The sequence below is a fragment of the Acinetobacter sp. SwsAc6 genome, assembly GCF_013391565.1.
Classification (GTDB): Bacteria; Pseudomonadota; Gammaproteobacteria; order Pseudomonadales; family Moraxellaceae; genus Acinetobacter; species Acinetobacter cumulans.
Genome location: NZ_JACAXE010000004.1, coordinates 57,672 through 173,014, shown reverse-complemented (window position 1 = coordinate 173,014; position 115,343 = coordinate 57,672). Strand labels below are relative to the sequence as shown.

General features: G+C 40.8%; 102 protein-coding genes and 1 pseudogene (2 of these 103 cut by a window edge). 52 read left to right on the top strand and 51 right to left on the bottom strand.

The features are described from left to right. The 3 genes in view from HYG93_RS04490 to HYG93_RS04480 are tightly spaced (at most 10 nt apart) and all read left to right on the top strand, a layout consistent with a single transcriptional unit that may run on beyond the window. Positions 1 to 1,101: the 3' portion of a MacA family efflux pump subunit gene (locus HYG93_RS04490; RefSeq protein ID WP_106986077.1), read on the top strand. 228 nt of this gene lie to the left of the window's left edge; the window shows 1,101 of its 1,329 coding nt (coding positions 229-1,329); the start codon falls outside the window, past its left edge; its stop codon occupies positions 1,099 to 1,101. 2 nt (positions 1,102 to 1,103) lie between these two features. Then, complete coding sequence (locus HYG93_RS04485) at positions 1,104 to 3,083, top strand: MacB family efflux pump subunit (RefSeq protein ID WP_178961907.1); 1,980 nt, start codon at positions 1,104 to 1,106, stop codon at positions 3,081 to 3,083. Between the two features lie 10 nt (positions 3,084 to 3,093). Beyond that, entirely contained in the window at positions 3,094 to 4,509 is a 1,416-nt protein-coding gene (locus HYG93_RS04480) for an efflux transporter outer membrane subunit (RefSeq protein WP_106986075.1), read from the top strand. Positions 4,510 to 4,916: 407 nt separating this feature from the next. Here HYG93_RS04480 and HYG93_RS04475 read toward each other — a convergent pair whose 3' ends face one another. The 6 genes and pseudogenes from HYG93_RS04475 to HYG93_RS04450 all read right to left on the bottom strand — a co-directional run bounded on the left by HYG93_RS04475 (position 4,917) and on the right by HYG93_RS04450 (position 15,489). Continuing rightward, positions 4,917 to 5,663, bottom strand: a complete 747-nt coding sequence (locus HYG93_RS04475) for a tetratricopeptide repeat protein (RefSeq protein ID WP_178961905.1) — start codon at positions 5,661 to 5,663, stop codon at positions 4,917 to 4,919. 551 nt (positions 5,664 to 6,214) lie between these two features. Continuing rightward, positions 6,215 to 9,097: pseudogene (locus HYG93_RS04470) on the bottom strand (RHS repeat-associated core domain-containing protein); the annotation flags it as partial. Between the two features lie 25 nt (positions 9,098 to 9,122). Further along, the gene (locus HYG93_RS04465) at positions 9,123 to 9,800 is read right to left on the bottom strand and encodes a hypothetical protein (protein WP_106986073.1); all 678 of its coding nucleotides are present in this window, start codon (positions 9,798 to 9,800) and stop codon (positions 9,123 to 9,125) included. Positions 9,801 to 9,808: 8 nt separating this feature from the next. Then, positions 9,809 to 11,692 carry a hypothetical protein gene (locus tag HYG93_RS04460; protein WP_120364251.1) on the bottom strand — a complete coding sequence of 628 codons (1,884 nt, stop codon included), beginning with the start codon at positions 11,690 to 11,692 and terminating at the stop codon, positions 9,809 to 9,811. A 2-nt stretch (positions 11,693 to 11,694) separates the two neighbouring features. Next, positions 11,695 to 14,490: a type VI secretion system Vgr family protein gene (locus HYG93_RS04455; protein WP_178961903.1), complete on the bottom strand. Its 2,796-nt coding sequence runs from the start codon at positions 14,488 to 14,490 to the stop codon at positions 11,695 to 11,697. A 219-nt stretch (positions 14,491 to 14,709) separates the two neighbouring features. Beyond that, positions 14,710 to 15,489, bottom strand: a complete 780-nt coding sequence (locus HYG93_RS04450) for a ThiF family adenylyltransferase (protein ID WP_120365149.1) — start codon at positions 15,487 to 15,489, stop codon at positions 14,710 to 14,712. A gap of 178 nt (positions 15,490 to 15,667) precedes the next feature. Here HYG93_RS04450 and HYG93_RS04445 point away from each other — a divergent pair, with 178 nt between their 5' ends. Continuing rightward, entirely contained in the window at positions 15,668 to 15,919 is a 252-nt protein-coding gene (locus tag HYG93_RS04445) for a hypothetical protein (protein ID WP_120365150.1), read from the top strand. A 62-nt stretch (positions 15,920 to 15,981) separates the two neighbouring features. On the opposite strand, the gene orn is transcribed toward HYG93_RS04445, so the two are convergent. Next, positions 15,982 to 16,539 (bottom strand): oligoribonuclease, encoded by a 558-nt coding sequence (gene orn, locus HYG93_RS04440; protein ID WP_106985177.1) that lies wholly within the window; start codon positions 16,537 to 16,539, stop codon positions 15,982 to 15,984. 122 nt (positions 16,540 to 16,661) lie between these two features. Here orn and rsgA point away from each other — a divergent pair, with 122 nt between their 5' ends. The 4 genes from rsgA (at position 16,662) to secB (ending at position 18,991) form a co-directional block, all read left to right on the top strand. Beyond that, positions 16,662 to 17,720 (top strand): small ribosomal subunit biogenesis GTPase RsgA, encoded by a 1,059-nt coding sequence (rsgA, locus tag HYG93_RS04435; protein WP_106985176.1) that lies wholly within the window; start codon positions 16,662 to 16,664, stop codon positions 17,718 to 17,720. A gap of 94 nt (positions 17,721 to 17,814) precedes the next feature. Continuing rightward, complete coding sequence (locus tag HYG93_RS04430; protein WP_106985175.1) at positions 17,815 to 18,222, top strand: rhodanese-like domain-containing protein; 408 nt, start codon at positions 17,815 to 17,817, stop codon at positions 18,220 to 18,222. A gap of 18 nt (positions 18,223 to 18,240) precedes the next feature. Then, entirely contained in the window at positions 18,241 to 18,495 is a 255-nt protein-coding gene (gene grxC / locus HYG93_RS04425; protein WP_106985174.1) for a glutaredoxin 3, read from the top strand. A 40-nt stretch (positions 18,496 to 18,535) separates the two neighbouring features. Continuing rightward, entirely contained in the window at positions 18,536 to 18,991 is a 456-nt protein-coding gene (gene secB / locus HYG93_RS04420) for a protein-export chaperone SecB (RefSeq protein ID WP_106985173.1), read from the top strand. Between the two features lie 151 nt (positions 18,992 to 19,142). On the opposite strand, the gene HYG93_RS04415 is transcribed toward secB, so the two are convergent. The 10 genes from HYG93_RS04415 to HYG93_RS04370 form a co-directional block, all read right to left on the bottom strand. Beyond that, on the bottom strand, positions 19,143 to 19,949 hold the full coding sequence (locus HYG93_RS04415; protein WP_106985172.1) for an enoyl-ACP reductase: 807 nt from the start codon (positions 19,947 to 19,949) through the stop codon (positions 19,143 to 19,145). A 125-nt stretch (positions 19,950 to 20,074) separates the two neighbouring features. Beyond that, complete coding sequence (locus HYG93_RS04410) at positions 20,075 to 20,887, bottom strand: TatD family hydrolase (protein ID WP_178961901.1); 813 nt, start codon at positions 20,885 to 20,887, stop codon at positions 20,075 to 20,077. Between the two features lie 3 nt (positions 20,888 to 20,890). Then, the gene (locus HYG93_RS04405; protein WP_120365152.1) at positions 20,891 to 21,844 is read right to left on the bottom strand and encodes an RsiV family protein; all 954 of its coding nucleotides are present in this window, start codon (positions 21,842 to 21,844) and stop codon (positions 20,891 to 20,893) included. A 133-nt stretch (positions 21,845 to 21,977) separates the two neighbouring features. Next, on the bottom strand, positions 21,978 to 22,814 hold the full coding sequence (locus tag HYG93_RS04400) for a hypothetical protein (RefSeq protein WP_120365153.1): 837 nt from the start codon (positions 22,812 to 22,814) through the stop codon (positions 21,978 to 21,980). A 108-nt stretch (positions 22,815 to 22,922) separates the two neighbouring features. Then, positions 22,923 to 24,515, bottom strand: a complete 1,593-nt coding sequence (locus tag HYG93_RS04395; protein ID WP_106985168.1) for a peptide chain release factor 3 — start codon at positions 24,513 to 24,515, stop codon at positions 22,923 to 22,925. Between the two features lie 218 nt (positions 24,516 to 24,733). Beyond that, positions 24,734 to 25,417 carry a GntR family transcriptional regulator gene (locus HYG93_RS04390; RefSeq protein WP_120365154.1) on the bottom strand — a complete coding sequence of 228 codons (684 nt, stop codon included), beginning with the start codon at positions 25,415 to 25,417 and terminating at the stop codon, positions 24,734 to 24,736. Positions 25,418 to 25,419: 2 nt separating this feature from the next. Then, positions 25,420 to 29,019, bottom strand: coding sequence for an urea carboxylase (gene uca / locus HYG93_RS04385; RefSeq protein WP_120365155.1), 3,600 nt, complete (start codon positions 29,017 to 29,019; stop codon positions 25,420 to 25,422). Positions 29,020 to 29,038: 19 nt separating this feature from the next. Then, positions 29,039 to 30,853 (bottom strand): allophanate hydrolase, encoded by a 1,815-nt coding sequence (gene atzF, locus HYG93_RS04380; protein ID WP_120365156.1) that lies wholly within the window; start codon positions 30,851 to 30,853, stop codon positions 29,039 to 29,041. A 321-nt stretch (positions 30,854 to 31,174) separates the two neighbouring features. Further along, positions 31,175 to 33,238 (bottom strand): EAL domain-containing protein, encoded by a 2,064-nt coding sequence (locus HYG93_RS04375; protein WP_120365157.1) that lies wholly within the window; start codon positions 33,236 to 33,238, stop codon positions 31,175 to 31,177. A gap of 317 nt (positions 33,239 to 33,555) precedes the next feature. Next, positions 33,556 to 35,754 (bottom strand): carboxy terminal-processing peptidase, encoded by a 2,199-nt coding sequence (locus tag HYG93_RS04370; protein ID WP_178961899.1) that lies wholly within the window; start codon positions 35,752 to 35,754, stop codon positions 33,556 to 33,558. 200 nt (positions 35,755 to 35,954) lie between these two features. Between HYG93_RS04370 and nagZ the strand changes: the two genes are divergently transcribed. Together nagZ and HYG93_RS04360 are read left to right on the top strand one after the other, a co-directional pair. Further along, entirely contained in the window at positions 35,955 to 36,980 is a 1,026-nt protein-coding gene (gene nagZ / locus HYG93_RS04365) for a beta-N-acetylhexosaminidase (RefSeq protein WP_120365159.1), read from the top strand. Between the two features lie 138 nt (positions 36,981 to 37,118). Further along, positions 37,119 to 37,991, top strand: a complete 873-nt coding sequence (locus HYG93_RS04360; protein WP_120365160.1) for a class I SAM-dependent methyltransferase — start codon at positions 37,119 to 37,121, stop codon at positions 37,989 to 37,991. A gap of 37 nt (positions 37,992 to 38,028) precedes the next feature. Here HYG93_RS04360 and HYG93_RS04355 read toward each other — a convergent pair whose 3' ends face one another. After that, positions 38,029 to 39,360, bottom strand: a complete 1,332-nt coding sequence (locus HYG93_RS04355; protein ID WP_120365161.1) for an alpha/beta fold hydrolase — start codon at positions 39,358 to 39,360, stop codon at positions 38,029 to 38,031. A gap of 301 nt (positions 39,361 to 39,661) precedes the next feature. On the opposite strand from HYG93_RS04355, the gene HYG93_RS04350 reads away from it, so the two are divergent. The 3 genes from HYG93_RS04350 (at position 39,662) to pta (ending at position 44,955) form a co-directional block, all read left to right on the top strand. Next, on the top strand, positions 39,662 to 40,927 hold the full coding sequence (locus tag HYG93_RS04350) for a glutamate-5-semialdehyde dehydrogenase (protein ID WP_117006780.1): 1,266 nt from the start codon (positions 39,662 to 39,664) through the stop codon (positions 40,925 to 40,927). 598 nt (positions 40,928 to 41,525) lie between these two features. Continuing rightward, the gene (locus tag HYG93_RS04345) at positions 41,526 to 42,743 is read left to right on the top strand and encodes an acetate/propionate family kinase (protein WP_106985158.1); all 1,218 of its coding nucleotides are present in this window, start codon (positions 41,526 to 41,528) and stop codon (positions 42,741 to 42,743) included. 70 nt (positions 42,744 to 42,813) lie between these two features. Further along, entirely contained in the window at positions 42,814 to 44,955 is a 2,142-nt protein-coding gene (gene pta, locus HYG93_RS04340) for a phosphate acetyltransferase (RefSeq protein ID WP_120365162.1), read from the top strand. A 91-nt stretch (positions 44,956 to 45,046) separates the two neighbouring features. On the opposite strand, the gene HYG93_RS04335 is transcribed toward pta, so the two are convergent. Then, positions 45,047 to 45,388: a helix-turn-helix transcriptional regulator gene (locus tag HYG93_RS04335; protein WP_106985156.1), complete on the bottom strand. Its 342-nt coding sequence runs from the start codon at positions 45,386 to 45,388 to the stop codon at positions 45,047 to 45,049. Positions 45,389 to 45,568: 180 nt separating this feature from the next. Here HYG93_RS04335 and HYG93_RS04330 point away from each other — a divergent pair, with 180 nt between their 5' ends. Beyond that, a complete protein-coding gene (locus tag HYG93_RS04330; protein WP_106985155.1) occupies positions 45,569 to 47,098 on the top strand; it encodes a DNA methyltransferase in 1,530 nt (509 codons plus the stop codon). A gap of 51 nt (positions 47,099 to 47,149) precedes the next feature. On the opposite strand, the gene HYG93_RS04325 is transcribed toward HYG93_RS04330, so the two are convergent. Both HYG93_RS04325 and HYG93_RS04320 read right to left on the bottom strand, forming a co-directional pair. Further along, positions 47,150 to 48,307, bottom strand: a complete 1,158-nt coding sequence (locus HYG93_RS04325) for a hypothetical protein (RefSeq protein ID WP_106985154.1) — start codon at positions 48,305 to 48,307, stop codon at positions 47,150 to 47,152. Between the two features lie 281 nt (positions 48,308 to 48,588). Continuing rightward, a complete protein-coding gene (locus HYG93_RS04320) occupies positions 48,589 to 49,200 on the bottom strand; it encodes a class I SAM-dependent methyltransferase (RefSeq protein WP_106985153.1) in 612 nt (203 codons plus the stop codon). 515 nt (positions 49,201 to 49,715) lie between these two features. Here HYG93_RS04320 and HYG93_RS04315 point away from each other — a divergent pair. Together HYG93_RS04315 and HYG93_RS04310 are read left to right on the top strand one after the other, a co-directional pair. After that, positions 49,716 to 51,242, top strand: a complete 1,527-nt coding sequence (locus tag HYG93_RS04315) for a fumarate hydratase (protein WP_106985152.1) — start codon at positions 49,716 to 49,718, stop codon at positions 51,240 to 51,242. Positions 51,243 to 51,469: 227 nt separating this feature from the next. Next, positions 51,470 to 51,967, top strand: coding sequence for a DUF2059 domain-containing protein (locus tag HYG93_RS04310; RefSeq protein WP_227865810.1), 498 nt, complete (start codon positions 51,470 to 51,472; stop codon positions 51,965 to 51,967). A 34-nt stretch (positions 51,968 to 52,001) separates the two neighbouring features. On the opposite strand, the gene HYG93_RS04305 is transcribed toward HYG93_RS04310, so the two are convergent. From HYG93_RS04305 to tig, 4 genes are all read right to left on the bottom strand, one after another. After that, positions 52,002 to 52,718 carry a DUF2846 domain-containing protein gene (locus HYG93_RS04305; protein WP_178961897.1) on the bottom strand — a complete coding sequence of 239 codons (717 nt, stop codon included), beginning with the start codon at positions 52,716 to 52,718 and terminating at the stop codon, positions 52,002 to 52,004. Between the two features lie 214 nt (positions 52,719 to 52,932). Further along, a complete protein-coding gene (clpX, locus tag HYG93_RS04300; RefSeq protein ID WP_106985150.1) occupies positions 52,933 to 54,243 on the bottom strand; it encodes an ATP-dependent protease ATP-binding subunit ClpX in 1,311 nt (436 codons plus the stop codon). 29 nt (positions 54,244 to 54,272) lie between these two features. Next, a complete protein-coding gene (gene clpP, locus HYG93_RS04295; protein WP_067666729.1) occupies positions 54,273 to 54,878 on the bottom strand; it encodes an ATP-dependent Clp endopeptidase proteolytic subunit ClpP in 606 nt (201 codons plus the stop codon). A 193-nt stretch (positions 54,879 to 55,071) separates the two neighbouring features. Further along, complete coding sequence (tig, locus tag HYG93_RS04290; protein ID WP_106985149.1) at positions 55,072 to 56,403, bottom strand: trigger factor; 1,332 nt, start codon at positions 56,401 to 56,403, stop codon at positions 55,072 to 55,074. Between the two features lie 372 nt (positions 56,404 to 56,775). On the opposite strand from tig, the gene HYG93_RS04285 reads away from it, so the two are divergent. From HYG93_RS04285 to HYG93_RS04245, 9 genes are all read left to right on the top strand, one after another. Next, positions 56,776 to 58,884, top strand: a complete 2,109-nt coding sequence (locus tag HYG93_RS04285) for a TonB-dependent siderophore receptor (protein ID WP_256733384.1) — start codon at positions 56,776 to 56,778, stop codon at positions 58,882 to 58,884. Positions 58,885 to 59,232: 348 nt separating this feature from the next. After that, positions 59,233 to 61,530 (top strand): TonB-dependent siderophore receptor, encoded by a 2,298-nt coding sequence (locus HYG93_RS04280; RefSeq protein WP_178961892.1) that lies wholly within the window; start codon positions 59,233 to 59,235, stop codon positions 61,528 to 61,530. Between the two features lie 299 nt (positions 61,531 to 61,829). Beyond that, complete coding sequence (locus HYG93_RS04275; protein WP_178961890.1) at positions 61,830 to 64,091, top strand: TonB-dependent siderophore receptor; 2,262 nt, start codon at positions 61,830 to 61,832, stop codon at positions 64,089 to 64,091. A gap of 93 nt (positions 64,092 to 64,184) precedes the next feature. Next, positions 64,185 to 64,868, top strand: coding sequence for a Fe2+-dependent dioxygenase (locus HYG93_RS04270; protein WP_106985145.1), 684 nt, complete (start codon positions 64,185 to 64,187; stop codon positions 64,866 to 64,868). After that, positions 64,865 to 65,968, top strand: a complete 1,104-nt coding sequence (locus HYG93_RS04265; protein WP_106985144.1) for an alpha-hydroxy acid oxidase — start codon at positions 64,865 to 64,867, stop codon at positions 65,966 to 65,968. Before HYG93_RS04270 ends, HYG93_RS04265 begins: the two co-directional genes overlap by 4 nt. 268 nt (positions 65,969 to 66,236) lie before the next feature. Beyond that, positions 66,237 to 67,934, top strand: a complete 1,698-nt coding sequence (gene leuA, locus HYG93_RS04260) for a 2-isopropylmalate synthase (RefSeq protein ID WP_106985143.1) — start codon at positions 66,237 to 66,239, stop codon at positions 67,932 to 67,934. A 143-nt stretch (positions 67,935 to 68,077) separates the two neighbouring features. Continuing rightward, the gene (locus tag HYG93_RS04255; protein WP_106985142.1) at positions 68,078 to 69,238 is read left to right on the top strand and encodes a homoserine O-acetyltransferase; all 1,161 of its coding nucleotides are present in this window, start codon (positions 68,078 to 68,080) and stop codon (positions 69,236 to 69,238) included. After that, on the top strand, positions 69,238 to 69,831 hold the full coding sequence (gene metW, locus HYG93_RS04250) for a methionine biosynthesis protein MetW (protein ID WP_106985141.1): 594 nt from the start codon (positions 69,238 to 69,240) through the stop codon (positions 69,829 to 69,831). The genes HYG93_RS04255 and metW overlap by 1 nt, the downstream gene beginning before the upstream one ends. After that, positions 69,828 to 70,418: a tetratricopeptide repeat protein gene (locus HYG93_RS04245; RefSeq protein ID WP_106985140.1), complete on the top strand. Its 591-nt coding sequence runs from the start codon at positions 69,828 to 69,830 to the stop codon at positions 70,416 to 70,418. Before metW ends, HYG93_RS04245 begins: the two co-directional genes overlap by 4 nt. A gap of 75 nt (positions 70,419 to 70,493) precedes the next feature. Here HYG93_RS04245 and HYG93_RS04240 read toward each other — a convergent pair whose 3' ends face one another. After that, the gene (locus HYG93_RS04240; RefSeq protein ID WP_120364957.1) at positions 70,494 to 70,952 is read right to left on the bottom strand and encodes a GNAT family N-acetyltransferase; all 459 of its coding nucleotides are present in this window, start codon (positions 70,950 to 70,952) and stop codon (positions 70,494 to 70,496) included. A gap of 138 nt (positions 70,953 to 71,090) precedes the next feature. On the opposite strand from HYG93_RS04240, the gene rdgB reads away from it, so the two are divergent. After that, positions 71,091 to 71,714 (top strand): RdgB/HAM1 family non-canonical purine NTP pyrophosphatase, encoded by a 624-nt coding sequence (gene rdgB, locus HYG93_RS04235; RefSeq protein ID WP_178961888.1) that lies wholly within the window; start codon positions 71,091 to 71,093, stop codon positions 71,712 to 71,714. A gap of 266 nt (positions 71,715 to 71,980) precedes the next feature. After that, on the top strand, positions 71,981 to 72,106 hold the full coding sequence (locus HYG93_RS19305; RefSeq protein WP_256733383.1) for a hypothetical protein: 126 nt from the start codon (positions 71,981 to 71,983) through the stop codon (positions 72,104 to 72,106). A 48-nt stretch (positions 72,107 to 72,154) separates the two neighbouring features. On the opposite strand, the gene HYG93_RS04230 is transcribed toward HYG93_RS19305, so the two are convergent. Further along, positions 72,155 to 73,033: an AEC family transporter gene (locus HYG93_RS04230; protein WP_120364966.1), complete on the bottom strand. Its 879-nt coding sequence runs from the start codon at positions 73,031 to 73,033 to the stop codon at positions 72,155 to 72,157. Between the two features lie 181 nt (positions 73,034 to 73,214). On the opposite strand from HYG93_RS04230, the gene tatA reads away from it, so the two are divergent. The 4 genes from tatA (at position 73,215) to HYG93_RS04210 (ending at position 76,876) form a co-directional block, all read left to right on the top strand. Further along, positions 73,215 to 73,433: a Sec-independent protein translocase subunit TatA gene (tatA, locus tag HYG93_RS04225; protein WP_106985136.1), complete on the top strand. Its 219-nt coding sequence runs from the start codon at positions 73,215 to 73,217 to the stop codon at positions 73,431 to 73,433. A 12-nt stretch (positions 73,434 to 73,445) separates the two neighbouring features. Continuing rightward, positions 73,446 to 73,883, top strand: a complete 438-nt coding sequence (tatB, locus tag HYG93_RS04220; protein ID WP_120364955.1) for a Sec-independent protein translocase protein TatB — start codon at positions 73,446 to 73,448, stop codon at positions 73,881 to 73,883. Beyond that, positions 73,880 to 74,650, top strand: coding sequence for a twin-arginine translocase subunit TatC (gene tatC, locus HYG93_RS04215; RefSeq protein WP_120364954.1), 771 nt, complete (start codon positions 73,880 to 73,882; stop codon positions 74,648 to 74,650). The genes tatB and tatC overlap by 4 nt, the downstream gene beginning before the upstream one ends. A gap of 198 nt (positions 74,651 to 74,848) precedes the next feature. Then, positions 74,849 to 76,876 carry a PhoX family phosphatase gene (locus tag HYG93_RS04210; RefSeq protein WP_178961886.1) on the top strand — a complete coding sequence of 676 codons (2,028 nt, stop codon included), beginning with the start codon at positions 74,849 to 74,851 and terminating at the stop codon, positions 76,874 to 76,876. Between the two features lie 77 nt (positions 76,877 to 76,953). Here the strand turns inward: HYG93_RS04210 and HYG93_RS04205 are convergent, their stop codons facing one another. Further along, on the bottom strand, positions 76,954 to 77,739 hold the full coding sequence (locus tag HYG93_RS04205; RefSeq protein ID WP_178961884.1) for an NRDE family protein: 786 nt from the start codon (positions 77,737 to 77,739) through the stop codon (positions 76,954 to 76,956). A gap of 93 nt (positions 77,740 to 77,832) precedes the next feature. Here HYG93_RS04205 and lgt point away from each other — a divergent pair, with 93 nt between their 5' ends. The 3 genes from lgt (at position 77,833) to HYG93_RS04190 (ending at position 79,507) form a co-directional block, all read left to right on the top strand. Then, positions 77,833 to 78,645 carry a prolipoprotein diacylglyceryl transferase gene (lgt, locus tag HYG93_RS04200; protein WP_106985131.1) on the top strand — a complete coding sequence of 271 codons (813 nt, stop codon included), beginning with the start codon at positions 77,833 to 77,835 and terminating at the stop codon, positions 78,643 to 78,645. A 110-nt stretch (positions 78,646 to 78,755) separates the two neighbouring features. Further along, positions 78,756 to 79,142, top strand: coding sequence for a hypothetical protein (locus HYG93_RS04195; RefSeq protein ID WP_106985130.1), 387 nt, complete (start codon positions 78,756 to 78,758; stop codon positions 79,140 to 79,142). Continuing rightward, the gene (locus tag HYG93_RS04190; protein WP_106985129.1) at positions 79,142 to 79,507 is read left to right on the top strand and encodes a hypothetical protein; all 366 of its coding nucleotides are present in this window, start codon (positions 79,142 to 79,144) and stop codon (positions 79,505 to 79,507) included. Before HYG93_RS04195 ends, HYG93_RS04190 begins: the two co-directional genes overlap by 1 nt. A 50-nt stretch (positions 79,508 to 79,557) precedes the next feature. Here the strand turns inward: HYG93_RS04190 and HYG93_RS04185 are convergent, their stop codons facing one another. Next, complete coding sequence (locus HYG93_RS04185) at positions 79,558 to 80,085, bottom strand: peptidoglycan amidohydrolase family protein (protein WP_121531037.1); 528 nt, start codon at positions 80,083 to 80,085, stop codon at positions 79,558 to 79,560. 177 nt (positions 80,086 to 80,262) lie between these two features. Next, complete coding sequence (locus HYG93_RS04180; RefSeq protein ID WP_106985127.1) at positions 80,263 to 80,814, bottom strand: hypothetical protein; 552 nt, start codon at positions 80,812 to 80,814, stop codon at positions 80,263 to 80,265. Between the two features lie 242 nt (positions 80,815 to 81,056). Between HYG93_RS04180 and thyA the strand changes: the two genes are divergently transcribed. The 5 genes from thyA to msrA all read left to right on the top strand — a co-directional run bounded on the left by thyA (position 81,057) and on the right by msrA (position 84,818). Then, positions 81,057 to 81,899, top strand: a complete 843-nt coding sequence (gene thyA, locus HYG93_RS04175) for a thymidylate synthase (RefSeq protein WP_106985126.1) — start codon at positions 81,057 to 81,059, stop codon at positions 81,897 to 81,899. A 97-nt stretch (positions 81,900 to 81,996) separates the two neighbouring features. Beyond that, complete coding sequence (locus tag HYG93_RS04170; protein WP_120365170.1) at positions 81,997 to 82,509, top strand: dihydrofolate reductase; 513 nt, start codon at positions 81,997 to 81,999, stop codon at positions 82,507 to 82,509. 72 nt (positions 82,510 to 82,581) lie between these two features. Further along, positions 82,582 to 83,610: a DUF4105 domain-containing protein gene (locus HYG93_RS04165; RefSeq protein WP_171406298.1), complete on the top strand. Its 1,029-nt coding sequence runs from the start codon at positions 82,582 to 82,584 to the stop codon at positions 83,608 to 83,610. Between the two features lie 112 nt (positions 83,611 to 83,722). Continuing rightward, positions 83,723 to 84,181: an META domain-containing protein gene (locus HYG93_RS04160; protein WP_106985123.1), complete on the top strand. Its 459-nt coding sequence runs from the start codon at positions 83,723 to 83,725 to the stop codon at positions 84,179 to 84,181. A gap of 118 nt (positions 84,182 to 84,299) precedes the next feature. Further along, positions 84,300 to 84,818 carry a peptide-methionine (S)-S-oxide reductase MsrA gene (gene msrA, locus HYG93_RS04155; RefSeq protein WP_106985122.1) on the top strand — a complete coding sequence of 173 codons (519 nt, stop codon included), beginning with the start codon at positions 84,300 to 84,302 and terminating at the stop codon, positions 84,816 to 84,818. A 97-nt stretch (positions 84,819 to 84,915) separates the two neighbouring features. Here msrA and HYG93_RS04150 read toward each other — a convergent pair whose 3' ends face one another. The 5 genes from HYG93_RS04150 to HYG93_RS04130 form a co-directional block, all read right to left on the bottom strand. Beyond that, positions 84,916 to 85,320 (bottom strand): biopolymer transporter ExbD, encoded by a 405-nt coding sequence (locus HYG93_RS04150; protein WP_106985121.1) that lies wholly within the window; start codon positions 85,318 to 85,320, stop codon positions 84,916 to 84,918. Next, a complete protein-coding gene (locus HYG93_RS04145; protein ID WP_106985120.1) occupies positions 85,320 to 85,940 on the bottom strand; it encodes a MotA/TolQ/ExbB proton channel family protein in 621 nt (206 codons plus the stop codon). The genes HYG93_RS04150 and HYG93_RS04145 overlap by 1 nt, the downstream gene beginning before the upstream one ends. Positions 85,941 to 85,966: 26 nt before the next feature. Further along, entirely contained in the window at positions 85,967 to 86,734 is a 768-nt protein-coding gene (locus tag HYG93_RS04140; RefSeq protein WP_106985119.1) for a TonB family protein, read from the bottom strand. 221 nt (positions 86,735 to 86,955) lie between these two features. Further along, on the bottom strand, positions 86,956 to 87,822 hold the full coding sequence (gene purU, locus HYG93_RS04135) for a formyltetrahydrofolate deformylase (RefSeq protein ID WP_106985118.1): 867 nt from the start codon (positions 87,820 to 87,822) through the stop codon (positions 86,956 to 86,958). 224 nt (positions 87,823 to 88,046) lie between these two features. Then, the gene (locus HYG93_RS04130) at positions 88,047 to 88,754 is read right to left on the bottom strand and encodes a TetR/AcrR family transcriptional regulator (protein ID WP_106985117.1); all 708 of its coding nucleotides are present in this window, start codon (positions 88,752 to 88,754) and stop codon (positions 88,047 to 88,049) included. 115 nt (positions 88,755 to 88,869) lie between these two features. Here HYG93_RS04130 and HYG93_RS04125 point away from each other — a divergent pair, with 115 nt between their 5' ends. From HYG93_RS04125 to HYG93_RS04105, 5 genes are all read left to right on the top strand, one after another. Next, positions 88,870 to 90,318, top strand: a complete 1,449-nt coding sequence (locus tag HYG93_RS04125; protein ID WP_106985116.1) for a coniferyl aldehyde dehydrogenase — start codon at positions 88,870 to 88,872, stop codon at positions 90,316 to 90,318. 162 nt (positions 90,319 to 90,480) lie between these two features. Then, positions 90,481 to 90,717, top strand: coding sequence for a 50S ribosomal protein L28 (gene rpmB / locus HYG93_RS04120; protein ID WP_000048256.1), 237 nt, complete (start codon positions 90,481 to 90,483; stop codon positions 90,715 to 90,717). A gap of 12 nt (positions 90,718 to 90,729) precedes the next feature. Then, positions 90,730 to 90,885 carry a 50S ribosomal protein L33 gene (gene rpmG / locus HYG93_RS04115; protein ID WP_001205031.1) on the top strand — a complete coding sequence of 52 codons (156 nt, stop codon included), beginning with the start codon at positions 90,730 to 90,732 and terminating at the stop codon, positions 90,883 to 90,885. A gap of 136 nt (positions 90,886 to 91,021) precedes the next feature. Next, positions 91,022 to 92,740 (top strand): cation:proton antiporter, encoded by a 1,719-nt coding sequence (locus HYG93_RS04110; protein WP_106985115.1) that lies wholly within the window; start codon positions 91,022 to 91,024, stop codon positions 92,738 to 92,740. Between the two features lie 143 nt (positions 92,741 to 92,883). After that, on the top strand, positions 92,884 to 93,501 hold the full coding sequence (locus HYG93_RS04105) for a DUF1294 domain-containing protein (RefSeq protein WP_106985114.1): 618 nt from the start codon (positions 92,884 to 92,886) through the stop codon (positions 93,499 to 93,501). 64 nt (positions 93,502 to 93,565) lie between these two features. On the opposite strand, the gene HYG93_RS04100 is transcribed toward HYG93_RS04105, so the two are convergent. The 7 genes from HYG93_RS04100 to HYG93_RS04070 form a co-directional block, all read right to left on the bottom strand. Next, positions 93,566 to 93,844, bottom strand: coding sequence for a hypothetical protein (locus HYG93_RS04100; protein ID WP_106985113.1), 279 nt, complete (start codon positions 93,842 to 93,844; stop codon positions 93,566 to 93,568). A gap of 108 nt (positions 93,845 to 93,952) precedes the next feature. Continuing rightward, positions 93,953 to 94,456, bottom strand: a complete 504-nt coding sequence (locus HYG93_RS04095; RefSeq protein ID WP_106985112.1) for a DUF6586 family protein — start codon at positions 94,454 to 94,456, stop codon at positions 93,953 to 93,955. A 75-nt stretch (positions 94,457 to 94,531) separates the two neighbouring features. Beyond that, positions 94,532 to 94,891, bottom strand: a complete 360-nt coding sequence (locus HYG93_RS04090) for an ASCH domain-containing protein (protein WP_106985111.1) — start codon at positions 94,889 to 94,891, stop codon at positions 94,532 to 94,534. A 47-nt stretch (positions 94,892 to 94,938) separates the two neighbouring features. After that, positions 94,939 to 95,190: an RNA-binding protein gene (locus HYG93_RS04085; protein ID WP_106985110.1), complete on the bottom strand. Its 252-nt coding sequence runs from the start codon at positions 95,188 to 95,190 to the stop codon at positions 94,939 to 94,941. Positions 95,191 to 95,279: 89 nt separating this feature from the next. Continuing rightward, on the bottom strand, positions 95,280 to 97,268 hold the full coding sequence (locus HYG93_RS04080; RefSeq protein WP_117006808.1) for an ATP-dependent helicase: 1,989 nt from the start codon (positions 97,266 to 97,268) through the stop codon (positions 95,280 to 95,282). A 174-nt stretch (positions 97,269 to 97,442) separates the two neighbouring features. Then, positions 97,443 to 97,772, bottom strand: coding sequence for a hypothetical protein (locus HYG93_RS04075; RefSeq protein WP_117006809.1), 330 nt, complete (start codon positions 97,770 to 97,772; stop codon positions 97,443 to 97,445). A gap of 18 nt (positions 97,773 to 97,790) precedes the next feature. Beyond that, a complete protein-coding gene (locus HYG93_RS04070) occupies positions 97,791 to 98,921 on the bottom strand; it encodes a glycerate kinase (protein ID WP_117006810.1) in 1,131 nt (376 codons plus the stop codon). Positions 98,922 to 99,002: 81 nt separating this feature from the next. Between HYG93_RS04070 and HYG93_RS04065 the strand changes: the two genes are divergently transcribed. Beyond that, positions 99,003 to 99,452, top strand: coding sequence for a carboxymuconolactone decarboxylase family protein (locus tag HYG93_RS04065; protein ID WP_117006811.1), 450 nt, complete (start codon positions 99,003 to 99,005; stop codon positions 99,450 to 99,452). A gap of 56 nt (positions 99,453 to 99,508) precedes the next feature. Here HYG93_RS04065 and HYG93_RS04060 read toward each other — a convergent pair whose 3' ends face one another. The 7 genes from HYG93_RS04060 to HYG93_RS04030 form a co-directional block, all read right to left on the bottom strand. Then, positions 99,509 to 100,081 (bottom strand): HdeD family acid-resistance protein, encoded by a 573-nt coding sequence (locus HYG93_RS04060; protein WP_178961882.1) that lies wholly within the window; start codon positions 100,079 to 100,081, stop codon positions 99,509 to 99,511. A 129-nt stretch (positions 100,082 to 100,210) separates the two neighbouring features. Then, complete coding sequence (locus HYG93_RS04055; RefSeq protein ID WP_120367160.1) at positions 100,211 to 100,972, bottom strand: hypothetical protein; 762 nt, start codon at positions 100,970 to 100,972, stop codon at positions 100,211 to 100,213. Positions 100,973 to 100,978: 6 nt separating this feature from the next. Then, a complete protein-coding gene (locus HYG93_RS04050) occupies positions 100,979 to 101,962 on the bottom strand; it encodes an NYN domain-containing protein (RefSeq protein WP_178961880.1) in 984 nt (327 codons plus the stop codon). A 97-nt stretch (positions 101,963 to 102,059) separates the two neighbouring features. Then, complete coding sequence (topA, locus tag HYG93_RS04045; protein ID WP_120365176.1) at positions 102,060 to 104,702, bottom strand: type I DNA topoisomerase; 2,643 nt, start codon at positions 104,700 to 104,702, stop codon at positions 102,060 to 102,062. 32 nt (positions 104,703 to 104,734) lie between these two features. Continuing rightward, positions 104,735 to 105,184 (bottom strand): hypothetical protein, encoded by a 450-nt coding sequence (locus tag HYG93_RS04040; RefSeq protein ID WP_106985398.1) that lies wholly within the window; start codon positions 105,182 to 105,184, stop codon positions 104,735 to 104,737. Positions 105,185 to 105,516: 332 nt separating this feature from the next. Further along, on the bottom strand, positions 105,517 to 106,509 hold the full coding sequence (locus HYG93_RS04035) for a hypothetical protein (RefSeq protein WP_178961878.1): 993 nt from the start codon (positions 106,507 to 106,509) through the stop codon (positions 105,517 to 105,519). Between the two features lie 197 nt (positions 106,510 to 106,706). Further along, positions 106,707 to 106,952 carry a SlyX family protein gene (locus HYG93_RS04030; RefSeq protein ID WP_106985396.1) on the bottom strand — a complete coding sequence of 82 codons (246 nt, stop codon included), beginning with the start codon at positions 106,950 to 106,952 and terminating at the stop codon, positions 106,707 to 106,709. A 34-nt stretch (positions 106,953 to 106,986) separates the two neighbouring features. Here HYG93_RS04030 and HYG93_RS04025 point away from each other — a divergent pair, with 34 nt between their 5' ends. The 6 genes from HYG93_RS04025 to HYG93_RS04005 all read left to right on the top strand — a co-directional run bounded on the left by HYG93_RS04025 (position 106,987) and on the right by HYG93_RS04005 (position 112,631). Continuing rightward, positions 106,987 to 108,885 (top strand): ATP-binding cassette domain-containing protein, encoded by a 1,899-nt coding sequence (locus HYG93_RS04025; RefSeq protein ID WP_178961876.1) that lies wholly within the window; start codon positions 106,987 to 106,989, stop codon positions 108,883 to 108,885. 177 nt (positions 108,886 to 109,062) lie between these two features. Further along, positions 109,063 to 109,236, top strand: a complete 174-nt coding sequence (locus HYG93_RS19300; RefSeq protein WP_256733382.1) for a hypothetical protein — start codon at positions 109,063 to 109,065, stop codon at positions 109,234 to 109,236. A gap of 61 nt (positions 109,237 to 109,297) precedes the next feature. Further along, the gene (locus HYG93_RS19295; RefSeq protein WP_256733381.1) at positions 109,298 to 109,582 is read left to right on the top strand and encodes a hypothetical protein; all 285 of its coding nucleotides are present in this window, start codon (positions 109,298 to 109,300) and stop codon (positions 109,580 to 109,582) included. Between the two features lie 107 nt (positions 109,583 to 109,689). Continuing rightward, complete coding sequence (locus HYG93_RS04015) at positions 109,690 to 110,451, top strand: 3-oxoacyl-ACP reductase (protein WP_106985393.1); 762 nt, start codon at positions 109,690 to 109,692, stop codon at positions 110,449 to 110,451. Positions 110,452 to 110,555: 104 nt separating this feature from the next. Further along, positions 110,556 to 111,491: a lauroyl acyltransferase gene (locus HYG93_RS04010; protein ID WP_106985392.1), complete on the top strand. Its 936-nt coding sequence runs from the start codon at positions 110,556 to 110,558 to the stop codon at positions 111,489 to 111,491. A gap of 30 nt (positions 111,492 to 111,521) precedes the next feature. Beyond that, positions 111,522 to 112,631 carry a glycosyltransferase family 4 protein gene (locus HYG93_RS04005; RefSeq protein WP_106985391.1) on the top strand — a complete coding sequence of 370 codons (1,110 nt, stop codon included), beginning with the start codon at positions 111,522 to 111,524 and terminating at the stop codon, positions 112,629 to 112,631. 111 nt (positions 112,632 to 112,742) lie between these two features. On the opposite strand, the gene HYG93_RS04000 is transcribed toward HYG93_RS04005, so the two are convergent. Together HYG93_RS04000 and HYG93_RS03995 are read right to left on the bottom strand one after the other, a co-directional pair. After that, complete coding sequence (locus HYG93_RS04000) at positions 112,743 to 113,060, bottom strand: hypothetical protein (RefSeq protein ID WP_106985390.1); 318 nt, start codon at positions 113,058 to 113,060, stop codon at positions 112,743 to 112,745. A 483-nt stretch (positions 113,061 to 113,543) separates the two neighbouring features. Beyond that, the gene (locus tag HYG93_RS03995; protein WP_106985389.1) at positions 113,544 to 114,656 is read right to left on the bottom strand and encodes an endonuclease/exonuclease/phosphatase family protein; all 1,113 of its coding nucleotides are present in this window, start codon (positions 114,654 to 114,656) and stop codon (positions 113,544 to 113,546) included. Between the two features lie 185 nt (positions 114,657 to 114,841). Here HYG93_RS03995 and asd point away from each other — a divergent pair, with 185 nt between their 5' ends. Continuing rightward, on the top strand, positions 114,842 to 115,343 hold the beginning of the coding sequence (asd, locus tag HYG93_RS03990) for an aspartate-semialdehyde dehydrogenase (RefSeq protein ID WP_120364368.1). 617 nt of this gene lie beyond the right edge of the window; 502 of the gene's 1,119 nt are visible here — the first part of the coding sequence; the start codon lies at positions 114,842 to 114,844; the stop codon falls past the right edge of the window.

The following is a 115,343-nucleotide window of genomic DNA, read 5'->3' as shown; positions in this document are numbered from 1 at the left end:
GTGCAACTGGGTGATCAAGTCAAACAAGGCCAGTTGATTGCACAAATTGATTCTGTACGCCAACACAATGAATTAAAAACTGCGGAAGCCAACATTAAAAACCAACAAGCACAGCTTGCTGTAAAACAGGCAAATTTAGCTAAAGTTGAAGCTGAATATCAGCGTCAGCAAGCCATGTATGCGCAAGATGCAACATCACGTGCAGAACTTGAATCGGCACTGGCCAGCTACAAAACTGCTCAGGCAGATATTGTGGCAATTAATGCACAAATTGAACAATCTCGCTTAACCTTAGCAACGGCCAAAGAAGATTTAGGCTACACACAAATTGTTGCACCGATGGATGGCACAATTGTCGCAATCGTGACTGAAGAAGGCCAAACGGTGAACGCCAACCAAAGCGCGCCAACGATTGTGAAGTTGGCAAAACTGGATGACATGACCATCAAAGCTGAAATTTCTGAAGCAGATGTGATGAAAGTTGAAAAAGGCCAGCGCGTTTACTTCACAACACTTGGCGACAGCGAAACCAAACATTACGCCACTTTACGCCAAGTCGAACCTGCGCCCTCTTCAATTAATAATGAAACCAGTAACAGCTCTACCTCATCATCAAGTACAGCGGTTTACTACAATGCTTTGTTTGATGTACCCAATGCAGACGGCAAGCTACGTATTGATATGACCGCACAGGTTTATATTATTTTAGATGAAGCGCGCAATGTACTGACTGTGCCTGCGGCTGCCATTCAAACATCTAACCGTCCGCGTAAAGCACGTAGTGATGCCGACAGCAGTGCCTCAGAAGCAAGTAACAACCCAGATGCGACTCAACGACCTAAACGCTTAGAACTAAGTGCAGAAGAAAAAGCCTTAGTAAAACAAGGCAAAGCATCTATGGCAATGGTTCGTGTTGTACAAGCAGATGGCAGCGCGCAGCCTCAACCTGTATTAATTGGTTTAAATAACCGTGTCACTGCACAAGTCCTAAAAGGTCTAAAACAAGGCGAAAAAGTCATTATTGCGGATGGAACTGATACCAGCAATGATTCGGCTAAACGTAGCAACAGCCGTGGTGGCGCTGGCCCAATGAGAATGTAATCATGAGTCAAAATCAACAGCCTCTACTAGAGGTCAAAAATCTGACACGTGAGTTCCCTGCGGGTGAAACTACTGTTCAGATCTTAAAAGGGGTGAATCTTTCGATTTACCCTGGAGAATTGGTGGCGATTGTGGGCCAGTCCGGCTCTGGTAAATCAACGCTGATGAATATTTTAGGCTGCCTCGATCAGCCTACAGCGGGTAGTTATAAAGTTAAAGGGCGCGAAACTCGCGAACTTGAAGCCGATGAACTGGCACAGCTACGCCGTGAATATTTTGGTTTTATTTTCCAGCGCTATCATCTATTGGGTGATTTAAACGCTGCAGGCAACGTCGAAGTTCCAGCCATTTATGCAGGTGTAGATTCGTCTGAACGACAAACCCGTGCAAAGGATTTGCTGACTGAACTTGGCCTAGGTGAAAAAACCCAAAACCGTCCAAGCCAACTGTCTGGTGGTCAGCAACAACGTGTATCCATCGCTCGTGCGCTGATGAACGGTGGCGACGTGATTTTGGCCGATGAACCCACAGGTGCATTGGACAAAAACAGTGGCATTGAAGTCATGCGCATTTTGCGGGAACTGAATGCCAAGGGCCACACAATTATTTTGGTGACCCATGATCATAATGTGGCAAAGAATGCCACTCGTATTATTGAAATCAGTGACGGTAATATTATTTCCGATCAGCCCAATGTGCCTGAAATTGAAGGCGAAACATTGGTGCAACAACAATTGCAACCGGCCATCAAAAAAAGAACTTCAGCATGGCGTTCGGGGATTGATCGTTTAGCCGAAGCCTTCCGTATGGCGTTGTTGGCCATGAATGCGCACCGTATGCGTACCTTCTTAACCATGCTGGGCATTATCATTGGTATCGCCTCTGTGGTTTCAGTTGTGGCTCTGGGTAATGGTTCACAAAAGCAAATTCTGGAAAATATCAGCAGTTTGGGCACCAACACAATTACGGTGTATCAAGGTCGTGGTTTTGGTGATAACTCCCGCTCCTCACAAGTTAAAACCTTGATTCCAGCAGATGCTACGGCGTTGTCTGAACAGCCTTATGTTGAAGGCGTCAGTCCGACAGTCAGCAGCAGTGTTACAGCGCGTTTTAAAGACACGGAGGCTTCTGCTACCGTCAATGGGGTAAGTGAAGACTACTTCTATGTTAAAGGTATGGAGTTCGCCTCTGGGCAGCCATTTGATAAAGAAAGCGTGACTGAACAAACTCAGGACGTGGTCATTGATGACAATACCAAAAAGACTTTTTTCAGTGATGGTAGCAATCCCGTTGGCCAAGTCATTTTACTGGGCAGTGTACCCAGCCGAATTATTGGTGTAGTTGAAGCGCAAACAGGCATGATGGGTGGCAACGACAGTTTAAATGTGTATTTGCCCTATTCGACAGTGATGAGCCGTATGCTAGGCCAGTCCAATGTGCGTAGCATTATTGTTCGGGTGAAAGACGAATATCCAAGCGCTGCCGCGGAAAATGCGATTTTGAATCTGCTGGTGCAACGTCATGGCGCGCAAGATGTGTTTACCCAAAACTCAGACAGTATTCGTGAAACCATTCAGCAAACCACACAAACCATGACCCTTTTGGTTTCTGCTATTGCGGTCATTTCCCTTGTGGTTGGCGGGATTGGCGTAATGAACATTATGCTGGTGTCTGTGACTGAGCGTACCCAAGAAATTGGTGTGCGCATGGCGGTTGGCGCGCGTCAAAGCGATATATTGCAACAGTTCCTGATTGAAGCAGTTTTAGTCTGTATTTTAGGTGGCATTTTAGGTGTACTGCTCTCCTTGGGTATTGGGCAACTGATCAGCCATTTTGCTGGTGGCACCTTCCAAATGGCGTATTCAACGACATCTATCATCGCAGCATTTGTCTGCTCTAGCATGATCGGGATTGTCTTTGGTTTCATTCCTGCACGTAATGCAGCCCGACTCAACCCCGTAGATGCTCTGTCTAGAGAATAAGGAAAACATAATGCAAATGAATTTAACCAAACTTGCAGGCGCCCTGATTCTTGGTGGGAGCCTCACAGGTTGCGCAGCGATGGTGAAATCGCCATACGAACAGCCCGCGGTAAATATGCCTGCCAGCTTTCAAAATAGCAAAGCCATGAGTCAGCAAATACATGCAGATGCTTCTGCAGATCAGTGGTGGACATTATTTAATGATGCCCAGCTGAATCAGCTGGTGGATCAAGTCTTAAATGCCAATACCGATTTGGCAGTTGCAGGCATTAACCTGCACCAAGCGCGCATTCAGGCGAAACAAAACCAAAGCCAGCAAGGCATCCGCATTGGCACCGCTGGAGCTTCCGTTGGACACCGTTTTAGCTTAGATGGCGATGGTGACTCTTCAAATGGTATTTCATTGAACTACCCTGGGCTCAGTTATGAGCTGGATTTGTTCGGCAAGTTGGCAAACCAAACTGAAGCTTCGCGCTGGGAAGCTTTAGCCTCTGAACAAGACTTACAAGCAACTGCACAAAGTTTAATTGCCACGACAGCCAATCTATATTGGCAACTAGGCTATTTAAATGAACGCTTTGCCGTTGCGCAGCAAAATTTAGCCAGCACGCAAAAGACTTATGATTTGGTTAAAGTTCAATACAAAGCAGGCGCTGTATCAGGTTTGGACTTAACATCTGCCGAACAGGCCGTACAAAGCCAAAAAGCAACCTTAAGTCAAATTGAGCAGCAGAAGGTCGAGACGCGTACTGCATTGGCCGTTTTACTGCAGCGTCCTGTACAGCAGTTAAATATTGCAGAACCTGCACGTTTACCGCGTACAGCCCTACCAAATATTGCAGCGGGCCTGCCTGCGGATCTGCTGTCGCGCCGTCCAGATCTAAAAGCGTCAGAATTACGTTTACGTAAGGCTTTGGCAACGAAGGATGCGAATAAAGCCAGTTATTACCCTTCAATCAGCTTAACTGGCAGTTTAACAACTGGCGGCAGCAGTACATCATTGACTGAGGTTTTATCCAATCCTGCAGCCATTTTAGGTGCAGGTTTGTCTTTGCCATTTTTACAATGGAATGACATGAAACGTGATTTAAAAGTCAATGAACTGGAATATGAAAAGTCGATTATTCAGTACCGTCAGACTTTATATGCAGCCTTTGCAGATGTAGAAAATGCGCTGTCGGCGCGCAATGAACTGGACAAACAGGTACAGCTTCAAGAGCGTAATGTGCAGCTTGCAGAAAAGACTGAGCGTTTGACTGAAGTACGTTACCGTAATGGCGCCATTGCTCTGAAAAACTTGATTGATGCGCAGAAGACGGCTCGTGATGCACGTTTGTCTTTGGTGCAAACCAAGCAGAGTCAATACAATGCTTATGTGACTTTGATGCAGGCGTTGGGTGGCAGTCCGATTAGGCAATTGCCATGATTTTAAAAAGCCCGAAAGGGCTTTTTTTTAAAAGAAATTCCAAAACTTCAAGTAATTATCAAACCCGTGACCTCGCGTTTGCGCGATAAACTCAATAAAAGAAGTAAAGCACAACAACCCTATATAGGCACATAAAATACAAATTAAATAGTGAGTGAATCCAAATTTATTTGAATTCAAACTGACACCTTCAACCTTATGAGCACTACGATCATCTAATTTAAAAAAATAATTTCTATTAAATAAATGAATAAATAAGTTACCTAACAATGAAATAATATAATAAAAGAGAAAAAAAGATCGGGCATAGTCAATAATTTTATTCCTTTTTAAACTTCCAACTTTATCAACCACATATTGATATTTAGAATCAGAATTATTTTTTTATTTTATCGTACTCATTGATTCTATTCCTTTGATTTTGTAAATTCAATTACCTCTAAATTATTTTTTGCATCTAAATGACCTTTTTTAGCTGCTCTTTCATACCAATACAATGCTTTTTCTATATCTTTTTCAACATAAATCCCTTTTTCATAAAAAACCCCTAAATTATATTCTGCCTCAGGATTATTTAGATCAGCTGCTTTTTTTGAATATATAAATGCCTCTTTAAAAGCCCCTTTTTCTATATATATTTTCGACAATCCTTCATAAGACTTATAGGGATTATCTATTATTTTTGATCTATATATCTCCTCGGCTTTATTATAATCAGGTAGCTTACCAAACCCATTATTTCTATATAATTCAGCCAAATTAAATATAGCATCTTTATTTCCTAACGCATACGCTTGACTATAATGCTCCTCTGCCTTAATATAATTTTTCCCCCTCCCTAAACCTAAATAATAAATATTGCCTAGTGAATTTAAAGCTTCATCATTTTGTGATAATGCTGATTTTTCAAACCAAAAGTATGCTTTATTATAATCCTGTTTAACACCATCCCCACCATTCAAATACAACCATCCAATAAGGTTTTCTTTTTCATCAATTGATAAATCTTTTAAATTTAAAATTTCACATTTCTTACTTAGAATTTTTTCTTCATTGCACTCATTTTCTATAATAGATAAACTATTATCTTGTTTTTTGAAATTAGCACACGCAAATAATGACACTGTCACTAATAAAATTATAATAAATTTCATATTATCTACCTACAATAGTTAGCAGTATAACAAACACCTGCTGAGCCTCCAGCAGCCCCACCAATAACCAAATTCGTAGAGCCTGTTTGCGAACCATCTGTATTTTGGCAGCCTTGAACTGAAGCACCAATAATAGCAGCACCTTTTGCACTACCACATACTGCACCACCTGTAGAAAACCCTTTTGAAGTTCCCGTATTTGTATAACTTTGGCCAATACTACCATATGCACTAGCTTCTGCCCCGCCTGTACCACACACAGTGCTAGCTATACAATATGATTTTTCCCCACGTTCATCCTTAGTATGACCCACTCCAAATCCTCCAGAACCTCCAAATAAAGCGGCTGCTCCTAAATTTATATTTGTCATAGTCGTATAAGGGATATGTGTAGAAACGGATTCATCAGCTTTTACACATTCTCTATTAGCTCGTTCTTCTACACCCTTCCAGAATTTTTCATATTTTTGTTTAACCATTAGCTCTCTATCCTTTTGAACAAATAAGATAGCTTCAGCGTTCAACGGTCTCATACCAGAATTACGCCTATAATATTTTGTCCCAGTCACAGTTCTACCATCCACACTAAATTTTTCACCTTGTAAACCCAACGGATCCACCCATTGATTCGGGTCTTTTACATAAGCTGAACTATTTAATCCACCAAATAGTCCAATCGGATCCTTACTCACATACCTTGCACTATGCGACTCATAATAACGGTAACGGTTATAATGTAATCCAGTTTCATTATCGTAATATTGCCCTTGAAAACGAATACTTGTTTGCTCTAATAAATTGTCACTAGTCTTAATCTCTAAAGCTGTGCCCCATGTATCTTGCTTAATTTCCCAAACACACTCACCTAATTCATTAGTTAATGTTTGTGGTGTTCCGACTTGGTCACAGTGATAAAAAAGCACCCGCTCCAATTCAGCTTTATTTTTTCGTGTTTCAGTTTTCCATATCGGATCTTTATAAACTGAATATTCTTCATGCTGAAATTGAGCATAATCTGGAGTTTCTAAAAGCTTGATAAAACCTGTATACCCCGTTTGTAGCAGCGGTACAAAGCTCTGTGGTTCATAGATATAATGCTTGGTGTAGTTTTCTTCAAAGTCTTTAGATTGTTGTGACTCCCAAATCATCAGGTCACCGTCCCAGCCGAATAAGGTCAGGGTTTGCGCATTTTGATTTTTCTTATATAAACGCCGTCCAAATACATCATAACCATATTCAGTCACCTGACCAGTATGGTCACTTTGGATCAAACGGTTCAGGTTATCCCACGTCAGTTTTAATGTTTTGCCTGCATGGCTGCTTTCAATCACATTACCTTGTGCATCGTATTTATAGTTTTTACCCTTATATTGAGCGATCAAATTACTTTTCACTTGAGACGCCTGCGTGGCAATCGGGTCAATTAAATTCCCCGCAGGGTCAAAAGCAAAGCTTTCCGTTTTATGCACACTTTGACTCTGTATCAAACGGCCAACCGCATCATATTGATAATTCAGATTGCCTAAACGGCTGTCGTCCACCTGCGTGAGTAGATAATTTTGATCATAATGATACTGCCGTTCCGCCTGATGCTGTACTCGCCCTAGAGTCTCTTGCTCTGGCTGAATCAGCTGCGAACTGAGTAAACCTACATCATTATAATTTTTGCTTTGAACCAATCCATTGGCGAGCATCCGCGCTGTTTCACGGTGCAAGTCATCGCGCTGAAATGCCACCATGTCTTTTTTATTTAACGCAATGCCATAAATATGCCCTGAACCATAACTCAAATTGCTTTGAACCTGTCCGTCAGGGCGAATCGTTTGAGCTAAATTTCCCAGCACATCATATTCATAACGCAGCACAGCCGTCAGCGGAGTGAAATGCGGCACTTTATAATGCTGATGCTCACGGACCAATTGGCCAAGCGCGTTGCGATAAAAATCGATTTGACTGTCTTTATTCGTCGCCTTACTCAATTGATGATTCATGTTGTATTCAAATTCTTCTATTTGACTTACACGAGTTTGTACATGGGTATAAGTTTTTGAAGCGATTGCGCCATCAGCAAAATATGCAAATTGAGTAAAAACATTCGGCTGACGGATTTGGAACAGCTGACCGTTTTCATTGTAGCTATAATATTTTTCTTCGCCATCGAAAGCCTGTTCACGCGCCAATTGACCATAACGGTTATATTCAAATAAATATTCTGCATAGTTTTGATTGATCAGCTTTTGAATACGACCTTGCTGATCCCATTGGTAGCCAATTTGATGACGGTTCGCATCTATACGCTGTTCGAGCAAACCCGCAGCATTATAACGGTACTGCGTGCTTAAACCTTTGGTATCCGTATGCTTGAGCAAACGCCCTTCTTCATCATGCTCAAATTGTTCTTTTAAACCATCAGGGTAGACAATTGCTTTAAGCTGGCCTTTGTCTTTGCCATCTGAGCTGTAGATATATTTGACTTGCTACGCATCAGCAGACTGCTGGGCAGTCAGTGCGCCTTCTTCATCGTATTCCCATGCGCTTTCTTTACCTGAACAATCGCTATATGCGGTCATTTGCCCCAAATCATTGTATTGAATTTTTTTAGCGCCGCCTTTGGCATCAATGATTTCGACAATTTGATTATCGTTGTTGTATTTATATTGCGTGCTATGTCCTAAAGGATTAATTTCCTTCGTTACATTACCGTCTGCATCGTATTCTTTTTTCCAGATATGACCTTCTGGATCTTTGGTTTCCGTCAAATTTCCTGCTTGATCATAGGCAAAACGGATGATGCCTCCATTCGGCTGTACAATTTTAATTAGCTGATCTTGCTCGTTATAAACTTGTTCTGTTTCTAGGCCTGCAAAATCAATTTGACGGGTAATGCGTTTTTGACTGTCACGCGATAGCCATTTTTCACGGCCATCGGCTAAGCGTGTGCGATAGGTGAAACCATCTAAGTCAAAATAGTAATAGGTCGGCACATCATAAGCATCATAGACCGCAACTTGGCGCAATCGCGGATGCCACTCCAAACGGGTCTTAAAACTGCCGTCATCTGCCCATTCCGCTATGGCTTTGGCATTTGCTTCTTTTGATTCATATCGAATATTATGCCCGCGCCCTGTACGGTCGGCATAACGGGTCAGCTGATGCGCATCATTATATTCATAGCTGCGCACGTGACCATTTTGATCTACGGCCTTTATTAAATTGCCTTGCGCATCATATTCATAACGTGACACTGGCTCTACCTGTCCATCCACAAAAGCAGCAATGAGTTTTACTTGATCATTAAAGGCAAACTTGAGCTAGTGCTTGCCACGCTTCAATTGAAAATCAATGCCTTGAAGATAAGCTTGCTGTTCAAACAACAGATAACTTAAGGCAACTTTTTCATCTGTTTCTTCATTAAATTGCTGAAAAAAATTAAAGCCCGCCAAATACCGCATTAAAAAACTAAACTTCTTTGTCTATCTTAAGTAAAAAATTATAAGGTATCATCAAATAAAAGAATGTTTTATTTAAAATATAAAAAGCTATCAACAAAAAAACAGCAACAATAAAAATAGGGCCAAAATACTCATCATTTTTTAAAAAACCATTCAGAAAAATAATCAACCCCACTTGCATACCTAAAAATACCATTATTGGTGCAAATTTATTTTTTTTATTAACTAGACCATCAAAATACTCATAAAACTCATGCAAAGTCATTTCTTCAGGATTATTTATTTTATCTAAAAGAAATTTATCATAATTTTCATTGTTTTTTAAATTTTTAGAAAATAAAAAAACAGATAAAATAAAATAAAATAAAATTCCAAAATATAAAAAAATCGGATTCACCTCAATTAACAATGTAAAACCAATAATAAAAAACACAAAAGATACAAAAATATGCCCTAATATCCTATGCCTAGAATATGATATATAGTTTTTTCCACGCTTAAGTTTGAAATAAAAAAATAAAACCAAAATAAAGTAAAATAAATAAATAAATTTTAATAAATCCTTCTCAAATCCACCATTAATTGTTAAGGCAAATAAAAAACCAAAAACACCTATAGCAACATTTAAAATAAATTGATTTTTTATAAAGAAATCAGAATCAAACTTTGTTAATTTTATAGACATAATAATTCTCAAAATAACCAGGATGGCAATGTATAATTAAGCCCTAATAACTTATTTCCCTTTTCAGTTATTTCCACCATCGTGTTTTGAGTACAAGTCTGTAAATGATTGTAAAAATCCCTTACTCCCTCAGTAAAACCAAATTTTTCATCAAAGTAGTCGAGGGCCCATCCGATTGCAATACCAACTAATACTCCGACACCAATAACGACACCAATTGGACCTCCACCAACTACAAGACTTACAATTAGAACGCCTAACCAAGTTCCAACTATTGTTTTTACAGCCATTCCCGTAAGATTTGCTAAAAGATCTGTAATATCTTTTTGGCTAGTAGGTAATTTTGCCCATTTTTGAATTTCAATAGCTCCACCTACAATCAAACCTGCTAGCGATCCTTTGACCGTTCCCTTCGGGCTAAAATCAAAAGCAACCTCTCTTGGCAATACTTGAGTTAGCACATCTTTGGAGTTTGCTGCAAACTTTGCATAATGAAAATATGCACGCCCTCTGATTAAACCAATAAAGAATAGACCATTATGATTACCCAAATTTTTTATAATAAATACAGCTTGTGAAGCAGCAACTCCCATAACATTAAAGAAAGGTTTAAAAAATTTATCAATAATACTTACTCGTTTTGCCACATCTAGTGAAGCTGTAGCGACACCTACGCTTACATTCCACCAAGTAGCACTATTATCAAATGAAAATGTTTCTTTTATGCTTTTCCAAATACTCTTAAACTCTTTATCATTACATTTTTTAGGATCTTTCATATCCTCTAATGAAAACTTCTTATCTGGCCCATTATAATTTATATCAATACAATATTGAGCATATTCGTTACCATTATAATCTTGCTTATTAGATTTTCTTCCATCAACCAATGGTTGTTTTAAAATCGAAATTGTCTTTGGCTTTTCATTAGACTTATAAATCTTTCCATCTAATGCCCCGATATTTATCATTTCAATTTCTTTTCCATTTTTATCACTTATAATTATCCCCCCTTTAAATCTCGCAGGCACTTTAAAAATTACTTCCTGCCCATCTTGCCAATTTATAAAACTATTTTGCTTTAATGCATTATTAAATAACACACCACCATCATCCCTTTTAGCAATATAAGTTTTACCTTTAGATAATGATAATAATACTTTAATATCTCTAGAAAATTTCAACTCATTAATTAATGCTGTACTCTGATTTTCCCTAGGCTTAGTGAAAGTTTGTAAAGCATTTCTATCTATTTTCCATTCTCGATACAATTTATCAGAACCAACTGCTATTGCACGTTCCTCTCTGATAATTTCTAATTTAGTTTTTTTATGTCTCAGATAAATATCCAAGTATGGCCGAGTATAAAATCTACTCCGAAAATTATCAACTGAAGACCCTAATGAAATTAATCCCTTATCAGTAGATATAAGATCCGTAAATCCATTTGTATTGAAACTCGACCAATCTTTTATAATCAAAGATTTACCATTCTTATCATTTTCTTTTGCTAAAATCTTGTATTCAAAATGATTTTTATCTAACAACTTCCCAAATGGATCAAAAATTTTAAGTTTAAAATACCCCTTTTCAATCTGAACTGTTTTCACGTTTTCTTTTAAAGAGGTTTCAACTTCTGATAAACTCACTTCATACGTTGGAATCTCATAATATCCTTTACTTGGATTAAATAACTCTATTCTAATTTTTACAGGCGTTTTTGAGGATATTAAAACCGTATAACCATCTTTTGATGCAAAAATATTTTCTACAATTGGTTTATCTCCACCTTCCGAATAAACAATTCTATATTTTGCCCCCCAAAAACCAACTGATTGCGCGTATCTATCTTTAAGTACTACTCTAAATTTAGCTTTATAAGGCTTAGTCATTTTTATTTACCTATTTCTTCTTGAAATGATAAATCATTTTCAAATTTTCCATCAAAATGAATATAAAATTTCTGGCTTTGATCAGTTTCAATTAAATGTGTTTCACCATTGGAATTTGTTTTACCACTTTCCACATCTCCATTTTCATAGAAAATAAAATAATTAATATTCTTTCTTAAATTATTATCTGAATCTTTAATAATAAACTTTTTAGAATATGCTTTGCCTTGAGATATTTGAGGTAAAAAAGGAATTTTATAATCTTTTTTAGATCCTGTTACAAACTGATGCTGCCCTGCCTTTGCTTCAAATTTCCCACCAGTAGTCGAAAAAACACCAGATCCATTAATTTTGATCTGTGAACCGCCTGCAGTTAAATTAATCTCTTTCGGGCTGGTAATATAAATCGTATCTTCGGTTGAAATAATTTGAATGCCTTTACGTGCAATCAAATCTGCACCATCGCCCTGAGCCTGAATCTCAACCTTTCCTTTACCAGCAAAAGCACGTAGGCCTTCTTGCGCTGCAAATAAGCTAATCTTCTTACTTGCATGTGCAATTAAACTCTTTTGAGTACTTAAGTTAATGCTGTCACTCGCACTTTGGCTGATCTGCCCATCTGCAGAAATATGAATATCTTCATTTGTACTCAAAGCGATAGAATTGGGTGAAGCCAAGACCATTACAGCTGTTTTAAAGGCATCAGCCTGTTTCGGATCGGTTTTACTTAAGCTATCAATAAAACCCTTAATTTTATCCAATACTTCTAATGGATCAGTTTGCTGATTCTTAGCCACCTCACTGAGCGCTTTACTACTGTTTAAACTCCCTTCCAATTGCTGTTTTGCTTCTTGGGCATCCAAGTGCATGCCTGAGGCTTGCCCTTGTGAATGTGTACTGAGTAATAAACCTTGCCCTGCCCGAACTGCGCCCCACTGATCAGTCCGCAGTTCAAAGCCCTCGCCTCGGTCTGCACTGCTTTCTTTATCTTTCGGATGACTGAGCTTACCTAAATTCAGCTGCGCTGCGCCATGACTGCTTTGCAGTTGTGTTGATATTTGACCTGTAGTGTCATCAAAACGAAGCTGTCCAAAACCTTGCCCTGCGACCTCTTTGGAACGGATACCTGCAATTTTTTTGGTGTCTGGCAATTGTCCTTTATTATCAAATTTGGTTGGGTTACGTGCTCCTTCATGAATACGTCCCACCACAAAAGGCCGGTCAATATTGCCGTCAAAGAAATCGATCACCACAATTTCATCTATGCGTGGTAAGAACCGTGCGCCATAGCCATCCCCCGCCCATGGGGTTAAAACATCCACCCAAGCAGAGTCCGTATCGGTATCATTACTGCCTGCGCCACCATCATGGCTGTGGTCATCGCTACGAGTGAAAAGGAAGCGAACTTTAATCCGCCCCCACTCATCGACATGAATTTCCTCACCTGCTGGCCCAACCACTTTTGCACGCTGTGCATAAGCATTTGGGCGATGCTGTTCGATGTGATACTCAGGGACAAATGCAATATTACGTCGTTGTAAACTCAGCGTATTGGCTTGTCGTTCATCTTCATCTGCCAAATTTTTAATTGACCATTGGCTCTGTTGAATCAGCTGATTGACTTGTGTATTCAAATCTTTCGGTAAGTTGTTTTGATTATAAAAAGATTTTCCGACAATCAAAAACTCTGCATCTGCACCGCTGTGTTGGTCTATTTCTGGATGTTCTTGTAGCTCAAACCAATAACCGACATGGGTATCACGCACCGTACTCTGTGCACTAAATTGTTTTGCTTGAAGCGCATGATATTGGTTCAGTTGTTGATTGAGACGCTCAATTTGCGAACCGCCCGAAGCCGTCGCCCCATCTTCACCGTTCAGGTCTTGCATCCACGCTGGGCTGGCATGCCATGCCTGTTCTAAACCCAAGCTTGCATTATCTTGATTATCGCTATGTTGGTGGCTACTTTGTACAGAACCTGCGCCTTCTTCTTGACTCAGGCTATCTGCTTGCCAGCGTTGTACATGTACTGCGGTAGGTTGCAAGCTACGCTGTGCAATAAAGCTCGTAATACTGTCTTGTTGCTCTGTAGCGCTACTGCGATGAAAGCGTATAGAACGACGCGCAAGTGCGCTGTATTGGCTATTATCATCAATTAAACGTAACTTTTGTGGCTGAATGCTCTCTGAAGCATGCATCACCCTATTTTGCGTTTCATCAATCAGCCAATTGATACCCTCACTGCGCAGTAAACGCGTTAAGAAGTCATAATCCGTCTCATTCGACTGCATCATAAATGGACGAACATCATATTCGCGTTGTAAGCCTGAAGTATCTAAACTTAAAGCGGTGGCAAACAGTGGGCTTTTTTGTTGCCATTCTTTAAAAAGAAGTTGCACCACCTCAGGTACAGATTTATTCATAAACACACGACTATTACGACGCTTATGCCATAAAGATGTTGCATCTTGTACGCGGAGTTTATACAGCGTTAATGAGCCGTCACTTTGCCCTTGTACAGCTTCCGTAATAATGCCTGAGGTACGGATCAATTGTCCGCGATCAGAGACTTGATCGACTGCGACTTGAGCACCCAAAAAGTTTTTTAAAGGGATGAGTGCATCTGTCGAAAGGCAAATGAGTTCTGCACTCAAACCTTGGTTAATTAAATGTTCGCCATCAATGCGCTGTAGGAAAACTTGTGTGTTTAAGGCTGGATTAGAAAACTGAACATGAATAGCACGCTTTTGTGGGCTTAAGCCTAATTTTTCTAATGCAGCAAAGATATGACTTTGCATAATTATTATCTATTATAAAAATTTGATTTTTTAATTCGAGCGTATTTTAAGCAAATTTTAAGCTTCTTTCCAAGCCCTTAATTATTTCTTTTTATCAATACTTCGTAAATTGATGAGTTTATTTGATTATTATTTGTAATTGTTTTGGCCATGTCTGATCTTGGTTTAAGTCGTTTCCAAGATACACGTTGACATGGCACTCATAACTCAATACCTGATTTAGGCTGACTTAGCTTTGCTTGCAAGGTGATCTAATTTTTTTAGCACTTCAGCCACAGCTACCATGGCAAAGCTTGAGGTAACCACCACAGCAGAACCATAACCACCACAGCGTAAGCCTGCACTTGGGCAGACATCTGCACTTGAAAATGGGTTATCTATTGAATACACACAGGTAATTCCAAACTTATCTTTAGGCTTTTTACAAATGCCTTTACTCCGCAGTTGTGTACGTAGTTTTGCCAACATAGGGTCTTGTTCTGTCTTGGATAAATCTGCCACACGTATTTTAAGCGGATCGAGTTTACCCCCTGCTCCACCCGAAACAATCAGAGGTACTTTGTTAAAACGACAGTGCAACATCAGGGCAAATTTGGCTTTCACATCATCAATACAATCTAATATCAGATCTGGATTGCCCGCCAAAAGCTCTGTGACATTTTCTGGCGTTAAATAGTCATCGATTAAATTAATTTTAATGCGAGGGTTGATTGCACGACAGCGCTCAGCCATCACTTCAATTTTTTCATGACCTAAAGTCGTGCTCATAGCAGGTAACTGACGGTTAATATTGGATGCAGCCACTACATCCATATCAACCAGCGTTAATTCACCAATACCTGTACGTGCCAGTGCCTCAACTGCCCATGAACCTACACCACCAATACCAATGACCATCACATGGCTTTTTTCATAATGATTAAAGTTTTCTTCGCCATAAATTTTAGCGACGCCTGCAAAACGGCGGCCATATTCATCATCTTGAGGTAAGTCGGTCATAAAGGTTCAAAACAGCAAAAACAAGAGCGCTAGTCTAACAAATTTAGTCTGTGTTGACTGCGCTAATATTTTCACAGCACAGCTCGCTTGCGCTTGTTTGATAAATTCCGCACAATTATCTTGATTAAAATTTAAACTAAAATAATTTAAACAATGTGAAATTCAACGGTGCAAGCTGATGACGTTTTTTACTTTTTTATTGTGTCTCAATGCTTTGCTTATTTTGGCTTATGCGACACTCATTTTGATGTATCAAAAGAAAAATCTAAATTTAAGTATCATTATTCGAGTGTTGTTTTTAACTCTATTTACCTTGGTCGTGTTTGCGCACTATGAAAGTGAGCAGCAATTTATTGTAATGCTGTGTTTATGGGTCATCTTTGAAGCCTTTTATTTAAAAAAAATTCATCATGCCCAACCTGGTAAATAAGGTCTTGCACAACTCGTCACCATAAAAAAAGAGGCTTGCGCCCCTTTTTGCTCCACCGCAACTTAGTCTTTATTCATAATAAAGAAATATTCACGGTAGTATTTGAGTTCTGCAATCGAATCACGGATGTCATCCATTGCCAAATGTGAGGCATTCTTTTTCAAGCCACCCATAATTTCTGGGCGCCAGCGTTTTGCCAGCTCTTTAACACTGGATACATCTAGGTTACGGTAATGAAAGAACTGCTCAAGCTCAGGCATTAAACGGTGCATAAAGCGACGGTCTTGGCAAATTGAGTTACCACACATTGGTGAAGTTTTTGGGTTCACCCACTTTTTCAAAAATTCTAAAGTCTGCTGTTCTACATCTTGCGCCGACAATTTACTACGGCGTACACGTTCAATCAGACCTGATTGACCATGCTGACGTGTATTCCACTCATCCATCGCATTTAAAATGATATTTGATTGATGTACCGCAAGCACAGGCCCCTCTGCCAGAATATTCAAATTATCATCCGTCACAATCGTTGCAATTTCAATAATTTGATCGTTATCTGTATCGAGACCTGTCATTTCTAGGTCAATCCAAATGAGGCGAGTATCCGGTGTGCTGCTCATAAATGTGCAATCTTATTAGGCATAAAAAATCTATAGTAGCAAATTTATTGGGCCTGCGCTGTAATTAGCCCCCGCTTCATGCTATTTTTGCGGTCTAGTTTCCATGGTTTTTTAGGACACGAATGGCCTTAATTCGCAAGCGCCGCCTGACCGAACAACAGCAGCGCCGCATTCAAAAACAGCATAAATCTCGTCAAGAAGACATCGATACATCGAATGATCTTGAGGGACTGGTGGTACAACATTATGGGCGGCAACTTGAAGTTCAAGCGCTCACTGAACCTGCTGTTCATGCCGAAAAGCCAACTGTTGCTGCCGGTGAGCCTGAGCCATTTTGGAAAGCGATTGAATTGGGCAGTATCTGGCGCTGCCATACTCGGACCAATTTAGAAGCATTGGTAACCGGTGACCGCGTGAAATGGCAAGCCGACCCCAATACGGGCCTCGGGATTATTACCGCAATTCATCCACGCCAATCATTGCTTACACGTCCAGACCGCTATCACAAAGTGAAGCCTGTAGCCGCCAATGTCAGTCTGATTGTGATTGTATTTGCGGCCTTTCCAGAGGTTGCTCCTAGCTTGATCGATCGCTATTTAGTGGCCTGTGAAGATGCCAATATCCCCGCATTATTGGTGCTCAATAAAATGGATTTGGTCAAAGAAAACGACCCTATTCTAACGATTGTGCAAGAGTATAAAAACTTAGGTTATGAAGTTTTACTGACGCAGTCTGATGGTGATTTATCTGAATTGGCTGGTCGTTTAGCTGGCGAAACCGTTGTATTTGTGGGGCAATCTGGCGTAGGCAAAAGCTCGCTCATTAATACCATTGTTCCAGATGCGCTGCAAAAGACCAACATCATTTCTGAAAACTCAGCACTAGGGCAACATACCACGACCTCGACACGCTTAATTTCCTTTGGTGAAAATGCTGCCTTAATTGACTCCCCCGGAATTCGTGAATTTGGCCTCTGGCATTTAGATACAGAAAATGTGCAAAATGGTTTCCCTGAGATTCATAATTTACTCGGGCATTGCCAATTCCGTAACTGTACCCATAAACATGAGAAAAAATGTGCGTTGCGTATTGCTGCCGAAGAAGGTCAAATTTTGCAACGTCGCCTAGACAGCTTCTTACGTTTAATTGATGAAATTACGGAAGCTCAGCAAAAAAATTAGTTTTATTCTGTTGCAGCACTTGAAGCGGAGATTTTGATCACCATATTTATGAGCTATACTCTTGGCAATTTTTGAATTGTAATTTAGGTGACTTGTGGAACGTTGGTTCGAATTTATGGGGAATCACCCCTTCTTATTTGGAACGCTCGCTGTATTGGTAGTGCTGTTCTTTATCCTTGAAGGCCAACGCAATGGTCGTAAAATTTCACCGCAATCATTGGGTATTTTAGTTAAAGCTAAAAATGCAATGTTGATTGATTTACGTGATGCTAAAGATTTCCGTGAAGGTCATATCAGCGGTAGCCGTAACATTCCATACAGCCAAATTACAAAACATCTTGATGAACTTAAAACTTCTGATCGTCCATTAGTATTCGTCTGTAATTTGGGTCAAGTCGCAGGTTCAGCTTTACAACAAGTTGGACACGCAGATGCTTATCGCTTAGATGGCGGCATCAGCAACTGGAAAGCTCAAGGCTTACCTTTGGTTAAAGCAAAATAAAGATTGAGGAGATTTAACATGGCTGAAGTAACGATTTATTCTACTACTGTTTGTCCATACTGCATTCGTGCAAAACAGCTCCTTGAGCGCAAAGGCGTAGCTTATAAAGAAGTTAATCTATCCAATGAAGCGCCTGAAGTTCGTGTTGAGTTAATGCAACGCACTAACCACCGCACTGTGCCACAAATCTTTATTGGCGAACAATTTATTGGCGGTTTTGATCAACTTTATGCTTTAGAGCGTGAAGGCAAACTCGATGATTTATTGGCTTAATCGCCAATAAACATCACATCTTCATATTAAGGATTAAAGAATGAGTGAAGAACAACAAGCTCCACAATTAGCATTAGAGCGCATTTACACTAAAGATATTTCTTTTGAAGTACCTGGGGCACAAGTTTTTACTAAAGAATGGCAACCTGAGTTAAACATCAACCTTTCTTCTTCTGCAGAAAAAGTTGACCCAACTCATTTTGAAGTTTCTTTAAAAGTTGTTGTTCAAGCAAACAATGCGGGTGATACAGCATTTATCGTTGATGTAACACAATCAGGTATTTTCTTGATTGATGCGGTAGAAGAAGAACGTCTTCCGTACATTCTTGGTGCATACTGCCCGAACATTTTGTTCCCATTCTTGCGTGAAGCAGTAAATGATATGGTTACTAAAGGTAGCTTCCCTCAGTTGCTTCTTACACCAATCAACTTCGATGCTGAATTCGAAGCGAATATGCAACGTGCTCAAGCCGCTGCTGCTGAAGGCCAAGCTTAATCGTAAAGCCTCAGATATAAAAAAGACCGCATTTGCGGTCTTTTTTATTGCCTTTTTAAGGGCTCCTTCTCCCTTTGAGAGAAGGTTGGGATGAGGGTGAAATAACCCTCTCCCTAGCCCTCTCCCAAAAGGAGAGGGAACTGAAAGCGAATTATTCAGCATCCAGCATTAATTCAGCGCTCATACCGACAGTATTGAAGCCTGCATCTACATATAAAATTTCGCCTGTAATACCATTTGCCCAAGGTGAACATAGGAATAATGCTGCATTACCCACATCTTCAATGGTTACATTACGGCGTAATGGTGCAACTTTTTCATTCAAGTCGAGCATTTTACGGAATGATTTAATCCCCGAAGCGGCTAAGGTACGAATTGGACCTGCAGAGATTGCATTCACACGAATACCTTCTGCACCCAAACTTGATGCTAAGTAACGTACACCAGCTTCTAAAGACGCTTTTGCCATGCCCATGACATTGTAGTTTGGCATCACACGCTCAGAACCTTGGTAAGTCAGTGTTAATAAACAACCTTGACGCACTTGCAATAAAGGCTTCGCTGCACGCGCCATTGCTACAAAGCTATAGGCACTGATGTCATGCGCAATTTTAAAGCCATCGCGGTCCGTAATTTCAGTAAAGTCGCCATCTAGCGTATGCGCAGGTGCAAAACCAATTGAATGCACAACGCCATCCAAACCGTCCCAATGTTTTGCAAGTTCTGCAAAAGCTGTATCAATTTCTGCATCTACAGCAACATCACATGGGAACACTAAAGTTGAACCAAATTGTTCTGCAAAATCATCAACACGTTTTTTTAATTTTTCATTTGGGTAAGTAAAAGCAAGTTCAGCACCTTCACGATGTAATGCTTGTGCAATACCAAATGCGATTGATAATTTGCTGGCAATCCCTGCGATTAAAAAGCGCTTACCTGCCAATAGTCCTTGTGCCATGTGAATCTCACTCGAAAAAATTTTAAAGCATAATACCAAGTCTAAAGCATTTTAGACATTGCATAATGCACCTTTTTTTAAACTTTATCACTCCAGCTTCGCTTCAGCTCAACCAAGAGCAACATTTAAGACAATGCTAAAGCTTCCAAACTATTGCGCCATAACTGGTCTGCAAGTTTCTGTTCATCTTGCCCAAGACTTTGTGCCAAAGCCTGTAAAACATAGGGCAAATTGACAGGCGTATTTCGCGTTCGGCCACCATCACCCAACTGACAACACAGCGGTGTCATGTCTGGGCAATCTGTTTCTAATACCAAATGTTCAGGCCCTAAAGCCTGCACGACCTTATGTAGTTTCTTGGCATTTGGGTTCGTAATTTGCCCTGTCACGCCAATTTTAAAGCCTAAATGAACAAAAGCTTTGGCTTCTTCCACCCCACCACTAAAAGCATGTGCAATGCCACCATGCCGAAAATTTTGGCTTTTCAGCATTTTTAAGACTTCAGCATGAGACTTACGAATATGCAATAAAATTGGCTTTTGATAATGTTGTGCCAGCGTGATTTGACTGGCAAAAAAATACTGTTGCAGTGCAAAAATATTAGGCTGTTTATGCTGTGGCATAAAAGTATCTAAACCAATTTCACCAATGGCCACACACGTTTCTGTTTGTAAAATCTGCTCTAGATCAAACAAATGCTGTTCACGGTGCTGTTCAATATAAAATGGATGCAGGCCTGGCGCTAAATAGCTACGTGGTGCATTTGGCAGCTGTTGTACAAAATGATGACTCTGAATTAATTCTGCAAAGCGTGATTGTAAAAAACCAATATGCACCAAAGCCTCTACGCCTACCGTCTTTGCAGCCTGTGCGAGTTCAGCCCGATCAATATCAAAATCAGGCACATCAAAATGCGTGTGCGTATCAAATAAATACATGAATTATTTCGATGCAGTATTTGGTTGTGCTTCAGATGCAACGGTTTCTACTTTAGCTGGTAAATATTGTGCTTTAAGCACTGTTTCCAACTGAGCGTATGGAATCGTTAAACGAGGTAGCCCCACGACGTAAGGTCCAATGTCATATTCACCGTATTGTAAAATCAGACCCTCTTTAGACAAATAATAATTATCGCTCAGCTTAAATTTCCACGCCTGCTCATAATCTTGCACATTGTCTGCCAACTTGGCATCGATGACCCATGTTTTAAATGCCTCATGTGCTAATTGTTCTAAACGCGGCTTTTGCTTTGCTAAAAGTAGTGCATCTAAAGTTACTAATTTTTTACTTTTGAGATCAAAGTTATAATACTGCTGTGCCGACGCGCCATGCGCTCCGCCCAAATAGCTACTGCTATTCAAAACAACAGTCGCAATCGGCTCACCTGAATTTAAGATTTTAGGCTTAATCATCAGACTGATTTTTTGGGCTGAGCTTAAATTTTTCAGCTCTTTATCCAACGCCACAAAAGCCTGTAGATAGGGTTCAAGTTGCTGCTGCATTTTCACTTGTGGTGTTTGTACATCGGCCAGTGATTTTGCCTCGGATGCTACCTGAGCTTCACTGGCTGCTAGGTTTGCCTTTTTCTGTTCAGGCTCTACTGAAAGCATTGCTCCCAATTGCTGTAAAATTTGCTGATCAATAAATTCATCAATAAAGCTTTGATTACTGTTTAAGCGATCCAACGAAATTTCAGGGCAACTTTTGCCATCACACTCAGGCAATTGAATTTTTAATTTTTCTGAATCACCAATTAATTTGGCACTGAGGTCTGGCGCAGGCTTGGTCGCTTTTTCAGACTTTGCCTTAGGCTCAGCTTGCTGTGGTTGACATGCAACTAAGCCCATGGACAACACTAAAATGCTGAATAATCCTATATTTTTATGTTTTAACATTTTATTAACCTATAGCCTAAAGGTGCGCTTACATCATGTCAGTGATTGCGTGCTTTGTCATTTTCCATACACAAAATGCACCTATTTCCATCACTAAACCAATACGTATTTATATCAGATTTCAGCATTTTACTTAAAACATGGAAGGGTAAATATCCGCTTTTAATACTTGTTGGGTTTGTTCTTTGGTTAAATAAATATCCAACTGTTGCCCGTCTTTGACAATTTCGTTAGAACGATAATGCAGACCAATACCTTCTTGGTCAAAGAACCAGTCTGCCTGTCCCCAATATAATTTTTTAGGTGCATCCTTACGCACCAATGTATTTTGTTCTTTGAGCCATTCGGCATAGGCTTTTTGTACAAAAGCGTCCATTTTAGCCTGTTGTTTTGGCTCTATAATATCAAGCGCGGTTAAGTTTTTTTGCGTACGGCGGTCCGCGACAAAAAAGTAATACCGCTCTTTTACTTTAATATTTTCTTGGGCACTATCGACCCCCACTTGCATCAACACAAATTGATTCCGCTGATACGGAATTCGCGTATATACCGCCAACTCATAAGCATGATTGGCCTTAAATTCAGCTTGCCATGCATCCGATTTTTTAACATAAGCATTCACAGCTTGCTGCAAACTCATTTGTTGCTTTAAGCCAATTTGGTCTTGAATCACTTGCGCCTGCTTTTGTTCAATCCACGTATTTAACCAGCTATCTTTGGTTTTTAAGGTTTGAATTTCTAACTCAATACAATTTTTAGTTTCACAAAAAGGCAAAGCGATTTGTGCTGTTTGTTCTTGAATATTTAGGTACGGCAATACTTCTGCTAATTCTTTTTTGGGTGTAGCCTGTACTGGTTCTGAAGCAACCTTAGCATCGGATGCTTGCTGTTTTGCGCGATCATCACAGCCACTCAATCCAATACTGAGTGCGATGAATGACAAAAAGGCGGTGTGCTGAAGTAGCTTCATAACAAGCAAATAACCTATAAAAGTTAAGTTAAATTTATCACAAATTAAAACAGCTTCCTAAGAAGCTGTTTTCAATAAATCAGATACTGGTAAAACTAAAGCATATTTTTAGTGTTCACGGGTATTGCGGAACACAATATCAGGATAACGCTCTTGCATTAGCTGTAAGTTCACACGGCTCGGTGCAAGATAGGTTAAATGACCACCACCATCGACAGACAATTGGTCATGTGCTTTTTTCTTAAATTCATTGAATTTTTTCTCATCATCACACGATACCCAACGTACAGTGTTAATGCTGACAGGCTCGTATACACAATCCACTTTGTATTCTTCTTTCAAGCGGTATGCAACCACTTCAAACTGAAGCACACCGACAGCACCAACAATCAAGTCGTTACTGTTTTGAGGCATGAACACCTGTGTTGCACCTTCTTCCGAAAGTTCTTTTAAGCCTTTTTGCAACTGCTTAGATTTTAATGGATCTTTTAAGCGTACGCGGCGGAACATTTCTGGCGCAAAGTGTGGAATACCTGTGAATTGAAGCTTTTCACCTGATGTAAAGGTATCGCCAATTTGAATGGTCCCGTGGTTATGCAAACCAATAATATCCCCCGGCCACGCTTCTTCTAAATGCTGACGGTCGCCTGCTAAGAAGGTTAATGCATCTGAAATACGCACATCTTTATCTAGACGTACATGCTTCATTTTCAGGCCTTTTTCATATTTACCCGAACAGATACGCATAAAGGCAATACGGTCACGGTGTTTTGGATCCATGTTGGCTTGAATTTTAAATACAAAGCCTGTGAAACCTTCTTCAGTCGCGTCCACTTTACGGTCTTGTGTTGGATGTGCTTTTGGTTCTGGTGCATAGTTACTAAATGCATCTAGTACATGGTCTACACCAAAGTTGCCAAGCGCAGTACCAAACAATACAGGCGTTTGACGACCCGCTAAAAACTCTGCACGATCCAATGGTTCATTGGCCATTTGTACAAGTTCTAATGATTCTTCAAACGCTGCCCAAGCCAACTCACCTACTTTTTCACGTAAGTCTGGGTAGTCATAGCCATCACGGATTTCAATGTCTGTAATGGTTGAACCAAAGCCTGCTTTATATACATAGAACTTTTCTTCGATGAGGTTGAATACACCAGCGAAGTCACGACCTGTACCTAAAGGCCAAGTTAAAGGTACACATTTAATTTTGAGGACGTTTTCAATTTCATCTAGCAATTCTAATGGCTCACGAATTTCGCGGTCCATTTTGTTGACGAATGAAATGATTGGTGTGTCACGCATACGACACACTTCCATCAATTTAATCGTACGGTCTTCGACACCTTTTGCACCATCAATCACCATTAACGCTGAGTCAACCGCAGTTAATGTGCGATAAGTATCTTCAGAGAAATCTTCATGCCCTGGGGTGTCGAGAAGGTTAATCATCTTGTCTTTGAATGGGAACTGCATGACTGACGTGGTAATTGAGATCCCACGTTCTTTTTCCATTTCCATCCAGTCAGATGTTGCCGCACGGTCAGACTTACGGCTTTTTACCATCCCCGCAACCTGAATTGCTTGTCCCCATAACAGCAGTTTTTCTGTCATGGTGGTTTTACCCGCATCGGGGTGGGAAATAATCGCGAACGTACGACGCTGAGCGACCTGTGTCGCTAATTCATCTTTAAAACTCATGGAAAGACACCTACTGCAGACGCGCAGCGCAAAAGACCAAATCTGATCAAATCAAAAATTGGCGATATTGTAGCAGATTTCTTTCGGTATTCCTCCACCCTCACATACATACCAAAATACATGATTACACTTTAGCAGTCCGCATTTCATCCGCTTCTTCGTCATGCCTTCAATCAACTTGGAATTCTTTATTGTTCAATTAAAAAAGACTGACCAGCTTATAATAGAGCCAACATTTCCAAGGTAATTTTTTTCACAGCATCACGACTTTGAATAATATGTGCTTGAATACTCCCCAAGGCTAAATCTTTATTTTTGCTAAGGATCTGTTCCAATATCTTTTGATGTTCTGCATAGGTTGCGTCAATACGATAATCTTTAGAAAAATCTAAACGGCGAATAATACGGATTTTTTCACTCACATCCCGATGCACCTTTGCCATTTCACTATTGCCGATTGCTTCAACCAATTGGCAGTGAAAAGCTTCATCTTGCATCGATAAAGTTTTTAAATCATGCAAATACTGTTCAGGCTGAATACACCACAAATTCACCAATGTCTGTAAAGCCTGTTTAAGTTGTTCTGGTTCCATTTTACAGAGCTGCTCAATGGCATAGCATTCCAGCAAAATCCGTAAATCGTACAGTTCTTCGTAGGCTTTAAAATTGAGTGGCTTCACTTCCCAACCGCTGCGAAAATGCACCCGTACATAACCATCTTGCTGTAAACGGTATAAAGCCTGCCGTACGGGTGTACGGCTGACTTCATACAATTCTGCAATTTCAGATTCGGTAAAACGTGCACCCGGTTTGAGCTGAAAATCAAAAATATCGTTTTTTATTTTTTGGAAAACCAGCTCAGACAAATTGTCTGAGCTTTTCCCAACAATGGCTGAAGTCATGTTTATTCCATATAAACCAGCGGTTCACCGCTATGTACCGTTTGTCCCGCACGGCAGATAATCGCTTTCACTATACCGTCATCATCGGCATAGACTGGAAGCTCCATTTTCATCGCTTCAATAATGGCTACAGTATCGCCTTTCTTCACAGGCTGTCCAGCTTCGACAAAAATTTTCCAAATGTTGCCTGTCATCGATGCATTTAAAGCTGCATACTGGCTATAGTCGGTATCATCTTGCAGGATTTCCATTTCCGCAGGCGCATCGAACTCATCTTTCCAGCGTTCAACTTCAGTTGTAAATGCCTGCTGCTGCTGTGCTTTAAATTCGGCAATACTGTCCTTTTCTGTTTCCAAAAAGGCTTGATAAGCTGCAAAATCAAACTCTGTCTCTTCAATTTTAATTTCAGCAACGCCATTGGCAAAGTCAGCACGAAATTGATCAAGTTCAGCTTCGGTTACTTCATAATATTTAATTTGGTCAAAGAAGCGTAAGAACCATTGCTGATCACCAAACTGCTTGTTCTTTTTAAACTTATTCCAAATGGGCAAGGTACGGCCTATCAATTGATAACCGCCCGGTGAGTCCATGCCATAGATACACATGTACATACCGCCAATACCGACTGTACCTTCGGCAGTAAAGGTACGTGCAGGGTTATATTTCGAGCTGAGTAAACGATGACGCGGATCAATTGGAACGGCACAAGGTGCGGTTAAATACACATCGCCTAAACCTAAAATCAGGTAATTGGCATCAAAAATGATGTCTTTGACTTGCTCACGGCTGTCTAAGCCATTAATGCGCTGAATGAAATCGACGTTATTTGGCAACCACGGCGCTTTGGCACAGACACTTTCTTGATAACGTTCTACAGCACCTAAAGTTGCCGAATCCTCAAATGCCATCGGCAAGTGAATAATACGGGATGGAATTTTGATTTGGCTCAAATCGCCCATCTCATTTTCGAGACCCAATAAAAACTGGATCAAATTCGCTTGGCTGAAACGCAATCCATCATATTTAATTTGCAGTGAACGCACACCCGGTGAAAGCTCTAAGATGCCATCAATATTCGCTTCACGAATCAGCTGCATCAGTCGATAAACACGTAAGCGCAATGCAAGGTCGAGAACGTTTTCGCCATATTCAAGCAAGATGTAACTGTCACCTGCCTGACGATAGACCGCTTTTGGCGCATGTGCATCTGCTTCACGCACAGCCAATATCCCTTCAGGCTTACACTCAAAATTTGCCAACTCTGACTTTTCAGGCGCTTGAGCAAAGTTTTGAATATCGGCAATTTGCTGAACTTCCAAGGCATTGGCTTGTTCCACACTCATCGGATAGAAACTGATACTGTCATCTGCCTTAAGTTGACCAATCTTCCAAAGTTCTGCTTTGGCAATCGTCACTGGGCAAACAAAGCCACCGAGGCTTGGGCCATCTTTGGCCAAAATCACTGGGAAATCTCCGGTGAAGTTAATCGCCCCAATAGCATATTCACAGTCATGCACATTGGATGGATGCAAACCTGCTTCACCGCCATTTTCACGTGCCCAGCTTGGTGTCGGGCCAGTTAGGCGAATACCTAAACGGTTTGAGTTAAAGTGCACATTCCATGTTGAAGCAAAAAATTCTTCAATATATTCAGGTTTAAAGAAATCTGGTGCACCATGCGGACCATACAGCACGCCAATTTTCCATTCTTTGCCATAGCTTGGAATACGCTCTGCAGCTAAAGCTTGTGGTGCTACTATTGCAATTTCCAATCCATCTAAAGGCAGGCTTGGATTAACCATTTTAATCATGTCGCCTGCGCGCAGCACTCGCCCTGCATGACCGCCAAAATTACCCAATGCAAAAGTTGAACGGCTGCCTAGATATTCAGGTACATTTAACCCATTGCGGATCGCAAGATACGTACGGCAACCCGATTCAACTTGTCCGAGTGCCAAAGTTTGCCCGGCTTTGATGCTGATCGGCTGCCAAAAATCGACATTCACACCATCTAGAGTCGCGCTACATGGCGCACCTGCTAAGGCTACGATGCTATCGGCATGAAATTTAAGACTCGGCCCTTGTAAGGTAAATTCAAAGCCTGCTGCCGATTTTGGATTACCGACAACTTGATTGGCTAACTGAAATGCATAATCATCCATTGGGCCTGATGGCGGTACACCAATATCCCAATAGCCCACACGCCCCGGATAGTCTTGAATCGTACTTTGTGTACCCGGTTGCAGCACTTCAATTACATTTGGCACGTATTTAAAATCATCCAGCAGACGTGTCCAGATTTGCATATTATCAAAGCGTGCATCAGACACTACGGTATGCGCATAATCCAAGTTGGTGCTGATGCCATTCAGGCGGGTTTCAGCCAAGGCTGTTTTTAGCTTGGCAATCGCACTGTCTCTGTCTGCTGCATGCACAATGATTTTGGCAATCATCGGGTCAAAATATTGTGAAATTTCTGTGCCTGTAGATACCCACGTATCCACACGAATGTCTTCAGGGAAATATACATCCGTGAGTACACCCGGACTTGGCTGGAAGTTTTTCACTGGGTCTTCCGCATAAATTCGCACTTCAATGGCAGCGCCATTGGGCTGAATATTGCTGAGTTTTTCCCAGTCCAAAGCATCACCTGCTGCCACTTTGAGCATGCATTCAATCAGATCTAATCCTGTCACCATTTCAGTGACTGGATGTTCAACCTGCAAACGGGTATTCACTTCAAGGAAATACACTTCATCACGGGCAGCATCATAGATAAACTCAACTGTGCCTGCGCTGCGGTATTTCACCAATTGACCGAGCTCTACTGCAGCACGGTGCAATTTTTGACGGGTCGCTTCTGGTAAATGCGGTGCTGGTGTTTCCTCCACCACTTTTTGGTTACGGCGCTGCAATGAACAGTCACGCTCACCAAAGGCAACGACTTGACCTAAACCATCACCAAATATTTGCACTTCTACGTGACGAGCTTTATCGACAAAACGTTCGAGAAACACACCCGCATCTTTAAAGAACTGCTCGCCTAGACGCTTTACACTTTCATACGCATCTTTTAATGATTGTTCATCATCACAGCGGGTTAAACCAATCCCACCACCGCCTGCGGTACTTTTCAGCATTATGGGATAGCCAATCTCTGCAGCAGATGCGAGTGCTTCATCCAAACTTGCCAATAAACCTGTGCCCGGTGTCATGGGTACATTGGCTGCAGCTGCCAATTCACGTGCACGATGCTTCAAACCAAATTCTAAAATTTGTTCAGCCGTTGGCCCCATAAAGGCGATACCATTTTCCTCACATGCACGGGCAAAGTCGGCACTCTCTGACAAAAAGCCATAACCGGGAAATATTGCTTCAGCGCCGGTTTGTTTGGCTGCTTGAATCAATTTTTCAATACTTAAATAAGTCTCTGCAGGTTTAACACCTTCAAGTGAAACTGCTACATCTGCATCTAAGACATGTTGTGCATAACGGTCTGTCTCTGAATACACGGCAACTGACTGAACACCGAGTTTCTTTAATGTACGAATCGCACGAACAGCAATTTCACCACGGTTTGCAATTAAAACTGTTTTAAACATGATTATTTCCCCGAATTTTTTAATTTGATTTTGCTGTTGTTGCTTGCAGTGATTGGATATAGGCGCGCCAGCCACCAAATTCACTGATATTTTTTGCACCGTTTAGGCCATAGGGTTCACAAATAAAGCCTTTCACCCAACGTCCATCGGCAAGCTCGACATTGCCCATACCGAGCGGTGTTGGAATTTCAGCGACAAATTCACCAAAGCGTGCTTTTGGAATATCCCAAAGCTCGACAATAATTTTTTGACCCGCTTCCTGACGCGCTAAACCTGGTTTCGGCGGTACTGTGCCCGGCAGTGCATAGAGGGCGTAATCGGAAGAAGTGGTTGTGGTTTCGACATGCACGGCTTGGCGTGTTGTCAGTTGGAAATTCAGTGGCATACCTGTGAGATGTGCCCCTACGACTGCAACACGAAAATGCTGCGCGGATGGTGCAGAAATGACTGAAGCTGTTTCAGACAATGTTTTAGCTACTGCACCGAGTGGTAATTTCAGATGGTTTTGCCATTTTTCTGCAAAATCTGCTAAAGCCGTATCGTGCCAAGCCGGTGCAATGAATGTGATTCCAAAAGGCAGCCCGTCGGCACGAAAGCCTGCAGGTACAGCGATGGCACTCAGGTCTGCTAAATTGGTAAAGTTGGTATAGGTGCCAAAGTGGCTATTATTTTCAATTGGCGCCTCAGCCATTTCAGCCAGTGTGTGAATGGTTGGCGAGCTTGGCACCACTAAGGCATCAAATTGGGCCAAGGTTTGCTGAATGTCTCGAGCCAATTCTTGCTTTAAATATTCGGCGTTATAGGCATCCACCGCACTGTACTGCTGCCCTTTTTGAATGATTTCCAAAACTGTTGGATCAAAGTCTTGTACCGATGTTTCTAATAAATCTGCAACTGCAGCAGTACGCTCTGCGACCCATGACCCTTGGTAAAGTTGGCTCGCCAATTGACTAAAAGCACTGAAATCAATTTCAGTCAGTTCTGCGCCTAAGTTTTTTAATTCAGTCAGTGCTTGCTGGAATGCATCCGCTGATTGAGCATCGCCAAAAAATTCTAATTGTTTTGGAATGGCTAATTTTAATTGTGTGCTGAACTTTGCAGGCGCTGTAGCTGGATTCACACGTGAATAGCTGTCGCTTACATCAAAACCTTCCATAACATCTGCCACAGCAGTTGCATCAGCGACGGTTAAGGCAAAAATTGAAATACAATCTAGGCTCTTACAGGCAGGCAATAAGCCTGTATTTGAAAAGCGGCCTTTGGTTGGCTTTAAACCGACAATATTATTGAAAGCTGCAGGTATACGCCCTGAGCCTGCTGTATCTGTACCGAGCGCAATCGGGACTAAACCACGCGCCACCACACTGCCTGAACCAGAGCTTGAACCACCGCTTACATAGTCAGGATTAAAACTATTTGGCACGGCACCAAATGGTGAGCGTGTACCAACCAATCCTGTGGCAAATTGATCTAAATTGGTTTTGCCTACAATAATCGCACCCGCTTGTTTTAAGCGTTGTACCACATAGGCATCTTCAGTTTTAATTTCAGTAAATAATTTAAACGCAGCCGTTGACGCAAAGCCTGCCACATCAATATTGTCTTTCACTGCAATAGGCACACCAAACAAAGGTAAGGCAGTCGCATTTTCAATTTGTTTTAAAACTTCAATCTGCGCAGTTATTTGTTCTATCGATGCAATTGAAATCCATGCTGGGTCTACGCGATCAAATTGCTCGACCAAGGCATATAAGTCTTCAAGTTGAAGTGTGTTGTTTGCGTAGCCCGCTTTCCATTCCGCTAAAGTCCAGCCTAAAGTTTTTATTGGGTTCATTGATGTGCTCATTCTTGTATCCAAGTTTGAATACTGTATTGCACACATCATGCCAAAATAATATTTTTATTATTTTTCAATATCTTACTTATTAAATATAATTATTTTTATTTATTTCAGACCTATCATCATACACATCTGTTCTAAAATAGAACATTCGTTCACTTTATTTGCACCATGTCAGTTTGAACCGAAAATACAGATCAGCTGGCTCCTGCATCATAAAGCTTATCTTTAATTCAAAGCACAATTCAATCCTGCATTTTGGCTACAGCATAATGGAGAAATCAGCACTGAAGCCAATCCCTCATTCCTTGTACATTAAACATATTCACGCGACTCTAGGCGTACTACATCTACAGGCAATCCCAATAAATACCCTTGCATTTGTTGGCAGCCCAAACGCGTTAAGATTTCCGCTTGCAAAGGTGTTTCCACCCCTTCTGCTGTCACGGTCAGACCCAGTTTAATCGCCAGATGCACAATACTTTCTAAAATCATTTCTTCTTTGGAAGATGCCGTTAAATCATGAATAAAGCCTTTATCAATTTTTAACTCATCCACAGGTAAATTTTTTAAATATAAAAAGCTCGAATGGCCTGTACCAAAGTCATCAATAGCCAGCTTGATCCCCATACTACGTAAATGCTCAAAAGTACGAATACTAATATCGATATGGTGCATGGCTGTAGATTCAGTGATCTCAATCATTAAATGATTAGGATTAATACGATAGCGATCAAATAGCGTTTCAAGGGTTGAAAATAAATATTTATGCTCGAATTGAATCGCAGAGAGGTTGACTGCAATCGGAAGAAACTGCTCATTTTCGCTGTCTTCCCAGAGTTGAATCTGCTTACAGGCTTGCTCAAGTGCCCAATATCCCATTGGAATAATGAGGCCTGTTTTCTCTGCCCCTCCAATAAACATATTAGGTGTCAGCAAACCCAATGTTGGATGTTTCCAACGGATAAGGGCTTCTACGCCACACATGCTTAAATCGCTGGCATTAAACTTCGGCTGATAAAACAAAATAAACTGTTGTTCTTCAACCGCTTTATACAGGTCATTAATCAACTTGGTTTGGCTTTTGGTTTCGTGTTGATCGATGGTATAGCTAAAGATGGAATAGGTATTACGACCTTGATATTTCGAGGTCAGCATCGCTGCATCGGCATTGATTAATAAGTCTTGTAAATTACTGCCATGCTCAGGATACATCGCAATACCAATACTGCCGGACAAATTAATTTCTTTGCCTGCAATTAAAAAGCTCTCTTGTATAATTTCTAAAATACGTTGTGCAACTTGTGAAGCATGCTCTGTTTCGGTGTGTTCTAACACCATCAAAAACTCATCGCCACCAATTCTTAATAATTTGGAATCTTGATCCAATAAACGGTGCATACGATTGGCCAATTGAATCAACAATTGATCGCCAACATGATGGCCAAATACATCATTTACAGCTTTAAAGCGGTCTAAATCGATATATAAAAATGCAATTTTTTCTTGACTGCTTCGATGCTCCGTAAACAATAAATGTGCATATTCAGCTAAATACAAACGATTGGGTAATTTGGTTAAATTGTCTTGTACTGCTTGATTGGCCAGTTCTTTGTTGGCCTTCGAGAGTTGCTTATTACGGTCTTCTAACCGTTGTTCAAGTAGCGCGACACTAAAAGCAGCAATAAAAATTAAAGCTGTAATAAAGAGCACGGTAAATAGCAACATATCATGGCTAGATTGGGCCTGAAGCAAGCTTTGTGTTGCATCTATTTTTATAAACTTTGTCGCAGCCATGCCAATAAAATGCATGCTCACAATCGTCATGGTTAATATTGCAGATACAACCAATTTAATCAGTGGATTACGGTATTGATTTAATTTGTTTTTAAAGGCTAGCCAAAAAGTTAATCCAGAACCACAAATCGCAACCACTATGGAACACGTTACCACCAGTGGATCATAGTAAATATCATGTTGTTGTACGATCAGGCCAATCATGCCCGTATAGTGCATACCTGAAATACCCAACCCCATTAGCACTGCGCCTAAAATTAAGCGAGCAAATGGTAAAGTTTGGCGTGTGGTTAACCAAACCACAAAAGTAGATGCAATAAAAGCAATAATGTATGAAGTAAACGTTAAACCAAAATCAAAATGATAAGGTGCAGGCATCGTGCTAGCTTGCATACCTATAAAGTGCATGCACCAGATTGCCGCCCCTAAAATGATACCGCTTGCCACCAAGATCATTCTTTCGTATTTAGGCTTAGAACTGCGAAATACCAACTGTTCTAAAGAAACTGCTAAATAACAGACCACCAAGGTCACCAATACTGATCCAAGCACTAGACTGTAATCATAATGTATATGAGTCATATTTAGCTTTTCCGCATCAGCTCTGATTATTGCTCTTTGTACCCAAAATGCTACACACAAAAAAAGGTGGATGAATAGGCTTTTATTAAAAGACTACCTATAAAACAACCAATTGCCTTAAGAATCCATTACTCTGTGTATAAGGTCAAGTATTTATTCTGCGTTTTATTACCCCTTGTCGAAATCCTGAATTTTGATTTGAATTAGGTCACTCAACTGACAGAAGTTGCTAATTTATACCGACTTACGTCACTTTTCCATTAAAAAACCAGTGCATTCATAAATGCACTGGTTTCATTTTCATCTTATAAAATGATTTAAGAAGCTGGCTTATGTTTCGCCTGTAAACTTGCATAATCCAACAGTACATTGGCTGCTTCTTTGACGAAGGTTTCTTCCTCAGGCAATGCAGGGCGTTGATTTGCTTTCATCTTGGCACGCGACTCGACCAAAGCATCCAATGAAGCCTGATAGCTTTCCCAATTGCTATATGGTTTCAATCCTGTTGCTGTACGACGTGCATTTTCTGCATCTAAAGTCTTTTGCTCAAGATCAAGCAACTCTTTTTTGCGTTGCTGTAAATCAAGCACCAATTGCTTTTGCTCATCAGTTTTTTTAGCAAGGCTGGTGCGTTGCTCTAAATACTTAAACTGAGGATCAAGGCTGACACGTTGTTGCGATGATTTCACTAGGTCAGGCACATAGTTTTTGATTGAGCCTTCACGTTTGAAGGGTGCTGTTGGAATCGTGTCCCATTGCAATGCATTTTTTGCCTTACGCTCACCAAATTCTTCATTGTAAATATCGACCAATTTTACATCTGGAATCACGCCTTTGTTTTGGGTACTTCCACCGGTAATACGGTAAAACTTACGTTGCGTGAGCGTTGCTTGACCATAAGCCAAAGAGTCCAACTGCACTTGAGCTGTGCCCTTACCTGTAGTTGTACTACCAATCACAATACCGCGCTCATAGTCTTGAATCGCCGCTGAATAAATTTCACTTGCCGATGCAGAAGCAAGGTTAATCAGTACAGCCAATGGGCCTGCATAGGTTTGAGCACCACCATCATCATCTTCAAACACACTGACATTGCCATTGCCATCGCGAATTTGTACCACTGGACCTGATTTAATCACTTGCCCCAACATGCGCGATACTTCATCCAAAGAACCACCTGGGTTATTACGTAAATCGATAATAATCCCTGCCACATTTTGAGCATTTAATGCTTTTAGCGCTTTATTGGTGTCTTCAGACACAGAACGATAATCTGCACCCGCACGACGTGCACGATAGTTCAAATAGAATGATGGGATTTCAATCACACCAAACTTATAGTTTTTGCCATCACGCTGAATATCCACTGTACGTGAGCGTACGCCTGCATCTTCTTCTTGAATCACATCACGGAGAATCGTCACGTTACGTGCTTGACTCATAGAAGCACCTGCACCCAATAAACGTACCGTCACTTTAGTGCCACGCTTACCGCGAATTAAGCCCACAATTTCATTGCTCGGCCAACCCACAACGTCCACCATTTTGTCGCCATCTTGTGCCACACCAATGATGCGATCACCTGATTTAACTTGGCCTGATTTACTCGCTGGACCACCTTCTACAATTGTTTCAATCTTGGTGTAATCTTCATTGCCACGCTCTGGACGAATCGATACCCCAATCCCCTCAAGTTGCAACGTCGTTTGACGGTTTAGCTCCATCGCATCTACAGGCGGGAAATAGTTACTGTGTGGATCATAAGTCAGCATCATTGCATTGAGTGTTTTATCTAACACATCATCGCTTTTTAAACGACTAACACGCTCTAATTGACGGTTATAACGCTTAGTTAAGGTCTGAACTGGGGTTAAATCTTCTGGGCCTTTTAAATCTTGCCCATTGGCTAATTCAGGATTGTCCTTTAAAGCTTTTTGCTTGGCTTGTTCTTCTTCTTTACTGATCGTAAGGTTGATCAGTTGCGACACCAGCATTTTGTTCCAATGCGCACGCTGTTCTGCTTCCGTTTTAAAGAACGGTGCTTTTTCACGATCGGTTTCAATCACGACATTGGGTTGATTTAAATTTTGTGGTTTTTTAAGTTCAGCCAAAATATAGCTATAGAATTGCTTTAAGCGCTCGCGATACTGTGCATGAATCTCATTAGGGCCAGACAAATTACCAGCTTTTAAATTCGCACCAAAACTTGGGCCAAAGCGTTTTTTATAATCTTCAACTTCGGATGCCAAGAACAACGAATGTTCAGGGTCTAGACTGTCTAAATAAAAATCTAGAATACGATTAGATGTATTGGCATCTAAACGCTGATTTAGGTAATGCTGACGATCCACCAAAGTTGCAAGCTGGCGCGAAACCAAGGCTTGCTCTTGTGTCGGTTGAATCGATTGAGTTGTTGCTGGCGCACTTTCTGCCGCAATTGCTTCATTCACAACATGTGTAAAAAATAAACCACCTGTTGCCAAGGCAACGGCGCAAGCTAAAGTTTGAAGTTTCATATCTCTGTCGTACTTCCTTGGTTTACGAACCAAATTGCCTTGTCATTTTTGGACTAGAATTAAATATTTTCAAAATCTTAAATGACTTAATCTGTTTATGTCGTGTAGTTTTATCATAATCTGTGCTGACAAAGTGTAGCAAAACATTGCAGAATTCAGGTATTGTTTTTCCCTAAAAATACCAACACGGACCCCCGAATATGATTGGCGCATTAATGCTCGACATTGCTGGCACAGAACTTACTCAAGAAGATATTGAACTATTAAAGGCACCGCAAGTCGGAGGCATGATTTTATTTGGTCGAAATATTGTCTCACCACAACAAGTTCGTGCCTTAACCGACCACATGCGCCAAATTCGTCCTGACATTTTAATAGCAGTCGATCAAGAAGGTGGTCGCGTACAACGCCTAAAAAATGGTTTTACCCTGCTTCCTGCTATGGGCCAGTTTGGCGAACTTTACTTAACCGAACCTGAAAAAGCCCTCGACTTGGCCGAACAATGTGGTTGGCTCATGGCCACGGAAGTTTTGGCCGTAGGCATCGACTTCAGTTTTGCACCTGTGCTCGATCTAAATGACATTAGTGATGTGATCGGAGACCGTGCCTTTGCCAAAAATATGCAAGACATTGTGCCTTTGGCTAGTGCCTTCCTCAAAGGCATGAAACGTGCGGGCATGGCATCTACAGGTAAGCATTTTCCAGGCCATGGTTCTGTTCAAGCAGACTCACATGTGGCAGCTGCGGTGGATAGTCGTAGTTATGAAGAAATTTATCAAAAAGACATGCAAAGCTTTATCCAATTGCAACCACAGTTAGATGCCTTAATGCCTGCGCATGTAATTTATGAAAATGTTGACCCAAATCCTGCAGGGTTCTCGCCTTATTGGATTCAAAAGGTATTACGCCAAGAATTACAATTTGATGGCGTACTGTTCTCTGATGATTTAAGTATGCAAGCAGCCTGTGTAGCTGGCGGTGCCGATGCACGTATTCAAGCCGCTTTAAATGCAGGTTGTGATATGGGACTGGTTTGTAATAACCGTGAATCGGCTTGCACTGCATTGGCTGGTATTGAGCATTTACCGCTGCCAAATCAACAGCGCCTAGAACGTATGCGTGGCAACATTCCACACATTCAGATTGGTGAACAACTGGAGTTAGGTGCGGAATGGGCAAGCATTCGTGACCGTATTACTGCATTCAAGCAAGGTCTAAGCGTTTAAACGCTATTTTGACAAAATCAATCAGCACTTTTAAGTAAAAGGAACACGACAAATTGTTCCTTTTTCTTTATGATAAAAACAACAATACATTGCAATATAAAGCAAAAAAATTAAAAGAAAATCTAGGGCTTATTTCTTATGACTCAACAACTTTCTGTGCATCGTCATATTTCGTTTACAGCGCATTATACAGGCTATATTTGGTACAGCATGGGGATTTCAAATCCAGTTTTTGCGACCTCTAAAGGTAAGTTTTTAGCAAAGTTGGTACATCCACTCGAAAGCTGGGCCGAAAAGCATGTGGGTGGCAGTATGCGCACCACACTCAAACAACGCCACACCCTCATTGACTGTGAACTGACACAGTTAATTCAAAAACACCCACAACTACAAGTACTTGAGATTGCCTGTGGCCTATCGCCTCGCAGTTGGAACTTTCGTCAAAAATTTCCAACGATTGATTATCGCGAGCTCGATTTGCCAGACATGGCCAAAATTAAAACCCAAGCACTACAAAAGTTAGATCAAAATGCACCTAAAGTACTCACCGCAGATATTTTTAGCCAAGACTTTGAGCACATTTTTCAAGTTTTCGACCCAAAGCGCCCATTGGTGATTATCAGCGAAGGCCTGATTAACTACTTCGATAAAACCTTACTCAATCGCTTATTACAAGGCATTAGCGAATATGGGCAAGACTTTGAACAATTACATTATTTGACCGATATTTACCCTGAACCCGTCAAAAATAAACTGGCCAATTTTATTTGGACCAGCAGTAAACTATTAAAAGTAATGTCTCGCAGTTCTTTTACTTTTCATTTTATCAATCCGTTGCAAATTCATGAGTTTTTTCAAAATGCTGGCTTCCAGCAAGTTGAGGTACTCCAACCTATCAATAGCCTCACAAAACCCAATGCCAGCAATGTAATTCCCTTTCTCTCCCCTGACGAACACGGCGGGGACTTGGTATGGGTCATTCATGCAGTCATAAAAAAACAGCGCTCATAGCGCTGTTTTTTTATTTGGAATAAGCATACTAAGTGAATTAGCAGACCTCATCCAATAACGCCACTTGAACTTTTTGACGCTGAATAAAACGCAGTAAACGCTCAGCAATATCAAAACTACCATGCTTAAATAAGGCGCGAATTTCATGCTGCTCAGTTTCAAAAATCAAACATTCAATTTGAAATGGGCCTTCTTCATCTTCTAAATGCAGTGCCAAATCACGAGGATATTGTGCTGCTTGCACAACTGCCTGCTCAGTTTGCAAAGTGAGTAATACACCAAAGTAATTCAGATCAACAATTGTAGTTTCTAAACATAAATCCGAATGGCGATGCGTTAAGACTGTGTCCGCTTGATGTACGGTCACACGCGCTTCACCACGACGATCAATCTGCGTCATTTGCTCACGTGTCATTGGGATAATGCCATCTAAAGACTGAATAGACTCCCCACGCAAAAAGGTTGCAAATAAGCCCATGGTTTCTTTACGGCGCTGTAACTGAGGAACATGGTCTGCATTGGCAATCATCGCAAACTGCATATTTGGACATTGCAATGCGAAGTTGGCATTTTCATGAGACAAGGTAAAACTATCATATTGCCCACATGCAACTAAAACATCACATTCAGGAATTGGTACATTGGTTAAGCGCAGTAAGCGATTACAGTTAATGTCATAACGCTCTTGTTCTGTGGCCGTAAATTCTGCCATTTGACGGAAGAACAAGCGCTTCGCTGTCGGCGACATTCGGGTTAAATCCATTTTGGCATGGTTCACCAAATACAAAATCACCGCTTGGCCAAACTCATCCATGCGCTGTTCTTTCATAAGATGTAAGGATTCTTCCAATAGCATGCGCCAGCTTTTACGGGTTTTTTGCATCACCCCCATCAAAATCATGCGCTCTACAACATCTGGACGCTGATGTGCCAAACAGGATGCCACCACTGAACCCAAAGACATCCCCAATACAGCCACTTTAGGCATGTGTACTAGATCTAACCACGTACCAAGCATGCCAGCAAGGTCTTCCAATTCTAAAGTGCCTGCAGAGACGCCTGTATCGACATTGGTAATTTGTTGATTAGCGCCCATTGAAGGTAAATCAATCAGAATAATCGGGCCTGCATCAAACAATTGTTCAACGCAATATTTATAAGAATTAAAATTTTGAAAAGCCCCACCAATAATGACCATTGGTGTTCGATGTAAGGTATCTGCACGAGCGATGGCCATATATTCGACTTTCCAACCATCGATCCAAGTCGTACGTGGTGGTTGTTTAAAGCTGTTGCGGTCGTATAAATCAAAGAAACCGTAATGCGTACTTGCCTGTACTTCAGGTTCCATTTGGATAACGGAATTCATATTCCTTTCCTCCATCCTTGCTTATTTTTATTGTGCAAGAAATCAATTAGAGATCTCTGCTTGCTTCAAGCATCCTGCTCTGTCGCGAATTTATCAGACGTCAATGTCGTTTATGTTTCATTCTATACAGGAGATGTTTTTACAAGCAACTGCTTCTTGCACCACTCATCTGTTTTCAAGTGAAAAACATTTTCAAAATGTGAATAACACGACTGTTTCACACGTTTTTTCTTCTTGAGACTTCTTTGCGAACAGATAGACTGCTAATATCAAAGGTTAATTTTTATGTGATCACAGCGCTATGCAAGAGTCTATTGAACAATATATGCACACGGTAGGTCAGCAAGCACGTCAAGCATCCCGCGTGCTTTCCAGTGCGTCTACCCAAATTAAAAATCATGCGTTATCTGCTATTTACACTGCTTTAGAAAACAATGAAGTAGAGATTTTAGCAGCCAACAAAAATGATATGGCTAAAGCACACAACAACAATTTAGACAGTGCGCTTCTTGATCGCTTAGAACTTACCCCCACACGCTTTAAAGGCATGCTACATGGCCTAAAAGATGTGATTGCTCTGACAGACCCCATTGGTGAAATTACAGATTTGGCTTACCGCCCTTCGGGTATTCAACTGGGTAAAATGCGCGTACCGCTAGGTGTTGTCGGCATGATTTATGAATCACGCCCGAATGTAACCTTAGAAGCTGCCTCACTGGCCCTTAAGTCTGGTAATGCCATTATTTTACGTGGTGGTTCAGAAGCCTTGGAATCAAACCAAGCGATTGCAGCAGCCATTCAACATGGCTTAAAAGCATCGGGTTTACCTGAGTCTTGTGTACAGGTCATTAAAACCAAAGATCGTGAGGCGGTGGGTCAGCTCATTACCATGTCCGAATATGTTGATGTGATTGTGCCACGCGGTGGTAAAGGACTGATTGAACGTATTACCAATGATGCACGCATTCCTGTGATTAAACATTTAGATGGTAACTGCCATGTTTATGTAGAAGCGCAAGCAGACTTACAAAAAGCCTTGCCAATTGCACTCAATGCCAAAACACACCGTTACGGCGTATGCAATGCCATGGAAACCTTGTTGGTCGATGAAAAAGTGGCTGATGAATTTTTACCGCGTATTGCCGAATTGTATGCAGAAAAGCAAGTTGAACTCCGTGGTTGCCCAAATGTACGTCGCATCTTAGGGGATCAAGTTCAACCAGCCAGTGAAGAAGATTGGTATGAAGAATACCTTGGCCCAATTTTAGCCATCAAAATTGTGTCTGGGATGGATGAAGCAATTGACCATATTAACCAATATGGCTCACATCATACCGATGCGATTATCACTGAAAACTTCAGCCTTGCGCGTCAGTTCCTTGCGCGAGTAGATTCAAGCTCAGTGATGATTAATGCCTCCACTCGTTTTGCCGATGGTTTTGAATACGGTTTAGGTGCGGAAATTGGTATTTCTACAGATAAAATCCATGCCCGTGGCCCTGTTGGTTTAGAAGGCTTAACTTCTCAAAAATGGGTTGTGTTTGGCGATGGTCAAATCCGTCAATAAAACGAACTCATCAGTTTAATCTTTTCATCCCCTCAGTAGAGTCATCTGCTGCGGGGATTTATATATATAAAAGAATGAATAAGCATATTGAAGATATATTCACAAAGAACAACTGTGGTATTCAGCCTGCAAGTACAATTTGTGGCGTATGAAGAATCTATAAAAACACCCACAATTCAGAGTGAGCACAAGTACAAGACCTGCAATCTAAATCAATAAACTACTGTTTATAAAAAATATTTAATAGAATTAAAAAATTAGATGCAACAATTACATACAGTTTTAAAGCTAAATAAGCTTAAAATTCGTGCTAATCTAAATTAAAAAGAGAAAGATAAATTTTAGCCTGTATTTTATCGCGTTAAGTGTATTTTTCTTGAACAGAGTATTTTATTAATAAATGAAAACTATCAACTGATAAATTTTAATTATAATTGTACATGGGGTCGATAGTGCTTAAGTCTAATCTCCTAAAGTCTATCTAGGACTAAAAAAAAACACATGATAAAACATCATTATTACTGATCTACAACGCAGCTCAATGTGTTCAGATCACAAAATGGATAAGTAATTTAATTAGAATTCGGGTAAGAAAAACGTGTCTACATCAGTATTAGTAATTAACTGCGGGTCTTCTTCAATTAAATATGCGTTGGTTTCTGAACGTCGTGAAGACCGTATTTTCGGTTTGGCGGAAAACCTAGGCTCACCTGAAGCTCGAATCAAAGGAATTACCACTGGTGGTGAAGCACTTGAACTGTCTATTCCAAATGCTGATCATGAAAAGGCACTAGAAACCATTCTTGAGCGCTTAGCACATCACAACCCACAAGCGATTGGTCACCGTGTTGTACATGGTGGCACACTTACCAAAGCTGAATTACTGACACCTGAAATTATTGAACGTATTCGTGAAGCAACGCCACTTGCACCACTTCACAACCCAGCGCATTTGGTTGGTATTGATGCCACTATGCGTTTGTTCCCGCACTTGCCGCAAATTGCGGTATTTGACACAGCATTCCACCAAACTATGCCGTCGCATGCATACCGTTATGCATTGCCTAAATTCCTCTACACCATGCATAACGTACGTCGTTATGGCTTCCATGGGACCAGTCATGCTTATGTATCAGAACGTGGCTCTCAACTTGCAGGAAGTTTCAAACAAGGTGGTTGGTTAACAGCACACTTAGGTAATGGTAGTTCAACCTGTGCAATTTGGAATGGCCAATCTGTAGATACTTCTATGGGTCTCACTCCTCTTGAAGGTGTGGTGATGGGCACACGTAGTGGTGATGTCGACCCAAGTATCCATAGCTTCTTAGCATCAAACTTAGGCTGGGATATTTATAAAATTGATAAAATGCTAAACAGCCAATCTGGCTTACTTGGCTTATCTGACCTTTCCAACGACATGCGTACGCTAATTGAAGCGGCAGATGAAGGCAATGAAGATGCAGCACTTGCAATTGAAGTCTTCTGCTACCGTTTAGCCAAATCTTTAGCAGCACTGAGCTGTGGCTTACCACGTATTGATGGCTTGTTCTTCACAGGTGGGATTGGTGAAAACTCAGCACTCATTCGTGAAAAAACCTTGGCATACTTACCACACTTCGGTTTTAACTTGAGTAAAGAAAATAACAATGCATTAAAACGTGGCACTGAAGGACGTATTGATGCAGGTACAGGCCCACAAATTTGGGTCGTTCCAACCGATGAAGAAGGCCGTATTGCCAAAGAAACAGAGCATGTAGTGGCAGCATTGGAGCGCCCTACAACAAAAAAGTCTGAACCAGAAACTGAAGTTGCATAAGCAACTTCGGTGTTCATTTCAGCCCTTGCTTTAACATATTTTAAAACTTAGCTTTTTTGATTTTGACATTATGAAAACGATTTTACTTGTACCCACTGGGGAAAGCGTAGGTTTAACCTCCGCATGTTTGGGCTTAATTTATGCGTTGGAATGCCAAGGCATTAAAGCTGGTTTTTTAAAACCTTTTGCCCAGGAAGCACAAAGCACGACAGATCGCACAACTGCGCTTTACCGTCACCTTTTTAGCAATGAAACAGTTGAACCGATTGCTTATACAGAAGTTACACGTCGCTTAAGTCATGATGAAAATGATGAACTGCTAGAAGATGCTGTTCGCCTACACCGTGAAATTGCAAAAAAGCATGATCTGATTATTGTTGAAGGCTTAGTGCCGAATAACCGTGATGCTTTTGCTTCAGAGCTTAATGCAGATCTTGCCAAAGCACTCGATGCAAAGGTGGTGATTGTGAGTACGGCTGATATTCGCAATCCTACAGAAACACTTGAAAAAATTGAAACACAAGTACGTACTTTTGGCGGTGCAAACAATTCACGCGCTGCAGGTGTATTGTTCATGCGAACCAAAGGCCTGCCTGAAAGCGCAGCCCAAGTGCCGGTAACACTTGATCCAAGCTTACGTTTAATTAGCGATAGCACTCAATTTGCAAATCAGCTACAAGCATTAAATGTACATATTGGTTCTGAAAACTTTCCAATTATTGGCCTCGTCCCTTTTAGTAATACCCTGAGTGTGCCACGTATGTCTGATCTTGCATCGCATATTGCCGCACACTGGATTAACGAAGGCGAAGCCAAACAACGTCGCGTATTACATAGCAGTTTGATTGCATCGAATATTGAGCATGAGCTACATAAATTTGTGGCGGGTGAGCTGATTATTAGTGCATCTGACCGCATTGATGTGTTACTGGCAAGCAGCCTTGCAAGTAGTAACGGTATTCCATTGGCTGGTTTAGTGCTCACAGAACACCATGCGCCCAATGAAAATGTTTTAAATTTCTGTCAAACCGCAATCAAGCAAGGTTTGCCTATTTTGCATACCCCGCTCAGCACCTTTGACACCGCCGAAAAACTAGCGAAGCTGAGTAACGAAATTCCAGTCGATGATACGGAACGTGCCGAGCAAGTGACACGTTTTGTGTCGAGTCATATTGACCCTGAATGGATTACTCAGTTGATCAATGGCTCTTATAAGCCTCGCCTTTCGCCTTCGGCATTCCGCCATGAATTGGTACAAAAGTCGATTGCAGCCAAAAAACGAATTGTATTGCCTGAAGGTGATGAGCCACGTACGGTACAAGCCGCTGCCATTTGCCAAGCACGTGGTATTGCTCAATGTGTGCTATTAGCCAAACCAGAGGTTGTGGTTGAAGTAGCGAAGGCACGTGGTATTGAGTTACCACACGATCTTGAAATTATTGATCCCGACTTAATTCGCGACAACTATATCGAGAAAATGGTTGAGCTCCGCAAAGGTAAAATGAACGAACTGCAAGCGCGTGAACAGCTACAAGACACCGTTGTATTGGGTACGATGATGCTGGCACTCGATCAAGTCGATGGTTTGGTTTCAGGTGCCGTACACACAACAGCCAATACTGTACGTCCTGCATTTCAGCTGATAAAAACTGCACCAGACTATTCATTGGTATCTTCTGTATTCTTTATGCTGTTGCCAGATGAAGTCTATGTATATGGCGACTGTGCGATCAATCCAGATCCAAATGCAGAGCAATTGGCTGAAATTGCAATTCAATCTGCAGACTCTGCCAAAGCCTTCGGTATTGACCCGCGCATTGCAATGATTTCTTACTCAACAGGTACATCGGGTGCTGGTGCAGATGTTGAAAAAGTTGCTGAAGCAACGCGTATTGCGCAACAACGTCGCCCTGACCTGCTTATTGATGGCCCATTGCAATACGATGCTGCATCTGTAGAAAGTGTTGGTCGCTCTAAAGCACCAGACTCTAAAGTGGCTGGCCGTGCCAATGTGTTTATTTTCCCAGACTTAAATACAGGTAATACGACTTATAAAGCGGTTCAACGCTCTGCCGATGTTGTCAGCGTAGGTCCAATGTTGCAAGGCTTAAACAAGCCAGTGAATGACTTGTCACGTGGTGCATTGGTGGATGATATCGTCTTCACGATTGCCCTCACTGCTATTCAGTCTGAGCAACAAGTTGCTCAATAATCTTTAATACCCAGTTTTCCAAACCATCTAATTAAACAATTGGATGGTTTTTTTATGTGGATTTCGTATAAGTAATTTATGTTAAATTATTTTATTTAATAAAATGACCAAGTTGATTTCGTGTTAATTCAGGTAGATTTAAACTTATATTACTATTTTTTAATACATAAACTTTATTCTTCTCTAGTATTTCGATTGTTTCTAGCAAATCATTAATTACAGCACTTAAGTCAACTTCATAGACTTCACAAAGAACAAACAAATGTTCAATGTTGAAATTCATGTGTCCAGATTCTAATTTTGACATACTAGATTTATTAATTTTAACAAGATTAGCAGCTTCATATTGGTCTAACTGCCTATTGGATCTATATGTGCTAAATAATTGACCTAAAACACAATTTAAATTAGTTTGATAAATGAAATTATCCATAAGAGAAAGTAAAAAAACCTATAAATTTACTATAAATATATAGAAAAAAATAAATTCTAAAAGATATTTTTTTTAAACTAAGAATTTTTCAAATAAAGCAAAGTTTCTAAAATAGAAATTTTGCTTTATTTGAAATCTGATTGTATTATACATTTTAATTACGATTTGTTTGGAAATTCCATGAAACAAAAATTACCTAGATATGAAATGCATAAATATTGGGGGAAAAAACCACCTCAAGATCTTGCTAGACTTCTAGAAAAATATACTAAGGTAAATGATTTAGTATTTGACCCCTTCTCTGGGTATGGAGTGTTTGCTTGTGAAGCTATTTTACTAGGTAGGAAAGCGATAAGTCATGATCTAAATCCTGTGGCAACTTTCATTCAAGAACAATTGTTAAACCAAGATATAGATTTAAAAAAATTTAAAATTGAAATAGAAGCCATTCTTTCCGAAGTAGAAAAAGACGTAGGTTCCGTATATCAAACAGTATGCCCTCTATGTAATTGTCCAGCACCTATCACAGCTAGTTTAAGAACTAAAGAAGACGTCCTTTTAGTGAACAAAATCTCTTGTGATTGTTCAAGAGCTGCCATTGAAAAAAATGTAGATGATAGTGATCTCCAACAAATTAAGGATATCGAAAGTCATATAGAAATTCCGAAACATCCGAATACATTACTTATTCGGAATGGTCGAATAAGTGCTAAAGAGGGTATGTATACAGATCATTTATTTACTAAACGAGCACTTTTAGTTCACACCAAGATTTGGAAAAAATTAAAAGAAATTGATGATTTAAGTATTAGAAATTTAGCTCTATTTGCTTTTACATCTAACTTAGCCAATTGCTCACGCTTAGTTCCACCTATAAAAAGTAGAGGGGCTATGTCTGCTGGAGCATGGATGACTGGTTTTTATACAGGTGAAACATACATAGAAAACAATGTCTTACACTACTTTAAAAATAGATTTAAAAAAGTTTTAAATGGGAAAAAAGACTTTTTAGGTAGCTTAAATGGAAGAATTAATAAAGTAGAGGATATTAACGATTTATATGTTAGCTCTAATGGTGGTTATGCCATTTTAAATGGAGATGCAAAAAAATTAACCATTCAAGATGAAACTGTTGATTATATTTTTACTGATTTTCCTTATGGAGATTCTGTACCATATTTTGAACAAAGTATCCTTTGGAATACTTGGTTAAATTTTGATGTGCAATATCAAGAAGAAATTGTAATTAGTGACAGTAAACAGCGTGAAAAAGATCAAGTTAATTTTGCCAAGGATATTCGGCAAGCAGTAGAAGAAATTTATCGGGTTTTAAAGTTCCAAAGTTACTTTACTTTTACATTCCATTCATTAGAAGGACGTGAATGGTATGCTCTTATAAAATCTTGTTTAGATTGTGGCTTTGTCATTGAAAATATTGAGGAAATGACTCAAAAAACTTTACCACCAAGACAGTTGAATAGAGCTGTAACTATTAAAGGTGACATGTTAGTGACCTTTAAAAAGGTAAATAAAAATCGTGAAATTACTTATCTATCAGAAGATCAGACATTGAGTTGCTTTGATGAGATTATTCAATCTGATAAAAGTTTTTCAGAAAATTATTCTTTACTAATACAACATTTCTTTAAAAATTCACTGATTTTTAGTGAAATCAACATGTCTGAAGAAATATTAAAACGGATGAAATAAATTAAAAAATATGGGGGGAACTCCCCCATATTAAGTAATTATTATTACTTTTTATTTTATAACGATAACTGACAAGGCATTTACTTTATAAGTCCCATTGAATGTTGGATCTTTTTGATATTTGTACTTAATAGTCATCAAATTTTGAGAAGTTAGATTATTAATTAAATTATCAACCTTTAGCTTAATATCCGTTAGATTTCCTTTCAGTGGTCTTGGATCTTCATATGAATCCTTATAGGCTAAAAAAATATAAAATCTATTATTATTTTTGAATAATCTTTCACCTTGATATTTATAATTCCACCAACACGCCTTTTTTAAATTCTGTTCTGTTTCTTTAACTAGTTGAGAGCGACTGAGTGTAATGTTTGTAAGAAAGGTACTGATAGATGGATCTACAGATGCATATTTCTTAAGTTCATTGATCAAGTCAAGCTTTGTGAACTGACCATAATTTGGTAAAGAGTATTTCTTTTTTACTGACTTATAAAACTCTTTAATTTCTTGAATTTCTGTAACATTTGCTCCAACCACATAGTCATCATCTCCATTTGCTGGGACTAAACCTGATTTAAGTAAATTATAATACTCTTCTGATAGGTGAGTTACCTTTAAGTCAAAGGGAACAATTTTGCCATTCAGCTCTATTAAAAAATCAACATATTTAATTTTTCTTAGAGTTGGTATTACATTCGGATGATCATTAAATATGTGTTCTAGTAGATCAGAAGATGCTTGGTTATAGTATTGCCAATAAATATAGTCTTGAACACTATTGTTAATAAGGTCATGTATTCTTGTATCTAACTCTTGTTTAGATTGAATAGTTTTATCCCGAACTAATCCACTCACAAGATCATTCAAATTATCATTTCGTACACCACATTTGACACTGGTGAATCCTTGTAAAATGGTAGGTAAGTACTGTTCTTGATCTTGGCGTATAGATTTAACAGCAGGGTATTCCGATCTTATAAAATTAATCAAATCCTGAATGGAAATTGTGGAATCATAAATCACTTGATAAAGATCATCAGGTTTTGGTTTTTTAGGTAGGGAAAGTTTTCTCTGGGCTATTAATTTAAGCAAATGTTGTTTATCTAAAGATCTGACTAAAATATATTTACTAAATCCTGGCTTTTGCTGTAATAAGAATAAATCAGTATTTCTTTTCTCAAAGTCTGTATGTAATTGATTAAAACTCATTTGTTTCCTCCTAGCAATTAGAGGAACTTATAGTTGAAGTATCAATAAATCAAGAAATAGTTTTCTTCAATCATGATGTAAATATTTATATATTCTTAATTTTCTCTAAAATTAACATAATACGCGCTATACAAAATGCTCTCTCTTCATTCTATAAAAATCATTCTTTTAACCACTATCCAAAAGCCCAACTCCTGCTAATTGGACTTTTTGATACAAGCCGTCATATTCAACGCTCAAGATCCACTCATTGTTTCGCACGACTATTTAGTATGAATTCGTCATAACTTTTGCACCAGCCACACCGTATGCCCCGCACAATCAGCATCTTCAGCAGTCATCTTTAACACTTTAAAGCCATGCTTTGCCAGTAATGCCCGATACTCTGCTTGCGACAAACTGGCATGATACAAAGCATCACCAAACATCTCTCCAATCGCCTCACCTTCTGCTGGGCCACTTGTAAACATGAGTACTGTGCCTTGAGCTGACAGTTTGGCAAATTGCCCAAACATCTGACGCTGCTCCTCTGGTGTTAAATGAAAGAAACTATCCCATGCCAAAATGCCTTGAAATTGTTGATTCAGCTCGACTGTACGCATATCTGCCACATGCCAATTTTGACTAGAGAAATTACGCTGTGCCATGTCTATCATCACAATTGAAGCATCTATGCCAGTTATCGTATGGCCTTGCTGAATCAAATAATGCGCAATCGGCCGCCCCGAACCACAACCCAAATCTAAAATTTCAGCTTGCTGTAGCAATAAGGCTAAAAAAGCATCCAACCACTGTTTTTCATATAAATATTCACCACGCAATGCAGTCCAAGCACGACCATGTTTGTTATAAATATCAATAATATTTCGGGCAAGATGCATCTGATTAGTCATCACGAATGCCAAGAGGATTTTTAAATCAGTATAAAGAAATCGAGAACAGAAAAATTTATTTTTAGAATAAAATACAAAATTGCAGACATAAAAAAAGAAGATGAAGTTTTAAACTTGATCTTCTTTCTGTCCGTACATCCACGTTGCGGCGATATAAATTGAGAAGCCTACAACCATCAAAACACTTGTAACTGTCATCATTATGACCTGTGATTTATGTTGAGTTTATTATGCGAAAGTTTTATGACAGTTATATGACAAAGCTGTCATAATTTTAATAATATTTTTTAATAATAAAAACAACAACTTAAATATTTAATTTTAAATTTAAGTCAAAAATTCTCTGTAATATGACAGCTAAATATTTCAAACTGATGCTGAAAATAACCTACAAAAAACCAAAGCCTGTACAGATATTAAACTTTCGCCCAAAGCACAGACAAAACACCCACAGCTTGAGTTTTTTGCCTTATAATTTAGCCCGCTAGCTATCAGCCCGCTCAAGAGATTTTTGTATGACAACTATTATCAAGCAAGATGACTTGATCACATCGGTTAAAGATGCGCTTCAGTTCATTTCTTACTATCACCCACAAGACTTCATCCAAGCGATGAGCCGTGCGTATGACCGTGAAGAAAACAAAGCAGCAAAAGATGCGATCGCTCAAATCTTAATTAACTCTCGTATGTGTGCAGAAGGTCATCGCCCGATCTGCCAAGATACAGGTATTGTTAACGTATTCGTTGAAGTGGGCATGGACGTTAAATTTGATTTAACGATGAGCTTAGATGATGCGATTAACGAAGGTGTACGCCAAGGTTACCTAGAAAATTCTAACGTACTTCGTGCTTCTGTACTTGCAGACCCTGCATTTGGTCGTAAGAATACCAAAGACAACACCCCTGCTGTGATCTATCACAAACTTGTTCCTGGTAACAAAGTAGATATTACTGTGGCAGCTAAGGGTGGCGGTTCAGAAAACAAATCTAAACTTGCAATGCTTAACCCATCTGATTCAATCGTGGATTGGGTTCTTAAAACTGTTCCGACTATGGGTGCAGGCTGGTGTCCTCCTGGTATGTTGGGTATTGGTATTGGTGGTACTGCAGAAAAAGCCATGATGCTTGCAAAAGAAGCATTAATGGAAGAACTCGACATGGACGAATTACTTCGTCGCGGTCCACAAAGCAAACTTGAAGAACTTCGTATCGAAATCTTCGAAAAAGTAAATGCGCTTGGTATTGGTGCTCAAGGTCTTGGCGGTTTAACAACTGTACTCGACATCAAAATTAAAGATTATCCATGTCACGCTGCAGGCAAACCAGTCGGTATGATTCCGAACTGTGCTGCAACTCGTCATGCACACTTCACGCTTGATGGTTCTGGTATTGCACATATCATGGCGCCTAAACTTGAAGATTACCCAGAAGTGACTTGGGATTCTTCAACGTCTAAACGTGTAGATCTAGACAACATCACGCAAGAAGAAATGAACGCTTGGCAGCCAGGCGACACGCTTCTGCTTAACGGTACCATCTATACAGGTCGTGACGCTGCGCACAAACGTATGGTTGACATGCTAAACAACGGTGAAGAACTTCCTGTTGATCTTAAAGGCAAGTTTATCTACTACGTAGGCCCAGTTGATCCAGTTGGTGACGAAGTTGTAGGCCCTGCAGGTCCAACAACTGCAACGCGTATGGACAAGTTCACACGTCAAGTGCTTGAAGCAACTGGCATGTTCGGTATGATTGGTAAAGCTGATCGTGGTCCTGCTGCTGTTGAAGCAATTAAAGACAATAAAGCAACTTACTTAATGGCTGTGGGCGGCGCTGCATACTTAGTATCGAAAGCCATTCGTGAAGCTGAAGTTGTTGCTTTCGCAGACCTTGGTATGGAAGCAATCTACAAATTTGTCGTTAAAGATATGCCTGTATCTGTAGCAGTTGACGTAAACGGTACTTCTGTACACGCAACTGCACCAAAAATCTGGCAAGCTAAAATTGGTAAAATTCCAGTAGTTGACGCTGCTGCAAAATAATTTTGTCCAGTAAAAAAGCACCCTACAGGGTGCTTTTTTTTGGTCTGCTGTTTTTATTGCCTTATATCGCCAAATCCTTTGTGCTGTATTTAAGACCTGTTATGCTTTTTAGCTTAATAAAAGATAATGCAGATAAAAATATAAGCCGGAAGATGAATAAGATGCGATGGAAATTTAAGATAAAACCCTCGATCTATCGTGCTCTGCTTCTCAGCACGAGTGTATTGATGAGTTCTGCCTTAATGGCTCAACCCGTTCAAGAAAAAACCTTAGATCATTTAATCGAACTTTCTAATTTTACTGGAATGATTGCTCAGTCCAATCAGAATATGCGCCCAATGTTTGATGCACAAGCCGAAGATATTTTGAAAAATAATTTAGGTGTGCTTGAGCTTTCGAGTGAGCAAAAACATGTCGCTCAAAAAATCAGTTTATTGCTACAAAAGACCAATGAAGCAATTATTAGCAATCCTAAATTTTTACACATGATTCGCAAGAACTTCCAACAAACCTATACAGAAGAAGAAGCACAAGCTTATATTCAGTTTCTTAGCACACCAATGGGACAATCGATTAACCGCAAAAGCAGTGTCATGACCAATAATATTCTGCAAGAAACCTTAGCGATTAGTAACGAAATTCTGAACCAACCCTTACAAATGCAGAAATTTAATGAGCAATTGGCTAGCCTCATTCAACCCCTGCTTTTAAAAAGCAAAAGCTAACTGTTCAGCACAGTCCAAAGCAATCCACTGCACCTTACCAGGTCAGTGGATTCCATAATTTGAATGGCTTCACCAACTGAACATCTGTTTTAGGATCATACTTTTTTGCTTTTAATTTTTGAGCACTGTGTCGAACTTTGCCTCGTTGTTCATCTTGTGCCACAAAGTTATAACTTGACGATTTTCTTTCAGTAAATGCAATTTCACTGCGCCCTGTTTGATCCGACATTAACATTAAAGCACCACTAACCGAACGACGTGTCGCCATGTTTTCTTCATCATATTTAATAAAATATGATTGCCCTGCTTCTACAGTAAAGTCGAGGTACTTGGGTTTTTGAAAGTGATTTACCCCCAATGGTCGACTGGTTGATAATCGATAGTTTCCTGCTGGCAATTCCACCCAATAATAGTGATTGTTCAATAGACTCGGAATACGCTCACTATTGAGAAATAAACTACTCGCAACAATTTCTTGCCGATTCCATTTACTGTCTGGCCGGTATAAATACACAATTGCTGCTTGAGAATGCTGTGGCTCTACAGTCTGAAAATGACGGCCTTGTTTTTGATTCACCCAGCCACCAATGGTAAACATACCAAGACGGTATTGTTCCATAATGCCAGGTGCTTGCTCTGGATTGACGGATTTTAAGGTTGAGCTTAACGCTGGTTGTTGTTCAACACTTGATTTTCCATGACAGCCCAGCAACGCCAAACTACTTAATATGGTGATATATACAACACGCATGATCATCCCTCACTGCGTTTTTTCTTATTGTCGGCTAACTTTCTTTTAAAACTTCGACTTTTAAAATTATGATGTTTAGGCATCCGCGCCAATCATCTGAGAGTAACATTCAGTTTTTATTTTTTAAATAAAAAACGTGTGAAAAACAGCGTTTTCCACACGTTTCTGACGAATAGCAGGCTTTAAATTTCAAGCCTGTTCGGCCAACTGTTGATTAAGCAGATTTTGAATCAATGACTTTCAAATCTGCTTTTGGTGCGACTTCTTCTTGAGTTTTTGGCTGACGCTCAGCTTTAAACTCAGGTTTCTCTTCACCATTAATTACAGCTTCATTGACCACAACCGTGCCAACGTCTGTGCGACTTGGTAAGTCATACATGGTTTCAAGCAGTGAGTTTTCTAAAATAGAACGCAAACCACGCGCACCCGTATTACGGTCTAATGCTTTTTTAGCCACAGCGCGTAATGCAGAATCTTCAAATACTAAATCAACATTTTCCATATCAAATAAATATTGATACTGACGTGTTAACGCATTTTTAGGTTCTGTCAAAATTTGCATCAATGCTTCTTCGTCCAACTCATCTAAAGTTGCAATCACTGGCAAACGACCGATAAATTCAGGAATTAAACCAAATTTAACCAAGTCAGTTGCTTCAACTTGACGGAACAAGTCAGAAAGCTTTTTAGATTCGTCTTTCTTACGCACTTCAGCGGTAAAACCAATACCGCCTTTTTCTTGGCGCTGTTGCACAATTTTCTCTAAACCAGAGAATGCACCACCACAAATGAAGAGAATATTCGAAGTATCAATTTGAATAAATTCTTGCTGTGGATGCTTGCGACCACCTTGAGGTGGAATTGACGCAACCGTACCTTCAATCATTTTCAGCAAGGCTTGCTGTACACCTTCACCAGACACGTCACGTGTAATCGAAGGGTTTTCTGATTTACGAGTAATTTTGTCAATTTCATCAATATAGATAATGCCTTTTTGGGCTTTTTCTACATCGTAGTCCGCTTTTTGCAAAAGCTTTTGAACAATATTCTCTACATCTTCACCCACATAGCCTGCTTCAGTTAGTGTTGTTGCATCTGCCATTGCAAATGGAACATCTAACAAACGTGCAAGCGTTTGAGCAAGTAAAGTCTTACCAGAACCTGTTGGACCAACGAGCATGATGTTACTTTTTGAAAGCTCAACACCATCTTCAGGCTTTTTACCGCTGGTCGAAACTTTCAAACGTTTGTAATGGTTATATACCGCTACAGACAACGTCTTTTTCGCAACATCTTGACCAATCACATATTGGTCTAAGGCAGCACGGATCTCATGCGGTTTTGGTAATGGCTTAGAAGCCCAATCACTCGAATCAACTTGTTGACTGGTTTGTACTAAGTCTAAGCATACGTCCACACATTCATTACAGATATATGCGTCCTCGCCTGCAATCAGTTTCCCAACTTCAGACTGCGTTTTACCGCAAAATGAACAATGCTTTTGTCCTTGAGGATGTTCGGACATATTCACTCCAATATAAAAATCTTTAAATTTTATGGACGTTTAGATAAAACTTCGTCCACAAGACCATATTCTTTTGCCTGCTGTGCAGTCATAAAGTTATCACGGTCAGTATCTTTTGCTAAACGCTCGTAGTCTTGGCCACTGTGTTCAGCCATTAAACGATTCAAACGTTCTTTAATAAACAGAATTTCACGCGCATGAATCTCAATATCAGATGCTTGACCACGGAAACCACCAAGTGGTTGGTGAATCATCACACGTGCATTTTCAAGGCAATAGCGCTTACCTTTGGCACCAGCATTCAGTAAGAACGCACCCATCGATGCCGCTTGACCCATACAGTAAGTCACCACGTCTGGTTTAATAAACTGCATTGTGTCGTAAATCGCCATACCAGCAGTCACTGAACCGCCCGGTGAGTTGATATACAAATGGATATCTTTATCTGGGTTTTCAGCTTCTAAAAACAACATTTGCGCAACGATTAAGTTCGCCATGTTATCTTCCACTTCACCTGTTAAAAAGATGACGCGTTCGCGCAAAAGGCGCGAGTAAATATCGAAAGAACGTTCGCCGCGTGATGACTGTTCAACCACCATTGGCACAAGTGCGTTTTCAATTGTTGGAACATACATACGTTTATTTATTCCTGAATTTTTCTGAGTTGACCCATATTCACAATATGAGGGATATTTTTCGAAAATGCAAAAGTTTCCCAATTAAATAACAGATATTTTTTGCATAAGCATTGTGAATTTAGGACATATTCCATTGCGATTTGGCGATAAAAAAAGGCGCTCTAAGCGCCTTTTTTTATTTAGCTAAGAATTAGCCTTGTTGACGAGCTTGTTGCTCTTTCAATAAGTCTTCATAGCTTACTTTTGTATCTGTTACTTTAGCAGACGCTAAGATGTGATCTACAACTTGATCTTCAAGAATAACAGCTTCGATTTGAGCGCGCTGTTGCTTGTCGTTGTTGAAGTATTCAATCACTTCTTTAGGATCTTCGTAAGAAGAAGCCATGTCTTCGATGTATGCATCTACACGTGCAGCATCAACTTCGATTTTAGCTTCAGCTAAAACTTTGCTTACCAATACGCCAAGTTTAACTGCTTTTTCAGCTTGTTCTTTGAACAATTCATCTGGAAGCATGCTTGAGTCAAATGCTTTCGCACCTTGAGCACCAAACTGTTGAGTGAATTGTTGGATCATTTGTTGACGTTGACGATCAATTTCTTGAGTCAACATTGCTTCTGGAAGCTCAACTTCGTTCGCAGCTACAAGGGCATCAAAAGTTGCGCCTTTCACTTGGTTGCGAAGACCGTTTTTCACTTCACGTTCCATGTTTTTACGAACGTCAGCTTTAAGTTTTTCAACGCCTTCTTCTTCAGTTAGACCGAAGATTTTAAGGAATTCAGCATCAATTTCTGGAAGCTTTTGTTTTTCAACAAGTTTAACAGTGATTTTGAATTGAGCAGCTTTACCAGCAAGGTTTTCGGCTTGGTAGTCAGCAGGGAAAGTTACATCGATAACTTTTTCTTCGCCTTTCTTCATACCAACGATGCCGTCTTCGAAGCCAGGAATCATGCGACCAGAACCTAAAACAAGTTTAAAGTCTTCTGCAGAACCACCTTCAAATTTTTCGCCATCAACTGAACCTTCGAAATCAAAAGTTACTTGCATGTCTTTTTTAGCCATGCCTTTTGTTTCAGCCCAAGCTGCACGTTGTTTTTGAAGATTTTCAATCATCTTCTCAACGTCTTTGTCATTTACTTCAGTTGCTTTACGTTCAACAGCTAAACCGTCAAATTTAACTTCAACTTCTGGGTAAACTTCTACAGTTGCTTCATAAACTAAAGCATCATCTTTAAGTTCAGACTTTTCGATGTTCGGCATGCCAACAGCGTTGATTTTTTCTTGTTGAATTGCTTCAAACACAGTGTCACGAATAATGTCGTTCACTACTTCTTGGTAAATGCCCGCGCCATATTCACGACGAACAACGTTTACAGGCACTTTACCTTGACGGAAGCCGTTGATCTTCACAGTTTTGGCAGTGCGTTTCAAGCGAGCTTCAAATTGCTCGTTAATACGGCTCGTCGGTACAGATACATTTAAACGACGGGCAACGCCCGAAACCGCTTCAGAAGTTACTTGCATGGCTTCCTCGATATTTTGTTAGTAAAAACAGTTTTTAAAAAAGTGCCACATTATATGACAACATTTCAAGATATACAAAAGCGGATTATAACACCATACATATCAGCATGAAGGATGAACTTTCAGTTTACATAGAATCTAGAAATTACATTTTAAATTGGTTATTTTTTAATTTATTATTGCAAATGATAAACTTTCTCATTATTATTAGCGTGCAACTCCTTAACTGATTGTTTTTTTTATTTTATTTAGCGGATTTTTACCATGGGACATATTAAAAACCATAAAAGGCACGCTCACTTAGCAGCCGCTTCACTTATTAGCATTTCATCCCCCCTAGCTTTTGCTAGTGATGATAAAAATGTGCAACAGATGGATAAGATCACTGTTGTTACTGAGCAACAAGATAGCTATTACATTAAAGAATCCAGTAATACCAAAATAACGACGCCTTTATTAGACACTGCACGTACGATCAATATTATTTCTAAAAAAGAGATTGATGAACGTGGCGCAACGTCTTTACAAGATATTCTACGCACAACCCCTGGTGTCACTTTAGGTGCTGGCGAAGGTGGTACGCCTATGGGCGACCGTCCATTTATTCGTGGCTATGAGGCGAGTACTGACATTTTAATTGATGGTATGCGTGATTTTGCCCGTGGTTCACACGAGGCTTTTAATCTCGAAGCTGTCGAGGTGACTAAAGGGCCAGGTTCTGTGTATTCAGGTCGTGGTTCGACAGGCGGCACCATTAACCTCATTACTAAAAAACCTAAAGATCGTACTGAATCTGAAGTGACGTCGGAATATCAAAATTCAGGTAAAGGCCAAACCAAATATCGCTTTACCACTGACAATAATGTGGTGTTAAGTGATCATATTGCAGTTCGTTTGAATGCCATGCTCGATCAAGGCGAAGTCGCACGCCGTAATGGCGTCGATGTTGACCGTTGGGGCATTGCACCCACCATTACATTTGGCTTGAATACCCCTACACGCGTCACCGCTGGCTACAGTCGTTTAGAGTTTAACGATACCCCAGATATGGGTTTACCATTTAGCAATGCTAAAAATCCAGATCGTAAGACCCCAATTGAAACGATGCCATTTGAAACTAACTTTGGCCGACCAGACATCGACTTTAGAAACTATACATCTGAAAGTTTCGACTTAAGTCTCCAACATGATTTCAATGAAAAATTTAAACTCAATTTTGTTGCTCGTGATTTAGAAACGATCCAAGATTATTTCTTTACGCGTTTAAGTTTTGGCTGTGCAGCCAGCAGTGGTACAGCATGTGAAACTGAATCCAATGGTTTAACGTATGAGCGTAATGATCGTACGTCTTACCTTACCAGTCATGTCAATAGTGCACAAATCAATTTACAAGGCGAATTCAATACTGGGGCGATTAAACATAATTTGGTCACAGGAGTGGATTACAGCAAAGAGCGTATTGGCAATAAGACCATGACCGTCACTGGTGCAGGTCGTGAGGTGACTGATTTCTATAATCCAACCAATCCAGCACATCCTAATTTCAACATTGCTTATGGTGACCATGCAAAAGCTGGTGAAATTAAAAACTTAGGTGTTTACGTCACAGATACTATTGGTCTCAATGATAAATTGGACTTAAATCTTGGTATCCGTTTTGATGATTATGAATCGACTAACTTTAAAGATACTGTTTCAGACAATTTAGTGAGCTATCAAGTTGGTTCAATTTTCAAAATTACACCAAATGGTCGTTTATATGCGAACTATGCAACATCACTGAATCCAAGTGGTGATAACTTAGGTCAAGCTGGCGGTGCAGATGGTGTCTCAAGTGGTAACCGTTTAGCAGACAATATTGATCCTGAAAAAAGTCGCAGTATTGAAATTGGTACAAAATGGGAGCTGTTTAATCAACGTTTAGGCTTAAACGCTGCGCTATTTGAAACGCGTAAAACCAATGCACGATCAACAGACCCACAGGGCATCGTCACCATTGATGGTGAAAACCGTGTTCGTGGTATTGAATTGAGTGCAACAGGCAAACTTACACCGCGTTGGGATATTTCCGCAGGTTATAGCTATTTAGATAGTGAGCTATTAGATGGTGGTTATGTGAATGCAGGAACAAGTGCTGCACCTAACTATGTAACTAACCCATCTAATGGCAACCAGTTAAAATTCATTGCTAAACACAATGCAAATTTGTGGACCACTTACCAAGTGATGGACAAATTCACTGTCGGTGGCGGTGCAACCTACATGGGTAAACGCTTCGTTGATGATAGTAACGACTACTACCTACCCGATCACTTACGTTTAGATGCCTTTGCGAGTTATCAACTTATGCCTGAATTTGGTTTGCAATTGAATGTTAACAATATTACTAATGAACGTATTTATGATGCATCTCACGTTGGGGTTTTCTCAACAGTCGCACCAGGCCGTTCATTCTCTGTAAAAGGTACATATCGTTTTTAAAAATTTGTACTAAGCACACAAAAGGATGCTCATTTTAGGTTGAGCATCCTTTTTCCACACCACATCTCAAATCTTATATTGTTCAATACTTTCCGGACTTCTTCTTTTGTATGAAGATAGTACTGGAAATCATTCATAATTAATTTCAATAAATAGTTTGTTTTTTAATCTAAATAATCAATATCTATTAAAATCAGTGGATTGTTTACATATTGTTACACTATTTCATCTTATATATAGATTATATATTACTAATCTATTGTCAAAAACAATAGCAAAGACAAGTAAAAACAAATAAGAATTATTATTATTCGCAAACTAATTCACAACTATATTTTCAGGGTTGAAATGGCTTTCATTAAAACACGTAAGAAAATTGTTTCTTCTGCAATTGCTTCGTCTCTCTCTGTTATTGCAATGAATGCTGTTGCACAAGAACAAGTCACTACACTTGAAACCATTCATCAAGATGTTCAAGCTGAGCAAAAACAAAGCTTAAAAGTAGATAAATCAGCGAACACAAAATATGTTGCACCACTACTCGATACACCAAAATCAGTATCGGTAATTTCTAAGCAATTGATTGAAGATACTCAAGTTACAACGTTAAGTGATGCTTTACGTAATGTTCCTGGTATTACCCTAGGTGCAGGTGAAGGTGGCAACCCGAATGGTGACCGTCCATTTATCCGTGGCTTCAATTCTGAAAGCTCAATGTATGTCGATGGTGTTCGTAGTGCTACATCACAAAGCCGTGAAATGTTTGCTGTTGAGCAAGTTGAAGTAACCAAAGGTTCTGCATCTGCAATGGGTGGCGCAGGTACAACTGGCGGTAGCATCAACATGATTTCTAAAGTGGCTAAAAAAGGTGACTCTTTAGAAGGTTCTGTTGGCGCAGGTACAGATAATTACCAACGTATTACCTTAGATGGCAACAAAGACTTTGGTAATGGTATTGCAACACGCGTAGCTCTCATGGGCCATCATAATAATAAAGCAGGCCAAGGTGATGATGGTGCTGAATATGCACGTGTGGGTATTGCGCCAAGTATTACTTTTGGTTTGGATACCCCGACTCGTGCCACTGTAAGCTACTATTATTTAAAATCTGATGATACCCCTGATTCAGGTGTCCCATATCAATATAACACATCTAAATTAGTAACTGCAGGTAAACCTGTAGATGTTCCGCAAGGTATTTATTATGGTTGGAAAAATCGCGATTTCCAAAAACAAGAAAACCAAATTGGCACACTTAAACTTGAACACGATTTAACTGATAATTTAACCATCAGCAATGTCGCTCAGTACTCGAATTCAAAAAATAATTATGTATGGACACAGCCAGATGACTCACAGGGCAACGTTGCTCAAGGTGAAGTATGGCGTCGCTCAAACTCAAAAATTACTGATACCAACACATTTACAGATCAGCTGTCTTTAACTGGTAAGTTGAATACTGGCTCACTGGTTCATTCTTTTAATACAGGTGTTGAATACAGCAAACAAGATTCTGACCGTGGTGGATATACATTAAACGATACTACTGCTAACGGATCTAATCCTAATAGCGGTACATCTCAATGGAACGTTAAACCAGGTGGTACGCTTGGTGCATGTGCAAATTCTGGCATGGGTATTGGTGCAGACTCTAACTACTGGTGTACTTCTCTTAACAATCCAAACTCGAATGATCCATGGCTAGGTAGCATCACTGCAAATCCAAAAACTTCGAATGTTACGACCAAAAATACTTCTGTCTATGCATTAGATAGTATCAAAATTAATCCACAATGGATTTTGGATTTAGGCATCCGCTGGGATAAATTTGAAACAAATCTAAATAATTACGCAACCAATAAAAGTTATTCATCAGATAACGACTTTTTCAACTATCAAGCTGGCGTGACATTTAAGCCAGTAGAAAATGGTTCGATCTATGCAAGTTTTGCAACTTCATCTAATCCAATTGGTGTAGATGCAGGTGATGGTTCTGAAGGCTTAAGTACCCCAGGTGGCCGTGGTCCAACTGAAGAACAAGCAATTGCAAACAACAATCTCAAACCTGAAGATGTCCACACAATGGAAATCGGTACGAAATGGGATCTGTTCAATGAAAAATTGAATTTAACTGCTACTATTTTCCGTACTGAAAAAACAAATACCCGTGCAACAGATACGGATGGCTACACTCGTAATATTGGTGAAACACGTGTAGACGGTCTTGAGCTTGGCGTTAATGGTAATATCACTAACAAATGGGCAGTTTCTGCAGGCTATACATATTTAGAAAGTACAATTGTTGATGATGGTCCAAAAGACAGCAATGAAGGCAATCAAGTTCAAAACGTTGCAAAAAACTCCGCAACTCTTTGGACAACATATGCATTTACCCCATCATTTACCCTCGGCGCTGGTGCAGTAGCAATGGATAAAGTTTATGGCGATGCTGCAAATACGAAATTTGTTCCAGGTTATGTACGCTACGATGCAATGGCACGTTATAACGTCAATAAAAATGTTGATTTGCAGTTAAACGTAAACAACCTTTCTGACAAACGTTATTTCACTAAAGCATACGCATCTCACTATGCAACAGAAGCTGAAGGCCGTAGTGCTGTACTTTCTGTGAACTTCAAATACTAAGTTCAATATCAATCCATCTCAATGTATTCAACAACGCCCCTTTTCACAGGGGCGTTGTTGTCTTTGCGCCATAAGATTCGCGCCTAAAAACCAAACTTTATGGTTTTTTCTAATTAACTCGCTATTCTTAAGCAAGAATTCCCTCACATTACGCACAAATTAATATTGATAACTATTATCATTATCAATACAATTCACAGCAATTGTTACAGGCCATAACAATCCCTCCATTGTATCTTCATCATATATGTCATCACGAAGTATCAATGTCGCTTTCCTTATAAAATCAGGACTTAGAAATGGCACAGATTAAAAGCCGAAAACACAAAAATACAGTTTCAATGGTCGCGTTAGCCACAGCCTTGCCACTGGCGGCTCAAGTTGCAACAGCTGAATCAAATTCAGTACAGCTTCCAACCATTAATGTTAAAGCTGCAGCAGAAAATAATTATAAAAAAGAAAAAGTCAGCTCTGCCAAATTTACTCAACCCTTACTCAATACCACACAGACGGTTGCTGTCATCCCCCAAGCGGTACTTAAAGAACAAAATGCCAAAACCTTGACCGAAGCTTTACGTAATGTACCTGGCGTAGGAACATTTTCATTGGGTGAAAATGGCCGTATGAATACAGGCGATGCCGTAACCATGCGTGGCTTTGACACAGCAAACAGTATTTTTATTGATGGCGTACGTGATTTGGGCAACGTCACACGCGACATGTTCAACTACGAGCAAATTGAAGTCTTTAAAGGCCCTGCGGGGACGGATAATGGCCGTACAGCGGCATCAGGTTCCATTAACCTCTCGACTAAACATGCCAAACTCGAAGACTCAAATAGTGCAACATTAGGTTTCGGCTCCGATAAATACACGCGCGCAACAGCCGATTTAAATAAAAAAATCAATGAAACAACTGCACTTCGTGTCAATATGATGGGCGAAAATGCCGACGGAATTGGTCGTGACGGTGTAGAAAATAAAAAATGGGCACTGGCATCTTCATTAGGCTTTGGTTTAGGCACAGATTTACGCGTATTTTTAGACTATCTTCATACAGAGCAAGATAATAAATTAGATGGTGGTATTCCTACTGTTGGCCTAAACGGTTTTAATGCAAATAACAGCACTAATGCCAGCATCAAAAGCTTGGCTAAGTATTTAAATAACCACAAAGTTAATACGTCAAATTATTACGGTGCTCCTGAAGATTTTGACGATGTCAGTGCCGATATGGTCACTGCACGTATCGAATATGATCTATCCGATAAAACCAAGTTAACCAATACCACACGTTGGGGCCAAACCAAACATCAATATTTAACGTCATTCTCTGGCAACGCTTATACCACTACAAATCCATCAGATCCTACTGACGGTTCGTCTATTCAAGTTTCAGGCAGCACCAACAACAGTGATACTGAAAATAAAATCATGACGAACCAAACTAGCTTAGTCACAGAATTCAATACAGGAACACTTCAGCATACCTTAAGTACAGGTGTTGAATTTACCCGTGAAGATATGAAAACCTTTGGTTGGACAGGCGCAATTACGGGTACGAGCTCACTGTATAATCCCTCTGGAACGGTACATTCAACCTTAACGCGCAATAAAGCCGCGGATACCAAAGGCCGAATGGATACATCCTCTATTTTTGCTTTTGACACAGTACAACTGTCACCAAAATTTTCGGTCAACGCTGGTATCCGCCTAGACCATTACAAAATGCAAGGTTACTCTTCTTCTGCTAGTTTCAGTGATGATGGCAATCTATTTAACTGGAAAGCAGGTGCGCTGTTTAAGCCAACCGAAAATGGTAGTCTGTACGCCAACTATGCTGTGCAACAGCAACAACCAGGCACTATTACAGGCGGTGATGGTATTGGTAATGCCAACATTTTTGCACCATCAACCTCTGCAAGTAGCAATAATAATCTTGATTTTGATCCACAACAGATTGAAACCATTGAAGTGGGAAGCAAATGGGAGTTCTTTGACAACCGCTTATTACTCACAGGTGCGCTATTCCAAACTGAAGTCACCAAAGAAATTGAAAAAGATGATAATGGTGGCTATTACCAAACCGGTAAAAAATCAGTTAAAGGTATTGAGTTAGGTGCGATTGGTAACATCAATGATTATTGGAAGATTATTGCGGGCTATACACATCAAAAAACTGAAATTGATAATGTCGCACATGTCAGCTCTGGCAGCCTGACTTCTGCCGATGGTTCCAATAACATTCCATTTACCCCGTCAGATGCTTTCACGCTGTGGACCACCTATACAATGGATAAATGGAGCATTGGTAGTGGTGCACGTTACAATGGCGAAATGAAAAAAAGTAAAGATGGTAATACCGTTGGCCCTGCTGTAATTCCAGATTATTGGGTTCTGGATTCAATGGTCAGCTATCAAGCAACACCTAATATTGGTGTTCAGTTAAATATTAACAACTTACTTGATGAAGATTATATTGCAAGTATCAACCGTGGTGGCCTACGTTATACGGCAGGTGCTGAACGTAATTATCGTCTTACATTTAATTTTAAATTCTAATTTTCCATAAAATTAAAAGCCTTAATCTTGAATTGGGGCTTTTTTTATTTATGCTTATCCTTAACCGAAAAATTTAACTGCTAGGTGCTTGCCATGTTGCTTCATGTTCCCAATGTGCTTTCTAAAGTGCAAGTCCAATCTATTCGCCAAGCTATGGCAGAAGACAACCAATGGGTATCTGGCAAAAAAACAGCAGGCGGACAAGCACAGCTCATCAAAGACAACTTACAAATCAATACCAGTAGCGAGCTATATCAAGAACTGAGTACCTTTGTTCAACAGCACATTCAAAGTAGCCTACTGGTGCAATCATTTGCACTACCCAAAGACATTTTGCCTCCAATGTTCAATCGCTATGAAAATTCGGGGCATTATGGCAACCATGTCGACAATGCTGTGCATTTTTATGCCGAAAAAAATAAATCTGTGCGTACCGATGTTTCTATGACCGTCTTTCTCTCTGAACCCGATGAATATGAGGGCGGTGAATTGATCATTGAAGACACATACGGCGCACATGAAGTCAAACTCGATGCTGGCGATGCTATTGTGTATCCAGCAACCAGCCTACACCGTGTCGAGCCAGTCACTCAAGGTGCGCGTATTGCTGCTTTTACATGGCTGCAAAGTATGGTGAAGGATGACTGGCAACGGGCCATGTTGTTTAATTTAGACATGACCATTATTCAATTGCGTCAAAAGCTGGGCGACTGCGAAGAAACCGTACAATTAACCAGCCATTATCATAACCTGATTCGTCAATGGGCCGAACTATGAGCCAAGCATCAATTTTGCCACCACTGACCCAAATTCCTCCCTACTTACAGACTGTTGCAGACTATGAGCGCCAAGCACAACTGCATTTATTCGACATGGTTTGGCAATATCTCCAAGGCGGTGCCATGGATGAAGTCAGTGTGCGCTCGAATCTTTCAGCGTTTGACCACATTCAACTGATGCCTCGCCTGCTACAAGACCTCACCCACGGCCATACCGAATGTGAAATCTTCGGGCAACGTTATCCGCATCCCATCTTTGTCGCACCGATTGGGCACCAACAGCAATTTCATCCCGAAGCGGAAGCTGCCACTGCACTGGCTGCAGAAGTTTTGGGAAGCAATATGGTATTGAGCACCTTTACTAATACCGACATGCGTGAACTGAATGCAGACAATCCGCGCAAATGGTTTCAACTGTACTGGCAAGGTGAACGCAGCAAATCCTTAGATTTAGTCAAAATGGCTGAAGCGCACAATTACAGTGCCATTGTAGTGACAGTGGACTCCCCCCATACAGGCATCCGTGACCGCGAGCGTCGGGTATTTTTCCATTTACCTGAAGGTATGCAACACCCGCATACCCCTGCGCACATTCCACTGCCAGAATTACAAGAAGGTGATCACCCTGTATTTCAAGGGCTCATGAAAATTGCGCCGACTTGGCAAGACATTGCTTGGTTGGTTCAACAGACCCACCTCCCCGTTGTGTTAAAGGGTGTACTCAATCCAATGGATGCCCAACTTGCAATACAACATGGTGTACAAGGATTAATTGTGTCGAATCATGGTGGCCGTGTTTTAGATACCAGTATTACACCACTCACCGCGCTCAAACTCATTAAACAGGTGGTGCCAGCTGATTTTCCATTGCTTTATGATGGTGGAATTCGCCGTGGTTCTGACGTCTTTAAAGCGATTGCCCTTGGCGCCTCAGCGGTGTTGGTCGGTCGTCCTGTGATTTATGGCTTAGCCACTGCAGGCGCATTAGGTGTGGCACATGTGCTGAAAATTCTGAAAGAAGAATTTGAAATTACCATGGCTTTAATGGGAACAGCCCGCATAGATGAGATTAACCAAGATTATATTTTTCAAAAATAGCCATTTTATAGAGAATTTTTCTCTATAAATCCCTGCTCATTGCAAAAATAGGAAAATATTTTCGGAATAAGTGGATTAATATTTATTTATAAATTTGCATGATCTGCGGTAAATCTAAGTCAACGTAACTTCACATGAAATTTTGATACTTTTGGCTAAATCTTCCGACTTCATACTTGTAAATTGATACCATAGACACAATCTATATTAGTAGTACCTAATGTTATCTACGCCCTAACATATAGTGGCTACGACAAGGAGTTACCTCATGATGTTGGCTGATCCAAGTAAAAAATATCGTCGCATGTATCAACGTGTAGACTTACCAGACCGTCAATGGCCGAATAACGAAATTACGAAAGCGCCAATTTGGATGAGCACCGACCTGCGTGACGGTAACCAAGCGATTTTTGAACCAATGAACATGGAACAAAAATTTAAAATGTTCCAAATGTTGGTGAAAATTGGTTTCAAACATATTGAAATTGGCTTCCCATCTGCATCTCAAATCGATTTCGATTTCACGCGTAAATTGATTGAAGAAAACCATATTCCTGATGATGTTTATATCGAAGTTTTGGTTCAAGCACGTGATCATTTAATCCAACGTACTTTCGAATCTTTACAAGGTGCAAAACGTGCAATTGTGCATATCTACAACTCAAACTCTCCGACTTTCCGTAATAAAGTCTTAAATGTAGATGTTGAAGGTGCAAAACAATTAGCGATTAATGCAGCAACCAAAGTTAAAGAATACGCAGCAAAACAACCTGAAACTGAATTTGTATTCCAATACAGCCCAGAGTGTTTTACTGCAACTGAATTAGAAGTTGCGAAAGATGTCTGCGATGCTGTGACTGAAATTTGGGAAGCATCTCCAGACAATAAAGTCATTTTGAACTTACCTGCAACAGTCGAAGTGTCAGGTCCAAACGTCTATGCAGACCAAGTCGAATGGATGCACCGCAATATTCAGCGCCGTGATGGTGTGATCATTTCTGTACACTGCCATAACGACCGTGGCTGTGGTATTGCTGCCTCTGAACTTGCCATTATGGCGGGTGCAGACCGTGTAGAAGGCTGTGTATTTGGCAATGGCGAACGTACAGGTAACGTCGATGTGGCGGCAATTGCATTGAACATGTACACCCAAGGCGTTGCACCAAACTTAGATTTCTCAAATATCAATGAAGTGATTGCAACCGTTGAAGAATGCACAGGCTTGCCTGTACACCCACGCCATCCGTATGCAGGCGACTTGGTATTTACTGCATTCTCTGGCTCACACCAAGATGCAATCAAAAAAGGTTTCGAGTTCCAAAAGAACGAAGAAATTTGGGACATGCCATACTTACCTATCGATCCAAAAGACTTGGGTCGTGACTATGATGCAGTTATCCGTGTGAACTCACAGTCTGGTAAAGGCGGTATCGCTTACTTGTTAGAGTCTAACTACAACGTGGTGTTGCCACGTCGTTTACAAATTGAATTCTCGCAAGTAGTACAACAAAAAACTGATGAAGATGGTACTGAGATTTCAGCACAAGCAATTTGGTCATTGTTTAAAGATACCTATGTCGCAACAGCAGATGCCCATTATGTGGCGCAAAACTACCGCTTACATGACAACAACGGTAAGCAAGTGATTGAGCTAGATATTGAAGTAAATGGTGAAACACAACAATTGCGCGGTGAAGGCAACGGCCCTATTTCTGCAATCTTGAATGCATTGCAGTTACCAATTGATGTCTTAAACTATGAAGAACGCAGTATTAGCTCTGGCGCACATGCAAAAGCATTGGCATTAATTGAGCTTCAAGTGAAAGGTTCGGGTAAAGCTGCCTTTGGTGCAGGTGTACACGACAACATCGTAACTGCATCAATCGAAGCAATTATTGCCAGCACCAACCGCTTAATTGATCAAGGCGTATTGAGCTTAGATCAGGTGATTGCAGCGACTGCTTAAGTCCAATCACGGATAGGCTACATAAGGATTTCACATCAAAATGTAGCCTATAGCTCTTTATCACATAAAACAATTTTAAAAGGATACCCCCAAGTGGTATCCTTTTAATTATTGATCCTCAAGGTTTAAGGCGAACATTTCCAGTGTCCTTTCCAGCTGACTCAGTGGGTTTAGTTACCCCACAAAAGTTCTCATTTGAAGAGCCTCTAGAGCTCGAATGCGGTCGAATTCTTCCTCGTTTTGAAATCATGGTTGAAACCTATGGCGAGCTGAACGCAGATAAATCCAATGCGATTTTGATTTGTCATGCACTGTCAGGGCATCATCATGCAGCAGGTTATCATCATGCAGATGATAAAAAAGCCGGATGGTGGGATTCATGTATTGGCCCGGGCAAGGCAATTGATACGTCTAAATTTTTTGTCGTTTCTTTAAATAATATTGGTGGTTGTAATGGCTCAACAGGCCCAACTTCACCCAATCCTGAAAATGACAATCGTCCATACGGACCAGACTTTCCATTGGTCACAGTCCGTGACTGGGTCAAAACCCAAGCTATGCTCTCTGACCGTTTAGGCATCGATACTTGGGATGCTGTTGTGGGTGGATCTTTGGGTGGTATGCAAGCACTACAATGGTCTGTCGATTTCCCAGACCGTTTACGCAAATGTGTGATTATTGCCAGCGCACCAAAATTGTCTGCACAAAACATTGCCTTTAACGAAGTGGCACGTCAGTCTATTTTATCCGATCCAGATTTTCATAATGGTCGCTATTTAGAAAACGACAGCTATCCAAAACGTGGCCTGATTTTGGCGCGTATGGTGGGTCATATTACCTATCTTTCAGAAGAAGCCATGAAGCAAAAATTTGGCCGCGACTTAAAGTCTGGCAAATTTATGTATGGTTTTGATGTCGAATTCCAAGTGGAAAGCTATTTACGTTATCAAGGTGAGCAATTTAGCCGTAACTTTGATGCCAATACTTATTTAATTATGACCAAGGCTTTGGATTACTTTGATCCTTCACGTGAATACGAACAGTCTTTAGTGAAAGCCATGGCCAATCCGAAGTGTAAATTCTTGGTGGTTTCATTTACCACTGACTGGCGTTTCTCACCTTCACGTTCACAAGAAATTGTGGATGCTTTAATCACAAATAATAAGCATGTCAGTTACTTAGACATTGATGCAGAACAGGGTCACGACTCTTTCTTGTTCCCAATTCCATTGTACGTAAAATCTTTACGTGCCTTCTTAGGTGGTGAACAGCACCTCAAAGCAACCACTGTGGAGGCCGTGTAATGCGTATCGATCAACAATTGGCAGAAAAGTGGATTAATCCAGGTTCTCGTGTGCTTGATTTGGGTTGTGGCGATGGCGAACTGCTCGCTCACATGAGTAAAAAACACAATATTCGTGCATACGGCCTCGAAATTGATCAAGAAAAGATTGCAATTGCCATCAGTCGCGGGTTAAATATCATCCAGCAGGACTTAAATTTAGGTTTAAGTCGCTTTGCCGACCAATCATTTGACTATGTGGTTATGGCACAGGCTTTGCAGGCTGTAGATGCACCAGATGTTTTATTACGTGACATGGTGCGTGTGGGGAAACAAGCCATTATTACATTTCCTAACTTTGCGCATTGGAAGACACGTTCATTCCTTGCCTTAAAAGGAAAGATGCCTGTTTCAGAGGCTTTACCATATATGTGGTATAACACGCCTAATATTCATTTATGTACTTTCCGAGATTTTGAAGCACTGTGTGCAGAAAATAATATTCGGATTATTAACCGACTTGCCGTAAATGGGGATCAACAAGACAGTTTACTCAGTAAACACCTCCCTAATCTGTTTGGTGAAGTCGCAATATATCGAGTGAGCGCTCTATGAAAAAATTATTACTAAGCACGACGCTACTGGTTGGACTTTTTAGTTTTCAAGCCCATGCAGACTATGTTGCTCCAGCCCCTTCTGTTGCGATGCAAGCTGCGCAGTATTCTGTTATGGATATTCATAGCTTAAGTAAAGCGGCTAAAGCAGGCCAAGCCGGTGCACAATTTTACTTAGCAACGAAATACCAAAATGGCAAAGACGTTGCAAAAGATGAGCGCCAAGCCTTTGCTTGGTATAAGGCTGCAGCAGATCAAGGGATTTCAGCAGCACAGCTGAATGTAGGCCGTATGCTTGCTGATGGTATTGGCACCAAAAAAGATGAAGTTCTTGCACGCCAATACTTTGAAAAAGCAGCCAGCCGTGGTGATAACCGCGCCAGCTTTAATTTAGCCGTTATGGAAGAGCAAAAGAAAAACTACATTGGTGCCTACCAGTGGTATGAGCTTTCTACACGTGATGGCATGCTGGACAATAAAGTCATTTCATTGTCTGAAGGTAAAAAAACTGCTTTGGCAGCCAACCTTTCACCAGAACAAATTCGTCAAGCACGTGACCGTGCAGACAAATGGATTCAAGCGCAGTAATCACGCTCTTGAACTACAAAAAGCGCCTTCGGGCGCTTTTTTTATGTTGGAGATATCTAGAATCTATTCGATGTATTAAGAGAGATCTTTACGCATTTGAATAAACCGTAAGCCACTAGCTTCAATAACCGATGAGACTGCATAAAAGCCAAATGCTTCATACACGGCCTGTGCGCCACAGCTAGAATTGACACTGATATGTTGATTGCCGAGTGCCAACATAGAAGCTTCTGCGTACTGCCACAGTTGCCGACCTATGCCCTGCCGAAGAAAAGACTGAGCTGTAAAAAAGTGGATCAAATGGCCTGAGGTTTTAAACGCAATTACAGCGCAAATGTGCTGAGCTTGCTCATAAACATAATAATGTACAGCACCATCTTGAAGTAGTGCCTCAATCGCAGGCTTTTCAAGTTTTTGTGCGCCTTGTTCATCAAGTGCAAACTGCGGAATATAAGGTGCGATGAGCATTGCAATTTTTGTTGCATCCTCCTGCACAGCGGCACGAATATTTTTTAAATTTTTTTCTGTATTCATTGTTATTGCTCTTTTTATTCACCTGTTAACTGAGTGTCTGAATGCACACCTCTAACTCATCATGCAGATTCAATACCTGAAAACATCGTAAATACGCTAAAATAAGCGATTATTTTTTTTCAATATGAGCACAATACAATGTCTGCTACCGATTGGCTATCTCAAGGCACACTGGTTCTTGCAAGCAATAACAAAGGTAAAATTGCAGAATTTGAAAAAATGTTTGCAGAGCTTAATCTCCCAGTCGAAGTGGTTGCCCAAGGCAAACTGAATATTGAAGATGCAATTGAAGATGGTTTAAGTTTTGTGGAAAATGCCATTATTAAAGCCCGTCATGCATCGCGTATTTCAGGTAAGCCTGCGATTGCAGATGACTCGGGAATTTGCGTACCTGTACTTGGTGGTGCACCGGGTATTTACTCGGCACGTTATGCAGGTGAGCATGGTAATGATGCAGCCAACAATGCAAAACTTTTGGCTGATTTAAAACCATTGCGTAAAAATGATGAAACCATTGAAGGCATGTTTGTTTGTGTATTGGCTTTGGTACAACATGCAGAAGATCCATTGCCGCAAATTTTCCAAGGCATTTGGACAGGTGAGATTTTAGAACAAGCCCAAGGCGAAAATGGCTTTGGCTATGACCCGTTATTTTGGCTACCTGAATTAAATGTTGCGAGTGCTGAGCTGAGTAAAGAAGAAAAAAATAAAATCAGTCACCGCGGTCAAGCGATGAAACTGTTTAAAAACAGCTTGAAATAAATACACTAGGAGATAGTCTATCGTTAAAGGTTATCTCCTAACCTTTTAAATTTAACTACTTCAATAATAATCAATCATAAAAAGAGAACTATATGGCCCTGCATCCGATCCATGGTACTTGCCCGTATTGTCAGCATCCATTTAATGAAACACCCTCTAGATCATTTTTAGGTTTCCAAAAAATCAGTTGCCCCACATGCAATGAGAATCTGACTTATCCTTTAAGCTCTGGCTTTCGCACCACCTATCGGGTTTTGGTGATTGTCATGATCCTCATACTTCTGGTCAATCTATTGCAAGGCAGAATTGGCTTTCCAGGCATTATTGGTATCGCCATGTGTTATGCCCTATTCCGTGATTGGAAGCTCCGCAAAGAACTCAACTTTGATTGAATGCACTGAGTGACGATCGCAGCAGTCATTTTTACTTGTGCTAAGCCATTAAAATTGCATAAAGCAATGCAGTAAAAAGCCGTAGATTGAAATCACTACGGCGCTGACGATCGTGCCCGATGCAATATATTTTGCGGAATGCCCCGTCCCCTGATAATGCGTTTCTAAAGCCACAATATTGGCTGCGGGAGGCAAGCAGAAAAACATAAAAATAACAGCATAAATAAACAGCTGATGTGGAATCGGCAAAAGAACATAGGCCCCGATACAAATCAGTACAGCCAACACCATACGTGCCAGCATGACCATCAGGCTCTGCTGTAAATCATGCCAACCAATGCGAACTTTACTCAGCCACATACCCAGTACACACATGCCTGCAAAGGTCACTAATATTTTGTTGAGTTGATATGCCCACTGCACAATCGGGTGTTGCTCGTATGCGCTCAAATCCCACATTGACAATATTGCAGCACTACTTAACGCGATCACTGGAGGTGAAAGAAGCACATTTTTGCATATAAATCGAAAGTCTTGTTTGCCTGTACTCACCGCCATGACGGCGCAAATATTACCAAACAGTGAGCCACCGATATAAAGTGCAACGATGGTACTGCTGGCATTTGGTCCAAATACAGCTAAAGCAAAAGGAAAGCCTAACCATGCGCCATTTAAATAACTAAAACACAGCGCACGCAATTTATCTTGTTGAACGGCATAAAAAATAGCAAAGAACAATACTGAACTGACAAAGCTTAAGCCAATCAGCCACAAACTGCCCGGCTTATAAAACACCATGTTGTACACAATGAGCGCTGGAATGAGTAATTTGGCCAGCGATGCCGCCAACAATGCGCGAATACTTTGCAGTCGGCTTACGCCCCAATATCCCACTAAAAATGAGAGTAGTGGCAGTATAAGCACCATAGATTGAGTCATCTAAAAGATATCAAGAGTCGCTATGCTAGCACAAATCCTCTTGGTCCTCCCCTTACCAACCCCATGTTGCTCAATGGCAGTTAAGCTGTTTCTTTGAACTGAAACCCAACTGTCACATCCTTGTCATGCAGAACTGTTGCAATGTTTAAAAATAAACGAGGAAGACAAAATGGCTGGATTATCAATTTGGCATGTACTGATATTTGCAATCGTGGTGATTTTATTATTTGGTACATCTAAGCTTAAAAACCTAGGGAAAGACGTCGGTGGCGCAGTCAAAGACTTCAAAAAATCCGTACGCGATGATGAAGCTGAGCAAGCTAAACTACAAGAACCACGTACCATCGATGCCCAAGTCAAAACCCCTGAAAGTTCTGTAAAAAGCTAAGAGAAACACATCATGCTCAATATTGGATTTACTGAGCTGCTGTGCTTTGCCATTATTGCGCTTTTGGTTTTAGGCCCAGAAAAGCTCCCAGAAGGCGCGCGTTTTGCCGCCAAATGGTATGGCAAAATAAAGCGCTTTATTAGCAGTGTGCAAAATGAGATTGATCAAGAATTAAAACTGTCTGAGTTTCGCGCCGAAGTGCAAAAAGAAATCGAACGCATGACTGAACTCGAAAAACGCATGCAACAACAAATTGATGCATTGCGTCAGACTGGAACCGTAGCATCAGCTCAACAGATCAACTCACCCATACCATCTACGCCTTTTTATCCACTCAACACACAAATTCCGAGTCCTTATGCACGCCTGCATCTACAACAGCATTTTAAGGCTTTGGTGCACATGCTCGAGACTCAAACCTCTGCCATTGAATTGAAGATTGCTGTATGAATGAACTGCCCGCGCCCTCAGTGAAAACTGAACACGAACAGCTGGATCAAATGCCAGTCATGCAGCATTTAATTATTCTGCGTAAATATCTCTTTAAAATAGTGGCCGTTACTTTATTGCTATTTTTTTGTTTATTGCCCTTTCGTAATTTCACTTATCAACTGATGTCTGAGCCTTTGCGCCAACAACTTCCTGCATCATCCACCATGATTGCAACCGATGTGACCGCAACATTTATGGCACCATTTAAGTTAAATTTATTTGTGGCACTCATGCTGGCCATGCCCTTTATTATTTATCAACTATGGGCTTTTGTACGCCCAGCCTTATATGAAAAAGAACGACATTTGGCTATGCCCTTATTAATTGGCAGTATTGCTTTATTTTATGTGGGTATTGCGTTTGCCTACTTCATTACCCTACCCGCAATTTTGCATTTTTTTATTAGTGTTTCACCCGAATCCGTCGCGCCCATGACCGACATTAATAGCTATTTAAGCTTCTGTTTAAAGCTATTTTTAGTGTTTGGGCTCACCTTTGAAATTCCCATTATTACTTTGGTCTTGATTTTAATTGGCGTGGTCAGCACCCAAAGTTTAGTGGAAAAACGACGCTTTATTGTGGTGGGATGTTTCTTTGTGGCGATGTTTGCCACACCACCCGATGCACTCTCCATGGTGATGCTGGCCGTGCCGATGTGGATGCTTTTTGAGCTAGGACTCTTACTGGGTAAATTTCTCGAAAAACCGCAAAGCACAGACACATAGTCCATGTGCATACACACTTCAATATTCAATTGACCTTGGCTGAATGCGTCCTTTGTAGAAAGGGCGCATTTTTTTATCTTTTCGTTTTATCTTTAAACTGTCTTCATTCGGTCAAAAAACTGTCATTTCCCCTTCCTACAATCATAAGCGATTTATAGACCGACTTTTATTTAAAAAAACATCGCTTACGGACGTACTATGACAGCCAATACTCAACAGCCAAGCCGCCGTGATTTATTAAAATGGTTTGCAGGGATTCCTTTTTTGCCTTTAGGCGCAATGAGCACAGCAGCAGCCTTATCAGGTTGTAATAGCAGTGATGACAGCACAGCGGTTACGCCACCTGTTAAACCTGTGAATTTTAAAAATGCGACATTTACAGCAATGGCAGCACCTATCACTGTGGCTGAAATGGCCAAAACAGCGGTCAGCTCAAAACTTAAAATTACTTGGGATGATACAACCAGTACAGAATATCAACTGGGTTATAAGAGCTTCTTTGAAACGGGTTCAAAAGTACCTAAATGGGGCGGCGGTGAAATTGTGGCTGGTGGCTATTTTAATGCCCAAGGCCAACCGATTATGGATACTTCATCCCCTACACAAGCAGCACGTCAATTTTTCTCTGACTGCCCAGATGGTTCATCACTGTTAAAATTAGACAATGCCAAAGTCGATGGCGTGACCAATCCTGTATTTCATGTGGTGCAATTTGAATATGCCACCATGAACCAAGCTGGAACAAGTGAATACGGCAATTTACCTTCACCGATTGCGATTTTAACCCTAGACCAAGACCAAAAAACTGGGCATCTTGAGCTGAAGAAATACTTCAACGTAGACACAGCACCTGTTCATGGTTTATGGATTACCTGTGGTGCCAGCCTTTCACCTTGGAATACGCATTTATCAAGCGAAGAATATGAACCCGATGCCTTTAACCAAGGTATTGGTGGCCCAAGCCCGACTGGTTTAGGCAAAAACTTCTTTGGCGATGCAAATGCTGCCAAGCCTTATAACTATGGTCATCTACCAGAAGTCATTGTTAATCCAGACGGCAGTGGCAAAATTATTAAACACTATTGTATGGGCCGTATTTCACATGAGCTTGTCCATGTTATGCCTGACAATAAAACCGTGATTATGGGCGACGACTACACCAACGGCGGTTTGTTCATGTTTGTGGCAGATAAAGAAAAAGACCTAAATTCAGGAACTTTATATGTCGCAAAATTTACCAGCTTGCTCAGCAATACCACAACAGGTCAAATCAAATGGATTGAACTGGGTAAAGCAAGCAGTAAAGAAATTGAAGATATGGTGAATGTACAAAACATTCAACCAAGCGACATTATGGAAAGCTATCTTGATACCGACACCAACAAACCTGCGGATCTGAGTGGCTTTACCTCGATTATTTTAGCCAAGAAAAAACTTTGGGTAAAAGTAAAACCGGGCATGGAAAAAGCAGCAGCCTTTTTAGAAACACATCGTTATGCTGCACTCAAAGGTGCAAGTATGGCCTTTACCAAAATGGAAGGCACCACAGTTAACATTAAAGACAAAGTGGCATATTCTGCGTTGGCCAATATTGTGGATTCGATGGTTGAAGGTACAGCAAGCTATAGCGCTACCCACAATGTAAAATTCACAAAAATTCAAGCAGGCGGTATTTTGGCGCACGATCTGAGTGGCGGTCAGTCGACGACCACTGGCATGCCAATTAACAGTGAATGGGTGCCTTACCAATCTAAGTTGCTATTGGCAGGTGAAGACATCGCGCTAGATAGCATGGGCAACACTGCACATCCTGACAAAATTGCCAGCCCAGACAATCTTAAGTTCTCTGAGCAACTCCGTACCCTATTTATTGGTGAAGATAGTGGCAACCACATCAACAACTATCTTTGGGCGTACAATGTAGAATCACAAAAGCTTGATCGTATCCTATCAACGCCTGCAGGTGCAGAATCAACTGGCTTACATGCAGTAGATTCGATCAACGGTTGGACCTATATTATGAGCAACTTCCAACATCCGGGTGATGAATGGAACCGCTTCTACAAAGTTGATGCTTCGGGTGTACGTACAGGTTTAAGCTTAAGCATGCAAAATGAATTGAATGTAGCCATTGATAAAAGCTACAACCAGAAGTTCAGTGCATCGGTAGGCTATATCACTGCAGATGTATTACCTTCTACTACTAAACCTACAGCAACAAAATAAGATCATGCGATATTAAAAATGCCAGCACATTGCTGGCATTTTTATTGTTCTGATTTAGATCATATTTATAGGGTGGCTTAAGATGAACGAAGTGGCACTTGCAACTTATTGATTTGACCTTGCTGTTCACCTTGCTGAATTTTTTCCAACCATTGCCACTGTTGATGATGCAGACTTAAATAATTGGAGCAACGTGTCCCATACACAGGGCTTTGAATAAAAGTGGATGATAACAACGCTTCCATTTCTGGTTGAATACCTGTATTTGGGAGTTGCTCAAGCACCACTTTGCGCTCATCTTCTAAAATATCCCAAACGGCGTGTTCGATGTCCGTAGCGGGTATTTGGGGCTGTTGCAACATTGGTAAGAGCTCTTGAGTAAAGCGTTTACGTAAATGTCGAGTCTTGACCCAATCTTCCGACATAAGTCCATTCGACACCACATATACCCCTTTTGCTAAGATTTGTGGCGCCTCACCTCGATTGCTCATATAGACGGCTTGCTGGGTATCACCCAAAAATAAATTAAAGCCTGCATAGTCACATTGATGCTTTTCCAAGGTCTGTGCAAAGCGAATCGGCGTTTCATTTGAGGCTAAAAATGTTTGTATAAGATGACCGCGCGAAGTGGCATATTCAGTTTTGTCTGTGCCATCTCTAAAGTTGGTAATAATGGCCCAGCGCCCTGTAGCCGTCACGCCCATCCATGTTCCACCCGATTGTAAGTCTTGCCCTGCCACAATGTGACTTTGTGCCCATACATGCAAAGGCACTGTAGGACGATGGTAAAATTCGTCACGATTGGAAATTAAACACAGTGGCAAATCATCCAACACTTGCCAAGCAAAGGCCACAATACACATAGTCAAAGTTCATTATCTTTACACATTGAATATACAACATATTTCTATAGATTCCGTTAAAATCTGTGCAAAACAAAATGCTAAGGAGCAGCAATGCTGACCTACCCAAATATCGACCCAGTTGCCGTGTCGCTGGGTCCATTACAAGTCCATTGGTATGGACTGATGTATTTATTGGCCTTTTTATTTGCTTGGGGTCTCGCAACGCACCGCGCCAAACAACGTGATGGTTGGACTTCAGACATGGTATCCGATCTGATTTTTTACGGCGCCTTGGGTGTTGTGATCGGTGGCCGTGTAGGCTATGTCTTCTTTTATGGTTTTGATCAGTTTCTGGCAAATCCACTGTGGCTATTCCAAGTCTGGACTGGAGGCATGAGCTTCCACGGTGGCTTCCTTGGGGTGATGGTGGCCATGCTCCTTTGGTGCAAAAAGTACAAAATGACCTGGTTCCAAACTTTAGACTTTATTGCACCCTGCGTGCCGACTGGTCTGATGTTTGGTCGTATTGGTAATTTTATTGGCGGCGAACTGTATGGCCGTCCTGTACACGATCCAAATTTTGCTTTGGGCATGATCTTCCCAACCGATCCATTACAGTTAGTACGTCATCCATCTCAGCTTTATCAAGCACTGTGTGAAGGCTTAATTTTATTTATCGTGCTGTGGTGGTTCAGTTCTAAACCTCGTCCACGTTTTGCCGTTTCTGCACTGTTCCTCATCGGCTATGGTATTGCACGCTTCGTAGTCGAGTTCTTCCGTGAACCAGACAATGGACAACTCTTTATTGGGTGGATGAGTAAAGGTCAATTCCTTACAGTTCCAATGATCCTCATTGGCCTATGGATGCTATGGTATGCGTACCAGAAAAAAATCTATGATTGGGGCCCGCTCAAAAATAAATAACATCATGATTTAGCATTTTAGCGGAGCTTGAGCTCCGCTTTTTTGTACTGCATTTTTGACCGCATTCTGTGCTAAAGTCTTAGCCTTTCTATCAATCGATACAGTCCAATATGCTTGAGTTTTGGTTTAATCCACAAATTTCGGTGGTCAAAAAATTCCTGATCTTTGCCCTCATTGCCATAGCAACTGCTGTGCTGTATTGGATAGAACCCCTCAAACTTGATGCCATTTTAATGTTCTTAGGCACAGGTGTTATTTTTCTGATTTGCCGCTATTGTAAAATTCACTTTGCCAGTAAAAATCCAACAGGACTGTTTTACCGTGTACTGACGTGGATTCCAATTGCATTACTCTTGGCGCTCATTTTTATGCACATGAAAGATGGTGAAATTTTGATTCCAGGCGCACAAGGGATTGGCTTTATGGCCTTGGCGATTTGCTTATTTTCACCATTGTCCTTATTGAATCAAAATCAACCTCCAGAAGCACAGCCCTAATGCTCGAATTTTGGTATTCAAAACGCTGTACGCGTGAAATAAAACTGGTGCTGTGTATCGCTGTCTGTGCCGTGGTGTATTGGGCTTCTCAAATTCAACAATTGACACCCCTATTTGCAGGGTTAAGTTTGGCCATTGGGATCGCCATTCACCTCATGCGAAGCTATGCTCAACAACAAGCGAAAGCTCCAAACCAAGCATTTCATTATTTTAGAATGATTGCTCCTGTCATCGCCCTACTGATCCTTATCAGTCAGCTTCCAACAGCACACCGTGCCATTTTGGCCTTACAGTGCATTTGCTTTAGCGCACTTGCTTTGTTTTTGGTGTCTATTTATGAAAACCGCGCCAAGCGCTTTGAGTAGCGTGACGCGGTTAAATTAGATGTTTGCTCAATTTTGCTGAACGGCAGACGTTATTTATTTAAACGGTAGTATTCATAACGTACATTGGGGTCTTTATACACCGCATAGCCACTTTGCTGAAAGTCCGACACCCAATTTGAACCTGTATACGCCGCAATATGGCCATACACATGCTTTTGCGTACGGTTAATAATATAAATATCGCCTTTTTTAGGACGGTCAAAAGACTGATTAATTCGTTCATAACCAATTTTTTGTAAGGTATTGCCCCAATCTGCTGCTGCTACAGGATGATTATTAAATTTCGCGCCTGCAGACTCCAAAGCAATACGAACACTCTTGGCACATTTTTGCGAGCTGGTTTGTGCAGTTACACCGCGAAGCTTCTGCGCAAATTTATCAATATCAATACGCTGACCATTGTCCGCACCAAAAAGCTTACGTGGCGTATCTTCTTGCGCACTCATCCGACTATTACTACGATGTGAACGCTTTGGTGCTTGCTGGGATCGGATCACGATTTCTGCCTTGACTGGACCATTTACACTTTGTACGTCAACGCCTTGATCATAAACCATGTGAAACAACAACCTCTTTTTCAATCCGTCTCGATTGAATTTACTGCCCTAAACAGCGGCCGATACTACGCCCCTAAACTTAAAATATCATGCCGAAAATGTAAGAAAATTTAATAAAAGTACTTTAATATCCATTATTTGTATAATTATTAAACAAATTAATTCTAAATATTCACTCTAAAGTGCCAAACGATAATATTCATATTGCACGCCATCATCTTTATACACATCATAGCTTTTTTGCTTAAAATCCGAGACCCACTCCGAACCTGTAAAGCCAGCAATATGGCCATATACATGCTTTGAAGTCCGATGAATAATATAAATATCACCCTCTTGTGGACGGTCAAACTCAGGCTGAATATGTTTATAGCCCAGCTTCATTAAAGTATCACCCCAATCTGAAGCCGCAATAGGATGACTGCCAATAACAGCACCTGCACTTTCTAAAGCAATCCGAATACTACGCGCACAACGCTGCGAACTCACATGAGATTTAATACTGTCTAGCTTCTGAATAAATCGGTCAATTTGAATTCCAGTTGTGTTGTCCATATTAAAAGTGTTAACTACATCACGCTTTTGAAAAAATTGCGCTGTTAAATTTGGATCAACTTTTGGATCAACACTGGTGCGCTGAGGATATTGATTTGTGGTTTTTACAATCTCGTGTGGCTGTGCCTGAGCATAACTATTATGTATTTCAAGGTATTGGCTATCAACTAACATCCGCTGTCCTCAATGACTCACTTCAAATTTGCAGTCCTGTGCAAAAAACCAGACTATTTTTCATGCAGACGATAGTAAAAACCCAAACTTAAATCTTCTTTATAAAATTGTAAGTAAGCGACATAAAGTTCATCTCAAAACGTAACAAAATGCAAAAATTGCACGCTGTATGTAGCATTTTGCTCTGCGCCAAAAACAGGCTAAAATAGCCCGCAAAATTTTATTTAGATGATGAGAGCGATATGCGCCAATACCTCGACCTGTTACAGCACATTCTCGACAACGGTGGCGACAAAGGCGACCGTACAGGTACGGGAACACGTTCTGTATTTGGTCATCAAATGCGCTTTGACCTTTCAAAAGGCTTCCCTTTACTCACCACCAAAAAAGTGCATTTTCGTTCAATTGTGATTGAACTGTTGTGGTTTCTAAAAGGTGACACCAATGTTCAATATTTAAAAGACAACAAAGTCAGCATTTGGGATGAATGGTCTACAGCAGAACAGACTGCACGTTTTGGACGTCCTGAAGGTGAGTTAGGTCCAGTTTATGGTCACCAATGGCGTAACTTTGGTGCCACTAAAAATGCCGATGGTTCGTTTAATGACGACGGTTTTGACCAGATCAAATGGCTGGTGAATGAAATTAAAACCAACCCAAACTCACGCCGTTTGATCGTTTCAGGTTGGAATCCTAACGAAGCAGGCAATGTTGCATTGCCTCCGTGCCATACTTTGTTCCAATTTTTTGTACAAGATGGCAAATTGTCTTGCCAACTTTACCAACGCAGTGCAGACGTATTTTTGGGTGTGCCATTTAACATTGCCAGCTATGCATTACTCACTCACATGATTGCGCAAGTCTGTGGGCTTGGCGTAGGCGATTTTGTTTGGACTGGTGGTGATACTCACCTTTATACCAATCACTTCGAGCAAGCCAAATTACAGCTGAGCCGTGAGCCAATGACGTTATGTCAACTCAAACTTAATCCAAATGTCAAAGACCTATTTGATTTCAAATTTGAAGACATTGAAATTGTAGGATATGAATCACATCCTGGAATTAAAGCGCCAGTTGCAGTTTAAAGCATCTAAATTGCATAAAAACCAAAATCCCGCTTTGCGAAAAGCGGGATTTTGCATTTTAATAGGGTCAATTTTTATTGTGTTTGAGTAGTTGGCAATGGCGTTCCAAAATTTAGAAGTTGTTCATGTGGTGGCAATGGATCAACAGCGCTGTATTGGTAAAGGCAATGACCTACCTTGGCATATCTCTGCCGATCTTAAACACTTTAAAGAAATCACCCAAGGTGGCGTGGTCGTTATGGGTCGCAAAACCTTAGAATCAATGGGACGCACCCTGCCAAAACGTGTTAACTGGGTCATTACGCGTGACCAAAACTGGCAATTTGAAGGCACTAAAGTGGCGTATAGTATTGAAGATGCCTTAAAACACGCCGTTACAGATGTAGAAGTATCAGAAAAACCCAACACCATTTTTATTATTGGTGGCGGGGAAATCTTTAAACAAACCTTAGACATTGCCGATCGCTTAGAACTCACGCATGTCGAACTGGATGTACAAGGTGATGCCCACTATCCAGCAATTCCATCTGACTTCAATAAAGTTGCCTCTGAACAACATATCGACGACAAAACTGGGATTGCTTTTGAGTTCGCAACTTACCGAAAATAAAGCTAAATAATGAAAACATAACATGGTCTTATGCAACAGCCTTCGCGAACCAATAGCTCGATAAAATCTTTCATGCGCAAACTTGCGCATGGGGTATTTAGCCTATTTGTAGTTCTGAGTTCAGCTTGGCTGTGTATGGCCATTTGGGTACAGCAGCCCATTAATAGCATTGTGAGCTATGCGATTATCGGGTTTTGGATTGCCTTTGCACTGAGCATCTTAGGCATCTATTTTTCACACCTGCTCAGTCGTCGCAAAGATATACTCATTTACGGCTTAGCCTTTTTATTTGCCCTAATTGGGTACTTTAGCCTACCTGCACGACAAGACCGTGACTGGAATCCAGAAGTCGCTAAAATGCTGAGCTACGAAAAGCACGGCGACCAAGTCACGCTACACAATGTCCGTAATTTTGATTGGCATGCCGATGGTCGCTATACGGAACGCTGGGAAACACGCCACTACAATCTAAATGACATTACTGGCGTTAATATTATTACCTCTTATTGGATGGGACCTAAAATTGCCCATACCCTCGTCAGCTTTGACTTTGCCCACAGTGCACCCCTGACCTTTTCTATTGAAATCCGTAAAGAGAAAAACGAAGACTTCTCTGCCATTGGAGGCTTCTTTCGTAAATTTGAAGTCAGCCTGATTGCCGCTGATGAAAAAGATATTATCTATACGCGGAGCAATATTCGTGGCGAACAGGTCTATTTCTTCCCGATCAACATGGGCGAGGCCGAACGTAAAGCTTTATTTGAAGAATACTTGTCTAAATCTGACGATTTGGCCAAGCATGCCAAATGGTATAACACGCTAACCAGCAACTGCACCACTTTAGTCTTTGATATGGTGCAGGCGGTAAGTAAGCAACACTTACCTGTCGATTATCGCTTACTGGCTTCTGGCTATTTGCCTAATTATTTATATGACTTAAATGCGCTTTCGCATCAATGGGACATCGCTACATGGTATCGACGTGCACATGTTAACCCAAGAGTAACAAGCCACCATACACTCAGTAGTGCACAGTATTCTGCGCTGATTCGCCAAGGACTCAGCTCTGTGACACACACGGCACCACAAAACTCAAAATAGAATAAACCATGGACAGCCACATATATAAATGCAACAAATTGGACTAGCGAATGAGCTAAATATTTGTTTATATTAAAGCTAAAGTTTAAATATTAAACAGATGGGGTAAATCATGTTAAAACCGTTATGTCTTGCCTTAGCCATGAGCTCAGTCGCACTACTTGCAGGATGCGAAACCATGCCAAAGACAACTGCAGAAAGTACAGAAAATTTACAACTCCTGCAAAACCGCACTTGGATTGCCACTCAGATTGGTAATACCGTAATTCAAACTTCGCCTCAAGCACGTAATATTCCGAGCATTCAATTTGATGAAGCAACCAAACGTGTATCAGGTGCCGATGGCTGTAACCGCATTATGGGCAGCTATAGCGTTAAACGTGACACGCTACAATTGAGTCAAATGGCAAGCACACGTATGGCCTGCATGAACAACAATAATATTGATCGCGACTTCAATGATGCATTAGCCAAAGTCACCCATTACAAAACCATTGGCAAAACCCTGCAACTGCTCGACCGCTATGGCAACCCAGTTCTAAAATTTGAATTAGCAGTGCAACCCCGCTAAATCATGACCATCAGCCTGCTTCTGCAGGCTTTTTAATGCGATTTAGACCAGCAACATTGTAGCTTGGCAATTTGCCCCGATATTAAAAGACAATTCACACATTAATTAGGTTTAACTTATGCAAAAAGCATTATTTGGCGGTGGCTGCTTCTGGTGTACAGAAGCTGTATTTCTGCAACTACGTGGTGTTCATGCAGTAACCAGCGGCTATGCGGGTGGTTTAACATCTAACCCAAGTTATGACGATATTTGCACAGGAACGACACAGCATGCAGAAGTGATTCTGATTGATTTTGATGAATCACAAATTAGCTTTGCACAATTGCTTGATGTGTTCTTTGCGACGCATGATCCAACAACCTTAAACCGTCAAGGCAATGACATTGGCACTCAATATCGCTCTGTCATTTACTTTATGGATGATGCACAGCGTTCACAGGCCATGGAAGCGATTGAAGCTTTAAAAGCGGAAGGTTTAGACATCGTCACCGAACTAAGCCCTAGCCCTGAGTTTTATCCAGCCGAAGACTATCACCAAAACTTTTTTGCCCGTAACCCAACACAGGGATACTGCAATTTTGCAATTCCACCCAAATTATTAAAGCTACAAAGTAAATTTCAAGATTTAATGAAATAGTCGCTGGCACGCTCACTTGGAGTTCAACAACAAAACCCAACGCTGAGGCATAAAAAAAGCAACCTATTGGGTTGCTTTTTTTATGTTCAAATGCAGATTAATTATCTGTTGCAAACGCAATATCACTGAGCCCGGCTCCACTCGCACGTGACATCACTTGCGCGACAGTATCATAACGTGATTCTTTATCTGCTTTAAGTACGATGGTTGGCTTACGTTCAGCTTCCGCTGCCGTATTAAAGCGCGTTTCAAGCTCTTCTAGCGACAACACATTACCATTCCATGCAATATCACCATTTGCATTAATGCTAATGGTCACATTCTCTGGTGGTAAATCAATTACTTCAGCAGTAGTTTGTGGCAAGGTTAATGGAATTGATGGGTTGGCAACGGTCGCTGTCACCAAAAAGATGATCATCAATACCAGCATAATATCGATGAGCGGAATGAGGTTCATCTCATTCATGCCTGCATCGTTGTCTTCACCCAATTGAAAAGCCATTAAGCTTGACCTCCAACTAAACCTTCTTGTGCCGCAGTGACTTCAGTCTTTTTTACTGACTCTTGCTGTAGCATGGTATCAATCAACAAGCCATGTGCTTGATCTTGCAATTCATTGCTTAATGTACGGTTAAAGCGTACACAAATGTTATAAGCCAATACTGCAGGAATCGCGACCGCCAAACCTAGACCTGTCATAATTAAGGCTTCACCCACGGGTGTTGCAACTTGAGCTAGACCTGCTTGACCGCTTTTACCTACTGCAACCAAGGCGTGGAAAATACCCCAAACCGTACCAAACAAACCTACGAATGGTGCAAGTGATGCAATCGTACCCAGTACAGAAACGCCTTTTTCTGCATTGGCTTTTTCCACTGCAATTTGGCGAAGCAAAGCTTGTTCAGCAACTGCTTTACGTTGATCAAAGTTTAACGGCGCAAATTTTGCTTTTAATGCCGTTAAAGCATCAGAAAGATGAGCATAAGCTACTTGTTTCAGCTGACGTGTGCCCATAATGCGTAAAACAAAAATGGTCCATGTCGCAATCGACATTGCCAACAACACAAAGTACAGCGTTTTGCTGACTGCATCTGCATGTTGCCAATAAACTGAAAAGTTCATACTCGAACTCCTAATGGGTTAGCCGGTTATTTAAGTTGAAAGTCGAATGGCTGTTCCACACGTGTTGGATACGCCACACCATTTTCAATATATTTGGTGAGTTGAGCCCGTTTTACTGCTGCCGTAACTTTACGGTTGACAGCTGGACTACAACTCGAATTTTTTGCATCAGCAGAAATAACTTTACCTTGCTCATTGGCTGATATTGCAACCACTAATGAACATGAGTCTTTCAGCTCACCACCTTCAAAACTTACCTTCGGTGCACGTAACCATGATACACCTCCACCCAAAGAAACACTTTTAGGTGCTGGTGGTGCAGGCGGTGCCGGAGGAGCTACAGGTGCAGGCGGTGCAACTGGCGCTGGTGCAGGTGTTGGTACAGGTTTTTTCGTTTCAGAGACTACTGTAGATACCACTGGACTTGGTTTTGGTGTTTCCACTGGTTTAACGACGGGTTTCGGCGTTTCAGCTTTCTTCACTTGCTCCACTTTTTCAATTTTTTTCGGTGGTGGCGGTAAAGGCTTATCTACTATTTTAACTTCTTTCGGTTTTGGTGGTTCTTTTTTCGGTTCTGGTTTTGGCTTAGGAGGCAATGGTTTTGGTGCTTCCTGAAGTTTTACAAAGCGTACTTTTAATGGTTCTTTTTCAATTGGCTTTAAATCTGGCGCTTTCATTTGGCCAACTGCCCACAATACCCCAACATGCCCAATCACAACAGCTACAAGTGCCGTGAGGACTTTCTTTTTCATCGAATTTGGGTCTGGCAGCATCGGAGCAGAAGAAGGAGTCATTAAAATCAATATACCTTAAACAAGTGACTGCACATAGAATGAAAATTGCAATCAAACTCATCGGTTCGAACAATTAAAGTGGCACAATGATAAATGAGAAGTGTTTTCATTTGCAACTATTAATTTGGTTACTTTTATGGCTTTTTTGAATGATAAACTGCAACACATCAATAAAAAGGCATACTTAAAGTATGCCTTTTTTAAACACTAGATTCAAAGCATTATTGGAATACAACAGTTTTGTTGCCATGCACAATAATACGGTCTTCCAAATGCCATTTCACAGCGCGTGCAAGTACATTACGCTCAACATCCTGACCTAATTCACGTAGCTGTTCTACGGTAAAGTCATGGCTCACACGCTCAACATCTTGCTCAATGATCGGACCTTGGTCCAAATCAGCAGTCACATAATGCGCTGTTGCACCAATCAACTTCACACCCTTTTCATACGCTTGTTTGTATGGATTTGCACCTACAAACGCTGGTAAGAATGAGTGATGAATATTGATGATTTTCATTTCCCATTTTTGTACAAATTCTTCATCCAGAATTTGCATATAACGTGCTAAAACAAGTAAATCATTGCCTTGCATTAGCTCATCAATTTGCGCATAAGCTTCACGTTTGTTTTCTTTATTCACAGGAACAACTTCAAACGGAATACCAAAGTTTTCTACAGCTTCACGTAAAGTGTCGTGATTCGACACAACTTTGGTAATTTCACATGGCAAACCGCCACGGGCATGGCGCCATAAAAGTTCAAGCAAGGCGTGGTCTACTTTGGAAACCAAAATACCAACCTTTTTCACGTCACTAACTAACGCCAAGCGCCAGTGCATTTCATAACGTGCAGCGACATTATTATCAAAAGTCTGTAATAAGTTTTCTTTACGGCTTTGTAAATTATCAAGCTCAAACTCAACACGCATGAAATAACGTCCGCCCTGAGCTTCCGTTGCGTATTGATCAAGTGCGGTAATATTTGCTCCATGATGATACAAAAAGCTCGATACAGCTTGCACAATACCTGGCTTATCTTCACAGGTAATGAGCAAGCGCGCAGTATTTGCAGTCGACATATTCATTTTGGTGTGTATCGCTAAAATCAATTAATAAAAGTAAGCCGAGTATTCTAACGCGTTTTAAAGACAGACTAAATAGGTAGGATCGAACATTCGAGTTGTTCGAGAAGATTGTTGAGTTTTTATGCTCATTCGACTACTCATTTAAGTATAACTACAAAATAAAAACACGCTTCTGTGGCTTGCACAAAAGCGTGTTCATTTTCACCTATTGGGTAGCTGTTCTCTTAGGGTGCTTCTGGGGTTTTAGGCACCGAGGCTGCTAAACTTTCAAAAAGCTCTGACTCACCCATCGTTTCCAATAAATGCTCATACGTCTGACGGCTTTCACCACGTAAATATGCCCCTTCCAAGAACACCATTTGACGCAATGCCTGCCAAACCCACTTCTCTTCCAAATGGTTTGAATCGGTAATATGACCAGACATATACAAGAAGTTCGTCCAGTTAGTCAGTACAATCCAAAGGTTAATGGTCAAAGCCTCAATTTCTGAGTCAGTCATTTCCATTAAGCCTGCATTTACAAAGGCCTTATAAATTTTTTGCCCTTGTTGCATTACTTGACTGGCAAAGCGTGGATACATCTTACGAAAATCATCATTGTTTTCAACCAAATGATAAACATCACGATGTAAAAAGCGATATGCCCAAAGCTGACTACTCAGCACCTGAAAATAACGAATTTTATCATTTGCATCGAGAGGACGATCTTCAGGTAACGCCAGCATTTCTAGCGTTTCCTTTTGATATTGCTCCATCAATTCTTTAATAATTTCGCTTTTATTGCGGAAATGATAATACAAATTACCTGGGCTCATCCCAAGTTCAGCTGCAATATGGTTGGTCGTAACCGAACGTTCGCCACGTTCATTAAACAACTGTAAGCTCAGCTGTAAAATACGTTCTTTGGTTTTCAACGTTTTTGTTTGGGACATCCTAAAACAACCATAAATTCAATGCATTAATTTCATAACACATAAAGTAACTTGACTATTTAGAGCATTTACTCTAAAAATTTAATAAATCGCTCTTTGAAAATGGTCGTGCGACATGAATAGTCAGACTAAAACAACATCAATGACACCTCATTCTCTTGATACCCAACATCTTGAAAATACGTTGGCGCAACAAAAAAATGCTTATTTGCGTTACCCGTTGCCTACAGCAAAAGAACGCATCGACCGTTTGGCTCGTCTTAAGCGTATCTTAGTTAAGTATCAAGATCAATTTGCTGAAGCAATTAATCAAGACTATGGCAACCGTTCGATCAGTGAAACCAAAATTGGCGAACTACTTACGTGCCTTGAACATATTAAATATTACAGCAAAAATTTAACGGGCTGGATGAAACCGTCTAAGCGACATATTGGCATTATTCATCAGCCTGCAAAAGCTTGGGTACAATATCAACCACTGGGCGTGGTCGGTATTATTACCCCTTGGAATTATCCGCTTCTTCTTTCGATTGGACCACTCATTTGTGCATTGGCTGCAGGTAACCATGCCATGATCAAAATTTCGAGTGCATCGGCAAACTTTGGTTTTGTGTTAGAAAAAGCCTTAGCAGAAGCCTTTCCACAAGAGTTGGTGGCTGTGATTAATGGCGGTGGTGCAATCTCTGATGCATTTAGTCATCTGGCTTTTGACAAAATTATTTTCACAGGCTCGACCAATGTCGGAAAAACCGTCATGGCGGCAGCCGCTGAAAACTTAGTCCCAGTTATTTTAGAACTCGGGGGTAAGTCTCCTGTGCTGGTTCACCCATCCATGGACTTACAAGACGTTGCTGAACGTTTAGCTGTAGGTAAACTTTGGAATGCAGGCCAAACTTGTGTTGCACCTGACTATATATTTTTACCTCGAGGTAAAACAGCAGAGTTTATTGATCGTTTTAAAGCCTGTGCAGAAAATATGTATCCGCATTTTGCAGATAACCAAGATTACACTTCAATTATTAATGATAAACAGTACAACCGCCTGCAAGGCTATTTAGAAGACGCGCAAGCATCGGGTGCTCAAATCATTGAAATTAATTCAAAACACGAAGATGTGGCTGCGGTGCGCAAAATTGCACCAACTTTGCTAACGGGTGTTAGCCCTGATATGCAAATTATGCAAAATGAAATCTTCGGGCCGATCCTTCCAATCATGGAATATGATCAAATTGACGATGTTATTGAGTTTATTAATAGCCGTCCGCGTCCACTTGCTTTATACTACTTCGACTTTGATCAGGCGCGTGCCGACTATGTCGCACAGCGTACGCATTCAGGGCATTTTGGACAAAACACGGTTTTAACCCATGTTGCACAAGACGATTTACCATTTGGTGGCGTTGGCGCATCAGGTATGGGGAAATACCATGGTCCGGAAGGGTTCTTTAGTTTGTCGCATGAACGGTCAGTGATGTCGAATCCAAAGCTGTATAGCTTGAAATTCATTCTCCCACCATTCAATAAGCCGATCCACAAGCTAATTTCGAAGACACTTCTTCGCTAACTGATCAAGGCATGATCTATCGCACATAGTCATGCCGTGTTTTATTGAAAATCGCTTGTCTTTTAAGCGTATTTTTGGTATAAAACGCCCCTTGAATGATTTCATCCGTTTACTTTTTATGACTAGGCACACAATCGGTGCTGTCTAGCAATGGAGTTCACCATGTCTAAGGTTTGCCAAGTTACCGGCAAGCGTCCAGTCGTTGGCAACAACGTCTCGCACGCCAATAACAAAACCAAACGCCGGTTCGAGCCGAACCTGCACCACCACCGTTTCTGGTTAGAAAGCGAAAAACGTTTTGTACGTCTTCGTCTAACCACTAAAGGTATGCGTATTATCGACAAATTGGGCATTGAAAAGGTTGTTGCTGACCTTCGTGCTCAAGGTCAAAAGATCTAAGGAGTCATTACAATGCGTGATAAGATTCGCCTAGTTTCTTCTGCTGGTACAGGTTATTTCTATACCACTACTAAGAACAAACGTACTATGCCGGAAAAAATGGAAATCAAAAAATTTGATCCAAAAATCCGTCAACACGTAATCTTCAAAGAAGCTAAAATTAAATAATTTTAGATTCTAAAAAAAACGGCCTTCTGGCCGTTTTTTTTTGCATTTTTTTTATTCGACTTGTTACACTTTCAGCATAATTGGCATTTCTTATGCTTAATTTTTCCCTAATATACACTGACTTCAGGAGGTTTTAGTGCCACATGATGTAGAACTCATTATCCTACTTGCAGTCGGGTTTGGTGTTGCGCTGTTTTTTGGTTATATCGCCGCCCGTTTACGCCTTCCCCCTCTTATTGGCTATTTAGTCGCGGGCATTATTATTAGCCCAAACACACCGGGTATTGTCGGTGATATTCATTTGGCCAATCAGTTGGCTGAGCTTGGTGTCATGTTCCTCATGTTTGGGGTTGGCATGCACTTTTCACTCAATGACTTAATGCAAGTTCGACGCATTGCCCTCCCAGGCGCAATTTTACAGATTGCTGTCGCTACACTCTTAGGTGTCGGCATCTCTATGCTCTGGGGCTGGAGTTTTGGTTCTGCACTCATTTTCGGTCTAAGCCTGTCTTGTGCAAGTACAGTGGTATTACTCAAAGCTCTCGGTGATCGAGGTCTGCTCGAATCAGTCAATGGTAAAATTGCCGTAGGCTGGCTGTTGGTTGAAGACCTCGTGATGGTACTGGCATTGGTTCTGTTACCTGCCACTGCAGTCCTACTCGGTGGGCAAGCCATTGAAGGTGCCAATGCAGATGATAGCATTTGGCTGACTTTAGGCATCACACTGCTGAAAGTTGCAGGCTTCATTGCCTTCATGCTGATTGTTGGCAAGCGCTTAGTGCCTAAAATTATGCAAATTGTGGCACGCCTTGGCTCACGTGAACTCTTCACGTTAACTGTTGTTGCTGCTGCGGTGTCCATTGCATTTGGCGCATATAAAATCTTTGGCGTTTCTATGGCCTTGGGTGCATTCTTCGCTGGGATGGTGGTGAAGGAATCCGACTTCAGTCACCGTGCAGAAGAAGAAACCCTGCCTTTACGTGAAATTTTTGCCATTTTGTTCTTCGTTTCTGTTGGCATGCTGTTTGATCCAAGGATCTTGCTAGAACAACCACTGCATGTATTGGCTGTTGTCGGCATTATTATGATTGGTAAAACCATCGCTGCCATGGCTTTGGTTTTATTCTTCCGTTATCCACTCAATACAGCACTGACCGTTGGTGCGAGCTTGGCTCAAATTGGTGAATTTTCTTTCATCTTAGCTGCACTCGGAGTTTCACTTCAACTGCTGTCTATTGAAGGTCAAAACTTAATTTTAGCCGGTGCGCTCATCTCCATTACCCTAAACTCTTTTGTATTTTCAGCCGTTGAACCAATACAAAGATGGATTCGTGAGCGCTCATCATTGGCTCGCTTACTTGAACGTAGTGGTGACCCCTTGGCAATGCTTCCAGATGAAGTCTCACAAGATTACCTACGCGATCAGGTGGTGATCGTTGGCCATGGTGAGGTTGGGCGTCGTATTACCCGTACGCTGATGAAACAAAATATTAAGGTGGTGATTGCAGAAGAAAACCGTGAGATTGTGGAAAACTTACGGGAAAAAGGCATTGCCGCTGTTTCTGGTATGGCCACTGAACCGAGCGTACTCATTCAAGCACACATTCAACATGCACGCCTTTTGGTACTCTCACCCATGGATATTTTGGATATTCATAAAATTGTAGATATTGCCAAAACGTTAAACCCACAAATTCAGGTCTTGGTATGTGCTGAGAGTAAGCAAGAAGCCGAAGTGATCCGCAATGATAATATTGGCGAAGTGTATTTTGCCAAAGAGGAAATGGCCAAAAATATGAGCAATCATATTTTGAATCAAATCCAAATTGCGCATCATGAAGCCCCTACGCATTAAGCTCATCACGCTATAAAAAACGCACGCTTCTGTGCGTTTTTTATTATCCGTTTTTTGAGTACACACTGGTCAAAACAAAGCAAAACCGATAAGCTTCAAACACTTAACAATACATATTTAAATATAATATTTTCGAGGGCATCATGCATTCAAAAGGCACACTCACCACTTGGAAAGACGAGCAAGGCTTTGGGTTTGCAACAACTGAACAGCAAACTGATAAAGTCTTTGTACATATTAAAAATTTTAGCTATAAAACCCGTCGCCCATGCGAAGGGGATCAATTGGTCTATGATATTCAGATGGATGCCAATCAGCGCCCTCAAGCTGTGAATATTCAATTTTTACATGACTTTGAACGAAAAAAATTACGCCATCAACGACATAACCAAGCTGAAGAAGGCAAGCAATTGCTGTCTAAAATTGCAGCCTATCCATTTATTTTAGTGTTATTAGCTTTATGCTTTTGGGGAAAAATCAGTATTTGGGTGCTTGGCTACTATATCGTGCTAAGCCTACTGACCTTCTTTTTGTATTGGCAAGATAAAAACGCAGCACAAAAAAATCAACGGCGCACACCTGAAAAAACGTTACATCAATGGAGTTTTTTAGGCGGTTGGATAGGCGCGCTGATTGCTCAGCTCAGCTTACGTCATAAATCACAAAAGAAAGAATTTCGTGAAACGTTCTGGCTTACGGTGCTGGGTAATATTATAGTGTTTGCGGTCTTTGTCTACTTCACTTGGCCTTCAACATTTTAATGCCAACTTGATCGATGCACACATAAAAAAACGCACCAAAAGGTGCGTTTAATTTTTTAAATGATTAACTCAAATATTGTGGCTTCTCATCCACAACGCCTGCTTGCCATTCATTGACTTGCTTTTCAAGCAAACCATATAGCGCAGCCTGAATCATCTGCTGCGCAATCACAGGTGTTTGATCCCCAAGTAAGGCTCGGACCTCTTCATTAAATTGAATCGTCACCAAAGGCTCTTGCTCTGAGCCTGCATTACGCAAGGCCAATTCACCACCCTCGAGTTGCACAAGTTCTAAAATTGCGTCTTGATTTCCAAATAATTCTTTCAACTGTTCTATAGACATATATCCTCCATGCACAACATGGTGGCAAAGGCTACTGCACTTTGCACGGCTTAGATCATTAATATCGGGTTGAAATTGGCAATTTCAAGTACTGCTCATTAAATCGAATTAGAACTCCACCATTTCATTACGGAAGCCATCAATCAACTGCGTTAATTCACGATGCCATTCACGTAAAATTTTGGTATCAGGCAACCATGCTTGAGGCGACTGCGTCACTTTAATAATTAAATTTGACGAGGTTTCTGCCTCAGGTTCCGGTGCACTTGGCTCTGGTGCATACTGACACATCCGGTAAGCTCGCTTTAATTCAGCAATAAATCCTTCTTTGGCCAATTTTTGCATGACGGAAATTTCAGGAGACACCTGACCTTTAGCCGCCATATGTTCTTCTACAGATTTTAAAGTTGGATTAAAGTCATTTAAACGATAATAGCGCACCAGTTCCTGCAAGAACGCCAATACCGCACCGTGTAAGTGAAATACTGCAGCCTCTCGATGTGCTTGTGCTTGCTGAATATGTTCTACTTGCTCAGCTTGTTGGCAAGCCAGTCGTGCAAAATAGAGTTTTTGGTTGGTGCGATCAGCATGGTAACGAGCAACTCGAGACATGAATTTAATTCCTACATTTTGGCGTTGAGTACAAGCACAAGCTTAAACTCAAACTCTCTGAATTCACAATAAATATTATGGATGATCCATTTCAATTAAATAGATTTTCCGTTTAGCAATTTGTGGTTGTATTGTTGCAATGGGACGAATATTTTCTAAAGTCCAAGCCCAGTATCCTGCTTCCCAATAAGAGGCCTGTGCAGGCTCAATTTCATCTTCAGTCCAAGCATGGACTTCTCGCACATCCACCATTGCAATGGCATGCCCCATTTCCTCCGCACCTTCTTGGTGTAGAAAATGCTGATTTTCGACAATCACTAAATTCTTTAAAGGCAATTGCTCAGGTCGCCAACGGCGCACTTCCAGTGTTTTTAAACCATTGACAATTTTTTGCCCTGCAGGAGCCACAATAGAAAGTGCGAAATAGGTTTGCATGCTGAATTCACCATAAAAAAAGGAGCAATTATTGCTCCCTTTCTTTATTAAGCTTTTGGTTTGTCTTCGACAGATTTAACTCGAATACCCATACCTTTCACTTTCAGCGTATTTAAACCTTTAATCGCTTTAATTGCTTCACGGCCATTTGGCATTTCTACAAAACCGAAACCTTTAGATTTGCCCGTTTCAGCATCCATCACTACCACTGCTGATTCAACCTTACCAAAAGGTTTAAACAATTCCAGTAATTCTGCTTCTGTTACCGAGCGCTCTAAGTTACGTACTAAAATATTCATTCAATTTTCCAAATAGGCAGCGTCCTCAAAAAGCATTTGCCTATGGTTGCTTTTTGAACTTGCGTGCTCAATCACGTCAATGCACTATTTTAATCGAGATCGATGCCAAAATCTAAATTAATCGACTTACGCTCAATTAAAGCAGTTTTTACTGTTTGTTCACGTTGCTTATAATGTGTTTCCATCGTACATAATTGACGCGTCATATCATTAAAAAAGTAGCTTTGAACTTTGCGTCCTTGCTCATCAACGGTTTCACGCGCCCAATGATTTAAGTTTTGCTTGGTTAAAATCAATTCATTTTGCGCACGAGTTAAAGCCACATACAGTACACGGCGCTCTTCCTCTACGGCATCAAAATCGCCTGCTGCCCGTGAGTTTGGATACTGTCCTGGGCTAACATTGGCCACATAGCAGACTTTCTGCTCTGTCCCTTTGGCAGAATGAATAGTAATTAAAGTCACGACATCGGTATCGGATTGGCGTTCAATTTCAGAAATAGATACCGGATCAAGCACATAAGCTTCTAAAAACTCTGCCAATTGATCGTGCTTAGACGCCAGTTGTTTGACCAACTCAAAATCACCTTGGCGACGTGGCCAATCCTTTTTATAGTTCTCCGCCAACTGCGTTTCAATCGCTTGAATGGCCAAGCTCACACACGCTTTAACCTGATCTTTGAGCACCGACATTTGCTTCATGATCAATATCGCTTCTGCAGGCACTTTACCAAACTTCTCTAATTGCTTTGCAATACCATCAATGTCGTGTTCAAGTAGCAATTGCTGTGAAAGCTTACTCGCGCCTACATCCCCCACACCATTCCACAAGGTTAAAAAGCGCATCCAAGCAATGTCATCAAGTGGATTAGACATGAGGCGAAGCAGGCTCATCAGATCTTTTACATGCGCTGTTTCAAGCAGTTTCATGCCACCAATAAAGCGATAAGGCACGTTGGCAGCAATGCAGGCTGCTTCAATACTACGGGCGGCAAAGCTCGAACGTACCAGCACCATGTGATCTGACCATTTGTTGCCTTGTAAATAATGGCGCTCTTTAATATCAATCGCAATCCATTTGGCTTCATCAAATTCATTTGGGAAAATATGCATTTTCGGCTTAATGCCTTCCCCACGATGCGCATCTAAACGTTTGTCATATTTAATTTCAGATTCATCTAATAACCAATTAGAGAGGTCTAAAATTTCTTGAGTCGAGCGGTAGTTTTTTTCCAGTTTAAAGATTTCAGCATTTGGCACTCGCTCTTTAAAATGATGAATGTTTTCAAAGTCTGCACCGCGAAAGCCGTAAATGGACTGCGCATCGTCACCCACGCAAAATAAACTTACACGATCCTTCAATGGCTCTAATAAAGCCCATTGCAAGGGATTGGTGTCCTGCATTTCATCGACCAACATATAACGACAAATCGACGCCACATAATCCACTAAACCATCAGACTCCGCCAAAGCCTTCGCCACAATGGCTAAAATATCATCATAATCTAAAAATGCACGGGCACGTTTGCGGGCTTCGTACTCTTTCATAATGTCCGCAATCTGGTCTTTGAGCGCCAAATATTCGGGCATTTGTTTTTCTAGTGCTTCACTCAGTTTTTGACGGGTATTGCGTGCATAAGAATATAGATCGCAAAGCTCAGCAGGCTTAGGTAAAAAGTTAGGATTTTTTTTATCGTCGCGCCCACGAATCAAGCGAAACATCATATTTTGATCATCACGATCAATAATGGAAAACTGCTCTAAACCAAAAGCTTTTGGAATACGGCGTAGCAAGTACATACAAAAAGTATGAAATGTCGATGCTCGCAAGCCCAGTGCTTGATCGCCCAAGGCCAGTTCAACACGTGCCACAATTTCACTGGCCGCACGACGGGTAAAAGTTAAAATTTGAATTTGATTGGCTGGTACACCTTGATCAATTAAATAAGCTGCACGCGCCACGATGGTTTTGGTTTTACCACAACCTGCCCCTGCCAAAACCAAGCTATGCTGTGCTTCTGTTGTTGCGGCTTGTTTTTGTTGCGGGTTTAATTCATTAATCAGGTTGGCTAAACTCATGGTGTCTCATCATACGGGTTAGGCCTATAGTTTAGCAGAGCTGTATGCAGAAAACTTGATGAACAAAGCTAAGCTGAGATCACAAGAAAGGCTCAGTAGCGGTACAAAAGTGGCTGAATTTCATTTTGTATCAGCCAATTAGTTTATACGTATTTTAAAAATAAGCATAAAATATTATCGATACACTCTGATGGTTTTATTGTCTAGCACTTCATAGCTCAGACCCAATCGCTGAGTAGTCACATCAAGATAAGTTAAAAAATTTTGATCTCTTAAATTGATGGGAAAACTCCTTTTTTTATCCACGCTTTGATCAATCACAACCTTAATCCCTTTTTCATGCTGAATGAGATATGCGGCTGTTTGAATTGAATTATCATTAAATCGAAAAGACGTTTTATTTCCTTGTTTTAATCTGTCTTTCACTTCATGAGTGGCATCCGCATGAGCAAAGCCAAAACTCTGCAGCCCCAACATCGACACTAAAAAGATTATTTTTTTCATCGTTGATCTCAATAAACATTATTTCAGTAATTTAGCTATATTTTCACACGCTTTTTGCAAGTTCATTTCCGCATTTTTGAATGCATCTTCCAAGGCACAATTTGGTGGATTAATCCCAACAATCTGCGTAAATCCTAAATCATAAAGTTCAGCTATACTCTCACCCACCACACCAGCAAAAGCAATTACAGGCTTATTGAACTGCTTCGCCACCTGCGCCACGCCATACGGTGTTTTACCCAATTTGGTTTGATGATCAATTTTACCTTCAGCTGTCAGCACATAATCCGCCTGCGCAATTTTTTGCGCCAGCTTCGTCTGCTCAATCATCAGCGCTATGCCTGATTGAATGGATGCGCCTGCAAAAGCCATCAGACCAAAACCGAGTCCACCTGCGGCGCCTGCACCTTGAACATTGCGTAAAGTACAACCCAGTGTCGCTTCAACCACATCAGCATAGTGGCTAAGGTTCTGGTCTAACTGTTGTACCATCTGCTGTGTTGCGCCTTTTTGTGGCGCAAAGATATAGGATGCGCCATTTACACCACACAACGGGTTATTGACATCACTGGCAATAATGATTTCGGTCTGTGCTAAACGAGGATCGAGTTGGGTCACATCGACCTGTACGACTTGATGTAGATTTCCGCCACAGACCTCAATTTCTGTAGCTTGATCATTTAAAAATTGAACCCCGAGTGCCTGTGCCATACCAGCACCGCCATCATTGGTTATGCTTCCGCCTAAGCCAATAATAATTTTATTTACGCCTAAATCTAATGCTGCCCTGATCATTTCTCCCGTGCCATAGGTCGAAGTCAGTGACGGATTTCGGGCCCTAACTGTCACAAGATGAATACCATTGGCTTTTGCCATTTCAATAACTGCGGTTTTCCCCCCATCAATAAGACCAAAATAGGTATGAATACGTTGATTAGGCAAAGGCCCTCTAACTGTGATTGCATGTGTTTGCCCATAGCAAACACTGAGTAATGCATCCACAGTGCCCTCACCACCATCGGCCATTGGAACGGCAATAACATCTGCATGTGGAATAACATTTAAAATGGCACGTCGCATTGCGTTACAGGCTTGCTGCGCACTCAGACTTTCTTTAAATGAATCGGGAGCAAGAACAAAAGTGGTCATCTCAATGCTCAAAATAAACCTTGTCCTAAACCATAACGGTTTTAAAATAATGGGTATATCTAAATATCAAAAAGGTTCGAAATGTCTCGAATTAACTTGGGTCAGTCTGCAACTGAACTGTATAAAAAAGTTGCCGAACTAGATGCTTTGGCCATGCAAAAAGTCCAAGAAGCACAGTTGAATGAAGGCTTTGCACATTTGCTTAAACTCCGTGCCTCACAAATTAATCAATGTGCATTTTGCATTCGGATGCATGCTCAAGATGCCCTCAAAACAGGTGAAAGCGCAGAGCGAATTGCGCTTTTGAATGCTTGGCGTGAAACTGAATACTATGACCAAGCAGAACGAGCAGCTTTAGCTTTAATGGAAGCCATCACGCTTATTGCCGTAGACCAAGTGCCCGATGCGATTTATGAAGATGCTTTACCCTTTTTAACGGATGCACAAATTAGTGCCATTGAATGGCTAGCGATTGTCATTAATGCATGGAACCGAATTGTGATTAGCAGTCGCTACAGCGTGAAGCCTTAATTGCAAACTAAAAAGAGCGCCTTAGCGCTCTTTTTTACATCTCATTACTTCTAAGCTTATTGATCTGCCGAGCTCTTTGGCAATTCACGGCGAATATATGAAGCCAAAGTCAGATAGTTAATTCCTTGGAATAAAATATCTACCGCTAAAAATAACCCCAACACCCAAAATGGCGCATCAGATGACATTAAAATAATCACGCCAGTAATTAAAGTCAGTAAACCTGAAAATAAAGTCCAACCCCAGCCTTGTATCGCGCGGAATACAAGCGCACTCAAGACACGAATCACACCTGCAACAATTAAGATAATCGCCAGAATATTGGTCAAGATAATGGCCGTTTTGACTGGCGTACTAAAGGCATAATACCCAGCAACCAAATACAAAAGACCAAACAACGCCCAAAGCCAGCGAAACCCACCTTCAAAAATTTTAAATGCGGCCACAAAATGCAACAGGCCACCAATCATCATGAGCACACCAAAAATAAACACCACAGACAGTGTCGCAAAAGGCAAAGCGGCTAATAAGACAACGCCAAAAATGGTCAGTAAAATACCCAAGCCTAAATACCATTTACGATTTTCATGTAATTGATGTCGAACTAAATCATTTCCTACTGTTCTCATATTCTTCTCAAGTCAGATGGCTTTATTGAGTTGTAACACGTTCTGTGCTTAAGCAAAAGTCCAAAAGTTATACACAGTTTTCCATCAAATCATACTTAGGACTGTGGATAAAATTTGAGTTATCCATAGTTAAGGTTTGAGCCAACCGACTTCTTGTGCTGTTTGTGTATTGATCAATGTTTGCGCTAAATGCTCTGGCATTTTACTTTGCGTCGCTGAAACTGGAATATGCCCAGCCATGAGTTCAGCCTTAGCCTGTGGATAGCGCGGTAACTGTTCTGGATACGCATAACCCTGCGGAAAAATCGGTTGCCCCGTTGCTAAATCATACTTATCGGTTGCGCCAAAGGCATGTAAAAGCTCATGTACCAAGACAATTTTATTTTGCGCACTTTGCTTTTTGGATGCGAATAAATTCACTGAGCCGATGCGTCCATTTTCAAGTGCTGTTGAATGCTTTAACTCTCGCGTTTGGCGCGGATCATAATAATTTAGATACAGCGTTAAGCTGGCAGGACCATCACTTTTTTGCTGATTGTTCCATGCATAAAAACGGAACTTTAAGCTCCATAACATGACATCTAAAATATTGGCCTGATCGGGTACTTTGGGAGGCAACTGTTTCAACTCACGTCCTAAACGGAAGTAAAAATAGGTCGGTTGCCCACGAAATTGCTGCGCATAGTTTTGTAAATATTGCTGTGCGCCATCTAAATCTCGCTCCGAAAGATGTTGGATATAGGTCTGGGTTGTCGCTAAACCATCGGCATTAATTGGATGTAATAATACAAATACAGGCTTGTTCCAATCCTGATTTTTATCTCTATACGCGTTGAGAGCAACAATCCCCAACACGATTAATAAGCACAGAATTCTTATTTTTTTCCACATGTTAATTTAAACCAAGACACGATTTACTTTAATATATTTGTTTTTTTCAATATCTTTAAAATCAATCCATCCTGAATGAATTGTCTCAATTGCTTCCTCATAATTTCTTATATTTAAATCTGTCTTTTTTAAGTATTCAATAACATCTGACATTTTTGCCCAACCATCATTGACGGCATATATATTAATTGCTTTTTGAACTAGCCGTATAAAAGAGCTAAAACTACTTTTCCGAAGGTACATTTGGCTACCTTTCATTTTGGTCTCAAACACACCTAGTGCCTTAATTAATGTTGAAAGCTTATCTGATCCATAGTTTCTTGTATCAAAATCAGGCTTTACCGCATTAATATACCCCCCAACTAAACCTAAATAAGCCCATCCACTGTCGTCTGAATTATCTTTCACAGCCTTATAAATCAAATTTAATGTAGCTTTATCTATATCTAATTTTAAATTTTCTTTTTCGAGTTTTTCATTTTTTAATGGCTCTTTAATATTATTCTTACGATCTGTTAGATCAGTTGCCTCTCTCATCTCTTCTTTTTCAACTGTGAGCAGATTTTCAACCGAAATAAATTTATCACATGCTTTCTTAAATGCTTCTGGCGTAGTTTTTTTTCCAAAACCAAAAACAGTAAGCCCGTTTTCACGAATACGGGATGCTAATGGCGTAAAATCACTATCACTTGAAACAATGCAAAAACCATCTAATGCGCCTGCATACAATAAATCCATCGCATCAATAATTAAAATCATATCCGTAGCATCTTTACCTTTTGTGTAGGCAAATTGCTGTACAGGCGTAATTGCATGAGGAAGTAAAACATCTCTCCAATTTTTTAATGTTTCACTACTCCAATCACCATATACTCGCTTGACACTAGCTATTCCGTATTTTGCGACTTCTTCAAGTACCGAAGGTATCGCCTGTATAGATGAGTTATCAGCATCGATCAAAACTGCAAATTTTTTAGTTTGTAATTCCATCTTTCCCCACAAAAAATTATTTATTTCAAATTGTTGCCTTTATTTATATTGCCATAAAAAATGCCGGCAATCGCCAGCATTTTTTACATCTTAAAATTTACGCTTCAATCCACTTTCCATCTTGGTAAACCAATGACCACTTGGTTTGTTTCCCTTCAGGCGTTTCAGAACCTACATATTGTGCTTGGTTCTTACGGCTAAATTTCACCAAGGTTGGATTACCTTCAGGGTCTACATCTGGTGCTTGTAAAATAAACTGATATTTTGGATCCAGTTGTTCTGCAACACTGCGTAGCTCGGCTACTTTTGGCGCACGTGTTTCACGAATTTTCGGGAACTTGCTAGCAGCCAAGAATAAACCTGCAGCACCATCACGAAGAACAAAGTAGTCATCGTGTTTTACTGAACGGAGATGTTCCATCTTGATTGGATCAACACGCGGTGGTGCAGCTTGACCATTCTTCAGCACTTTACGCGTGTTATCACAACTTGTGCACGCGAAATACGGGCCAAAGCGACCAGTTTTCAGTTGCATCTCGCCATCACATTTGTCACATGGAATGGTTGGACCATCATAACCCTTAATTTTGAACTCACCTTCTTCAAGCTCAAAACCATTACAGTCTGGGTTATTACCACAAATATGTAATTTACGACCGCCGTCAATCACGTAGCTGTCCATCGCTGTTTCACAGATCGGACAGCGTTTTTTCGACATTAAGTCCGCTGTTTCTGCTGCATCATCATCAGATAATGCCGCTAAGGACTCAACAGGTGTTAAGTTTAATGTGCCTTTACAACGCTCTTTAGGTGGCAAGTTATAGCCTGAACACCCTAAGAAAACGCCCGTCGTACCCGTACGAATCTGCATTGGACGTTCACATTCTTTACAGTGAACAGCTGCAACTTCTACAGGTAAGTTACGGCGCATACCGCCTTCACCTTGCGCATTGGTTAAACGTGTTTTGAAATCACCATAGAAGCTATTCAGTAACTCTTTCCAATTACGCTCGCCATCTGCAACTTTATCCAGCTGACCTTCTAAGTCTGCGGTAAAGTCATAATTCATTAGGTTATTAAAACTTTCATCCAAGCGGTCTGTCACAATCTCACCCATCTTCTCTGCAAAGAGACGACGGTTTTCAAGCTTCACATAACCACGGTCTTGAATGGTTGAAATAATAGCGGCATAAGTCGATGGGCGGCCAATGCCTTTTTTCTCTAACTCTTTGACCAATGATGCTTCAGTAAAGCGTGCTGGTGGCTTAGTAAAGTGCTGTGATGGATCTAACTTTTCAAGTTTAAGCACTTCACCGACTTTCACCGCAGGCAACAGTACATCATCATCAGATTTGTTTTGCCCACGTACTTTGGTAAAACCATCAAACACTAAGGTACGACCTTTGGCTTTAAGTTCTACGCCATTGGCATCCACTAAAATAGTCGAAGATAAATATTCTGCTGGCGTCATTTGGCACGCCACAAACTGACGCCAAATGAGGTCATATAAGCGTTGAGCATCACGCTCTACACCCACTAAGCTATCGCCTTTTAAGCCCACAGTTGAAGGACGAATCGCTTCATGGGCCTCTTGTGCACCGGCTTTGTTGCCATAACGATTTGGCTTGGCTGGTAAATACTTCTCACCAAACTCAGACTCAATATGGCCACGAACCATATTTACCGCATCATCACTCAAGAATGTTGAGTCTGTACGCATATAGGTAATAAAACCTGCTTCATACAAACGCTGTGCCAGCATCATGGTTTTCTTCACAGAGAAACCTAAACGCGTGCTGGCTGCTTGTTGCAATGTTGAAGTGATATACGGCGCACTTGGATTGACCTTGGTTGGCTTATCTTCACGTGCTGAAACGGTATAGTTGGCATCTTTTATCAGATTTAATAACGCATCAGTTTGCGCTTTGTTCTGAAGTTTAAGTGTTTTGCCATTTTGCTTTACTGCTTCTAAGCGAATGTCATCTTTTGCAGATTTGGTATCTGCAAAGACTTGCCAGTATTCCTCTGGAATAAACGCACGAATATCTCGTTCACGCTCGACCACCAGCTTAACCGCAACAGACTGTACACGACCTGCCGATAAACCACGGGCAATTTTTTCCCACAGCAATGGCGAAATCATAAAGCCAACAACACGGTCTAAGAAACGACGTGCTTGCTGTGCATTCACTTTGTTGGTATCTAAGCGCGATGGATTTTTAAAGGCTTCTTGAATGGCATTTTTGGTGATCTCGTTAAATACCACACGCTGATAACGTGAATCGTCACCACCAATCACTTCTTTTAAGTGCCAAGCAATCGCTTCCCCTTCACGGTCCAAGTCCGTTGCGAGATAAACCTCGTCAACCTGCGAAGCAAGCTTTTTCAGTTCTGAAACGACATTTTCTTTACCAGGAAGCACCTCATAATGCGCTTTCCAATCATGTTCTGGGTCAACCCCCATACGATTAACCAAAGCATTTTGAGCTTTTTCAGCCTTCTGTTCATCGGTTAATTTGGTACGAGTTGCAGGTTTTTTTTCTGCAGTTTTTGCTGAACCACCTGTTGGTAAGTCACGTACGTGACCCACAGATGATTTAACAATGTAATCCGAACCTAAATATTTATTGATTGTTTTCGCTTTTGCAGGCGACTCCACAATCACCAAGGCACGCTTCTTACCAGCTTCGGGAGATTGCGCTGTGCTGCTTTTTGATGTGGACCGAGGAGCGTTCGCCATAATTAACCATTAATCCTGTTTTATTTAAATAATTAAAGTTCAGCCAAAGAATGTAAATATGCTTTCATATCTTCAAGCTGTGTTGCTCTGAGGTCTGATTCTTCATCCCAGAATATACCCACACAGTTCGCCTGCATATCAATAGCATAAATGCCCTTTAATGCAACGGGTAAATCCTTAAACTTGTCGTCGCCATACACCAATTCTAGTTTTTGATCGACCACACGCGCACGCATTAAGGGCAAGCGGGCATCTGGAATTAAAACACTGTAGTACGCCACCATACTGGCACGTTTCTCAGACGCCATTGGGATTTTTGTCCACTCTGGTGCGGCCACCAAACGCGGGTGCAAAGACATTTTTCGCGCCTTATCACGCATAATGCCCAAAGCCTTTTCACGAGGATTGACCCGAAGTCCAAAAATAGACCCTAACACAAACACAACAATGAAGACTGTAATCCAAATTCCAGTATTTTCCATAGCACAACCTTTACGTTCCTTTATTAGAGTTGCACAAGCACAATATAAAAGGCAAGATCAAAATAATTAATGCTCAGCTTATTTGTTCATTTTCGATAAAATGAATCCTTTGATTTGCACGGCTTTTGTGCCATTCCACCTTTTCTTCACACAGCGTGTCGTCTAAAAAGGCCTGTCCTCTAAAAAACTGGCCTATGTTAAAACAAGCTTTTATTCGCGTTCTGTGACAATCACGTAAAACACTGATGATTTATTGGGCATCTCTAACAACCAGCGAAATCGTAGGCATGAAAAAGGCGATTTTTTAAAACCGCCTTGGATCGACATGCGCATTAATTTAAAAACATTTCATGGCTATAAATGACTTCATGACCATTCCAATAAATATAACCTTTATCCAATAATTCTTTGAGTAATAAACGAATATCAGATTGCGGGAACATTTCACTCAGCACATCACGTAGCGCATAAATATCTTTGGGTTTTTGCGCATTTAACAGGTTAAGTTTTTTAATGACTTCCAACTGTACGGGGTCAACTTGCGCAAAGTTGCGATATAAATCCAGTACTTGTATATCAGAATCCCCTACTGATTGTTCTTCGCCTGTAGGTTTATTTAGCTGGGCCATAGCGTCACTTAAATTGCTCACAGGTGCAACCGATTCCGTTTGCTCTAAATCCAGTTTTAGCCACTGTTTGAGTATCTTTTTACGGAAATTCACCTGCTCATCATAGCGCTTTACAATTTTCAGGTTAATCAACATTCCCACCAAATGCTGTGCTTTTTCTGGCAAAACTTGCAAGATGTTTTCAACTGAATTTCTCAGTGCTTCAACCGTATTTGGCTTACCTGTCATTTTACCTAAAGCATCGCAATATTTTTTCACCAATTGCAAATGTGGTTTCGCCTTAATGGTGCTTACACTCGGCAAATGATGCGGTTCGCTGTGAGTGGCAGGTATGTCTTCTTGAATTTGAATTAAGCTACATGAAATATCTGCATTACTCAGCATATCTAATAGCATTTCGCTACTGTCCATCGCCGAGATAATTTCGACATGACTGTCTGACTCCAATAAAGCCATTAATTGCCCAACCACAACAGCATATTCAAATTCTTTTTGCGCCGCACTTGGCGTGTCTAGAATAATAATCTTCCCACTGCTGACCCAGCTTGAAAATTCGGTTAAATCCTCAAGCGAATATTCAAAATATCCTTTGCAATTCAATAGATATAAAACAGGATAATGTTCAATAATTTCGCGCAACAGACTGGCCGTTGGCATATTATTTTCTAAATCAAGCAATACGGCTTTGGAACTCATAATCAGAAAAATCGTGCAGGAATTTTATTCAGATGCGCATTACAGCGGTACATACCGCAAAGGTCAAGCGATCTTATTCAGGAATTGTAAATCATCATGAATTTAGCAAATGCAATGTCAAACACACAGAAGCGTTTTCCATTGAAAAACGCGCATCTATGATATTTATTCGCATTTATCCAGTATGTATCTGGCCATTAATAGTGTGGTGGGCGATTGGTCATTGGATCGAAGGCTGCAATTCCTTCAGATAAATCTGCAGACTCAACGCGCTGGTAAAGTAGCTGCATCTGCTTCTTTAAATTAGCTATTTCCACCGATTGAAGTGCGACTTGATCATTCAGTTGTTCAACTAAATCGTCTAAAAATGCAATTCGGACTTGCAAATCTTCAATGGGTGCGGAAAATGACGCCTGATTATCCAAATTCTGTTGTTTAGTCATTTTAAGTCCTCATTTGAGATTTTCAGGAAACATTATGGCCTATATTACTTTAAGGGATGTCCAACTAGCGTTTGGTGGACCTGCCTTGCTCGACGGCGCGAATTTTAACTTAGAACGCGGCGAACGAGTGTGTTTGATTGGCCGTAATGGTGAAGGTAAGTCTACTTTACTTAAACTGATTGAGGGAAGTTTATTGCCCGATCATGGTGAAATTGCGCTACAAAACGGCATCACCATTTCGATGTTGACGCAAGATGTACCCATGTCATCAGGTAAAGTTGCAGATATCGTTGCCGAAGGTGCGGGTGAAGCAGCCGCAATTTTAAAAGCCTACCATGAAGCCAGCGAATCATGTGTACTGGGTGATATGGATGCTTGCGAACGCATGGGCGAATTGCAACATCAAATGGATTTACATGATGGCTGGTCACTTGAAACTAAAGTGAATGCCATTTTAAGCAAAATGGGCCTAGACCCAGAGGCAGACCTTTCAGACTTATCTGGTGGTCGTAAACGTCGTGTGCTCTTGGCACGTGCTCTATTAACACAACCTGATGTGTTATTACTCGACGAACCAACCAACCATTTGGATGTTGAAAGCATTGAATGGTTAGAAAAGTTCTTACTCGATCAAAACAATTTAACTTTATTGTTTATTTCGCATGACCGTGCATTTGTCGACAGTCTAGCTACACGTATTGTTGAATTAGACCGCGGTATTTTGCGTAGCTATGAAGGTAACTATTCACGTTACCTCGACCTCAAAGCACAGCAAATGGAAGCTGAAGAAAAGCAAAATGCACTGTTTGACAAACGCCTAGCTGAAGAAGAAGTCTGGATTCGCCAAGGCATTAAAGCGCGTCGTACGCGTAATGAAGGCCGTGTTCGTGCTTTAAAAGAACTTCGCGAGCAATCCAAAGCACGTCGTTCACAACAAGGTAAAGTGACGATGGCGACGCAAGAAGCGAGTCGCTCAGGCAAAGTGGTATTCGAAATTGATAACCTAAGCGTACGCTTTGGCGACAATGCACCAATTATCAAAGATTTCTCTGCATTGGTATTGCGTGGCGATCGTATTGGCTTAGTAGGTGATAACGGTGTGGGTAAAACAACACTGATTAAAGCCATTTTAGGCGAGCAAGAACACACTGGCGTGGTAAAAACAGGTACGCAACTTGAAGTGGCATACTTTGACCAATTACGTAATGCACTTGATCTTGAAAAATCAGTAAAAGATAACGTATCTGAAGGTTCTGATCATGTCGATGTAAATGGTAGCCGTCGTCATATTTACAGCTACTTACAAGACTTTTTATTCTTTCCAGAACGTGCGCGTACGCCAGTAAAAGCACTGTCTGGTGGTGAACGTAACCGTATCTTATTGGCTAAACTCTTACTTAAACCATCTAACCTCATTGTGATGGATGAGCCAACCAACGACTTAGATATGGTGACCTTAGAGCTGCTTGAAGAAATGCTCGGCAACTACAAAGGCACTTTGTTGTTGATTTCGCATGACCGTGCATTTATGGACAACGTTGTGACCTCTACATGGGTATTTGATGGTAAAGGCACCATTGATGAATATGTGGGTGGTTATCAAGATTATTTAGAGCAACGTCCAGATCAAACAGTGGTTGATCAAAAAAGTGCTGTAAAAAAAGCCGTAGCTAAAGCGGAAGCTGCAGCCACTGCTCCTGCAAAAAAAGTGAAGTTGAGTTATAAGGACCAACGTGCACTGGATCAACTCCCTGCCGAAATTGAAGCCTTAGAGCAAGAGCAAGCACAGCTTTCTGAAAAGCTTGCAGATGGCTCTTGGTTTATGAAAGATGCAGATGCAGCGACTCAAGCTTCACAGCGTTTGGCTGAAATTGATGATCTGATGTTAGAAAAAATGGAGCGCTTAGAAGAATTGGAAAATATGACCAAGTAATTCTACGCACACAAAAAAACGCCACTTCACGTGGCGTTTTTTTGTGAACTGAAAAAGCGATCTTCTAACAGCACATTTTGCTTCAAAATAAGCCTTAAGATTGCATTAAGATGATGGACATCTCGCATTCACTTTAACTTCAACCAATCCACTGATTTGGCCCAGCCTAGGACCCGTATGCATTCAAAAGACTTTGCCAATACCGTGTATGTGGTCAAAATTTTATCTTGTGCCATTATCATGGTTTTACTGGCATTAATTTTTGATAAAGACAAAGACACCAATTTCTTTTTATGGGGCTCATTAACTGCATTTTTCACCCTGCAATATGACTTAAAACAAAAAAATTAACTTTAACCAAGTCACGGGCAATTTTATTGGCTCAGTGGTCGGAATTATCATTTGGATTGCCATGTCCAAAGCCAGTTTTTTACACCTCTATTATATTAATTTGGAATACTTATTTTTGGTGATCGGCATTACCCTCACCACCATTATTTGCGTAAGCTGTAAGGCCAGCCAATTTACTGGCATTGCATTATCGAGCTTTTTGATTGTCACCGTGTACGACGTTGGTCACCACACAATTGATGGCGCATTATTAAGAATTGCCTACTGCTTGATTGGCTGTCTTGTCGCTTTTTTAATTGAAAAAATTTCCTTAGCGATTTTGAGCAAAATATCACATCTTAGTTAAATACATATTGAAAAGAACCTGATTGGTGATTCTGACTTCAATCAACTTTGGTTTTCATCCCAAAGCTTGCTATGGTGCAATGCAGAATGCTGAAAAAGGATGGAAATATGCACATTCGTGATCAAATTGTCTTAGTGACTGGTGGTGCACGTGGACTCGGTTTAGCCATTACACAAGCACTGATTGCAGAAGGCGCAAAAGTGGTGGTGAACTATCATTCAAGCCAACACACAGCGGCGCAATTGATGGCACAGCACCCAAAGCAAGTATTTGCAGTGCAAGCCGATGTGACCAACAAAGCCGAAGTTGAACGTTTATTTGCACAAGCTAAAGCACACTTTGGGACAGCCATTCATTCCGTTGTTAACAATGCTTTGGTACATTTTGAATTTAATGGTGATGCACGCCCAAAGCTAGAAGACCTCACTGCTGAAGGCATGACGCGCCAATTTGATGGCGCTGTATTGGCTGCACTCTATACCACACAAGCAGCCCTTGCCGATATGAAACAAGCAGGCTTTGGCCGCATTGTGAATATTGGAACCAATTTAGTCCAAAACCCTGTCGTGCCTTATCATGACTACACCACCGCCAAAGCTGCATTATTGGCTTTTACCCGTACAGCAGCGCAAGATTTGGGCCAATATGGCATTAACGTCAATATGCTATCAGGTGGTTTACTGCAAAGCACCGATGCCAGCAAAGCAACGCCAGATTTTGTTTTTGACTTAATTGCATCTTCTACCCCGCTACGCCGTGTAACCACACCAGACGAATTTGCCGCTGCGATTCTCATGTTCTTATCACCTTATTCACGTGCGGTAACAGGTCAAAACCTCATTGTTGATGGTGGCTTAGTCAAAGGTTAAAGCAAGTCGCTATTTTCAACCTTGTGTGCAGGTTGAACTTTCTCTTTCAATTCAGCTTCATGCTAAACTGAATCCTATATTTAACCTGCATACCCTTCTTTTTTATGAGCCAACAGCCAGATTACCAACCCGGTGAATTTCAGTGGTCCTTTTTATTGCCCCAATATTGGGGAATTTGGATTGGCATTGTATTCCTGATGATCTTGGCCATTTTGCCTTGGGCCATTCAGCACCGTTTGGCCAAAATCTTGGGCAATACAGCATTTAAACATTTAAAGTCACGTCGTAAAACAACGCTACGTAATTTAGAAGTTTGCTTTCCAGAATGGTCAGCAGAAGAAGTTCAGCACAATGCTCGTCAAGTTTTTATCGATCAAATGATTGGCATATTTGAAACCCTCAATGCATGGTATAGCCCGCAGTGGTTTAAAAATCGGGTGAGCATTGAAGGTCTAGAGCATCTGCAACAGGCTCAAGCCGAAGGCAAAGGCGTATTACTCTTAGGTACGCATTCTACGTTGCTCGATGCAGGTGGTTATCTATGCGCTCAATATTTTGAACCCGATGTGGTGTATCGCCCGCAAAATAACCCACTGCTCGACATGCTGATTTACCGTTGCCGTAGTACCATTTATGCCAACCAAATTGATCATGACGATATGCGTGGCTTAATTCGCAATTTAAAAAATGGCCATGCCATCTGGTATAGTCCAGACCAAGATTTTGGACTCAAACAAGGCGTGATGGCACCGTTCTTTGGTGTTCCTGCTGCCACGGTTACGGCGCACCGTCGCTTGCTTAAAATTTCAAAATCAGTGGCTATTCCACTGTATTTTTACCGCACAGGTGATATTAAAGATCCGCGCTATCATGTTTTACTTGAGCCGATTGTAGACAATCTACCGAGTGAAGATGAAGTCGAAGATGCAATTCGTGTGAATAAAATTATTGAAAATCAGCTTCGTATTGCGCCCACTCAATATATGTGGTTTCACCGTCGCTTTAAAAGTCGCCCAGAAGGCTACGACGAAATTTACTAAAACACTTACCTTGATCAGTAGAGAATATTCATGAAAGTCATGCAGCTCTTACCCGAATTAAACAGCGGTGGCGTAGAACGCGGCACCTTAGAAATCGCGCGTGCCTTGGTTGCAGACGGTCATGAATCTTTGGTGGTGTCGCATGGTGGGCGTTTAGTCAACCAATTAGAAACGGAAGGCTCTAAACATTGCACTTTGGCAATTCATAAAAAAGCGCTCTCTAGCCTGTGGCAAATTCGTCCATTACGTCAGCTCATTGAAGCAGAACAACCAGACATTCTACATGTACGCTCACGTGTGCCTGCATGGCTGACACATTTTGCGCTCAAAGGTATTCCTGCACATAAGCGTCCGCACCTGATTAGTACAGTGCATGGCTTTTACTCGATTAATCGCTATAGCCAAATTATGACGCAAGCCGAAAAAGTCATTGCGGTATCGGACAGCGTGGTGCAGTACATTCAGGATAATTACAAAAACTGTCCCCCCCAAGATATTGTCAGAATTTTCCGCGGTATTGATCCTGTGGCCTTCCCACATGGCTACCAACCCTCAGCCCAGTGGATGATCAACACCTATAAAGATTTTCCACAATTGGAAAATAAATTTTTAATTTGCTTACCAGGTCGGATTACCCGCCTCAAAGGACATGAAACCCTAATTGATTTGATGCAACAACTGCATAGCCAATATCCACAGTTACATGCAGTGGTTGTCGGTGGTGCAGATCCTAAAAAGGCAGCCTATTTAGAAGAAATGCAAAACACCATTGCCACGAAAGGACTCACCGAGCACATCACTTTTGTGGGTCATCGCTCAGATATTCGTGAATGGCTGGCATTAATTAATGTGGTTTTATCTTTATCAAATCAAGCCGAAACTTTTGGTCGCACCGCACTTGAAGCCCTGTCTTTAGGTACGCCCGTTATTGGCTGGAAGCGTGGCGGTGTTGCAGAAATTTTAAGCCGTTTATACCCACAAGGTCTGATTAATGTAGATGATCAAGTGGCATTAATACACGCCATTCAACAACACATTGACACGCCACAACAGGTCGCAGAAGTCACAAGCTTTAGCTTAAAAGAAATGTGTGATCAAACTTTAGCGCTGTACAAACAAGTTGTTCAGGCTTCAAACTAACAAGCTCATAATCATCAAAAGCCGACACATAGCTGTCGGCTTTTCATGGTCTGATGGCTTTCAAATAGGGTCTTCGTTAAAAAAGCAACCTTGTTTCAACTACCCAAAAATCTACCCACGCCAAACGCGATAATACGCACTCAGCCAAATTAATAAGGGCATCAGGCTCATGTGGAGTATATTCCGTACACTTTCAGTGACACGCCAGTAGCCACGTTCTAAAATATCGTGCCGTGCCCCAAAGAGTTCCAAGGCCAAAGCCAGTCCGAGCACAGCCCAAATGGCATAATGTGATTTCAGTTGCCGCTGATGACACAGTGCAATCACAAAGAAAATAACCAACCCTAAATAAATATGACCTGCATCGGTCGATAAATGTGCCCACTGCTGAAAAGATATCAACCCTGTGCTCAGGCTCTGCATTGCCATACTCCATACTCTTATTTTTGTGTCGTACTTTTTTTCGAGCTTATTTTAAGCCGCAGAGATGACATAAGAAATACAGACTATCGATCTATTCTGGATCGATAAAAATGGGATGTTTAAAGCACAAAGCATGTGAATGCCGATAATATTGTACATAAAGCAAAGCCCGAGTTTTGCATCCTGCATAACTCGGGCTGATGAGGTTGTGCTTTCACAAGTTTTATTATTGTTTTTTTTCAGTGGCGTTCCTTTCCTGCATCATATCCATGATGACTTGATCCAATCGGCGTTGTCTTCCATAGCTGGGATGATCCATTCCCGATTCCTTTTGCCGATGAAATTAGAATATGTCAATACGTTTAAACTGACCATTCGTCAGAGTCCTAAAGACTTGTAAGCCATTTCCTACATCGTGTATAGCGCCAGTAAAATATCCGTCGACTGTAGCTGTTTTTGAACTGCATCTTAAACCGCCCAAATCGTGTTTTATGGCTTATAGTCCTGTGCAATTTCATCCGTCACAGGCTTTTCCTCACGCTCTGCTTTTTCAATCCCCTCCTGAATCGCTTCTTGTGCTTCCGCTTCGTCATCATCGGTTTGTGTCAAAGACTCTTGCACATGTTCGAACGCCCGGCCCGTCTGAAGGACGACATATACAGGAAAATGATCTGAACCCACATGTGTTACGCGTTCCATGTGGACCAAGGCAAAATCAGTACTATGAAAAATATGATCTAAAGACCAGCGTAAAAATTTATAATCCGCGTGAAAGGTATTGATATATTTACGACCAACACGCGGGTCAAGCAACCCACTAATACGCTGAAATAACCGTGTTGTTCGCGACCACGCTACATCGTTTAAGTCTCCCATCACAATACAGCTTTCATCTAAATCTTTAATTTGATCACCCACAATTAGCAACTCTGCATCTCGCAACGTGGAGTCTTTGGCTTCGGTTGGGCTCGGTGGTTTGGGATGCAAGCAATACAGTTTCACTAAATTGCCTGACCGTAATTGCACGGTGGTATGAATGGATGGAATTTCATCGCTCAAAATGAATTTAACTTCAGTGTCGCGCAAAGGCAGACGACTATATAAATGCATGCCATATAAATTATCCAGTGGGACAGGCACTCGATACGGATAGTCTGCCTCAATGGACGATAAAGCATTTTGCCAAGTTTGATCAGTTTCTAAGGTCAGCAATAAATCGGGTTGATATTTCTGTACTTGCTCAAGCAATAAGTGATATTGAGTATTCGGTGTCAGCACATTTGAAACCAAAATCGAAATTTGCTGTTCGGGATTGAGCTCCGCCTCCGTCACTTGCTTGACTTGTTTTTTCCACAAGAAAGTATATGGCAGCACCATTTTGAGTTGATATGCTATTGCTGCCATTAGCAGTAATAAAATCACGCTACGACTCAGCGCCCAAGGCGCAGGCCAAAACATTAGTAAAAGCCATGCAATTGCACCTAATGCTAGAAGTTGTAAACGTGGAAAATCTGCACCACGAAACCACCATTCATCACGTGGAATCAAGGACCAAAAGCTAAGCCAAATAACAATTAGGGCCAGACCCTCTATCCAAAACATCTACTGCACTCCTTATATTCTAATTTTTTTATTCATTTATAAATTAATATCAATTTTGCATGTAACATAAACAAGATATATTGCACAATATAATTGCTGTTTTGATTATGCAGCTATTGCAGTTGAGCACCCTTTTGGTACACTCAAACCCCTTTTAATTTTTTAACGCACCGAGGCAAAGTGACATGAAAGTAGGTCTGGTCGGTTGGCGCGGGATGGTTGGTTCTGTCCTTATGCAACGTATGGTTGAAGAGAATGATTTTGCTCATTTTGAGCCGTTCTACTTCTCTACCAGTAATGCAGGTGGTGAAGCCCCTGTATTTGGCGGTAAGACCGCCCCAGCACTTATGGATGCAACAGACATTAATAGTCTGAAGCAAATGGATGTCATTATTACTTGCCAAGGTGGCGACTATACGACTGACGTTTTCCCTAAGCTAAAAGCTGAAAACTGGGCAGGCTATTGGATTGATGCCGCATCTACCCTTCGTATGGATGATGAAGCAATTATCGTACTTGATCCAGTAAACTTAAACGTCATTAAAGACGGCTTAGTGAACGGTACAAAAACATTTGTGGGCGGTAACTGTACCGTTTCATTAATGCTTATGGGTTTAGGCGGTCTATTCCAAAATAATCTTGTGGAATGGGCAACGTCAATGACTTATCAAGCCGCTTCTGGTGCTG

Coding starts and splice junctions, on each gene's coding strand:
- HYG93_RS04485 (WP_178961907.1), top strand. CDS start 1,104: ATGAGTCAAAATCAACAGCCTCTACTAGAGGTCAAAAATCTGACACGT.
- HYG93_RS04480 (WP_106986075.1), top strand. CDS start 3,094: ATGCAAATGAATTTAACCAAACTTGCAGGCGCCCTGATTCTTGGTGGG.
- HYG93_RS04475 (WP_178961905.1), bottom strand. CDS start 5,663: ATGAAATTTATTATAATTTTATTAGTGACAGTGTCATTATTTGCGTGT.
- HYG93_RS04465 (WP_106986073.1), bottom strand. CDS start 9,800: ATGTCTATAAAATTAACAAAGTTTGATTCTGATTTCTTTATAAAAAAT.
- HYG93_RS04460 (WP_120364251.1), bottom strand. CDS start 11,692: ATGACTAAGCCTTATAAAGCTAAATTTAGAGTAGTACTTAAAGATAGA.
- HYG93_RS04455 (WP_178961903.1), bottom strand. CDS start 14,490: ATGCAAAGTCATATCTTTGCTGCATTAGAAAAATTAGGCTTAAGCCCA.
- HYG93_RS04450 (WP_120365149.1), bottom strand. CDS start 15,489: ATGACCGACTTACCTCAAGATGATGAATATGGCCGCCGTTTTGCAGGC.
- HYG93_RS04445 (WP_120365150.1), top strand. CDS start 15,668: ATGACGTTTTTTACTTTTTTATTGTGTCTCAATGCTTTGCTTATTTTG.
- orn (WP_106985177.1), bottom strand. CDS start 16,539: ATGAGCAGCACACCGGATACTCGCCTCATTTGGATTGACCTAGAAATG.
- rsgA (WP_106985176.1), top strand. CDS start 16,662: ATGGCCTTAATTCGCAAGCGCCGCCTGACCGAACAACAGCAGCGCCGC.
- grxC (WP_106985174.1), top strand. CDS start 18,241: ATGGCTGAAGTAACGATTTATTCTACTACTGTTTGTCCATACTGCATT.
- secB (WP_106985173.1), top strand. CDS start 18,536: ATGAGTGAAGAACAACAAGCTCCACAATTAGCATTAGAGCGCATTTAC.
- HYG93_RS04415 (WP_106985172.1), bottom strand. CDS start 19,949: ATGGCACAAGGACTATTGGCAGGTAAGCGCTTTTTAATCGCAGGGATT.
- HYG93_RS04410 (WP_178961901.1), bottom strand. CDS start 20,887: ATGTATTTATTTGATACGCACACGCATTTTGATGTGCCTGATTTTGAT.
- HYG93_RS04405 (WP_120365152.1), bottom strand. CDS start 21,844: ATGTTAAAACATAAAAATATAGGATTATTCAGCATTTTAGTGTTGTCC.
- HYG93_RS04400 (WP_120365153.1), bottom strand. CDS start 22,814: ATGAAGCTACTTCAGCACACCGCCTTTTTGTCATTCATCGCACTCAGT.
- HYG93_RS04395 (WP_106985168.1), bottom strand. CDS start 24,515: ATGAGTTTTAAAGATGAATTAGCGACACAGGTCGCTCAGCGTCGTACG.
- HYG93_RS04390 (WP_120365154.1), bottom strand. CDS start 25,417: ATGACTTCAGCCATTGTTGGGAAAAGCTCAGACAATTTGTCTGAGCTG.
- uca (WP_120365155.1), bottom strand. CDS start 29,019: ATGTTTAAAACAGTTTTAATTGCAAACCGTGGTGAAATTGCTGTTCGT.
- atzF (WP_120365156.1), bottom strand. CDS start 30,853: ATGAACCCAATAAAAACTTTAGGCTGGACTTTAGCGGAATGGAAAGCG.
- HYG93_RS04375 (WP_120365157.1), bottom strand. CDS start 33,238: ATGACTCATATACATTATGATTACAGTCTAGTGCTTGGATCAGTATTG.
- HYG93_RS04370 (WP_178961899.1), bottom strand. CDS start 35,754: ATGAAACTTCAAACTTTAGCTTGCGCCGTTGCCTTGGCAACAGGTGGT.
- nagZ (WP_120365159.1), top strand. CDS start 35,955: ATGATTGGCGCATTAATGCTCGACATTGCTGGCACAGAACTTACTCAA.
- HYG93_RS04360 (WP_120365160.1), top strand. CDS start 37,119: ATGACTCAACAACTTTCTGTGCATCGTCATATTTCGTTTACAGCGCAT.
- HYG93_RS04355 (WP_120365161.1), bottom strand. CDS start 39,360: ATGAATTCCGTTATCCAAATGGAACCTGAAGTACAGGCAAGTACGCAT.
- HYG93_RS04350 (WP_117006780.1), top strand. CDS start 39,662: ATGCAAGAGTCTATTGAACAATATATGCACACGGTAGGTCAGCAAGCA.
- pta (WP_120365162.1), top strand. CDS start 42,814: ATGAAAACGATTTTACTTGTACCCACTGGGGAAAGCGTAGGTTTAACC.
- HYG93_RS04335 (WP_106985156.1), bottom strand. CDS start 45,388: ATGGATAATTTCATTTATCAAACTAATTTAAATTGTGTTTTAGGTCAA.
- HYG93_RS04330 (WP_106985155.1), top strand. CDS start 45,569: ATGAAACAAAAATTACCTAGATATGAAATGCATAAATATTGGGGGAAA.
- HYG93_RS04325 (WP_106985154.1), bottom strand. CDS start 48,307: ATGAGTTTTAATCAATTACATACAGACTTTGAGAAAAGAAATACTGAT.
- HYG93_RS04320 (WP_106985153.1), bottom strand. CDS start 49,200: ATGACTAATCAGATGCATCTTGCCCGAAATATTATTGATATTTATAAC.
- HYG93_RS04315 (WP_106985152.1), top strand. CDS start 49,716: ATGACAACTATTATCAAGCAAGATGACTTGATCACATCGGTTAAAGAT.
- HYG93_RS04310 (WP_227865810.1), top strand. CDS start 51,470: ATGAGTTCTGCCTTAATGGCTCAACCCGTTCAAGAAAAAACCTTAGAT.
- HYG93_RS04305 (WP_178961897.1), bottom strand. CDS start 52,718: ATGCGTGTTGTATATATCACCATATTAAGTAGTTTGGCGTTGCTGGGC.
- clpX (WP_106985150.1), bottom strand. CDS start 54,243: ATGTCCGAACATCCTCAAGGACAAAAGCATTGTTCATTTTGCGGTAAA.
- clpP (WP_067666729.1), bottom strand. CDS start 54,878: ATGTATGTTCCAACAATTGAAAACGCACTTGTGCCAATGGTGGTTGAA.
- tig (WP_106985149.1), bottom strand. CDS start 56,403: ATGCAAGTAACTTCTGAAGCGGTTTCGGGCGTTGCCCGTCGTTTAAAT.
- HYG93_RS04285 (WP_256733384.1), top strand. CDS start 56,776: ATGGATAAGATCACTGTTGTTACTGAGCAACAAGATAGCTATTACATT.
- HYG93_RS04280 (WP_178961892.1), top strand. CDS start 59,233: ATGGCTTTCATTAAAACACGTAAGAAAATTGTTTCTTCTGCAATTGCT.
- HYG93_RS04275 (WP_178961890.1), top strand. CDS start 61,830: ATGGCACAGATTAAAAGCCGAAAACACAAAAATACAGTTTCAATGGTC.
- HYG93_RS04270 (WP_106985145.1), top strand. CDS start 64,185: ATGTTGCTTCATGTTCCCAATGTGCTTTCTAAAGTGCAAGTCCAATCT.
- HYG93_RS04265 (WP_106985144.1), top strand. CDS start 64,865: ATGAGCCAAGCATCAATTTTGCCACCACTGACCCAAATTCCTCCCTAC.
- leuA (WP_106985143.1), top strand. CDS start 66,237: ATGATGTTGGCTGATCCAAGTAAAAAATATCGTCGCATGTATCAACGT.
- metW (WP_106985141.1), top strand. CDS start 69,238: ATGCGTATCGATCAACAATTGGCAGAAAAGTGGATTAATCCAGGTTCT.
- HYG93_RS04245 (WP_106985140.1), top strand. CDS start 69,828: ATGAAAAAATTATTACTAAGCACGACGCTACTGGTTGGACTTTTTAGT.
- HYG93_RS04240 (WP_120364957.1), bottom strand. CDS start 70,952: ATGAATACAGAAAAAAATTTAAAAAATATTCGTGCCGCTGTGCAGGAG.
- rdgB (WP_178961888.1), top strand. CDS start 71,091: ATGTCTGCTACCGATTGGCTATCTCAAGGCACACTGGTTCTTGCAAGC.
- HYG93_RS19305 (WP_256733383.1), top strand. CDS start 71,981: ATGATCCTCATACTTCTGGTCAATCTATTGCAAGGCAGAATTGGCTTT.
- HYG93_RS04230 (WP_120364966.1), bottom strand. CDS start 73,033: ATGGTGCTTATACTGCCACTACTCTCATTTTTAGTGGGATATTGGGGC.
- tatA (WP_106985136.1), top strand. CDS start 73,215: ATGGCTGGATTATCAATTTGGCATGTACTGATATTTGCAATCGTGGTG.
- tatB (WP_120364955.1), top strand. CDS start 73,446: ATGCTCAATATTGGATTTACTGAGCTGCTGTGCTTTGCCATTATTGCG.
- tatC (WP_120364954.1), top strand. CDS start 73,880: ATGAATGAACTGCCCGCGCCCTCAGTGAAAACTGAACACGAACAGCTG.
- HYG93_RS04210 (WP_178961886.1), top strand. CDS start 74,849: ATGACAGCCAATACTCAACAGCCAAGCCGCCGTGATTTATTAAAATGG.
- HYG93_RS04205 (WP_178961884.1), bottom strand. CDS start 77,739: ATGTGTATTGTGGCCTTTGCTTGGCAAGTGTTGGATGATTTGCCACTG.
- lgt (WP_106985131.1), top strand. CDS start 77,833: ATGCTGACCTACCCAAATATCGACCCAGTTGCCGTGTCGCTGGGTCCA.
- HYG93_RS04195 (WP_106985130.1), top strand. CDS start 78,756: ATGCTTGAGTTTTGGTTTAATCCACAAATTTCGGTGGTCAAAAAATTC.
- HYG93_RS04190 (WP_106985129.1), top strand. CDS start 79,142: ATGCTCGAATTTTGGTATTCAAAACGCTGTACGCGTGAAATAAAACTG.
- HYG93_RS04185 (WP_121531037.1), bottom strand. CDS start 80,085: ATGGTTTATGATCAAGGCGTTGACGTACAAAGTGTAAATGGTCCAGTC.
- HYG93_RS04180 (WP_106985127.1), bottom strand. CDS start 80,814: ATGTTAGTTGATAGCCAATACCTTGAAATACATAATAGTTATGCTCAG.
- thyA (WP_106985126.1), top strand. CDS start 81,057: ATGCGCCAATACCTCGACCTGTTACAGCACATTCTCGACAACGGTGGC.
- HYG93_RS04170 (WP_120365170.1), top strand. CDS start 81,997: ATGGCGTTCCAAAATTTAGAAGTTGTTCATGTGGTGGCAATGGATCAA.
- HYG93_RS04165 (WP_171406298.1), top strand. CDS start 82,582: ATGCGCAAACTTGCGCATGGGGTATTTAGCCTATTTGTAGTTCTGAGT.
- HYG93_RS04160 (WP_106985123.1), top strand. CDS start 83,723: ATGTTAAAACCGTTATGTCTTGCCTTAGCCATGAGCTCAGTCGCACTA.
- msrA (WP_106985122.1), top strand. CDS start 84,300: ATGCAAAAAGCATTATTTGGCGGTGGCTGCTTCTGGTGTACAGAAGCT.
- HYG93_RS04150 (WP_106985121.1), bottom strand. CDS start 85,320: ATGGCTTTTCAATTGGGTGAAGACAACGATGCAGGCATGAATGAGATG.
- HYG93_RS04145 (WP_106985120.1), bottom strand. CDS start 85,940: ATGAACTTTTCAGTTTATTGGCAACATGCAGATGCAGTCAGCAAAACG.
- HYG93_RS04140 (WP_106985119.1), bottom strand. CDS start 86,734: ATGACTCCTTCTTCTGCTCCGATGCTGCCAGACCCAAATTCGATGAAA.
- purU (WP_106985118.1), bottom strand. CDS start 87,822: ATGAATATGTCGACTGCAAATACTGCGCGCTTGCTCATTACCTGTGAA.
- HYG93_RS04130 (WP_106985117.1), bottom strand. CDS start 88,754: ATGTCCCAAACAAAAACGTTGAAAACCAAAGAACGTATTTTACAGCTG.
- HYG93_RS04125 (WP_106985116.1), top strand. CDS start 88,870: ATGAATAGTCAGACTAAAACAACATCAATGACACCTCATTCTCTTGAT.
- rpmB (WP_000048256.1), top strand. CDS start 90,481: ATGTCTAAGGTTTGCCAAGTTACCGGCAAGCGTCCAGTCGTTGGCAAC.
- rpmG (WP_001205031.1), top strand. CDS start 90,730: ATGCGTGATAAGATTCGCCTAGTTTCTTCTGCTGGTACAGGTTATTTC.
- HYG93_RS04105 (WP_106985114.1), top strand. CDS start 92,884: ATGCATTCAAAAGGCACACTCACCACTTGGAAAGACGAGCAAGGCTTT.
- HYG93_RS04100 (WP_106985113.1), bottom strand. CDS start 93,844: ATGTCTATAGAACAGTTGAAAGAATTATTTGGAAATCAAGACGCAATT.
- HYG93_RS04095 (WP_106985112.1), bottom strand. CDS start 94,456: ATGTCTCGAGTTGCTCGTTACCATGCTGATCGCACCAACCAAAAACTC.
- HYG93_RS04090 (WP_106985111.1), bottom strand. CDS start 94,891: ATGCAAACCTATTTCGCACTTTCTATTGTGGCTCCTGCAGGGCAAAAA.
- HYG93_RS04085 (WP_106985110.1), bottom strand. CDS start 95,190: ATGAATATTTTAGTACGTAACTTAGAGCGCTCGGTAACAGAAGCAGAA.
- HYG93_RS04080 (WP_117006808.1), bottom strand. CDS start 97,268: ATGAGTTTAGCCAACCTGATTAATGAATTAAACCCGCAACAAAAACAA.
- HYG93_RS04075 (WP_117006809.1), bottom strand. CDS start 97,772: ATGAAAAAAATAATCTTTTTAGTGTCGATGTTGGGGCTGCAGAGTTTT.
- HYG93_RS04070 (WP_117006810.1), bottom strand. CDS start 98,921: ATGACCACTTTTGTTCTTGCTCCCGATTCATTTAAAGAAAGTCTGAGT.
- HYG93_RS04065 (WP_117006811.1), top strand. CDS start 99,003: ATGTCTCGAATTAACTTGGGTCAGTCTGCAACTGAACTGTATAAAAAA.
- HYG93_RS04060 (WP_178961882.1), bottom strand. CDS start 100,081: ATGAGAACAGTAGGAAATGATTTAGTTCGACATCAATTACATGAAAAT.
- HYG93_RS04055 (WP_120367160.1), bottom strand. CDS start 100,972: ATGTGGAAAAAAATAAGAATTCTGTGCTTATTAATCGTGTTGGGGATT.
- HYG93_RS04050 (WP_178961880.1), bottom strand. CDS start 101,962: ATGGAATTACAAACTAAAAAATTTGCAGTTTTGATCGATGCTGATAAC.
- topA (WP_120365176.1), bottom strand. CDS start 104,702: ATGGCGAACGCTCCTCGGTCCACATCAAAAAGCAGCACAGCGCAATCT.
- HYG93_RS04040 (WP_106985398.1), bottom strand. CDS start 105,184: ATGGAAAATACTGGAATTTGGATTACAGTCTTCATTGTTGTGTTTGTG.
- HYG93_RS04035 (WP_178961878.1), bottom strand. CDS start 106,509: ATGAGTTCCAAAGCCGTATTGCTTGATTTAGAAAATAATATGCCAACG.
- HYG93_RS04030 (WP_106985396.1), bottom strand. CDS start 106,952: ATGACTAAACAACAGAATTTGGATAATCAGGCGTCATTTTCCGCACCC.
- HYG93_RS04025 (WP_178961876.1), top strand. CDS start 106,987: ATGGCCTATATTACTTTAAGGGATGTCCAACTAGCGTTTGGTGGACCT.
- HYG93_RS19300 (WP_256733382.1), top strand. CDS start 109,063: ATGCATTCAAAAGACTTTGCCAATACCGTGTATGTGGTCAAAATTTTA.
- HYG93_RS19295 (WP_256733381.1), top strand. CDS start 109,298: ATGTCCAAAGCCAGTTTTTTACACCTCTATTATATTAATTTGGAATAC.
- HYG93_RS04015 (WP_106985393.1), top strand. CDS start 109,690: ATGCACATTCGTGATCAAATTGTCTTAGTGACTGGTGGTGCACGTGGA.
- HYG93_RS04010 (WP_106985392.1), top strand. CDS start 110,556: ATGAGCCAACAGCCAGATTACCAACCCGGTGAATTTCAGTGGTCCTTT.
- HYG93_RS04005 (WP_106985391.1), top strand. CDS start 111,522: ATGAAAGTCATGCAGCTCTTACCCGAATTAAACAGCGGTGGCGTAGAA.
- HYG93_RS04000 (WP_106985390.1), bottom strand. CDS start 113,060: ATGGCAATGCAGAGCCTGAGCACAGGGTTGATATCTTTTCAGCAGTGG.
- HYG93_RS03995 (WP_106985389.1), bottom strand. CDS start 114,656: ATGTTTTGGATAGAGGGTCTGGCCCTAATTGTTATTTGGCTTAGCTTT.